The sequence below is a fragment of the Streptomyces sp. GbtcB7 genome, from assembly GCF_019091445.1.
Taxonomy (GTDB): domain Bacteria; phylum Actinomycetota; class Actinomycetes; order Streptomycetales; family Streptomycetaceae; genus Streptomyces; species Streptomyces mirabilis.
This window is the reverse complement of the sequence record NZ_JAGXJM010000038.1, coordinates 1-109,201: the sequence shown is the minus strand read 5'-3', so window position 1 is coordinate 109,201 and position 109,201 is coordinate 1. Positions and strand designations below refer to the sequence as shown.

At 69.8% G+C, this 109,201-nt stretch carries 83 protein-coding genes and 4 pseudogenes; 45 read left to right on the top strand and 42 right to left on the bottom strand.

What is annotated here, in order from left to right; translation table 11 throughout:
- On the bottom strand, positions 1-146 hold a 146-nt coding region (locus tag KVT44_RS43775; protein WP_302832182.1), incomplete at its 3' end, for a sigma factor.
- Positions 147-453: 307 nt separating this feature from the next.
- Between KVT44_RS43775 and KVT44_RS43770 the strand changes: the two genes are divergently transcribed.
- Positions 454-1,746, top strand: coding sequence for an IS256 family transposase (locus KVT44_RS43770; RefSeq protein ID WP_254650704.1), 1,293 nt, complete (start codon positions 454-456; stop codon positions 1,744-1,746).
- 68 nt (positions 1,747-1,814) lie between these two features.
- Here the strand turns inward: KVT44_RS43770 and KVT44_RS43765 are convergent, their stop codons facing one another.
- Positions 1,815-2,111, bottom strand: a complete 297-nt coding sequence (locus KVT44_RS43765) for a helix-turn-helix domain-containing protein (RefSeq protein WP_308314267.1) — start codon at positions 2,109-2,111, stop codon at positions 1,815-1,817.
- On the opposite strand from KVT44_RS43765, the gene KVT44_RS43760 reads away from it, so the two are divergent.
- A complete protein-coding gene (locus KVT44_RS43760) occupies positions 2,044-2,268 on the top strand; it encodes a hypothetical protein (RefSeq protein WP_254650717.1) in 225 nt (74 codons plus the stop codon). The genes KVT44_RS43765 and KVT44_RS43760 overlap by 68 nt on opposite strands.
- 245 nt (positions 2,269-2,513) lie before the next feature.
- On the opposite strand, the gene KVT44_RS43755 is transcribed toward KVT44_RS43760, so the two are convergent.
- Positions 2,514-5,636, bottom strand: a complete 3,123-nt coding sequence (locus tag KVT44_RS43755) for a discoidin domain-containing protein (protein WP_217573575.1) — start codon at positions 5,634-5,636, stop codon at positions 2,514-2,516.
- Positions 5,637-6,300: 664 nt separating this feature from the next.
- On the opposite strand from KVT44_RS43755, the gene KVT44_RS43750 reads away from it, so the two are divergent.
- Positions 6,301-8,433: a hypothetical protein gene (locus tag KVT44_RS43750; protein WP_217573573.1), complete on the top strand. Its 2,133-nt coding sequence runs from the start codon at positions 6,301-6,303 to the stop codon at positions 8,431-8,433.
- A 59-nt stretch (positions 8,434-8,492) separates the two neighbouring features.
- Here KVT44_RS43750 and KVT44_RS43745 read toward each other — a convergent pair whose 3' ends face one another.
- The 7 genes and pseudogenes from KVT44_RS43745 to KVT44_RS58915 form a co-directional block, all read right to left on the bottom strand.
- Entirely contained in the window at positions 8,493-9,494 is a 1,002-nt protein-coding gene (locus KVT44_RS43745; protein WP_217573571.1) for a hypothetical protein, read from the bottom strand.
- Between the two features lie 56 nt (positions 9,495-9,550).
- Complete coding sequence (locus tag KVT44_RS43740; RefSeq protein WP_217573568.1) at positions 9,551-10,831, bottom strand: TRAP transporter large permease subunit; 1,281 nt, start codon at positions 10,829-10,831, stop codon at positions 9,551-9,553.
- Positions 10,832-10,834: 3 nt separating this feature from the next.
- Positions 10,835-11,446 carry a hypothetical protein gene (locus tag KVT44_RS43735; protein ID WP_217573566.1) on the bottom strand — a complete coding sequence of 204 codons (612 nt, stop codon included), beginning with the start codon at positions 11,444-11,446 and terminating at the stop codon, positions 10,835-10,837.
- Positions 11,443-13,572, bottom strand: a complete 2,130-nt coding sequence (locus tag KVT44_RS43730) for a hydantoinase/oxoprolinase family protein (protein WP_217573564.1) — start codon at positions 13,570-13,572, stop codon at positions 11,443-11,445. Before KVT44_RS43730 ends, KVT44_RS43735 begins: the two co-directional genes overlap by 4 nt.
- Before the next feature lie 100 nt (positions 13,573-13,672).
- Complete coding sequence (locus KVT44_RS43725; protein WP_217573562.1) at positions 13,673-15,271, bottom strand: FAD-dependent oxidoreductase; 1,599 nt, start codon at positions 15,269-15,271, stop codon at positions 13,673-13,675.
- Between the two features lie 56 nt (positions 15,272-15,327).
- Complete coding sequence (locus tag KVT44_RS43720; protein ID WP_217573579.1) at positions 15,328-16,353, bottom strand: LacI family DNA-binding transcriptional regulator; 1,026 nt, start codon at positions 16,351-16,353, stop codon at positions 15,328-15,330.
- Positions 16,354-16,529: 176 nt separating this feature from the next.
- Positions 16,530-16,826, bottom strand: a pseudogene (locus KVT44_RS58915) (hypothetical protein); the annotation flags it as partial.
- A 1,520-nt stretch (positions 16,827-18,346) separates the two neighbouring features.
- Here KVT44_RS58915 and KVT44_RS43715 point away from each other — a divergent pair.
- From KVT44_RS43715 to KVT44_RS43690, 6 genes are all read left to right on the top strand, one after another.
- Complete coding sequence (locus KVT44_RS43715) at positions 18,347-19,684, top strand: enolase C-terminal domain-like protein (protein ID WP_217573560.1); 1,338 nt, start codon at positions 18,347-18,349, stop codon at positions 19,682-19,684.
- Positions 19,681-20,463 carry an SDR family NAD(P)-dependent oxidoreductase gene (locus KVT44_RS43710; RefSeq protein WP_217573558.1) on the top strand — a complete coding sequence of 261 codons (783 nt, stop codon included), beginning with the start codon at positions 19,681-19,683 and terminating at the stop codon, positions 20,461-20,463. Before KVT44_RS43715 ends, KVT44_RS43710 begins: the two co-directional genes overlap by 4 nt.
- A 186-nt stretch (positions 20,464-20,649) precedes the next feature.
- The gene (locus KVT44_RS43705) at positions 20,650-21,687 is read left to right on the top strand and encodes a sugar ABC transporter substrate-binding protein (protein ID WP_190173599.1); all 1,038 of its coding nucleotides are present in this window, start codon (positions 20,650-20,652) and stop codon (positions 21,685-21,687) included.
- 20 nt (positions 21,688-21,707) lie between these two features.
- Entirely contained in the window at positions 21,708-23,297 is a 1,590-nt protein-coding gene (locus KVT44_RS43700; protein ID WP_217573556.1) for a sugar ABC transporter ATP-binding protein, read from the top strand.
- Positions 23,290-24,291 carry an ABC transporter permease gene (locus KVT44_RS43695; protein ID WP_217573554.1) on the top strand — a complete coding sequence of 334 codons (1,002 nt, stop codon included), beginning with the start codon at positions 23,290-23,292 and terminating at the stop codon, positions 24,289-24,291. The genes KVT44_RS43700 and KVT44_RS43695 overlap by 8 nt, the downstream gene beginning before the upstream one ends.
- A gap of 151 nt (positions 24,292-24,442) precedes the next feature.
- Positions 24,443-26,890: a SpoIIE family protein phosphatase gene (locus KVT44_RS43690; RefSeq protein WP_254650714.1), complete on the top strand. Its 2,448-nt coding sequence runs from the start codon at positions 24,443-24,445 to the stop codon at positions 26,888-26,890.
- 565 nt (positions 26,891-27,455) lie between these two features.
- Here the strand turns inward: KVT44_RS43690 and KVT44_RS43685 are convergent.
- From KVT44_RS43685 to KVT44_RS43655, 7 genes are all read right to left on the bottom strand, one after another.
- A complete protein-coding gene (locus tag KVT44_RS43685) occupies positions 27,456-28,517 on the bottom strand; it encodes a low specificity L-threonine aldolase (RefSeq protein ID WP_217573551.1) in 1,062 nt (353 codons plus the stop codon).
- A gap of 19 nt (positions 28,518-28,536) precedes the next feature.
- Positions 28,537-29,112, bottom strand: coding sequence for a helix-turn-helix domain-containing protein (locus KVT44_RS43680; RefSeq protein ID WP_095856990.1), 576 nt, complete (start codon positions 29,110-29,112; stop codon positions 28,537-28,539).
- 258 nt (positions 29,113-29,370) lie between these two features.
- On the bottom strand, positions 29,371-32,355 hold the full coding sequence (locus KVT44_RS43675) for a glycoside hydrolase family 2 TIM barrel-domain containing protein (RefSeq protein ID WP_217573549.1): 2,985 nt from the start codon (positions 32,353-32,355) through the stop codon (positions 29,371-29,373).
- A gap of 44 nt (positions 32,356-32,399) precedes the next feature.
- Positions 32,400-35,135, bottom strand: coding sequence for an alpha-mannosidase (locus tag KVT44_RS43670; RefSeq protein ID WP_217573547.1), 2,736 nt, complete (start codon positions 35,133-35,135; stop codon positions 32,400-32,402).
- Between the two features lie 41 nt (positions 35,136-35,176).
- Complete coding sequence (locus KVT44_RS43665) at positions 35,177-35,983, bottom strand: carbohydrate ABC transporter permease (RefSeq protein WP_225900799.1); 807 nt, start codon at positions 35,981-35,983, stop codon at positions 35,177-35,179.
- 47 nt (positions 35,984-36,030) lie between these two features.
- Complete coding sequence (locus tag KVT44_RS43660) at positions 36,031-36,966, bottom strand: carbohydrate ABC transporter permease (protein WP_217573546.1); 936 nt, start codon at positions 36,964-36,966, stop codon at positions 36,031-36,033.
- Positions 36,967-36,973: 7 nt separating this feature from the next.
- Positions 36,974-38,308, bottom strand: a complete 1,335-nt coding sequence (locus KVT44_RS43655; protein ID WP_217573544.1) for an ABC transporter substrate-binding protein — start codon at positions 38,306-38,308, stop codon at positions 36,974-36,976.
- A 390-nt stretch (positions 38,309-38,698) separates the two neighbouring features.
- On the opposite strand from KVT44_RS43655, the gene KVT44_RS43650 reads away from it, so the two are divergent.
- The gene (locus tag KVT44_RS43650) at positions 38,699-39,700 is read left to right on the top strand and encodes a LacI family DNA-binding transcriptional regulator (protein ID WP_190173590.1); all 1,002 of its coding nucleotides are present in this window, start codon (positions 38,699-38,701) and stop codon (positions 39,698-39,700) included.
- Between the two features lie 190 nt (positions 39,701-39,890).
- Here the strand turns inward: KVT44_RS43650 and KVT44_RS43645 are convergent, their stop codons facing one another.
- The gene (locus KVT44_RS43645; protein ID WP_217573542.1) at positions 39,891-40,349 is read right to left on the bottom strand and encodes a PPOX class F420-dependent oxidoreductase; all 459 of its coding nucleotides are present in this window, start codon (positions 40,347-40,349) and stop codon (positions 39,891-39,893) included.
- A gap of 270 nt (positions 40,350-40,619) precedes the next feature.
- On the opposite strand from KVT44_RS43645, the gene KVT44_RS43640 reads away from it, so the two are divergent.
- From KVT44_RS43640 to dhaK, 4 genes are all read left to right on the top strand, one after another.
- Entirely contained in the window at positions 40,620-41,480 is an 861-nt protein-coding gene (locus tag KVT44_RS43640; RefSeq protein WP_217573540.1) for a class II fructose-bisphosphate aldolase, read from the top strand.
- Positions 41,481-41,484: 4 nt separating this feature from the next.
- Positions 41,485-42,348: an HAD-IA family hydrolase gene (locus KVT44_RS43635; protein WP_217573538.1), complete on the top strand. Its 864-nt coding sequence runs from the start codon at positions 41,485-41,487 to the stop codon at positions 42,346-42,348.
- 22 nt (positions 42,349-42,370) lie between these two features.
- Positions 42,371-43,027, top strand: coding sequence for a dihydroxyacetone kinase subunit DhaL (dhaL, locus tag KVT44_RS43630; protein WP_217573536.1), 657 nt, complete (start codon positions 42,371-42,373; stop codon positions 43,025-43,027).
- Between the two features lie 71 nt (positions 43,028-43,098).
- A complete protein-coding gene (gene dhaK / locus KVT44_RS43625) occupies positions 43,099-44,094 on the top strand; it encodes a dihydroxyacetone kinase subunit DhaK (protein WP_190173585.1) in 996 nt (331 codons plus the stop codon).
- A 74-nt stretch (positions 44,095-44,168) separates the two neighbouring features.
- On the opposite strand, the gene KVT44_RS43620 is transcribed toward dhaK, so the two are convergent.
- From KVT44_RS43620 to KVT44_RS43605, 4 genes are all read right to left on the bottom strand, one after another.
- Complete coding sequence (locus KVT44_RS43620) at positions 44,169-45,026, bottom strand: hypothetical protein (protein ID WP_217573534.1); 858 nt, start codon at positions 45,024-45,026, stop codon at positions 44,169-44,171.
- A 220-nt stretch (positions 45,027-45,246) separates the two neighbouring features.
- The gene (locus tag KVT44_RS43615; RefSeq protein WP_217573532.1) at positions 45,247-46,686 is read right to left on the bottom strand and encodes a gamma-aminobutyraldehyde dehydrogenase; all 1,440 of its coding nucleotides are present in this window, start codon (positions 46,684-46,686) and stop codon (positions 45,247-45,249) included.
- A 16-nt stretch (positions 46,687-46,702) separates the two neighbouring features.
- Positions 46,703-47,104, bottom strand: a complete 402-nt coding sequence (locus tag KVT44_RS43610; protein ID WP_217573530.1) for a nuclear transport factor 2 family protein — start codon at positions 47,102-47,104, stop codon at positions 46,703-46,705.
- 73 nt (positions 47,105-47,177) lie between these two features.
- A complete protein-coding gene (locus KVT44_RS43605) occupies positions 47,178-48,713 on the bottom strand; it encodes a cytosine permease (RefSeq protein ID WP_054228478.1) in 1,536 nt (511 codons plus the stop codon).
- Positions 48,714-48,817: 104 nt separating this feature from the next.
- Here KVT44_RS43605 and KVT44_RS43600 point away from each other — a divergent pair, with 104 nt between their 5' ends.
- Entirely contained in the window at positions 48,818-50,269 is a 1,452-nt protein-coding gene (locus tag KVT44_RS43600) for a PucR family transcriptional regulator ligand-binding domain-containing protein (protein WP_217573528.1), read from the top strand.
- 190 nt (positions 50,270-50,459) lie between these two features.
- Here KVT44_RS43600 and KVT44_RS43595 read toward each other — a convergent pair whose 3' ends face one another.
- Positions 50,460-51,644, bottom strand: coding sequence for an MFS transporter (locus KVT44_RS43595; RefSeq protein ID WP_217573526.1), 1,185 nt, complete (start codon positions 51,642-51,644; stop codon positions 50,460-50,462).
- Positions 51,645-51,698: 54 nt separating this feature from the next.
- Here KVT44_RS43595 and KVT44_RS43590 point away from each other — a divergent pair, with 54 nt between their 5' ends.
- Complete coding sequence (locus KVT44_RS43590) at positions 51,699-52,571, top strand: helix-turn-helix domain-containing protein (protein WP_254650703.1); 873 nt, start codon at positions 51,699-51,701, stop codon at positions 52,569-52,571.
- Here the strand turns inward: KVT44_RS43590 and KVT44_RS43585 are convergent.
- The 4 genes from KVT44_RS43585 to KVT44_RS43570 form a co-directional block, all read right to left on the bottom strand.
- Positions 52,487-53,137: an HdeD family acid-resistance protein gene (locus KVT44_RS43585; RefSeq protein ID WP_254650702.1), complete on the bottom strand. Its 651-nt coding sequence runs from the start codon at positions 53,135-53,137 to the stop codon at positions 52,487-52,489. The two genes, KVT44_RS43590 and KVT44_RS43585, sit on opposite strands and share 85 nt — an antisense overlap.
- Positions 53,138-53,380: 243 nt before the next feature.
- Positions 53,381-53,800 carry an STAS domain-containing protein gene (locus KVT44_RS43580; protein WP_217573524.1) on the bottom strand — a complete coding sequence of 140 codons (420 nt, stop codon included), beginning with the start codon at positions 53,798-53,800 and terminating at the stop codon, positions 53,381-53,383.
- 425 nt (positions 53,801-54,225) lie between these two features.
- Positions 54,226-55,209, bottom strand: a complete 984-nt coding sequence (locus KVT44_RS43575; protein ID WP_217573522.1) for a 3-hydroxyacyl-CoA dehydrogenase NAD-binding domain-containing protein — start codon at positions 55,207-55,209, stop codon at positions 54,226-54,228.
- Positions 55,210-55,296: 87 nt separating this feature from the next.
- Positions 55,297-55,848, bottom strand: a complete 552-nt coding sequence (locus tag KVT44_RS43570) for an HdeD family acid-resistance protein (protein WP_217573520.1) — start codon at positions 55,846-55,848, stop codon at positions 55,297-55,299.
- Between the two features lie 362 nt (positions 55,849-56,210).
- Here KVT44_RS43570 and KVT44_RS60755 point away from each other — a divergent pair, with 362 nt between their 5' ends.
- The 7 genes from KVT44_RS60755 (at position 56,211) to KVT44_RS43535 (ending at position 67,200) form a co-directional block, all read left to right on the top strand.
- Positions 56,211-58,733 carry a lysylphosphatidylglycerol synthase transmembrane domain-containing protein gene (locus tag KVT44_RS60755; protein ID WP_217573519.1) on the top strand — a complete coding sequence of 841 codons (2,523 nt, stop codon included), beginning with the start codon at positions 56,211-56,213 and terminating at the stop codon, positions 58,731-58,733.
- A gap of 185 nt (positions 58,734-58,918) precedes the next feature.
- Positions 58,919-61,606: an AAA family ATPase gene (locus KVT44_RS43560; protein WP_217573518.1), complete on the top strand. Its 2,688-nt coding sequence runs from the start codon at positions 58,919-58,921 to the stop codon at positions 61,604-61,606.
- Between the two features lie 110 nt (positions 61,607-61,716).
- A complete protein-coding gene (locus tag KVT44_RS43555; RefSeq protein ID WP_217573517.1) occupies positions 61,717-64,365 on the top strand; it encodes an AAA family ATPase in 2,649 nt (882 codons plus the stop codon).
- Positions 64,366-64,459: 94 nt separating this feature from the next.
- Positions 64,460-65,455 carry a LysR family transcriptional regulator gene (locus KVT44_RS43550; protein ID WP_217573516.1) on the top strand — a complete coding sequence of 332 codons (996 nt, stop codon included), beginning with the start codon at positions 64,460-64,462 and terminating at the stop codon, positions 65,453-65,455.
- A 146-nt stretch (positions 65,456-65,601) separates the two neighbouring features.
- A complete protein-coding gene (locus KVT44_RS43545; protein ID WP_190173571.1) occupies positions 65,602-66,255 on the top strand; it encodes a BON domain-containing protein in 654 nt (217 codons plus the stop codon).
- Between the two features lie 114 nt (positions 66,256-66,369).
- Positions 66,370-66,630 carry a hypothetical protein gene (locus tag KVT44_RS43540; protein WP_217573515.1) on the top strand — a complete coding sequence of 87 codons (261 nt, stop codon included), beginning with the start codon at positions 66,370-66,372 and terminating at the stop codon, positions 66,628-66,630.
- 189 nt (positions 66,631-66,819) lie between these two features.
- Positions 66,820-67,200 (top strand): SsgA family sporulation/cell division regulator, encoded by a 381-nt coding sequence (locus KVT44_RS43535; RefSeq protein WP_217573514.1) that lies wholly within the window; start codon positions 66,820-66,822, stop codon positions 67,198-67,200.
- Between the two features lie 4 nt (positions 67,201-67,204).
- Here the strand turns inward: KVT44_RS43535 and KVT44_RS43530 are convergent, their stop codons facing one another.
- Positions 67,205-67,660, bottom strand: coding sequence for a hypothetical protein (locus KVT44_RS43530; RefSeq protein WP_217573513.1), 456 nt, complete (start codon positions 67,658-67,660; stop codon positions 67,205-67,207).
- 196 nt (positions 67,661-67,856) lie between these two features.
- Between KVT44_RS43530 and KVT44_RS43525 the strand changes: the two genes are divergently transcribed.
- Entirely contained in the window at positions 67,857-69,257 is a 1,401-nt protein-coding gene (locus KVT44_RS43525; protein WP_217573511.1) for an NAD(P)/FAD-dependent oxidoreductase, read from the top strand.
- Positions 69,258-69,312: 55 nt separating this feature from the next.
- On the opposite strand, the gene KVT44_RS43520 is transcribed toward KVT44_RS43525, so the two are convergent.
- The 4 genes from KVT44_RS43520 to KVT44_RS43505 all read right to left on the bottom strand — a co-directional run bounded on the left by KVT44_RS43520 (position 69,313) and on the right by KVT44_RS43505 (position 74,446).
- Positions 69,313-70,764, bottom strand: coding sequence for an alpha-amylase family glycosyl hydrolase (locus KVT44_RS43520; RefSeq protein ID WP_217573509.1), 1,452 nt, complete (start codon positions 70,762-70,764; stop codon positions 69,313-69,315).
- Positions 70,761-73,448, bottom strand: a complete 2,688-nt coding sequence (locus tag KVT44_RS43515; RefSeq protein ID WP_217573507.1) for a glucosidase — start codon at positions 73,446-73,448, stop codon at positions 70,761-70,763. The genes KVT44_RS43520 and KVT44_RS43515 overlap by 4 nt, the downstream gene beginning before the upstream one ends.
- Positions 73,449-73,477: 29 nt before the next feature.
- Entirely contained in the window at positions 73,478-73,786 is a 309-nt protein-coding gene (locus tag KVT44_RS43510) for a WhiB family transcriptional regulator (RefSeq protein WP_190173564.1), read from the bottom strand.
- A 189-nt stretch (positions 73,787-73,975) separates the two neighbouring features.
- Entirely contained in the window at positions 73,976-74,446 is a 471-nt protein-coding gene (locus KVT44_RS43505) for a DUF1003 domain-containing protein (RefSeq protein ID WP_217573505.1), read from the bottom strand.
- A 567-nt stretch (positions 74,447-75,013) separates the two neighbouring features.
- On the opposite strand from KVT44_RS43505, the gene KVT44_RS43500 reads away from it, so the two are divergent.
- From KVT44_RS43500 to KVT44_RS60260, 3 genes are all read left to right on the top strand, one after another.
- Positions 75,014-75,490, top strand: a complete 477-nt coding sequence (locus KVT44_RS43500; RefSeq protein WP_217573503.1) for a hypothetical protein — start codon at positions 75,014-75,016, stop codon at positions 75,488-75,490.
- Between the two features lie 1,549 nt (positions 75,491-77,039).
- Entirely contained in the window at positions 77,040-79,865 is a 2,826-nt protein-coding gene (locus tag KVT44_RS43495) for an AAA family ATPase (protein WP_308314266.1), read from the top strand.
- A gap of 313 nt (positions 79,866-80,178) precedes the next feature.
- On the top strand, positions 80,179-81,393 hold the full coding sequence (locus KVT44_RS60260) for a CdaR family transcriptional regulator (protein WP_217573499.1): 1,215 nt from the start codon (positions 80,179-80,181) through the stop codon (positions 81,391-81,393).
- Between the two features lie 445 nt (positions 81,394-81,838).
- On the opposite strand, the gene KVT44_RS43485 is transcribed toward KVT44_RS60260, so the two are convergent.
- Positions 81,839-82,417: a TetR/AcrR family transcriptional regulator gene (locus tag KVT44_RS43485; protein WP_217573497.1), complete on the bottom strand. Its 579-nt coding sequence runs from the start codon at positions 82,415-82,417 to the stop codon at positions 81,839-81,841.
- An 85-nt stretch (positions 82,418-82,502) separates the two neighbouring features.
- On the opposite strand from KVT44_RS43485, the gene KVT44_RS43480 reads away from it, so the two are divergent.
- Positions 82,503-83,384: an SDR family oxidoreductase gene (locus KVT44_RS43480; RefSeq protein ID WP_217573495.1), complete on the top strand. Its 882-nt coding sequence runs from the start codon at positions 82,503-82,505 to the stop codon at positions 83,382-83,384.
- Positions 83,385-83,515: 131 nt separating this feature from the next.
- A pseudogene (locus KVT44_RS58895) lies at positions 83,516-83,786 on the top strand (IS5/IS1182 family transposase); the annotation flags it as partial.
- 151 nt (positions 83,787-83,937) lie between these two features.
- Here the strand turns inward: KVT44_RS58895 and KVT44_RS43475 are convergent.
- The gene (locus tag KVT44_RS43475) at positions 83,938-84,936 is read right to left on the bottom strand and encodes a nitronate monooxygenase family protein (protein WP_217573493.1); all 999 of its coding nucleotides are present in this window, start codon (positions 84,934-84,936) and stop codon (positions 83,938-83,940) included.
- Positions 84,937-85,043: 107 nt separating this feature from the next.
- Here KVT44_RS43475 and KVT44_RS58890 point away from each other — a divergent pair.
- Positions 85,044-85,578, top strand: a pseudogene (locus KVT44_RS58890) (transposase); the annotation flags it as partial.
- A 153-nt stretch (positions 85,579-85,731) separates the two neighbouring features.
- Here KVT44_RS58890 and KVT44_RS43470 read toward each other — a convergent pair.
- Positions 85,732-86,898 carry a hypothetical protein gene (locus KVT44_RS43470; RefSeq protein ID WP_217573491.1) on the bottom strand — a complete coding sequence of 389 codons (1,167 nt, stop codon included), beginning with the start codon at positions 86,896-86,898 and terminating at the stop codon, positions 85,732-85,734.
- A 339-nt stretch (positions 86,899-87,237) separates the two neighbouring features.
- Positions 87,238-87,948 (bottom strand): hypothetical protein, encoded by a 711-nt coding sequence (locus KVT44_RS43465; RefSeq protein ID WP_217573489.1) that lies wholly within the window; start codon positions 87,946-87,948, stop codon positions 87,238-87,240.
- Positions 87,949-88,198: 250 nt separating this feature from the next.
- On the opposite strand from KVT44_RS43465, the gene KVT44_RS43460 reads away from it, so the two are divergent.
- Positions 88,199-88,738 (top strand): hypothetical protein, encoded by a 540-nt coding sequence (locus KVT44_RS43460; protein WP_217573487.1) that lies wholly within the window; start codon positions 88,199-88,201, stop codon positions 88,736-88,738.
- Between the two features lie 582 nt (positions 88,739-89,320).
- Positions 89,321-89,746, top strand: coding sequence for a hypothetical protein (locus KVT44_RS43455; protein WP_217573485.1), 426 nt, complete (start codon positions 89,321-89,323; stop codon positions 89,744-89,746).
- On the opposite strand, the pseudogene KVT44_RS43450 reads toward KVT44_RS43455, so the two are convergent.
- From KVT44_RS43450 to KVT44_RS43440, 3 genes and pseudogenes are all read right to left on the bottom strand, one after another.
- Positions 89,725-89,957 (bottom strand): annotated as a pseudogene (locus tag KVT44_RS43450) (IS5/IS1182 family transposase); the annotation flags it as partial. The gene KVT44_RS43455 and the pseudogene KVT44_RS43450 sit on opposite strands and share 22 nt — an antisense overlap.
- A 67-nt stretch (positions 89,958-90,024) precedes the next feature.
- Positions 90,025-90,330: a hypothetical protein gene (locus KVT44_RS43445; RefSeq protein WP_217573483.1), complete on the bottom strand. Its 306-nt coding sequence runs from the start codon at positions 90,328-90,330 to the stop codon at positions 90,025-90,027.
- A 138-nt stretch (positions 90,331-90,468) separates the two neighbouring features.
- On the bottom strand, positions 90,469-91,392 hold the full coding sequence (locus KVT44_RS43440; RefSeq protein ID WP_217573481.1) for an SDR family NAD(P)-dependent oxidoreductase: 924 nt from the start codon (positions 91,390-91,392) through the stop codon (positions 90,469-90,471).
- Positions 91,393-91,524: 132 nt separating this feature from the next.
- Here KVT44_RS43440 and KVT44_RS43435 point away from each other — a divergent pair, with 132 nt between their 5' ends.
- The gene (locus KVT44_RS43435; RefSeq protein ID WP_217573480.1) at positions 91,525-92,412 is read left to right on the top strand and encodes a helix-turn-helix transcriptional regulator; all 888 of its coding nucleotides are present in this window, start codon (positions 91,525-91,527) and stop codon (positions 92,410-92,412) included.
- Positions 92,413-92,531: 119 nt separating this feature from the next.
- On the opposite strand, the gene msrA is transcribed toward KVT44_RS43435, so the two are convergent.
- A complete protein-coding gene (gene msrA, locus KVT44_RS43430) occupies positions 92,532-93,044 on the bottom strand; it encodes a peptide-methionine (S)-S-oxide reductase MsrA (protein ID WP_075029982.1) in 513 nt (170 codons plus the stop codon).
- 357 nt (positions 93,045-93,401) lie between these two features.
- On the opposite strand from msrA, the gene KVT44_RS43425 reads away from it, so the two are divergent.
- From KVT44_RS43425 to KVT44_RS43370, 12 genes are all read left to right on the top strand, one after another.
- Positions 93,402-95,513: a glycoside hydrolase family 27 protein gene (locus tag KVT44_RS43425; RefSeq protein WP_217573479.1), complete on the top strand. Its 2,112-nt coding sequence runs from the start codon at positions 93,402-93,404 to the stop codon at positions 95,511-95,513.
- Positions 95,514-95,699: 186 nt separating this feature from the next.
- Positions 95,700-96,992 (top strand): ABC transporter substrate-binding protein, encoded by a 1,293-nt coding sequence (locus KVT44_RS43420; protein WP_190173550.1) that lies wholly within the window; start codon positions 95,700-95,702, stop codon positions 96,990-96,992.
- Between the two features lie 2 nt (positions 96,993-96,994).
- Positions 96,995-97,894, top strand: a complete 900-nt coding sequence (locus KVT44_RS43415) for a carbohydrate ABC transporter permease (RefSeq protein WP_060897308.1) — start codon at positions 96,995-96,997, stop codon at positions 97,892-97,894.
- Positions 97,891-98,814 (top strand): carbohydrate ABC transporter permease, encoded by a 924-nt coding sequence (locus KVT44_RS43410; RefSeq protein WP_217573478.1) that lies wholly within the window; start codon positions 97,891-97,893, stop codon positions 98,812-98,814. The genes KVT44_RS43415 and KVT44_RS43410 overlap by 4 nt, the downstream gene beginning before the upstream one ends.
- Positions 98,811-100,922 (top strand): alpha-galactosidase, encoded by a 2,112-nt coding sequence (locus KVT44_RS43405; RefSeq protein WP_217573477.1) that lies wholly within the window; start codon positions 98,811-98,813, stop codon positions 100,920-100,922. The genes KVT44_RS43410 and KVT44_RS43405 overlap by 4 nt, the downstream gene beginning before the upstream one ends.
- 76 nt (positions 100,923-100,998) lie before the next feature.
- The gene (locus KVT44_RS43400) at positions 100,999-101,757 is read left to right on the top strand and encodes an SDR family NAD(P)-dependent oxidoreductase (protein ID WP_217573476.1); all 759 of its coding nucleotides are present in this window, start codon (positions 100,999-101,001) and stop codon (positions 101,755-101,757) included.
- A 49-nt stretch (positions 101,758-101,806) separates the two neighbouring features.
- Positions 101,807-102,568 carry a FadR/GntR family transcriptional regulator gene (locus KVT44_RS43395; RefSeq protein WP_217573475.1) on the top strand — a complete coding sequence of 254 codons (762 nt, stop codon included), beginning with the start codon at positions 101,807-101,809 and terminating at the stop codon, positions 102,566-102,568.
- Positions 102,565-103,710 carry a galactonate dehydratase gene (gene dgoD / locus KVT44_RS43390; protein WP_217573474.1) on the top strand — a complete coding sequence of 382 codons (1,146 nt, stop codon included), beginning with the start codon at positions 102,565-102,567 and terminating at the stop codon, positions 103,708-103,710. The genes KVT44_RS43395 and dgoD overlap by 4 nt, the downstream gene beginning before the upstream one ends.
- On the top strand, positions 103,704-104,501 hold the full coding sequence (locus tag KVT44_RS43385) for a hypothetical protein (RefSeq protein WP_217573473.1): 798 nt from the start codon (positions 103,704-103,706) through the stop codon (positions 104,499-104,501). Before dgoD ends, KVT44_RS43385 begins: the two co-directional genes overlap by 7 nt.
- Before the next feature lie 26 nt (positions 104,502-104,527).
- Positions 104,528-105,163, top strand: coding sequence for a bifunctional 4-hydroxy-2-oxoglutarate aldolase/2-dehydro-3-deoxy-phosphogluconate aldolase (locus KVT44_RS43380; protein WP_097227093.1), 636 nt, complete (start codon positions 104,528-104,530; stop codon positions 105,161-105,163).
- Positions 105,160-106,065: an SMP-30/gluconolactonase/LRE family protein gene (locus KVT44_RS43375; RefSeq protein WP_217573471.1), complete on the top strand. Its 906-nt coding sequence runs from the start codon at positions 105,160-105,162 to the stop codon at positions 106,063-106,065. Before KVT44_RS43380 ends, KVT44_RS43375 begins: the two co-directional genes overlap by 4 nt.
- Positions 106,066-106,075: 10 nt before the next feature.
- A complete protein-coding gene (locus KVT44_RS43370; protein ID WP_217573469.1) occupies positions 106,076-107,059 on the top strand; it encodes a sugar kinase in 984 nt (327 codons plus the stop codon).
- A gap of 42 nt (positions 107,060-107,101) precedes the next feature.
- On the opposite strand, the gene KVT44_RS43365 is transcribed toward KVT44_RS43370, so the two are convergent.
- Together KVT44_RS43365 and KVT44_RS43360 are read right to left on the bottom strand one after the other, a co-directional pair.
- On the bottom strand, positions 107,102-108,355 hold the full coding sequence (locus tag KVT44_RS43365; protein WP_217573467.1) for a low temperature requirement protein A: 1,254 nt from the start codon (positions 108,353-108,355) through the stop codon (positions 107,102-107,104).
- A gap of 17 nt (positions 108,356-108,372) precedes the next feature.
- Positions 108,373-109,201: SDR family NAD(P)-dependent oxidoreductase (locus KVT44_RS43360; protein WP_217573465.1), on the bottom strand; the 829-nt coding region annotated here is incomplete at its 5' end.

The following is a 109,201-nucleotide window of genomic DNA, read 5'->3' as shown; positions in this document are numbered from 1 at the left end:
TTGTCGTGGGACCGCCAGGCCCGCAGGTACGTCTCCTGCACCAGGTGCTCGGCATCATGTATCGAACCGACGATGCGATACCAGTGGACCAGCAACTCGGGCCGGAACGGCTCGGCCAGACGGGCGAACTCCTCGCCAGCCGGCATCACCGTCGCCCCCCGGCGTCGTGCGATACCCCGTTGACAACCTCAATGCCCACGATCCGATCACGTGAACAGCCCACGGCCGTCACCTCGGCACCTACCTGATCAAGTTCAAGCGCACCACCGACGCCCCTGTCCGTCACTGCCACTACCCACTCCCTGCGCGACGATCGCACACAATAGAGACCCAGCAGACCGGGAAAACTCATCGCACTCGTAGAGGGCCGGTACCAACTCACATGACCCCGCGACAACGCAGAGCGGGACTGTGAATCGTTCGGTGTAACTCCCGATCATGGAAGGTGCATCGATGACCAGTGAGAACCTGACCGAGCATGAGGCTGTCGAGTCGGCAGCGGCTGTGTCGGCGAAAGCCGTGGACGATCAGCTGATCATCGAGTTGGTGAGCCGGGCCCAGGCCGAGGGCCTGCAGCTGACCGGCGAGGGCGGGCTGCTGCAGCAGTTGACCAAGCGACTGCTGGAGTCCGCTCTCGAAGGCGAGATCACCGATCACCTCCGCTATGACAAGCACGATCCGGTCGGCAAGGACGGAGGCAATTCCCCTAACGGCAAACGCTCCAAGACCGTCTTGACCGACGTGGGACCGGTGGAGATAACAGTGCCCCGCGACCGGGACGGTTCCTTCGAACCGAAGATCGTCAAGAAGCGGCAGAAGCGCCTGACCGGCGTCGACGAGATGGTCATCTCGCTGGCCGCGAAAGGACTGACCACCGGTGAAGTCCAGGCCCACCTGGCGGAGGTCTATGGCGCCGAGGTCTCCCGCCAGACCGTCTCCACCATCACCGACAAAGTGCTGGAAGGCGTGGCCGAATGGCAGAGCCGTCCGCTCGACGCCGTCTATCCGGTCATCTTCATCGACGCTATCCATGTCAAGATCCGTGACGGTGCGGTCGCCAACCGGCCCATCTACGTGGCCCTGGCCGTCACCGCCGAGGGCCGGCGGGAGATTCTGGGGCTGTGGGCCGGCGATGGCGGTGAGGGCGCCAAACACTGGCTCCACGTCCTCACCGAGATCAAGAACCGCGGCGTCGGCGACGTCCTCATGCTGGTCTGCGACGGGCTCAAGGGCCTGCCTGAGGCGGTGGAGACCGTCTGGCCGCAGACGATCGTGCAGACCTGCGTGGTCCATCTGCTGCGGAACTCGTTCCGTTATGCCGCCCGCCAGGATTGGGACAAGATCGCGGGGCTCCTCAAGCCGGTCTACACGGCACCGACCGAGGAGGCCGCCCTGGACCGATTCGCGGAGTTTGCCGATGCCTGGGACAGGAAGTATCCGGCGATCGTGAAACTGTGGGAGAACGCGTGGGGGGAGTTCACTCCGTTCCCGCGGTTCGACACCGAGATCCGCCGGATCGTCTGCACGACGAATGCGATCGAGTCGGTCAACGCGCGGATCCGGCGAGCGGTCAAAGCCCGCGGACACTTCCCCAACGAGCAGGCCGCGTTGAAGTGCGTCTACATGGCGATCATGTCGCTCGACCCCACCGGCAAGGGCCAGGCCCGCTGGACCCTGCGCTGGAAGACCGCGCTGAACGCCTTCGACATCACCTTCGACGGCCGCCTCTCAGCAGCCCGCCAGTAACCAACAAGCCCGGTTACACCGCTCGTTTGACAGACCTTCCGCGTGTGGTCGCGGGGAAGGCCAGGCCATCAGGCTGCTTGGTGTTGGAAGGTGCGGCGATAGGCCGTGGGGGTGATTCCGAGGGTGTCACGGAATCGGGCGCGCATGTTGGTGCTGCTGCCGAGGCCGCACCGGATGGCGATCTGTTCCACCTGGAGGTCGGTGGTCTCCAGGAGTTCTCGCGCGCGGTTGCTGCGGGCGGTGAGGAGCCATTGGTGGGGGCTGACGCCGGTTTCCTGGCGCCATAGGCGGGTCAGGGTGCGTGGGGAGACGCCGGTAGGGCTGACCGAAGGACTCGAAGCGCTCGCCGAAGCGGACACGATCATCGTCCCGGGCTTCGAGGACTACCGGCGTCCTACGCACCCACGGGTGATGGCCGCCCCCGAACTCGCCGGCCGCGCCGGGATACGCATCGCCGCCATCTGTACCGGCGCCTTCGCCGGCGCCTCGGCCGGACTGCTCTCGACCAGTGTCTCGACGTAGGCCTCAATGCGCGAGGAGGGCGGCACAACCGCGTCCTCCGAGTCAAGGTAGCGCTCGTACAGCTGACCACCAACTGATCCGTAAGGGAACTCCTGGCCGGCGGTTGCCGCCGAAGACGGAGTGCACCGCACCGGTGGTCAGACCCGCCAGAGAGGCAATGTCCTCCAGCCGCCGAGCGGCGGCACGCTGGGCCGCACCCTGTGCGTCGGATCATCCCAAGACGGACGTCTCCGGTGCGGTCGCTCCTACGCAATAGTGAGGGCGATGAGTGAGGCAGGGCCCGCGGCTGATGTGATCACCCGTAGTGCCACGTAGCGGGCGGTGCTGTCGGTGCGCAGGACGCCACGCGCCGACAGTTGCGCTGCGCCGCTGTACGTACGGCCGTCCAGGCTGAACTCGACTTGGGATGCTGGGGCATGGCCCCCTCGCCACAGGGTCCGGATCTCGGTGATGTGCTGTTCGGCACCCAGGTCGACGACCATGCGACCGCCCGGACCGGGCGACCACGCGGTGCCTGCGTCGCCGTCGACTGCGGCCTTGGGGTCCGTCATACCGGGCGGCAACGGTGCGGTCGGGAAGGTGGTGCGGCCGACTGCCAGGTCGGCGAGGGGGTACGCCGTGGCGCGCGGCACGGTGACGGTGGTCGTGCGGCCCGCACGGACCGTGGCGTCGAGGCTCTTGCCCTGTGCCGAGACGGTGACGTGGCAGGAGGGCCCGTTGAGTCGTACGGTGCGGCCGTCGCACACCTCGGCGCGGAGCCCGACAGGAATGCGGGCGCCGGAGAGGACGATGCGCGGAGGCGCCAGGACGGCAGAGGCGGCGGACAGTTCGGCGTGGAAGGCCGTGCCCGATTCGGTGACGGTTTGAACGCCTTGGTAAAGGCGGATTCCTTCGGCAGGCGAACCCGGGATCGTCACGGTGGTGGTCACGGAGTCCGAGGAAAGGTTGAACAGGCTCAGGTGGTGGTCGGTGAGGGCTGCCTTCACCTGTGCGGACTGCGTCGACGGGGTCTTGTGGGCGGCCGCGGTACGCAGCTCCTCGGGCGTTGCGCCGGGGAGTGCCTCGACCAGGACGCTCTCGGCCGGTCCGTCGGAGAGGACGACAGTGTCGCCGTATACCGAGAGCGGGTTGGCGCCGCCTCGTACGAGGAGACCCGCGCGGCCGTCGATGTCCAGCCATCCGCCGTGGCTGGTGAGGTTTGGTCGCGGCCAGGCACCCAGGTCGGTCCACTGCTGCCCGTCGACCGATCCCACTATCCGGTACGCACGGCCCGCTGCGGCCTCCCAGCGAAGCGTCACCCGGTCCACGTCCCGGGACGCGCCCAAGTCGACCGCGATCCAGCTGTCCGCCCGTGGACGGTCCGCGCGCGACACCGCCCAGCGGCTTGTGGCGTCACCGTCGACGGCGAGTGCGGGCTCCTTGCCCGGATCGAAGGAGGAGGCGGAGGCTGTCGACCCACCCCCGTGTGCCAGGTCGCCGCCCGAGGCTCCGTCACGTATCTCGAAGGCGTACAGCGAATAGCCGTACGACGGGTCGGGACGCACCCCGAGCATGCGCAGAAAACGGAACCGGCCGCGCGGAAAGGTGAGTTCGTCGACGCGCGGGCCGGCGGACGTGGTGGCATCGCTCCCGGCCACGACCGTCGTGCCTCCCTCGGCCACCTGATAGGTACGGTCCCCGTCCAGCCCCGGCATCCCGGGCATGGCCAGGTTGCGCACCTCCAAGTGGCCCTCGCCGTACGCCGTTCCGGAGGTCGCGTACACGACGGCGCCGGACGGCAACGTGGTGAACCCCGCATACCCGCTGTCCAGCGTGAGCAGGCTCGCGCTGCCTTCGAACCCGTCCCGCGGCAGCGAGTACGTGACGACCGAACGCCCGGTGATCTTGGCGCTGGTGCTCGGCAGGAACATCGGTGTCGTACCGCTGAGTGCGAACAGCCAGTCGTCATGGGCCGGTTGCCAGGCGAACTTCACGAAGCCGGACTTGCTGACGACACCGGACCACGCGCCCGGTGACTGATGGGAGACGAGGCCGGGACCCGAGCCGTGGTCGGTGACGCCGCTCGCCTGCTCGAAGAGCTCGCGCTGTGACAGGGGACGCACGGGTGCTTGCCCCGACCGGGCCCGCCACTCGTGCAGGAGGTAGCTGATGGCCAGTTCGGCCCGGGCCTCCGGCTCGTACTTGGGCTCGCCCGAGAACTTCGCGAGGCGGTACTGCGGCGGGTACTCCTGATACGCCTCCAGGCGCTCGGCCAGGGCCAGTTCACAGCGGGCCGCCGCGCGGTCGCCGACGACCTGGGCCAGGAAGGCGAGCGGAATGACGTCCCGGCCGTAGAGGTGCTCGCGATCGGCGACCATCGGCATCAGGGGCTCTCCCGCATCGCTCATCACTCCGAGGAGGGTCCGCCACAACGGCCCGGCATTCGGCTGCGCCGTGAGCACCTCGGGCAGGGTGTGGCCCGAGAGGAAGAAGTGGGCGCTGTTGCGTCCCGAAGTACGCCAGAGTTCTTCCTGATAGTGCGGGCCGAATGAGCCGTGGTTTTCGACGATGAACGTGTCGTAGAGGTTCTGCGCGGTGTTCGCGCTGACGGCGACCCCGTCCACGCGGGCCGGGTTGGCGAGGTCGGCGGCCGGCAGCCCCGCCTCGTTGCGGCTCCACCGGCCGAAGGCGGCGCGCCATGCCTCGTACCGCGGATCGTCGCTCGCCCAGGCCACACCTGGGGCCAGTGACTGGGCATAGACCCCCATCTCCTCCAACTTGGTGTCGCCCTCGAAGCCCCCGCTCAGGCCATGCGGGGTCCAGCCGCCCGAGTCGGGATCATCGACCGTGCCCAACTGCGTGGTGAACTGCGCCTGTTCGCGGGCAATGGTGTCGACGTCCTGGTGCGTCGCCTCGTCGAGGTCGTCCCACAACAGCCGGGCCGCGAGCACGAAGTACGACTGGAAGGTGGTGTCGAAGAACAGCTTGCGTCCCCACTGGGTGCCGCCGGTCAGCCGGTTGGATGCCGCAAAGTGCTTCACGGTGGCGAGGGTTCTGGCGCGCAGGGTGTCCTTGTCGACTCCGGCCCGCTCGGCGTCGTACGGGCCCCGGGTCAGCAGGACGGCGTTGCCGAGTACGACGGCGAAACCGAAATCCTTGTCGGTGTAGTGGCCTTGGGCCGGGTCCCATTGCTGTTCCGACCACCGGGTGTGTGAGAGCAGGACGCGGTAGTACGTGTCGGAGACAGGGTCCGCTCCTGGGGCGGCCGTGGTTGTCGCGGCGGAGGCCCGGCCCGAACTCAAGATGAGCGGGAAGCCGGTCACGATGCCGGAAGTGCCGAGCAGTTGCATGACTTGACGGCGTGTGAACCCCACGGCGTGCTGCGACATCGACGCAACCTTTCGACAACGTTGTCAGGGCGTGCGGTCATTTTGTGGTCGTCCCGTCAGCACGTCAAGGCTCTCGGAGCCCCTTGCGGTACGCGGCGGGTCACGTGTGACGATCGGCGTACGCGTACCTTCGGTTCAATCAAGCATTTCCTGCAGCACCGTTGACCGGCCGGTCGAACGCCACTTAGGTTTCCTGGAGGCGAAAGCGCTTGCTGCAGCCCGCCGTTCACCCCGCACGGCCCAATGGGCCGTGCTCCCGCGCCACGTCATTCGCCCCTCTGATGGAGAGATCCTCGCGATGATGCGCACGCCGCGTTTTTCTTCCCGATGCCTTTCTGTCCGCAATGGCAACGTTGTCATCGCGGGTGACCGGCGACCGTCGACGGCGATTTGCGGGCCGCTGACCGGCCCTCGCGCGAGTTCTGCGCACCGCCGCGGATCCGGAGGCGGCGCGCGGCTGGCGTCCGGCCCTGCGCCGGGGCGCGACACGCTCCGTCGCGGATCCGGCGGGCTGCGCCCAGATCGCGGCAGCCATCGGGCTGTGCGTCGCGTTCCTGTGGATGCTCCCGCTGCTCGCCCCGCTCCTGCCCGGGCCGCTGGCCTTTGCCATCACGGCCGTCGAACTCCGTATCGACCCTCCCTCCGACGAAAGGTGATCTCCGCCATGCCTCCTGTGAGCCGTCGTCTCTTCCTCGGCGCGGCCTCGGCCGCCTTCCTTGCGGCAGGCACCGGACCCGCCGCCGCGGTGTCGGACACCATCCGACACAGAACCAGAGACTGGACCTTCGAGAACGACTCCCTGCGTTCCACCGTGACCTACCAGAACGGCGGGATCCACCTCACGCGGATCCTCAACAAGCGCGCCGGAAACGACTACCTGAGCGCCCCCTCGCTGCTCTTCGCCCACGAACTCGACGGCGCCGACACCGTCCGCGCGGACGACGGAGGGTGGCGCCTGGGAGCGACGACCAGGGAACTCATCACCGTACGCACGAAGGAGAGGTCCTGGCGGGTCGGGGAGCGCGTCCGCATTGCCCTGCACAGAACCGCGCCCCGCCCGTTCCGCGTCACCCTGGTCTTCGAGATCTACGACGGCGACGCGGGCCTGCGCTACTTCACCCTCGTACGCAACGAGGACACGGCCCGTGAACTCACCCTCACCCGCTCCACCGTGATCGACCTGCGGCTGCCGGACGAGCCGCACACCCTCCACTACGTCCCGAACATGAAGTGGTTCAGCACCCGCGGGTCCCTGAGCACCGACCCCGTCGGCAGGTCCTGGCCGAAGAAGGCCCTCACCGTGTACGACACCGGGCACGGCTGGAGCGTGAGCCCCGAGCTCAACTGGAAGACGCAGCGCGGCAACGGCAACTACCCGACCGACTACATGCTGCCGCCGTTCGCGGGCATCAACGCCTGGCACGAGCAGGACACCGTCTCCGTGGACACACACCCCGAATCGCTTCAACTGACGCTGCTGTCGGGTGAGGAGTTCGAGTATCTCGCGGTGAACCTGACCGTGTTCAAGGGGGATGTCGTCGACGGCAAGATGGCCGACGAACTGCACTTCCGCAAGCGCTTCAAGTACCACGACACCACCACGCTCTTCCACCAGAACGACTGGGACTACCGCGGCGGCCCGGGCCACGAACTGCCCGCCGGCTACCACTACGACACCGTCATCCCGCAGACGAGGCGGGCAGGCCTCGACATGGTGATGCTCGACGACTACTGGAACACCACGCGCGACTCCATCGAACCCAGCGACGCCATGAAGAAGTCCATCACCAGCCTGGCCACGCTCTCGAAGACCCTCAAGGACAACGGACTCGGCTTCGGCCTGTGGTTCTCCCTCACGGGAGACGGCCACCTCAAGGGCCGCGACCTCGCCGACCCGGCCCAACTCGCCTACAAGAGGGGGCAGATCGAGACGCTGCTCAACGACTACGGTGTCACCCAGCACATGATCGACCTCACCGAGTACTGGCAGAACGAGCAGACGACCGCCTACTCGCACGCGCGTGACAACGTCTACCGCAAGGCCGTCCTCACCAGGACGATGCTCAACGACCTGGTGACGAAGAACCCTCAGTACCTGCCCAAGCTCACCAGTGAACTCGACATCGCTCCCACTCAGGGCGACCGCAACAACGGCCTGCTGCACATCGCGTACAACGGCTGGAACACCTCCAACGGAGGTGTCACCGGAGAGGACCTGTCGCTTCGCACGGCGCTCACCGCGTTCGGACACCTGCCGATGGGGGCGACGTACATGAACGGCGGCAAGATGACCGGCCGCATGGAGGACTACTACTCCTACATGGCCGTCCGCGCGGTCAAGTTCGGCCAGGACCCCGGCGACGCGACCAAGTGGCCCGAGGCGGCGGTGCGGCTGATGGGCGTCTTCAACGCCTGGCGCAGGCGGCCCGAGATCACCGCCCTGACGGACGGCCAGTTCCTGCCCGTCCACCTGGGCCAGGGCTGGGACACGACGCAGTGGGACAGCAGCAAGGGCCCGTACGTGTGGATGTGGGCGGACGCCCGGAGCCGCACCGCGCTCCTCATCGCGACCGCCGCCGGCACCGCGCAGACGGTCGTCGATGCCAAGGTGCGCTGGCTCAAGGACCGTACGACCTACGCCGTCACCGACATCACGATCGACGACGACGGCAGCCAGTCCCACACCGCGAAGGGCGAGTTCACGGGCGAGCAGCTGCGCACCGAGGGACTGCCGATCGACCTGTCCGAGAACACCTCGAAGGGCAAGGCGTTCTGGTTGGAGGCTGTGATGCGGTGAGGTGTTGGGTCCCTCTCCGGTGACGGGTTCCGGACGTCACCGGAGGGGGACCCGGCGGTTCAGCCTCGGGCCATCGCGATGGCCCCCGCGAGCCTCTCTCCCGCCTCGTAGATCATGTATGGGACGCCGCCGTCGGTGCCGAAGGAAGGTGCCGCGGCGCGCCCGTTCTCCGGAGCTGTGTTGTGCGAGTCGTAGAAGACGCCGAGGTGATTGCGCTTGCTGAAGTCGTTGCCGACTTCGGTGAGCATGATGTCGCCGCCGCTCTCCTTGTCCTTGTTGTAGACGACGTAGGTGCTGTTGTTGCGGTAGAGAAGGTGCGGGCCGCCGACGTTGACGGCGCCGACGTCGCCGTGCCGGATCAGTGGCTGCTGGTCGTAGGTCCAGGTGCGGCCGTCGGCGGACCAACCCCAGTGGATGTCACGGTGGTTGGTGGTGTTGTTGAGCATGAAGACCATCACGTAGCGGGCGTTGCGTGAGGGCAGGTCGTGGCGGAAGACCCGGGCGTACGACGTCTCCGTGGTGCCTGCCGGGAGCATGGATGCCGACAGGACGACCTTGTCGTACGTGAAGTGGATCCCGTCGGCCGAGCGGGCGAGGCGGGTCGTGGTGTTCTCTCCGTGGAAATACAGCCAGAACTCCTTGACGTCCGCGTTCCACAGCACGTGGGGGGACGAGACATGGCTGACAGAGTAGTGCGGGGACCAGTTGTTGGAGACGATCGGGTTCGACGGGTACTCCGTGAACGGCCCTTCCAGCGAGTCGCCGTATGCCAGGCAGATCCCACCGGGCGCGTCGTGCGGCGCGTAGTACAGGTAGTAACGGCCGAGGGGGGAGCTCAGCTTGTCGTAGACGCCTCTGATGCAGGGGAAGATGATCTCGCCGGTGGGGTTGTACTCCAGCTGAGATGGCGTCAGAAGGGTGCGGACGTAGGTGTAGTCGGGGAATCCGCCGGGCGCCGCGGCCGCGGGCTGGGCGCCCAGGGCCGTCCCGACGGCGACGGCGGCTCCGGTGGCGGCGGTGGCGCGCAGGAAGAGACGCCGGTCGAGGTGAGGCTCGTGCATGGTCGGCTCCAATGCCAGAAGGTTGCCGCTCGGCGGGCCCGGACGGGGCCGCGGGCTCAGAGGTAGGTGGCGGCGGTGACGCACAGGCCGCCGAGGGCGACCGCCCAGACGTACGGCAGGGTGCGCACCATGACCTGTTGGGGAGTGACGCCCGCGTACTGGGCGCTCCACACGGTCTGTGTGCTGGTGGGATCGGCGACGCCGAAGACCTGGTTGTACGAGGTGGCCATGCCGAGGACCGCGGCCGCGGGGTAGATGCCGGTGGCGATGAGGACGCCGGCGATGCCCGCGCCGAGCCCGAACACGTTGAGGGGGCCGCGGTAGAGGCACAGCGGGACGAGGAGCGTGAAGACGAGGACGAACACCACGGGGTTGTGCGGGCTGACGGCCTTGACGAGCGGTTCGAGTGCGTCCACGGCGCCGGGCAGTTTCACGGCCGCGAGCAGGATGCCGATGGCGATGAACAGGGCGATCGGCGGGGCGGCCACCTCGAAGCCGCCGTACAGGGTGCGCAGCAGCCGCTTGTTCATCTCGCCGGGCCGGGTCGTGGTGACCAGCGCGTACAGGACGCCCGCCAACAGCGAGGGGATGATGGCGAGTTCGAAGCCCAGGGCGAGAACGAGCGGGACGGCGGGGGCGAGCAGCGCGTACCAGGGTGCGTCGCCCAGCTGCACGCGTCGTGAACGAGGCTTCGCGTCGACGGACTTGAGCGACCAGGCGTGCTCGGTGCCACGTCGTCGCGTCTCGACGAGGACGAACGCGAGGGCGGCGGCCAGGGCGAACGGGAAGAGCTTCACCATGAAGCCGCGCACGGTCGGGATCGGCAGATTCAGCGCGGTGGAGAAGAACTGCCACACCGGCAGCTCGAAGGGGATGCCCACGGCGATGCCCATCAGCACCGTGCCCGCTGCGGTCACCTTGGGCACGCCGACGGCAATCATGGCGGGGATGCCGATGATGCCGGCGAGCATGGCGGCGGGTGCCGAGCCGGTCACCGTACCGACGAGTGCGGACACGGCGAGGACGCCGAGGGCCACCACGGTCGGGCGGTCACCGCCGAACTCGACGATCTTGCGGACGAGCGTGCCCGCGATGCCGGTCTCGTCGAGGAGCTTGCCCAGCCAGGACCCCAGAATGATCGCGATCATGGTGGCGGCCAGGGTCGGCGCGCCTTCCTGGAGAACGGTGTCCAGCACGCTGTTCTTGCCGGTGAGCGGGGCCCCGGCAAGGAAGGCGATGGCGACGGCGAGCAGGGCCAGCGCGAAGGCGGTGGGCAGTCTGCGGGTGAGCATCAGGGCGACGCCGGCCGCCATGACGAGAAGGATGACGACACCCATGAGTCAGTTCTCTCTTCCGGGCCGGGTGAGCGCAGCGCGAAGCGCGGCAGTGAGGAGCAGGGGGCTGCGACCGAGTCCGCAGACGGTCCTGGCATAGGCGTGCGCGGCGACCTCCTCCGCACCGGCGACATGGCCGGCCATGCGGTGGCGTCCGAGGCGCAGCACGGTGTGGTCGAGCGCTTGTTTCAGAGCTGCCTTCGCAGGGCCGTGGTGGAGGTGGGCGTGCACGGCCTCGTGGGCGAGCGCGGCCGCTCGCACCGAGCCCGGCGGGTACCAGGCACGCCAGCCACGGGCGTCGGCCAACTCCTCGGCGAGAGTGAGGGTGTCGGTGTAGAGCTCGACCGTCGGCGGCCGTGACGTGTAGCGGGCGAGCAGCATCCGCTCCAAGCCGCCGTCCCGCTCGACCACGCGCGCGGTGGACGGGACGGGGGCGAGCCGGGATCCGAACTCGTCGGCCCTACGGGCCCATTGCCGCAGTAGCTCGCGGTCGCGACCCTCGTGGGTGGGCGTGGCGGCCAGTAGCCGTACGGCCCATTCGACGTCGTCGACGGACGCCAGATCCGGATCCCTCAACTCCCTCTCCTGGACGGTGAGCTCATCCGCTGTGGCCGTCATGACCGCACCTCCAGGACCGCGACCACCGGCTCGTCGGACGCGCGGGCCCGCAACTCGCTGTGGGCCAGCGCGAGCAGAGGCTGCGGATCGAGGACGCCGGACAGGTCGGCGATGCGGGAGCCGAGCAGCAGCCGCAGGGCCGGAGAGCGTACCCCGCCGTCGCCGTACGAGGTGGACTCGCCCACGAGCCGGGCGAGCACCTCCGGGGCGCCGGCCACGGTGGTGGTCTCCACGCGGGCGTCGGCGGCGTGGTGGCGCACGACGCCGTCCACGTCGACGATCCGTATGGGACGGCGGGTCGGCCGCAAGCGGTGGCGCGTCTGCGTGCCGTAGACGGTGTGGGCGGCCGTGCCCGCGAGGACGTGGACCGCCGCGGGGTCGGTCTTGAGACTGGTCGCCGCGGCACGCAGCCGCTCGGTGTCGTCGGCGCGGTGGGACCGGTCCTGGGTGCGCAGTTCGGTGGCGCCGGTCGCGACCGCGCGCACGGTGTTGGTCTGCGGGTCGACGGTGACCTCGACCTCGACGCCTTCGGCGGCGGCGCCCTGGGCGACGACAGCCTGCTCCGCCTCGGCCCGGATGGCGAGGATCTGTTCCTGCGTGGCGCCGGGCACGATCCGCTCGACCTGTTCCCGTACGAGCGCGAGGGCGACGCCGATGGGGCTGATGACCTCGTTGTGGCGGGCGATCCGGCCCTCCATGCCGCTGGTGTCAGCGAGGTGCGGGGTGACGGACGCGGCACCGCCGCCTCCGCCGACGAGGACCGCCGTGTCCCTGTCGAGGCGGTAGTCGCGGATCATGGCGTCCACCACCGTCTTCACCTGGGCGATGCCCGCGTCGAGGATCTGCGTGGCCGCGGTCGCGACGTCGGTGCCGAGCGCGGCGGCCAGCGGAGCGATCGCGGCGCGCGCCGTCTCGGGGGCGCAGTGGGCGAAGTCGCCCTCGGGGACGCGGCCGAGGGCGTTGGCGGCACAGGTCATGGTGACGGCGAACCGCCCGCCCGCCGCGTCGATCACGGCGTAGTCGGCGGGGTCGCCGTCCATGGGTCGGACGGTGTCCACCTTGGCGTCGCGCAGTTGGTCGGGGGAGGCGAAGCAGGCGTACGGCAGTCCCGCGATGTGGGCGCTGCGCGGTCCCACGCCCGTCACCCGGCCTTCGCCGATCCGCACCATGGAGCCGCCGCCGACGCCGACGGTGCGCACGTCGAGGGCGCTCAGGTAGGAGGTCTTGCCGAGGATGGTGGCGTGCCGGACGGCGACCTTGCCGCGGCGTACGATGCTGATGTCGGTCGAAGTGCCTCCGGTCTCCAGGAACACGCCCTCGCTCACACGCTCCTGCATCAGAGCGCCCGCGACTCCGGCAGCCGGTCCCGACAGGACCGTCAGGAGCGGTCGGCGGCGCATCTCGCCGAGCGCCATCACGCCGCCGTCGCAGCGCATCACCATCAGGGGCGCGGTCACGCCCGCCTTGGTGATGGAGGCATCGACGAGGTCGGCGGTGGCCAGCATGCGGGGCAGGATCGCCGCGTTGACCACGGCGGTGCGGGTGCGCTTGTGCAGCCCATACAGCGAGGTGATCTCGTGCGCGGCGGTCATGGGCAGCCCGTACGGCCGTGCCGCGTCCAGGACAGCCTGTTCGCCCTCGGGGCGGTCGACGCTGAACGGCTGGCTGGCGACGAGGACTTGTGCGCCTTCGCCCTTCAGCCGTTCGACGGCGTGGCGGACGGCTGCCTCGTCCTGAGGGTCGGTGACATGCGCGTAGGCCAGCGGAAGCCTTTTACCGGGGGCGAGTTCGAGCTTGCCGAACGAGGCGAGGCGGCGGGTGAGCACCGCTCCGGGGCCGGTCCCGATGCCGATCAGACCGACGGTCGCCACGTCGCCCTCCAGGAGGGCGTTGGTAGCCTGGGTCGTGCCGTGCGCCAGGAAGGCGACGTCGGCCGGGGCGCAGCCGGTCTGCTCCAGGAGCCGGTCGAGCGCCTCGACGATGCCGTGCGCGACGCCGTCCTCGTGATGGTGGCTGGTGGGGACCTTGACCTGCCCCAGGAGTTCGAGGGTCGTGGCGTCCACGGCCACGGCGTCGGTGAAGGTTCCGCCCACGTCGATGCCGACGCGGATGCGGGGTGTGTTCATGTCCGGGCACCTCCTTGTGCTGGATCGGTTCGCGCGGGCGGTCACCGGGCGGGGCGGGTGGAGCCGCCCCGCCCGGAACTCCCCTCCGCGCGTGGGTCGTTCAGTAGCCGCGTACGTCCGGCCAGTGGCGCTGCACGCCGTCGCGGTCGAGGAGCTGGGCGAACTCCTCGAACCGCTTGTCCTCGGCCTGCACCTGGTGCGGCTCGACGTCCTCGGCCACGCAGTGCGCGGCCAGGGCGCCGACGACCTCGCCGACGTTCCACTCCACCGGGTGGAGCCGGTAGCAGCCGTTGGTGATGTGCGTGGTGCCGATGTTCTTGCCGGCAGGCAGCAGGTTGCGCACCCGGCGCGGCACGAGCGCGCCGAGCGGGATCTCGAACGGCACGGACCCGATGTCGATGTAGTTGTCGCCGCCGGTCGAGGGATGCAGGTCGATGCGGTAGCTGCCGACACCCACCGAGTCGCGGTGGCGCGTGCCGCCGTAGGGGCCGACGAGGTCGATCGCCACGTCATGCTCCGTGACGGTGGTGACCGCCTTGATACGGCGGGACTCGCGGACGTACGCCGCCTTGGCCAGGCCGTCCGCCGTGCCGGTCACGTCCGGGCGGATGCGCAGGCCCGGGAAGCCGGTGCCGCCGTCCGCGCGCGGTGCCTCGGTCTGCAGCCAGTACAGCAGCGACAGCGACAACTGCCGTGCCTCGCACAGCGCTTCGGCCTCCTGGCCGATGTACGGCTTGAGCCAGTAGTCGTTGAGCGGCCAGTTGACGAGCGTGATGTCGGAGTCGAAGGCGCTGGGGGAGTGCAGCTTACGGGCGAGGATGCGGCGAAAGCCCCACAGTTCCTTGTCGCCGGCATCGGCGCTCTGGTCGGCGGAGACCCTGAGCGGGTCGAGGGTTGGGTTCGGCAGAAAGGTCCGCGGCACCGGCTCCAGCGTGCGCGGGTCGGGCGCCTCGAAGCCGAGCAGGGGGCCGGGCCAGAACGAGGGCTGGTAGGTGTGCCAGAAGTCGTAGTCCTGCGGGCGGTCGATCGTGTGGTCCTCGCCCTCGTGGTGGGAGAGTGCGAAGCAGACCGTGATGCCCTGCTGGTTGAGGGGCTGAGCCTCGTCCGGGGCGTGCGGCTCGTCGAACTCGGCGCGTGCCTCCGCCCCGTTCGCGTGTTCGACGCCCGCAAGCTGGAGGAGTGCGCCCGTCTCGGTAGCGTCCAGGACGTAACGCGCGGTCAGGGTGCGACGTGTCCCGTCGCGCAGGTCTTTCAGGGTTACCGACCGAATGACATCGTTGTCGGAATCGGCGGAAATCGGCCGGTGCTCTGTCAGTACGGTCAGCCGTCCCGCTGCCCGGTGGGGCGCGAGCATGCCCTCCAGGACGGCGAGGGCGACCCGTGGCTCGTGGCAGAGCTTGCTGACGCGGCCTGCTCCCGGGTTGAGGTCGGTGAGCGCCAGGGCCTCGGCCCGCAGCGGGTACCAGTGGCGGTAGTACTTCCGGATTTCCTCGCGCAGCCGCCGGTATGAGGCGGTCGTGCCGAACTGCTCGACCCATGGGTGCTCGTCGGGCGGTACGGCCTGGCTGGTGAGCTGGCCGCCGATCCAGTCCGTCTCCTCGGTGAGCACGACGCTGCGTCCTGCCCGGCAGGCGGCGAGTGCGGCGGCCACGCCACCAAGACCGCCGCCCACGACGAGGATGTCGGCTTCGGGTATCACGCTTCTCCTTGCTGCTGGTTCGCGTTTGTTGGGGGGTGGGTCTGCCTGGGGCGTGCTCAGGGACGGGCACGTGGCGGTCCGGCCGTCAGACCCGGGCGGAAGACACAACTGACGAGTGGTTCTCGCGCCTCCTCGCCCGTGACGAGCGCAGCCAGCAGACGTACGGCTGCGGCGCCCAACTGCGGCCGGGGGATGTCGAATCCGGTTGGTTCGGGTTCGCCCGCAAGGTCGGCGGGCGGGCTGCCGAGCAGGGCGAGAGACACCTCTCCGGGGCAGTCGAGGCCCGCCTCGCGCACGGCGGAGAGCAAGCCTCGCCAGGCCGCCCCAGTGTCGGTCTCTTCCGCGACGAAGGCCGTCACCCCTTCGCTGACCCAGGCGCGCACCCGTTCGAGCGTGAACTCCCGCTGCGGATCGACGGACCGGAAGACAGTCGTGGGCCTGGAGGGCAGACCTGCTGCTTCCAGCCCTTCCAGGAAGCCGCGCTGACGGTCCGTCGAGGCGGGCGCGTCGTCGTCCTCGCGGACGAGGACGATCCGCCGATGCCCCAACTCGGCCAGGTGTCCTACGACGTCACGCGTGGCTTCGACATAGTCCGCGCCCACCCATGCCACGCCCTCCAACTCCTCGCGGCGGCCCAGGTGCACGACCGGGAAGCCGTCCTCGACCAGCCGCTTGAGCTCCGCCCGGGGTGTGTGCCGACCGAGGAAGAGACAGCCGTCGGCGAGCCGGACCCGGCTCAGGGCGTCGGGCCCCGCGGCCCCCGCCCCGCCGGTGCTCGACCCGGTGAACAGCACCAGGTCGTAGCCGAGGGCCGCCGCCTCGCGCTCGACGCCGACCAGGAAGGGGTAGTACGAGTGCTGCACATCGGTCGGGAACGTGGCGGTGAAGCTGAAGACGCCGAGGAGGTTGTTGCGGGCGGCGGCCAGGCGTCGGGCGGCCGGGTCGGGCACGTAGCCGAGGCTGCGGGCTGCCTCCAGGACCCGCCGGCGGGTTTCCTCGGAGATGATGCGTCCCTTGCCGTCGGGCTTCGGGGAGAGCACCAGGGACACGGTCGCCTGGGACACTCCCGCGAGCCGAGCCACCTCGGCCTGCCGGGGCCGTGACGTACGCCCGGCCGGAGCGGGCGTCCGCCCGGGCCGCTTCCTGTGTTCCACAGTGGTTCTCTCCTCAGGGGCAGGGTCCGGCTCTGTCGGCGGCGCCGTTAATGCGTATTAGGTAATGCGTATTAACAAGACTGTGCACTTCCTCGCTCGGCGGGTCAAGAGTTGGGACAGAAGTCTCCGTGAGGGCGTGAATATCCCGGGGGAGTCGCGGGGACTGCGCCCCGGGTCCGTCCCGCGGCGGCTGGGAGGCCGGCGCGGGTGGCTTCGAGTTGATCGGTGGATGTGATGCCGAGGAACAGAGCGACACCGGTCAGGTTGGCTCACGGCAGCAGCGCGACGAAGGCGGTGAGTGGCCCGCACACGGCGCCGAACGAACCGTACTTCGCGACGGAGAGCGAGATCAGTCACCCGGCCGCGATCCACAGCACCAGATGGACCGCTGAGCCGAACGCCGGCCTGTCCCGGCTGAGTCTCCTGGCCGCGGCCCGCATCAGGCCGCGAGGGCTCCACTTGCCGGCGCTGTGTGCGGGCGAGGCCTGACGCGGCCGGAGGACCTGCGAGGACGAGACGTGGCCGAGGCCTGCGAGGACGAGACGTCGGCGATGGATCCCGCGCCTGTCTGCGCATCGACGGAGCTGTCGCCCGGGTACCGAGGCAGGGGCCGGTGAGGTTGGTGTCCCTGACCTTTCCGAAGACCTTGGGCTCGATCGACTCGACCGTGCCCTCGCGCAAGGGCGGTCCTCCCGCCGCGGCGCGGCCAGTTCCTCTCGTTCGCTGCTGGTCGGGCCGTCACGTTCGCCCGCGTCGACCTCGGCCTGCTTCCCCCGGTCAGGCACCGCGGTCTCGGCCGGATCGATGTCCTTGGCGACCTCCCGGGGCTGAACCCCTGATCTCGGATGTCCGCCAAAGCGGATCAAGCCCAGCGGGTAACCACGTCGCTGCCGCGGCGTACGGCATCGTGTTGTTTGGCCTCCGGCATCGACCCTGCGGAGTGTGCCCGCCGAGCCGCGCAGAGCATCCAGGTCCTCTTCCGCCACTACGCCAAGTTCCTGGCCGAAGCGCGCAACCATGCTCAGAGCTGCGATACCGGTGGGAGACATCGGGAGTCGGGCCGCATTTCGACTCGTTGCTCAGGTGTGCGCCCAGCAGGGCGCCTGACGGTCATCATCTGCCCCGGTCAGGCGTCCTCTTTCGTGTCTAGAAGAAGCCCAGCTTCCTCGGCGAGTACGACACCAGTAGGTTCTTCGTCTCATGGTGGTACACGTGCCGTACCGCTGTTGACCGGCAGGAATGGTGGCTGCGGCGTCATCAGTGGGACCGCTGGTCCGTGAATGGCCCGGATCTTGGTCGCTGCGTCGCGGATCGAAGCGGTGCGCGGGCCAAGCACTCGTACAGCGAAGCCCAGCATTTGGGGGCCGAGTCCCGCACCGGAGGCAACATCTCGGACCGCGCGTCCACGCCGCTCGTGTGGCACGACGGCACCGTCTGGCGTCGGCGACGTGTCGCCCGGCCGTCGGACCGCAGGCCTCGTAGACTGCGACCGCAGGCGACGACACCGCACCACGCCCCCGACCCACACGCGTCCATCGGCCCCGACCCTGGCCCTTCGCGACCTCCAGCCCAACCCCGCGGGACCGTCACCCGCTGGTGCGCCCTGGCCACCGTCATCGGCTTCGCTTCCCGTAGTCGTAGGCTCGGCCACCGCCGACCGCCTACGCCCGCACCACACCGGCAGCTGACGCCCTGCGGGCCGCCTGCCGCGGTTCTCCTTGCTTCGTAGGGTTCTTCAGGTGCTGGCGTCGCGGCCGGGCGACCGGCCCTCGCGGCTGAGCACCCGCGCGAAGTGCGAGGCCGGCGCCGGAGAGCTTCACCTGGAAAGAGCCACTTTCCAGGGCAGAAATGCAGATATCACCTGCTGAAGGTATGAAGATGGGTATTGCGGTCGAAGGGTGGGGTGGAGGCGGAGCCGGGCATGAGTCAGCACAGGGCGCGGGCCCGGATCACGGCACTCGACACGTACGACATCCGCTTCCCCACCTCTCGACGTCTTGAGGGCTCGGACGCGACGCACCCTGACCCGGACTACTCCGCGGCGTATGTGATCCTCCGCTCCGACGCCCAGGACGGCCTGGAAGGGCACGGCTTCTGCTTCACCATCGGCCGGGGCAATGAGGTCGAGGTGGCGGCGATCGAGGCGCTGCGGTCGTATGTGGTCGGCCTGCCGATGGTTGAGCTCTTCACCGGGCTGGGCGACTTCCAGCAGGCGCTTGTCGGTGACAGCCAGCTGCGTTGGCTGGGCCCTGAGAAGGGTGTCATGCAGATGGCCGTCGCGGCCGTTGTGAACGCCGTATGGGACTTGTACGCCAAGCACGAGGGCAAGCCGCTGTGGAAACTGCTCGCCGACCTCGCTCCCGAGCAGATCGTGGCGCTGATCGACTTCCATTACCTCACCGACGCACTGACGCATGAGGACGCGCTGCGGATCCTGCGTCGCGCCCGGGCGGGCAAGGCGGAACGCGAGGTCCGGTTGCTCGCCGAGGGCTATCCCGGCTATGCCACCTCGCCGGGCTGGCTCGGCTACCCCGACGGCAAGCTCACCCGGCTGGCCCGCCAGGCCGTGGCAGATGGCTTCACCCAGATCAAGCTCAAGGTCGGAGCCGACCTTGAGGACGACATCCGGCGCTGCCGGACCGCCCGTGCCGCGATCGGTCCGGATATCCGGCTGGCCCTGGACGCCAATCAGCGCTGGGACATCGAGCAGGCCGTCGCCTGGATTTGTCGGCTTGCCGAGTTCGACCCTTACTGGATCGAGGAGCCGACCAGCCCGGATGACATCCTGGGCCATGCCGAGATCCGCCGGGCCGTCGCCCCGGTGAAGGTCGCGACCGGCGAGCACGTCCCCAACCGGGTGGTCTTCAAACAGCTGCTCCAGGCGCAGGCCATCGACGTTCTGCAACTGGACGCCTGCCGGGTCGGCGGGGTCAACGAGAACATCGCCATACTGCTCCTCGCCGCGAAGTTCGGGATTCCTGTCTGCCCGCACGCGGGCGGCGTGGGACTGTGCGAGCTCGTCCAGCACCTGGCGATGTTCGACTGGCTGGCAGTCTCCGGCACGCTTCAGGACCGCGTCATCGAGTACGTCGACCATTTGCACGAGCACTTCCTCGATCCCGTGGTCGTCTCCCGGGGGCACTACGCGGCTCCCACCACCCCCGGATTCAGCTCCGCCATGCGTCCCGGGACGCTGCGCACCTACGCGTTCCCCGACGGTGTCGGCTGGCTCAACGCGATGGAGGAGCCTTCCAAATGACCACATCAATCACCCAGGGTGCCCAGGAGTTCCAAGGGCTGGCCGCGATCGTCACGGGCGGGGCGTCGGGCATCGGGCTCGCCACCGCCGAGACACTCGCCGCGCGCGGCGCCCGTGTCGTGGTCCTCGACCGCGCCCCGGAGCAGATGCCCGGCCATCTGCGTGCCCTGACGGCCGACCTGGGGAACGGTGAGTCGGTGGCCCACGCCATGAGCCTGGCGATCGAGGAGCTCGGCGGTCTGGATGTTCTGGTCAACAACGCGGGTATCGGCAGCCAGGGCTCCGTCGAGGACAACTCCGACGACGAGTGGCACCACGTCCTGGAGGTCAATGTGCTCGGCGTCGTGCGAACCAGCAGGGCGGCACTGCCGTATCTGCGCAGGTCCCGCAACGCCGCCATTGTCAACACCTGCTCGATCGCCGCGACCGTCGGGCTTCCGCAACGCGCGCTGTACTCCGCCAGCAAGGGAGCGGTCCTCTCGCTGACTCTGGCGATGGCCGCCGACCACATACACGAGGGCATCCGGGTCAACTGCGTCAACCCCGGCACTGTGGACACGCCCTGGGTGGCGCGGCTGCTCGCGGCTTCCGCGGACCCCGAAGCCGAGCGGATCGCCCTGGCCGCCCGCCAGCCGAGCGGTCGCCTGGTCACCGCGCGGGAGGTGGCTGACGCCATCGCCTACCTCGCCGGACCCCTGGCCGGAGCCACCACTGGGACGGTACTGGCCGTCGACGGCGGCATATCGGGGCTCTGGATGGGACCCGGGTCCGCGCCTTGAGCCCAACGAGAGCGGCCAAGGGCGGCCGGCTCGCCCTCGGCCACCGGTCCTCGTCCGGGAACCGCCGCCACCGGTCCAGTCCCGGGAACCTCCGCCACCGGTCCCGTCCCCGGAACCTCCGCCCCCGCGCCTTTCCCGCATCGCCTGGACCCGTTCTCGGGCAGTCAGATTCAGGAGCTGAGCACGATGAAGCGCGTAGCCTTCGCCGCGGCGGCACTCGCCCTCGTGGCCGGTCTCGCCACCGGCTGCGGCGGCAAGGGGAGCGGGGAAGCGGGCGGTGGTTCGACCGCCTCGGGCGAGGTCGGTGTGGTACTCCCGTTCCTCACCTCGCCGTTCTGGCAGGCGTACAACCACTACGTCCCGCAGCAGGCCGCAGCTCAGGGCGTCGACGCGCTCCCCACGGTGAACTCCGACTCCGACCCGAGCAAACAGATCCGGGACATCCAGAATTTGCTCACCCGGGACGTGAAGGGCCTGGTCGTCTCGCCCCTGGACTCAGGAGCGATCGGTGGCGGTCTCAACGCTGCGGCTCGCAAAGGCGTGCCGGTGATCGCTGTCGACGTGGCGCCCGACAAGGGCAAAGTCGCCATGGTCGTCAGGGCCGACAACCGAGCCTACGGAGAAAAGGCATGCCGGCGGCTCGGCCAGGCGGTGAAGACCGGCAAGGTGGTGCAGATCCAGGGCGATCTCGCTTCGATCAACGGCCGGGACCGCTCGGAGTCGTTCACCGAATGCATCCGGAAGAACTACCCGGACATTCGGATCCTGAATGTGGCCGCCTCGTGGCAGGCGGACAAGGCGGCGACCGGGCTGGAAGCGCTGTACACCGCCAACCCCGATGTCAAGGGCATCTACATGCAGGCAGGAGGCGTCTATCTCGCGCCCACTCTGCAAACGCTCAAACGCCACAACGCACTCGTTCCGGTCGGGAACCCACGACACATCGTGATCGTCTCCAACGACGGCATTTTGCAAGAGCTGGACGCCATCCGCCGAGGCGAGATCGACGCCACCGTCTCTCAGCCCGCCGACCTGTACGCCAAATACGGCATGTACTACATCAAACGGGCCATGGAGGGTGAAACCTTCAAGGTGGGACCGACCGACCACAACAGCACCATCGTCAGACTGCCCAGCGGCAGCCTCGAGGACGAGCTTCCGGCTCCGCTGGTGACCAGGGAGAACGTCGACGACAAGAACCTGTGGGGCAACCGGGTCGGCTGAGTGAGGAAGCGAGAACCGGGATGAAGCAGACCCCGCCTCCCATGGCGGCCGACGGGCCTCCGGGGGTCCACCCGCTGGCCGAGGCCCACGGCGTTACCAAACGCTTCGGGCCGACCGTCGCCCTCGACGATGTCGAGATCACGGTCCTTCCCGGTGCGTCGCACGCTCTCGTCGGCCGCAACGGGGCGGGCAAGTCCACCCTGGTGAACATCCTCACCGGACTCCAGCGGCCGGACCGCGGGACCGTCCTCTACGGCGGTGAGCCCGCTCCCTCCGCCGCCGACCGGGAGGGGTGGCGGCGTCGGGTCGCCTGCGTCTACCAGGCGTCCACAGTCGTCGGCGGCCTCAGTGTCGCGGAGAACCTGTTCATCAACCGCCATCCCACTACCCGCGGCTCGGTCATCAGCTGGCGGCGGATGCGCCGCGCGGCCCGCGCCCTGCTGGACGAGTGGGGAGTAGAGGTGGACGAGAGCGTGCCGGCCGACAGGCTCAGCGTTGAGGACACCAAGATGGTGGAGATCGCCCGCTCACTCTCCCACGGCGCCCGGTTCATCATCCTGGACGAGCCGACCGCCCTGCTGGACAGCCTGGCGATCGACCGACTGTTCCGCCATGTGCGACGACTTCAGGCCGCCGGAGTCACCTTCCTGTACATCTCGCACCACCTGGAGGAGATCTACGAGGTCTGCCAGGTCGTCACCGTGCTCCGCGACGCCCGCCGGATCACCACCGCGCCCGTGGGCGAGCTGTCCAGACGGAAGCTGATCGAGGCCATGACAGGCGACTGGGGACTCCAGACCGGTGAGCGCGACCCGCTCCTCGACACCGGTGAACGCCCGGCCGCGGGGCTCGGCTCCGTACCCCGGCCGACGGCGGACGCGCCCGTCGTGGTGCGGGTGGACGGCCTCAGCGGCCCGCACTTTCGCGACGTCAGCATTACCATCCGGGCCGGAGAAGTGGTGGGCCTGGCCGGCCTCGCCGGGTCCGGCAGTCATCAGCTCGCCGAGACGCTGGCCGGGTTCTACCGGCCGACGGGCGGACGGATCAGCATTCTCGGCCGTCCGCTGCGGCCGGGCGATGTCCCTTCAGCGCTGGCCGCGGGTGTCGGATGCGTACCGCGCGACCGGTACTCCCAGGGCTTCGTCCCGGAGCTGTCGGTGGCCGACAACGTCTCGATGACGATCAGCGACCGGCTCGGCCCGTTGGGGTTGATCTCCCCCAAGGCCCGTGATGCCTTCACCCGCCGGACGATCTCCGACCTCGACATCACGACCGAGGGGCCCCACCAGCCGGTCATCGGCTTGTCCGGCGGCAACCAGCAGAAGATCGACATGGGCCGGGCACTTGCCACCGACCCGGCGGCGCTGGTGCTCATCAACCCGACGGCCGGTGTCGATGTGAAGTCCAAGCGCGCTCTGCTCTCCGTCGTCGATCGGGTCAGCGCCCAGGGGCAGGCGGTGCTCATCGTCTCCGATCAGATGGAGGATCTACGCGCCTGTGAACGTGTCCTGGTGATGTTCAACGGATCGCTGACCTCAGAGCACGCCGCCGGCTGGACCGACCACGAGCTGGTCGCGTCGATCGAAGGGGTCACTCCCGCTCATGAATGAGATCACCCGGCCCCGGGCCGTCCCCGCCCACAGGCCGGCCCTCAGCAGGATCAGCGACCTCGCACTGCTGCCGGCGCTGATCCTGCTCCTGATCGTCGGCGCTGTCAGCAACGAACACTTTCTCGAACGGGACAATCTGACAAACATCCTGGCGGCCTCGTCGGCCCTCGGTCTGCTCGTGCTCGCCGAGGCGATGATCCTCATCAGCGGAAAGATGGACCTCTCCCTGGAGTCCATCGCCGGTCTCGCCCCCGCCCTGGGATTCATGGTCGTCATCCCCGTTGCGTCGGCAGGCTTCGGCACAGAGCTTCCCACCTGGCTGGGCCTGGCGATCATCCCCCTCGTCGGGGCGTTCATCGGGGCGGTGAACGGCATCCTGATCTGGGGACTCCGGCTCAACGGCTTCATCGTCACCCTGGCGATGAACATCGTGCTGCGCGGGCTCCTGGTCGGCATGGTCTCGGGCAAGACCCTCTTCGATGCCCCCGAGGCGTTCTTCGCGCTCGGATCCGAGACCTGGCTCGGACTCGCCAAATCCGTATGGCTGACCGCCCTGTGCTTCGCCGTCGCGGGATTCGTACTCCGCTACCACCGGCTCGGTCGCGCGGTCTACGCGATCGGCGGCAACGCCCCCGCCGCCCGGGCCGCGGGAATCCGGGTCGAGCGGGTGGGTTGGAACGTCCTGGTCATCGGCGGAGCGCTCTCCGCCATAGCGGGCCTGGTCATTGCCGGACGTGTCGGCGCCGTCAACGCCAACCAGGGCAGCGGCCTCATCTTCACCGTTTTCGCTGCCGCGGTCATCGGCGGCATCAGCCTCCGTGGCGGCAAGGGCTCCCTGCTCGGTGCCCTGCTCGGGGCGCTGCTTCTGGGAATGCTGGAGAACCTTCTCGTCCTGGAGCAGGTGTCGTCGTTCTGGATCCAGGCGATCTACGGCGGCATCATCCTCGTCGCGCTGATTGTCGCCCGGCTCACCAGCGGGGAGGCACAGGAGTAGCCGGGACGGCCTCGGCAGGCCGGATGCCCGGGTTCAGGAGGACCAGGACGACAACGCGGCGACGACCGCGGCACAGCGATGGCAGACGATGATGGGCGGCCATATTGTTAGGTATATGTAATCCGCAGATGGGACAGCTGCGATGACCGCCATGGAGGGTGGGACGCGGGCAGGCCTCGTAGGGCCGACCGATCTGTCCCACGCCGCGACGGCTGTGATCGACAAGCATGGGATCATCGTCGGCTGGACCGGTGCCGCCGAGCGGCTTCTCGGCCACCCCGGCGCAGATGTACTGGGTCGGCCCGCCTCCGACCTGCTCGCGTCGTCCGAGGACGCGTCGAGGGTCGCGGAAGTCGTGGAGCGGTGCCGGGCTGCGGGCTGCTGGTCCGGTTTCCTGGATGTCCGCCGCAGTGACGGCCAGTACCTCAAAGTCGGCCTTCAGATCTCGCCGATGGCCGACTCGGAAGGGTGCGAATGCTGGCTGGTCTTCGCCATCGATCTGGCGAAAACCCCCTCGTGGGCTGTCAGCTCGGTGCTTGAGGGATTCCTCACCCGCTCCCCGATCGGCATGGCAGTTCTCAGCCCCGATCTGCGGTACGTCTGGATGAACGACACCCTGGAGCGCTACGGCGGGATTCCGCGCGAGGAGCGACTGGGGCGCCGGATGTCCGATTCCCTGCCCGGCCTGGACACCGCCGCGTTGGAGGCGCAGATGCGGCGGGTCCTGGAGACCGGCGAGCCGGTGATCGACTACGAATACCAGGGATGGACCTGGGCGGAGCCGCATCGCCAACATGCCTACTCGACATCCTTCTTCCGCCTGCTCGGTGCCGACGGGGACGTGCTGGGCGTGTGCTACATGGGCATGGACGTCACCGACCGGTGGAAGGCCCGGGAGCGGCTGAACCTGCTGAACGAGGCGGGCGCCCGCATCGGCAGAACGCTGGATGTCATGCGGACGGCCCAGGAGTTGGCCGAGGCGGCTGTGCCGCGTCTTGCCGACTGCGTCTTGGTCGACCTGCTGGAGCCGGTGCTGCACGGTGAGGAACCCACCCCCGGACCGGTAGGGTCCAAACCCGTTCTGCTGCGCGCCGGCATGCACTCGATACGTGCAGGCACCCCTGAGTCGATCGTACGGCGGGGAGAGCCGGTCGATCTGCTCCCCTCCTTGCCCGGCGGCCAGTTCCTTGTCGACGGACAAGCGTTCCTCACCCCGCGCCTGGACCCCGACAGCGCATGGGTCGTCGAGGATCCGTCCCGGGCGGAGAAGATCAGGGAGTTCGGACTCCACTCGGTGATGGTGGTGCCCCTCCGGGCACGGGGCAACCCCCTCGGTGTGGCCTCGTTCGTCCGGTCCCGGCATCCGGATCCCTTTGAGGAGGACGACCTGCTGCTCGCCGAGGAACTGGTCGCCCGCGCGGCGGTGTCCGTGGACAACGCCCGCCGCTACGCGCGCGAGCACGCGGCGGCACTGGCCCTGCAGCGCAGCCTCCTTCCGCATGCCCTGACCGGCGGCAGCGCCCTGGAAGTGGCCTCGCGCTATCTCCCCACCGATGTTCAAGGCGGCGTGGGCGGTGACTGGTTCGATGTGATCCCCCTGTCCGGCGCCCGGGTCGCACTGGTTGTCGGCGATGTGGTCGGTCACGGCATCAACGCCGCGGTGACCATGGGCAGGCTCCGCACCGCCGTGCACACGCTCGCCGACATGGACCTGCCGCCCGAAGAACTGCTGGCCCACCTCGACGACCTGGTGATCCGCCTCGCCGAGGAGGAGGACCAGAACGACGAGGCCATCGCCACCGCGGTGCTGGGCGCCACCTGTCTGTACGCCGTCTATGACCCGGTTACCCGGCGGTGCACCATGGCCCGTGCTGGGCACCCACCGCCCGCAATCGCCGTACCCGGCGGCTCCGTCACCTTCCCCGACCTCCCCGCAGGCCCACCGCTCGGCCTCGGTTCCCTCCCCTTCGAGTCCGCCGAGCTGGAACTCCCCGAGGGCAGCTTGATCGCCCTCTACACCGACGGGCTCATCGAAACCTGCGACCAGGACATCGACGTCGGTCTGACCCGCCTCAGCGATGTCCTCCCCAAGCCCGGCCTCGTACTGGAAGACCTGTGCACCTTGGTGGTCGACGCCCTGCTGACTGGCCCGCAAACCGACGACGTCGCCCTCCTCCTCGCCCGCACCCGCGCTCTGAGCCCGAACCAGGTCGCCTCGTGGGACCTGCCCACCGACCCGGCGATCGTCGCGAGCGCCAGATCCCTGACCGTCCGCCAGCTCACCGAATGGGGCCTCGAAGAGCTCGAGATGACCACTGAATTGGTCGTCAGCGAGCTGGTCACCAACGCCATCCGCCACGCCACCGGCCCCATACGCCTGCGCCTGATCCGACAGGACGTCCTGATCTGCGAGGTCTCCGACACCAGCAACACCTCACCGCGCCTGCGCCACGCCCGGACCACGGACGAGGGCGGTCGGGGCCTCTTCCTCGTCGCGCAGATGACGCGCCGTTGGGGCACTCGCTACATCGCGGCCGGCAAGCTGATCTGGGCCGAACAGGACCTCCCACGCGGACGGTCCGCCATCAAGATCCAGTGAAGCCTGGACACACGTCAGGCCGGTAGTCGGAGCGGGGGACGATGGCCGACCGAGAGGTCGTGGTGGCCCCGCCTTAACGGACGCTGCCGCGGTCATCACTCGCCCGCCGGAGCCGTGAGCCGAGCCCGGATGGAAGGTGCGAATCCTTTATGAAGCACTCGTGGTTGCCACGCCCCAGTTGGCGGGGACGGACTCGGCGAAAGGCGCCTGACGGGCAAAAGCCCAGTTCAGGCGGTCTTTCTTGTGCCTCTAGGAGAAGTCGAGCATCTGCGGCGAGTACGACATCAGCAGGTTCTTGGTCTGCTGGTGGTACACGGGTGTGATGCCTGCTGACCTGTGCTGGGGTGCTTGTCGGCCTTGGACCGGTTGTCAGCGCGTGGGTTCAAGGAATGCAGGACCTCCCTCAACGGGAACCTGATTGCGGTCCGGAGAACGAGGTGGTCCAGGCGGGCAGGTTCGTTGCTACTGGAGCGGCTGCGAGTCGCGGCCGGGACCGACCCTGTGGCTCGCGGTTCCCCCTTGCCCGTGGTGCCGGTGTGACCGCGACGTTTACCCCGGCCGTCGGTCAGCGCGTGTGGCGGCGGACCGCGTCCAGTAGCTGGTCGATGTCGTCGGCGCTGTGGGAGAAGGCGGTGACGAACCGGACGATCCCCGGCTCCCAGCGGTCGTGGTAGAACACGTAGCCCTCGGCGAGGAGCCCTTCGGTGACCTGCTGGGGCAGGCGGCAGAAGAGGATGTTGGCCTGGGGGGTGGCCAGAAGGCCGGTGCCGGGGATGGACTTGAGGCCGTCGCCGAGGCGGGTGGCCATCGCGTTGGCCTGGCGGGCGTTGCGCAGCCACAGGCCGTCGGTGAGGTAGGCGTCGATCTGGGCCGCCTGGAAGCGCATCTTGGAGGCGAGCTGGCCGGCGCGCTTGACGCGGAAGGCGAGTTCGGAGGCGAGTGCGGGGTCGAAGGAGACGATCGCGTCGGCGGTCATCGCGCCGTTCTTGGTGGCGCCGAAGGACAGGACGTCGACGCCGGCCTTCCAGGTCATCTCGGCCGGGGTGGCGCCGAGATGGTCCAGGGCGTTGGCGAACCGCGCGCCGTCCATGTGGACGCGCAGCCCCGCGTCCTTGGCGATGGCGGACAGGCCGCGGATCTCCTCCAGGGTGTAGACGCTGCCGCTCTCGGTGGCCTGGCTGATGCTCACCGCGGACGGCTGCACGCTGTGCACGTCACCGGCCCGGCGGCGCACAGCCACCCGCAGCGCCTCGGGGTCGATCTTGCTGTCGGGGCCTGGCACACCGACGAGCTTGGCGCCGTTGGTGAAGAACTCCGGAGCGCCGCATTCGTCGGTGTTGATGTGGCTGTCCGGGTGGGAGAGCACGCTGCCCCACGGCGGGGTGAGGGCGGCCAGGCTCAGGCCGTTGGCGGCGGACCCGGTGGAGACCGGGAAGACTTCGACGTCCCGCTCGAAGATCTCGCTGAGCCTGCGGCGGGCGCTGTCGGTGAAGGGGTCGTTGCCGTACGGCAGGACCTGTCCGGCGGCTGCGTCGGCGACGGCCTGGGCTATCTGCGGGGACGCCCCGGCCATGTTGTCGCTGATGAAGGCACGGCTGGAGGGAGTCGTGGCGATGCTCGTGCTCATGAGCAGGGATTCCTCGGTCTCAGGTGCTGATGGGGGAGGCGAAGACAACGGTGATGTCCACTTCCTCCGCGCCGGTGCGGTAGAAGTGCGGGGCGTCCCCCGCGAAGGCGAGCATGTCGCCGGGGCCCAGATCCTGCGGGGCGTCGACGGGGCCGGCGGTGACGTGCCCGGTGGCGATGAGCAGGTGCTCGATCGTGCCCGTGGCGTGCGGGACGCCGGGCAGCTCCGTCTCGGGCGGAATGCGCAGTCGCCAGATCTCCAGGCTGTTGCCGCTGCTGATGCGGCGCAGCAGTTCGCGGGAGACCTCGCCGGGCTCGATGTCCGTGCCCGGTCGGAAGACCGGCCCGGTGTCGGCGTCACGCGCCAGCAGGTCGGCGATCGGAATGCGCAGGGCGATCGCGATCGCATCCAGGGTGTCGATCGTCGGATTGCCGTTGCCGGCCTCCAGCTGCGACAAGGTGGCCTTGCTCAGCCCGGCGCGCCGGGCCATCTCCGCGGCGCTCATGCCGCGCTGCTGGCGGCGCAGGCGGATCTTCGCGCCGACCGCGGCTGCGGTACTGCTGACCGGCTGACGGCCGGACGGAGGGGGCGTCATCAGCGGCTCCTGCGGGTCGCGGTGCAGGACACGCGAATGCGGGCCAGAAGAGCTCCGATCGAATGAACCATGCGTTCACTATACCGAACCCACGGGGCAGTGAACATGGCGTTCGATTTAGTGAACGACGCTGACCGAGGGGAGGCGCGCCACCGATGGCTCATACGCAAGACCCGTGTCGGCCGGCCGCAGTGCTGCGGTCGGCCGACACGGGTGCCCCTCGCGGTTCGGTGATCCGTCGGTCAGGAGCCGGGGAGGTCAGCCCGCCCAGATGCGCAGCCTGATCGTGCGGGCCTCGGGACGCAGGGCGAACTCGGGCCACACGTCCGGGCCGCACGACCGCGAACCGAGTCCGTGCTGCGCCGCGTCGATGGTCAGACGGCTCGTCGTCGAGGCGGGGAGCTCACACGGGTGTCCGGCCCGTGCGAGCTCCTGGGGCGTGTGGCGGCTGAGCGTGAAGCCGGGCCGCCGTCCGTGCGTGTCGGGCAGGGCCTCGACACGGAACACCTCAGAGCCCGTGCTCGTGAGGATCAGCCGGCGCAGGCCGGACCGGTGTCCGGTCTCCTGGGGACGTGCGTAGTCGACCGAGAGGTCGTCGATGCCGGAGGAGAAACGGCCGGTGCGCGCCGCCCGCAGACTGTCGGGGTACGACTCCGAGGGGCCGAGCCCGAACCACTCGGCGCCGTCGACGGGCGCCCCGCCGTCGGGCAGGTCGAAGCGGATTCCGATCCGCGGCCACACCGTGCTCCAGCCCCTCGACGGCTCGATCTCCACCCGGAGTTCGAGCTCGCCGGCTTCGAGCGACCAGACGGACTCCACCATCACGAACAGGGCGGAGTTCGCCGCGGAGACCTTGTCGAGCGTGCGCAGCGCGTCCGTCTTGTCGTGGGGCCGTTCCACCGACACACGACGTGCGGTCAGCCGGTCGAGACCGTCGCGACGCCACAGCTCGGCGTTGGACACCCCCGGGACACTCGCGTCGCTCTCCTCCACACCGTCCGACGGGCTCTCGTCGTTGTCGGTCGGGGCGCGGAACAACTCCAGCCGTGGTCCTGTCACGGCGCGGCCGGCCAGGTTCACGAGGCGGCCGTCCACGAACTCGGCGGCCCCGAGCGTCAGCGTTCCGGGGTCCGGTCGCCAGCCCGTGCGGTGCCGGACGGCGGGCACGGGGATGTGCGGCGAACGGTCCGACTGGACGGTGGCCACCACATGGCCCAGGGGGGCCCAGGGGGCGGCCGTCGCCAGGACCGCGTCGATCGTCAGCCATGTCTCGCCCTCGGGCGCCACCGGGACCGGCGGGAGGGACACCCACCCCGACTCGCCCGCCGCGACCACCGGGACCTCCAGGTCCCCGGCGTCCACAGGCGTTCCGTCGTGCTCGACGCGCCAGCGAAAGCGCAGGTCGGACGTGTCGGCCGAGTGCCGCAGGTTCGTCACCGCGACCTTGTCGCCGTCGAAGACGAAACGGAGCGGCTGTGCGACCGCCTTGTACTCGTACAGGCTGGGCGTCGGGACGTCGTCACTCAGCAGCATGCCGTCCATCACGAAGTTGCCGTCGTGCACGACCTCTCCGAAGTCGCCTCCGTAGGCGTGGTACGCAGTGCCGTCCGGTGCCGTGGCCAGGATGCCGTGGTCGCGCCATTCCCAGACGAATCCGCCGTGCAGCCGCGGATGTTCGTGCACCAGCACCTCGTACTGATCGAGCGCCCCCGGCCCGTTGCCCATGGCGTGGGCGTACTCGCACAGCAGGAACGGCTTGGCGCGCTGCCGGGCGCTCTGCGCGGGGGTGCAGTTCAGCAGCGGCGTGTCCGTGCCGTCCGTGCCGATGCGCTCGGTCTCCGGCACCGACGCGTACATGCGGGAGTACACGTCGGTGTACTCACCGGTGTAGTCGCCCTCGTAGTGCACGGGGCGTTCGGCGTCCCGGGCGTGCACCCAGGCCGACATGGCGGCGAGGTTGCTACCGGTACCCGACTCGTTGCCGAGCGACCACATCACGATGCTCGGGTGGTTCTTGTCCCGTTCCACCGTCCGCCGGATGCGGTCGAGGTACGCCTCCCGCCAGGCCGGGTCGTCGCTCGGGTTGCCCACCCAGCCGAGCTTCTCGAAGCCGTGCGTCTCCAGGTCGCATTCGAGCACGACCCAGAAGCCGAGTTCGTCGGCGAGGTCGAGCAGACGCGGATGCGGCGGGTAGTGGCTGGTGCGGATCGCGTTCACGTTGAACCGCTTCATCCGGGCCAGGTCCTCGCGGGCGTGCTCCTCGTCGAAGACCCGGCCGCGCACGGGGTGCGCCTCGTGCCGGTTGACCCCGTGGAACACGACACGACGGCCGTTGACCAGGAACCGGTCACCGCGGATCTCGACCGTACGGAAGCCCACGCGCAGCGCGATGCTCTCCGCCGCCGTCGACACGGTGGCGTCGTACAGGCGGGGCCGTTCGGCCGACCAGGGCTCCACCTCGCCGGCGTCGACCGGCGTCACGTCGGCCGCGGTCGCCCAGACCTGCTCGACGCCGAGTTCGGGGATGCGCAGGGTGACCGGGAACGCGGACGCCTCGGCGGTGATCTCCGCCTCGACACGCCCGCGACCGTCGCGGAACCCGGTCCGCAGCCAGACGTCCTCGATGCCGCCGGCCGGCCGGGCGGTCAGTGTGACGTCGCGGAAGATGCCCGGCAGCCACCACTGGTCCTGGTCCTCGACGTAACTGGCCGCCGACCACTGATGCACCCGTACGGCGACGACGTTGTCGCCCGGACGCACCGCCCGCGTGATGTCGAACTCGTGGGCGAGCCGGCTGCCGCCGGCGCTGCCGATGTCGACACCGTTGACCCAGACCCGGAAGAGCGACTCGACACCGTCGAACCGCAGCACGATCCGCTCGGCGTCGGACCAGTCGGCGGGTAGGGCGAAGTGACGCCGGTAGTCGCCGGTGGGGTTCTCGTCCGGGACGTGGGGCGGGTCGATCGGGAACGGGAACTGGATGTTGGTGTAGATCGGCCGGCCGTGGGCTCCGTCGCCCTCCAGCACCCAGTGGGACGGCACCGGGATGCTCTCCCAGGCGTGGTCGTCGAATTCTTCGGCCGCGAAGTCCTGTGTCACCGACGCCGTGGGCGACAGCCGGAAACGCCAGGCTCCGTTCAGCGAGAGCGAGGGAGCGTCGGAGTGCAGCCACGAGCGCGCCGGGCGTAGCGCACCGCGCCCGGGTGTGGGGTCCGAAACGTACGCGGAAAGCTCGGAGGGCAAGAGGTCACAACTTTCTTGGTGGCAGCGGGGAGATTCTTCGAGGGCTAGCGGAGGACCACGGTGCGGATCTCCCAGGGGCCGAGGGCGAGTTCGAGGCCGTCGCCGGACGGTTCCGCTTCCGCGGAGAGCGGTCTGCCGAGCAGGTCGACCGTCGTCGCCTCGGTGAACGAGCCCGTCACCCGGACGACCGAGCCGGTGTCGCTCATCGCGGCCAGCCGCACCTCCGTTCCGGACCCGCGCTCGTCGTCGGTGACGCGGCGGACGCTGGAGACGAGGACGTCCCTGCCGTCGACCCGGAGTCCGCTCGCGTCGTCCGGCAGGTCGCCTCCGCCGGGCGCGGTGCCGCGGGTGACGAGCACGTCGCCCCGGAACTCCTCGGCGAGGGCGACCGCGTCGGCCCCCTGCCAGCCGGTCGAGGAGGGCAGCACGGCGAAGCGGTTCGCGATCCGCATGCCGCGGTCCTGCGCACCCGGCGCGGGGATCTCGCTCGCCGCGGGCTCGTCGCGCAGGGGGTGGATGTTGACGCTGATCGAGCCGATCGCGCGCAGCAGGGTGACGGCCAGTTCCGCGCCGCCGTCGACGAGTTCGTACTCGCTGGAGTGGTCGAGCAGCACGGTCGCCGGTCCGGCCGACACGAACGAGCTCGCCGGGAAGGTCGGGAGCGGGTACTCGCCCCAGCCGCCCTCGGCGGTGAGCCCACGCTCGGTCACCGCGAACTGCCCGGCGGAGGCGGAGACGGCCACCGGCTCGGGCAGCGGCACGTGGAAACGCAGCCGGTGGTCGGCGGACTGGTTCAGGAACGACGTGGAGACCCGGACGAACGGCTCGCCCGCGCGCACCTCCACGAGCGTCTCCACCGGAGTCGCCACGGTCCGCTCGGCGCGCAGGTCGCGGTCGTCGCAGAGCGCGGCGGGCCACGCGTAGACGCGGGTGACCCGCAGCCGGGAGCGCAGTGGACCCTCTTCGAGGACGTCGACGGTCGTCTCCACCGGCTCCGACACGAGTACGTCCCGTGCCGGCGGCGCGTAGTTGTAGCTGTCGCCGCGGTCACCGCCGTCGACGAGGCGGCCGACGCCGCTCAGGACGGTGCCGTCGGCGCCGGTCACGGTCAGGGTGCCGTCGGCGGCGACCTCGACGTCGACCAGGCCGTTGGACACTCCGCGAGGCGTCGCCGTGGCATCCGCGAGGGTGGCCGACGGGGCGGCCGGCCGCTCGCTCGGCGCGACCCGGAAGCTCGCGAGCCCGGAGGCCGGCACGTGCACGGGCACCAGCGCGGTCGCCCGCGCCTCCTCCAGCGTCAGCACCCGCCACTCGCCCGGGTGCGCGGCGGCCGCCTCGGCGACCTCGCGGCGCAGGATCAGCAGGTCGAACGGTCCGCTGGTGGGCACCTCGGCGAGGTGGAAGACGAGGGAGTTCGGGGTGAGTTCGTAGTGGTCGATCAGCCGGCCGAACAGCTCGCGGCGGTGGATGCGGCGCAGGACGCGTTCGAGCTGGGAGGCGTCCATGCGCTCGTCGCTCAGCACGGTCGGCGCCTGCGAGATCAGCTGCACGGAGTGCGTGGAGCCGTCGGCGGCGGTCGCGACAAGACCGGCTCCTGCCGGTGGCGCCACGACGTCCACCTCGACCAGCGCCGTACGGGCGAACGGCAGCGGGTTGGCGACGAGATGAGCGTCGCTCGGCACCCGGGCGGCGGGCTCGGCGAGCGCGGCGTCCCGCACGGCACGCGCGGTCTGCGCGGCCTCGGCCAGGCGGGCGTCGACCTGGTCGCAGGTCTCGTCGGTGCCCGAGCCGACGACCGAGTCGTGCGCCGTCGACTCGATGATCTTGTGCCAGGCGAGTGACAGGAACGGCGCGTCGTCCCGCCGGGACCACAGGGCGTTCGCGCGCTCGGCGTGGTCGACGGTGCGTTCGGCGACGGCCATCCGCTGCTTGAGCCCGAGCCGGACGGAGAGTACGCCGGGCAGGATGTTGCCACGGACATGGCTGCGCAGCTCGCCGGTGACGACGGCGGACACCTCGTCCCGCACGTGCTCGCGGATGTACTCGTCGAGGGTCGCGATCGTGATGGCGCGCTCCTCGCCGGAAGCGCGCCGCAGCCAGTCCGCGAGCCGCGGGTCGGGCGCGTTGTGGTCGGTGCCGGCCATCGCCAGCACCGGGTCGCCGCCCCATCGCTCAGCCGTCATCCGCGCGTAGTCGCCGAGCGCGCGGCCGATCCGGTCGGGCACCAGCAGGACGTCGAGACCGTTGTCGTAGCCGTCGAAGAGGAACTCGGTGCGCACCTCGGAGCCGTCCGGCGCGCGCCAGCGGAAGGCGTGGCCGTCGACGGAGCCGGGCACACCGCGCCACAGCGCCGCGTGCTCGATCCCGGCGCGGGCGAGGATCTGCGGCATCTGCGCGATGTGGCCGAACATGTCCGGCAGATACCCGACGGGCATCGCACCGCCCAGTCGCTCCGCCGCGTCCCAGCCCATCCGGAGGTTGCGCACGATCGTCTCGCCCGAGCAGAGGAACTCGTCGAGCAGGATCAGCCACGGTCCGATGGCGAGTCGGCCCTCGCGCACCAGCGCCACGAGGCGGTCGCGGTTCTCCGGCCGCATCTCCAGGTAGTCCTCGACCGCGGCCATCTGCCCGTCGACGGTGAACCGGAAGTCCGGGTTCGCCTCGGCCGTCTCCAGCACGGTGTCCAGGGCGGTGACGAGCCGGTGCCGGAACACCTGGAACGGCTCGTACCACTCCCGGTCCCAGTGGAAATGGGGCACGAAGACGGCGGAGTTCTGCATGGCGAGGGGAACCTTCTGTGCGGACCTGCGGGGGAGAGCGGTCACTTGAGGGAACCGGCGGCGAGCCCGGTGCGCCAGAACCGCTGGAGGAGGATGAACACGATGATCACGGGCACGATCGACACCAGTGAGCCGGTGATTACGGACTCCTGGAGCAGCGGGGCCCGGGCGGTCTGGCCGTTCCACTCGTACAGGCCGAGCGTGATCGGGAACAGCGACTCCTTCTGGAGCATCACCATCGGCAGGAAGAAGTTGTTCCAGATGGCCACGAACTGGAACAGGAAGATGGTCACCAGGGCCGGCGTCATCAGCCTGGACGACACCGAGAAGAACGTGCGGAACTCGCCCGCGCCGTCCAGCCGCGCCGACTCGATCAGCTCCTGCGGAACGGCGGCGTTGGCGAAGATGCGCGCCAGGTAGACACCGAACGGGCTGACGATGCTGGGCAGGAACACCGCGAGGTAGGTGTTGACGATCCCGGTCGCCGAGAAGAGCAGGAACAGCGGCAGGGCCAGTGCGGTGGTCGGGACGAGGACACCGCCGAGCACGACGGAGAAGAGGAACTCCCTGCCGCGGAAGCGGAACTTGGCCAGCGCGTAGCCGCACAGGGCCGAGATCAGGGTGCCCACGGCCGCGCCCAGCACCGCGTAGATGACGGTGTTGACGGCCCACCGCCCGAAGATGCCGTCGCTGCGGGTGAACAGGATGCGCAGGTTCTCGAACAGGTTGAAGTGCGAGAACGCCAGCCCGTTGGTGGTGGCGAGCTCACCCTGCGGCTTCGTCGCCGCGACGACCAGGAAGTAGACCGGCAACAGGAAGTAGACGGCCAGGAGGAACATCAGGGCCATGACGGCCGTACGGCTGCCCCGGCTCTCGCGGATCGTGGATGGGTTGCTCACAGTCCCGCCTTCTTCGAGGTGAGTCGCATGAACCCGAAGCTCAGGACGAAGGTGATGACGGCGATGACCACCGAAATGGCCGCGGCCTGCTGGTAGTTGTTCCCGGAGGCCACCGCGTACGCCAGCATGTTCGGGGTGAACGTGCTGGAGATGTTCGAGGAGATCTGGCGCAGCACGGCCGGCTCGGCGTAGAGCTGGAGTGTGCCGATGATCGAGAACACCGTCGTCAGGACGATCGACGGCGCGATGATCGGGACCTTGATCCGCCACGCGATCGTCCAGTTGGTCGCGCCGTCGATCTTGGCGGCCTCGTAGAGCTCCTGCGGGATCGACTGGAGCGCCGAGTACATGATCAGCATGTTGTAGCCGGTCCAGAGCCAGGTGGAGACGTTCGCCGCCGACCACAGCACGGCGCCCGGACCGAGGAAGTTGGGGTGCAGGCCGATGCGCTGGAACAGGTCGACAACGGGGCTGAGTTGCGGCGAGTACAGGTACGACCACATGATCGCGGCGATGACGCCGGGCACGGCGTACGGCATGAACGCGGTGATGCGGAAGAACGCCTTGAGCTTCAGCAGGGGCGTGTCGAGCAGCAGCGCCATGACCAGCGCGACGAACAGCATGACGGGCACCTGCACGATGCCGAACAGCCCGATGCGGCCGATGCTGTTCCAGAACTCGCTGTTCTGGAACACCTGCGTGTACTGGTCGAATCCACCGAAAGTCGTGTACGAGGTCCCGTACTGGCCTCCGGCGCGGCGCACGACACGGAAGCTCTGCCAGAGCGCGTAGCCGACGGGCACCAGGTAGAACAGCACGAACGGCAGGAAGAACGGGGTGAGGAACGCGATGACGGTGCCCGCCCGGGGGCCGCCGCCGCCTGGACGGCGGCGGCCACCTGACGTCACCGCGCGGGGTGCGATGTGGGTCATTCCGAGGTCACTTGCCCGCCGTGGCCGGGATCGCCTGGGCCTTCATCGACTTCAGGGCGGCGGCCTGGGCGGCCGAGAGCGCGTCGTTCAGCGTGCCGTCACCGGCCGCGGCCTTGGCCATCGCGTCCTGGAGTGCCAGGTTCACCGTCTTCTGGGTGGGGCCCCAGGCGAAGTTGGTGTCGATCTTCCTGGACGAGTCGGCGAAGACGTCGAAGATCTTCTCGTTGTTGTAGTACGGCACACCCTTCGACAGCGCGGGCAGCTTGAGCCCCGCGTCAGCCGCCGGGTAGAGGCCGCCCAACTGGTTCTCCAGTGCCAGCGCCTCCGGGTCGGAGTTCAGCCAGGTGTTGAACTTGACCGACTCGTAGAGGTGCGTGCTGCCCTTCATGAACGCGACGGTCGAGCCGCCCCAGTCACCGGAGGCGCCGTTCGCGCCCCACGTCGGCATCGGTACGATCGCCCACTTGCCGGACTGCTTGGGCAGGTTGTCGCGGAACATGCTGTAGCCCCAGGCGGCACCGACGTAGCTGGCGATCTGGTCCTTCTGGTACGCGGCGTACATCTGCGTCGAACCGTTGGCGAGGTCGGTGCGCACGAGCTTGCCGGCGATCAGCTTCTGCCAGTAGTCGGCGACCTGCTTGCTCTGGTCCGACGCGACGGTGACGTGCCACTTGTCGCCGGAGTAGCTGTACATCTGGGCGCTGTTCTGCCAGAGGAGCCCGTTGAACCACTCGGCGTTGTTCGGGTCGAAGAACGTGATGTCGAGGCTGGGGTCCGCCTTGTGCAGCTTCTGCGCGGCCGCCGCGTACTCGTCCCAGGTCGTGGGGATCGCGATGCCGTGCTTCTTGAAGATGTCACTGCGCACGTACAGGGCCATCGGACCGGTGTCCTGCGGGAGGGCGAAGACACCCGTGCCGCCGAAGCTGGTCTGCGACCAGGTCCACGGCACGAACTTCGACTTGGCCGCGGTGGCCGCCGAGCACGCCGAGGCGTCCACGAAGGCGTTCTGGGTGCGCAGGGCGGGGAGCTCGTCGTAGCCCACCTGAGCGAGGTCCGGCGCCTTGCCCGCCTTGAGGGCGTTGCCGAGGGTGCCGTACTGGTCGTTGGAGATGTTCTTCGTCTGGACCTGGATGTCCGGGTTCTTCTTGTTCCACAGGTCCACGACCTTGTCCATGCCTGGAACGGTGTTCCAGTACTGGAGGGTGACCTTCCCCTTGGCGGGGGTGCAGGAGGCCGCGGACGCCTTGTCCGACGGAGCGGACGACGAGCAACCGGCGAGGGCGACGAGAGTGGCTGCCGTGGCGACGGCGGCGAGACGGGTGCGCGTGACTGTCTTGCTCATGTTTTCCGTTCCAGAGAACGACTAGCGGCGGCGCTAGGCGGGTCGACGTTGACAGCTCAGGCGGGGATGCCTTCTGGTTGGGATAAGGTTCGTGAGCGTTCACGTGAACGTTCACGGGAGCGCTCACGGGAGCGTGTTATGAAGTGATTCGGAGTTTGCGCCGCGGCACGGCCGAGTGTCAAGACTCTCGAGTCGTCCGTGGGTCCGGCAGGTTAAGGAGAGCTCACATGACGCCGCTGACCACCGGTGATGGCCTGGCGCCACCGGCGAAGGCCTCACCACGGCCATGATCGTCGAGCGCCCGCGCACAAGGTCGCACCATGGCTTCGGCCCGGTGCATACTCAGTGTCCCTACGGCGCGCCTGCGTCGACACAGGTACGGAGGTAGTGATGGCGTCGTCGGGGACCGGACCCCGCAGAGTGACGATCAACGATGTGGCCCGGACCGCAGGAGTGTCCCGGCAGACGGTGTCACGGGCGCTCAACGACAAGGGCGAGATCGACGTCACGACCAAGCAGCGCGTCCTGGACGCGGCGCTCGCGCTGGGGTACCGCCCCAGCAGGTTCGCCAGAGGGCTCGTGCGACAGGACACCATCAGCGTCGGACTGGTGATCCCCGACCTGCTCAACCCGTTCTTCACCGAGGTCGCCGCGGCCGCTCTGGACGCGGCGCGGTCCCGTGGCTGGCATGTCGTCGTGTACGACACGGGTGACCGCATCGAGGAGGAGCGCGGCACGCTCCAGGTGATCGCCTCCCAAGTGGACGCCGTGGTCGGCTATCTGAGCCAGCCCGAGGACGAGATCGACAAACTGGCACGCGGGCTGCCCGTGGTGCTCATCGACCGGGAGCACCGTACCGAACGGTTCAGTTCCATCCGGATCGACGGCGAGGAGGGCGTCCGCGCGGCCATCGCGCACCTCGTCGAGTCCGGACACCGGCACATCGGCATGCTCGACCACGCGGGCCGGTCCGAGCCCAGCATCCGCCATGCCTGGTTCGCCGACGCGATGGCGGCCTGTGGGCTCGACGCCGGCCCGGTGAGCCGCGCCGACCAGAGCGTGGAGGGCGGGGAGAGCGCGCTGAAGGACCTGCTCGCCGAACACCCGGATGTGACAGCCGTGTTCGCCTTCAACGACATCGTCGCCATAGGTGCGCTGCGCGGAGCGCGCCGGCTCGGACGCGAGGTTCCTCGCGACCTCGCGGTGATCGGCTTCGACGGCCTCCAACTGGGGGCGCTCGTCGAGCCGCCGCTGTCCACCGTGGCCCTGGACACGCGGGCGCTCGGCGCTCTCGTCGTGGAACAGACGGCCCGGCTGCTGACCGGCGAGGATCCGCTCGGCCATGACGAACTGGTGGTGGGGGCGGAGCTCAGGCTGCGTGAGTCCGCGTAGGCCGTGTTCGGAGAGCCGTTCGCGCGGTTTGCCCCGTGTCGGGATGCTCTCGCAGTGGGGTGGGGCGGTGTGGACGGCCGGGGGGAGGGACTGGCCTGTCCGGCCGAGGGAGGGACTGGCCGCCTGTCCGGCCGACGGTGGCCGTCCGTGGTCGGCTCCGTGGCGGTGACCAGCGCCCTCCCGGCGGACCCTAGTCCTTGATGTCGAGCGCCGTGCCGTACAACCGGTCCACCTTCAACCGGATGACCAGCCGACGCTCGTCGATCAACTGCCGCAGGAACGCGGCTTCGTCCTCCGGCTTCGAGTCCTTCGGGACCATCCCGAGGAGTTCCCGCCCGACCGCGTCACCGGGAACCGTCGTGATCTCGGAGACGGAGGCCGTGCCCTCGGCGACGGCGAACGACCACACATCGCCGCCGTGCACATGCAGCGCGGCATGCGGGTCGCGCCGCAGGTGCTTGACCTTGACGCGGTCGGCCGTCGTCGAGAACCGCAGGATGCGGGCCTCGGCGTCCCAGCTGTAGAGCATGGTGGTCAGGTGGGGATGGCCGGTGCGCTTGACTGTGGCGAGGGTGCCGAACTGCTGCTTGCCGAGCAGGTGGGACAGGGCTTCGTCGGACAGGGGGCGCGGTGCGGGACCTTGAGTCATGACGTGGGCAACATCCGCTGCAGGCCCGGCATTTCCTGCGTTCCGTCAGTCCGAAGTCGCCACCGGTACGGCGACGGTGCCGCTGACCGGCCGCACCGGCCCGCCGGTGCTTGCGCGGAAGCTCCCCGATCGCATGGCTCGCTTCGGCGTAACCCCTCTTTCTGGCCGGCCTCGGGCGTGGGCCCGGCCGCCTGAGCCCAGGCCACAAGTGGCGGGGTGTGATCCGCGGGCGTGGAATGGAGGAGGCGGGGGCGGAAACGTGGAGGCGCCGTGGGTGTGACACCGCTGACCGAGATCCTCTCCGGACCTTTCAACGAGCGCTACGCCGTACCGGCCATCAACGTGTTCAACGACCTCACGCTGGAGGCCGTGCTGGCGGCCGCGGTGGAGAACGCGTCGCCGCTGATCGTGCAGACCTCCGTGAAGACGGTCAAGTCCATCGGCAGCGACGTGCTCTACGCCATGTGGACCGCGATGACCGCCGGCATCGAGGTGCCTGTCGCCCTGCACCTGGATCACTGTCCGGAACGCGAGGTCATCACCGAGTGTCTGCGGCGGGGATGGAACTCGGTGCTCTTCGACGCCTCGAAGCTGCCGGTCGAGGAGAACATGCGGCAGACCGTCGAGGTCGTCGCGGAGGCTCGCGCGTACGGAGCCGCGGTCGAGGGCGAGATCGAATCGATCACCGGTGTGGAGGACGGCGTCGGCAGCGACATCGCCGCCGAGCGGCAGGACCTGGCGGTCGCGCTGGAGTTCCTGCGGACCACGCAGGTCGACGTCTTCGCACCGGCGATCGGCAACGCCCATGGCTCGTACAAGCAGGCGCCGGTGCTCGATGCCCAGCGCGTGTCCGACATCGTGGCGGCCTGTCCGGTACCGATCGCGCTGCACGGTGGCAGTGGACTGTCCGACGAGCAGTTCCGCGACCTGATCTCCCGGGGGTGCGCGAAGGTCAACATCTCGACCGCCCTCAAGGAGACCTTCATGAAGTCGAATCTGGCCTTCCTCGAAACGGCGGCGGAGCGGCAGAAGTGGGATCCGCCGTCGCTCTTCCGGGCCGTCCGCCAGGATGTCATCGAGTTGGCCGGTTCTCTGATGAGGCTCTTCGGCAGCGCCGGGCGGACGGGCTGAGACCATGCCCGCGCTCATCTTCGACTGCGACGGCGTCCTCGCCGACACCGAACGTGACGGACACCTGCCCGCATTCAACGAGACGTTCGAGGAGTTCGGTCTGCCCGTGCGGTGGAGCGACGAGGAGTACGCGGAGAAGGTGAAGGTCGGCGGCGGCAAGGAGCGGATGCGGACACTGCTGACCCCCGACTTCGTCGCCGCCGCCGGGCTGCCCACCGACCGGGCCGCCCTCGACGAGCAGGTCGCCGCCTGGCACCGGCGCAAGACCGAGATCTACACCGGGATCATCCGCGGCGGAGGCATTCCGCCCAGGCCCGGCGTACGGCGGGTCGCCGCGGAGGCGCACGAGGGCGGATGGACGCTCGCGGTCGCCTCCACCTCCGCGGAGGCCTCCGTCCGCGCCGTGCTCGAACTCGCCATGGGCCCCGAACTGGCCGCTCACTTCGGCGTGTTCGCCGGGGACGTGGTCCAGCGGAAGAAGCCCGCCCCGGACATCTACGACTTCGCCGTGCACCGGCTCGGCCTCGATCCGGCGCGCGTCGTCGTGATCGAGGACAGCCGCAACGGGATGCTGTCCGCGCTCGGCGCCGGGCTGACCTGCGCCGTCACGACCAGCGCCTACACACAGGAGGAGGACTTCACCGGGGCCTCCCTCGTGGTCACCTCGCTGGGCGATCCGCCGCCGGAGGAGACCGTCACCCGGGTGCTGAGCGATCCGCTCGGCGCCCGCCCGGGGCCATGGGTGGTGCTCGCGGACTTGGCCGCCCTGCTCACCGCCGACGGCGACGCGGGCTCCACCGCATCGGGTACGCCCGCGGCAGGGCCGCCCGGCTCCGCGCCGCCCGGCCCGGATCCTCGTTCGCACTGACGTCGCGGCAGTCAGGAGAGCCATGTCATCGCCATCGACACCCGTCGGAGACCTCGCCTTCGTCGTCCGGACCATGGCCCGGACGGCGGTCGACAACGAAAAGGCATTCGGCGACCTCGACGCCGTCGCGGGTGACGGGGACTTCGGGTACTCCCTCGCTCGCGGCTTCGAGATCGTGCTCGCCGACTGGGACGACCTCGCAGCGGACTCGCCGGCCGAGTTCCTGAAGAAGGTCGCTCTGGTGATCTCCAAGCGAGTCGGCGGCACGTCGGGGCCGCTCTGGGGCACGGCTTTCCTGCGGGCGTCCGGGGCGGTGAAGGACCGGCCGGAGCTGGACGCCGCGGATGCGGTGGCCATGCTGCGGGCCGCGGCCGAGGGGATCAAGGCGCGGGGCAAGTCCGACCTCGGCGACAAGACGCTGCTGGACGCGCTGATACCGATGACCGGCGCCCTGGAACAGCGGCTGGCCGAGGGCGGACCGGGGGCCGACGCGTCGGAGCTCGCCCGGCTGGCCGCCGCGACGGCCCGGACCGCAGCGGACGCAACGACATCCATGCAGGCCCGACGCGGCCGCCAGAGCTACACCGGTGAGCGCAGTATCGGCTCGCCGGACCCGGGCGCGGTGGCGGTCGCGGTCATGGCGGAGCGTGTCGCCGCCGAATGGGACGCACGCGACTGACGGCGGGCGACGGACCTGGCTCCCGGACCGCCTCCCGGCATCCGGGACCGGCACCACGAAGGAGTGACGGGATGAAGAAGTTCGTCAACGACCCGAAGGACTACGTCGCGGAGATGCTGGAGGGGCTGGCCCTGGCCAACCCCGACACGCTGAAGTACGTCCCCGAGTACAACCTGATCATGCGCGCCGACGCCCCGCAGGAGAACAAGGTCTCCATCGTGCAGGGCTCCGGGTCCGGTCACGAGCCGGCGCATGTGATGACCGTCGGCAAGGGGATGCTCGACGCGGCCTGTCCCGGCGACGTGTTCGCCGCGCCGCCGGCCGACTCCGTCTACGAGACGGTCAAGCTGGTCGCCTCCCCGAAGGGCGTCCTGCTGCTGGTCAACAACTACACGGGGGACCGGATGGCCTTCGAGATGGCCGAGGAGCTGTCCCAGGCCGACGGGGTGACCGTACGTACTCTCTTCATCGATGACGACGTGGCCGTACAGGACTCGACGTACACCGTCGGACGGCGCGGGGTGGCCGGCAACTTCTTCGTGATGAAGGCCGTCGGCGCCGCCGCCGAGCGGGGTGCGGACCTCGACGAGGTCCACCGGATCGGAGAGAAGGTCAACTCTGTCACCCGCTCCATGGGCATGGCGCTCACCGCCTGCACGCCGCCGGCGAAGGGCTCGCCGCTGTTCGACCTGCCCGAGGACGCGGTCGAGATGGGCGTGGGCATCCACGGCGAGCCGGGCCGGAAGCGGGAGAAGCTCCAGTCGGCGGACGCGATGGTGGGCGAGCTCGTCAGCGCGGTTGTGGACGACCTGCCGTACTCCTCCGGCGACCGCGTCGCACTGATGGTCAACGGCCTCGGCGGCACACCGATCGGCGAGCTCTACCTGGTGTACGGACGGGCCCACAAGCAGTTGACCGAGCGGGGCATCGAGATCGGGCGCAGCTACGTGGGTGAGTACTGCACCTCGCTCGACATGGCAGGCGTCTCCGTCACACTGGTCCGGCTGGACGACGAGATCTCCGATCTGCTCGCCGCCCCCGCCGAGATCCCGATCCGCGTGTTCTGAGGGAACGGCGACACACCTCGCCCGGAGGATCAGGGGCCGACTTCTGGCCCCAGCAGGTCAAACGTTCGGCGCGGTCAGCCGAGGCACACCAGGAGCAGGCAGATCTGTGAAGGTGACGTCGTTGTCGGCGTGGGGCCCGCCTGCGGTGTTCCCGCGGCCGTGCTGTCGGCCCCGGCGGGCGCGGACGTCTCCTGCGCCGACGTAGTGGTGCGGTCGGGCACCGTTCCGACGGAGGACGGGGAGGCGGCCCGAGGCTGCGGGGTCGCCGACGCCGCCGTCGGATGAGGAGTGGCAGCGGCGAACGGCTGAGCGCTCGTAGGCGTGACGTGGGACGGGGCACTGGCGGACTGCCGGCGCGCAAGGTCGGTCGTGGTCGACTGCGCGGGGGGAGTGTGCGAGGACACGTGGGTTTCAGGTTGTGTCGACGACGGGCCGGGCTGCTCAGTCGCCTGTTCGTCCGCGGTGCCCATGGTCGCGACGTCAGGCGCTGTCGCCGCCTGCGCTTGGTCGGCGGAGTGCCGGTCCATCGAGGCGACGGTCAGGCCGCCTCCGACGAGTGCGACGGCGGTCGCGACCACGGCCCGGCGCTGGTTCTTCTTCCAGCGGGCCATCTGGCGACGCCGCGCAGCCCGCCCCTGCGGTGCGGGCGTCGCGCCCTCGATGTCGCCGTACGGGTCGGTCTGCGGGGCTTCCTCCAGGTCGGCCGCGACCGCTTCCTCGCCACCAGGACGGCCGTCGTGCCACGCCTCCGAGGCCGTGTACTCCCACGGCACCGATGCGCTCACCGCCGTGCCCGTCGGCGCCATGCCGACCCAGGTCGGGACGATGCCACGGTCGGCGGTGGCCGGTGCGATGTCCGGAGCGTAGGCGCCACACCCGGGACATACCAGGGCGCCATTGAGATGCCGCCGACACGAGGAGCAGTAGTCCATTTGCGGTCTTCCTGAGTTGACATGCCGTCGCCCCGCCGGGCCTGGTCGCGTTTCGCACGTTAGATCGAGCAGCCAGCAACGCTAACGAGGCTTTCGAAAGCCTGTGTGCAGTCCGTGTGGCGCTGTTGTGCGGATTCTCCGGGCCCGGCCCACGAGCACGCGTCGGCCGCCCCGGGGCAGGCCCGGGGCGGCCGACGCGTTCCTGGATGTCAGCTGGAGGTCAGAGCGACGTCATGACGTGCTTGATCCGGGTGTAGTCCTCGAAGCCGTACGCGGAGAGGTCCTTGCCGTAGCCGGACTTCTTGAAGCCGCCGTGCGGCATCTCGGCGACGAGGGCCATGTGGGTGTTGATCCACACACAGCCGAAGTCGAGGTTCTTCGACATCCGCATCGCCCGCGCGTGGTCCTTGGTCCACACCGAGGAGGCCAGTGCGTAGTCGACGCCGTTGGCGTACCGCACGGCCTGGGCCTCGTCCGTGAAGGACTGGACGGTGATGACCGGGCCGAAGACCTCGTTCTGGATGATCTCGTCGTCCTGCTTGAGGCCGGAGACCACGGTCGGGGCGTAGAAGTAGCCCTGCTCACCGACCCGGTGGCCGCCCGCCTCGATCCTGGCGTGCTCGGGGAGGCGCTCGATGAAGCCGCTGACCTGGGCGAGCTGGCCCGCGTTGTTCAGCGGTCCGTACAGCACGTCCTCGTCGTCCGGCAGCCCTGTCCTCGTGTCGGCCGCGGCCTTGGCGAGGGCGGCGACGAACTCGTCGTGGACCGACTCGTGGACCAGGACGCGGGTCGCGGCCGTGCAGTCCTGACCGGCGTTGAAGAAGCCGCCGACCACCAGGTCCTCGACCGCCTTCGCCAGGTCGGCGTCCTCGAAGATCACCGCCGGGGCCTTGCCGCCGAGCTCCAGGTGGACCCGCTTGACGTCCTTGGCCGCGCTCTGGGCGACCTGGATGCCGGCGCGTACCGAACCCGTGATGGAGGCCATCGCGGGAGTTGGGTGCTCCACCATCAGGCGGCCGGTCTCACGGTCGCCGCAGATCACGTTGAAGATTCCGCGGGGCAGTGCCAGCGCCTCCAGGACACCGCCGATGATCTCGGCGATCAGCACGGTGGAGGCCGGGGTGGTGTCCGAGGGCTTGAGGACCACCGCGTTGCCCGCCGCGAGCGCCGGGGCGAACTTCCACACCGCCATGAGCAGGGGGTAGTTCCACGGCGCCACCTGCGCGCACACACCGACCGGCTCGCGGCGGATGATGGAGGTCATCCCCTCCATGTACTCGCCGGCCGAGCGGCCCTCCAGCATGCGGGCCGCGCCCGCGAAGAAGCGGACCTGGTCGATGGCGGGGGCGAGTTCCTCACTGCGGGTGAGGTGGAGCGGCTTGCCGGTGTCCCGGCTCTCCGCGGCGACCAGTTCGTCGGCCCGTGCCTCCATCGCGTCGGCGATCTTCAACAGGGCGCGCTGCCGCACGGACGGCGTGGTGTCGCGCCAGACGGGGAATGCCGCGGCCGCGGCCGCCATCGCCGCGTCGACGTCCGCCGCCCCCGAGAGCGGGGAGGTCGCGTAGACGTCACCAGTGGTGGGGTCCACCACATCGAGCGTGCGGCCGTCCGAGGCGTCCGCGAACGCACCGTCGATGTAGTTGCGGAAGGTGGTGCTCATGGAACGTCTCTCCTGGTCAGGCGGCGGTACGGGCGGAAAGGTGCTCGTGGACGGCGACCCAGCCGCCGTCATCGGCGCGGGTGAAGACGATGGTCTCCCGCTCGTGGACCGTTTCCTCGCCGGCGTTGGTGGCGACCCGGGTTTCGACGTCGTGACTGAAAACGGCAGTGTCGCCGAAGTGCTGGATCAGCTGCGCCGACGAGGTGCAGCCGAGGATGCGGAAGCCGTCCTGTTCCACCCACTGCTGCCAGAGCGCGCGGTACTCGGCCGTGGAGCCGAGCCGCTGCGGGGTGGTGTGGAAGAGGAAGGTCGCGTCGGGGGCGAAGGCGCCGAAGTAGTCGTCGAGGCGGCCCTCGGCGAAGGCGGCGACAAGCGCGTCCGCGGCGGTCCGGACTTCCTGGACGGTGGTGGTGCTCATGCACGGCTCCTGGTCACGGGCGTTCGGCGGCGGGGCCGGAACGGCGGGAGTGCGGTTACGGGGGAGTGAGGCCTCAGTGGGCCGCGGCGGGTTCGGGGACGATCTCCTCGCTGCCGCCGGTGATCGGCGGCACCGGGGCATCCGACGCCCGGACGAAGCGGGGTCCGGCCGGTCCGTACACGGCGCGCGGCTCGGGGAACAGAGTGAGCAGGGCGAGGTAGAGCACGACCGCGAGGGCGAGGCCGACCGGCAGCGAGATGTCCGTACCGCCCGCGAGGTTGCCGAGCGGGCCGACGAACTGGCCGGGCAGGTTGGTGAAGAGGAGGGCCACGACGGCGGAGACGAGCCAGGTGGACATGCCGCGCCAGTTCCAGCCGTGCGTGAACCAGTAGCGGCCCCCACGCTGGCGGCGGTTGAAGACCTGCAGCGCGTCCGCGTCGTACCAGCCGCGCCGGGTGACATAGCCGAGCGTCATGACGATCATCCACGGTGCCGTGCAGGTGATGATCAGCGTGGCGAAGGTGGAGATGGACTGCGCGAGGTTGAGCGCGAAGCGGCCGGCGAAGATGAACGCGATGGACAGGGCGCCGATGAAGAAGGTGGCCTGGACGCGGCTGAAGCGTGTGAAGACGCTGGAGAAGTCGAGCCCCGTGCCGTACAGGGACGTCGTGCCGGTGGAGAGGCCGCCGATCAGGGCGATCAGACAGAGCGGCAGGAAGTACCAGCCGGGTGAGATCGCGAGCAGTCCGCCCACGTAGTTCGGGGCGGCCGGGTCGACGTACTTCGCGGCCTTCGACGCGATGATCGACGCGGTGGCCAGGCCGAAGAGGAACGGCAGCAGGGTGGCGATCTGGGCGAGGAACGCGGCCCCCATCACCCGGCGGCGCGGAGTCCCGGCCGGGATGTAGCGGGACCAGTCGCCGAGGAACGCGCCGAAGGAGACCGGGTTGGAGAGCACGATCAGCGCGGCGCCGATGAACGACGGCCAGAACAGCGGGTCGGCGGTGGAGGCGAAGGTTCCCGCGTAACCGGGGTCGAAGTCGCCCGCGAAGGCGAAGGCCCCGAGCACGAAGAGGGCCGATGCCGCCAGTACCGCGATCTTGTTGACCAGCAGCATGAACCGGAAACCGTAGATGCACACGACGAGTACGAGCCCGGCGAAGATCGCGTACGCGATGCCGTAGGTGACGTCCGACTCGGGGACGTGGACGAGCCGGTGCGCGCCGCCGACGAGCGCGTCCCCCGAGGACCACACCGAGATCGAGAAGAACGCGACGGCGGTGAGCAGGGAGAGGAACGAGCCGACGACCCGACCGTGCACGCCCAGGTGCGCGGAGGAGGAGACGGCGTTGTTCGTGCCGTTGGCGGGGCCGAACAGTGCCATCGGGGCCAGCAGCAGCGCACCCGCCACGAGGCCGAGGACGGTCGCCGCGAGCCCCTGCCAGAAGGAGAGCCCGAAGAGGATCGGGAAGGCGCCCAGCACACAGGTCGCGAAGGTGTTGGCACCGCCGAAGGCGAGCCGGAACAGATCGATCGGGCGGGCCGTGCGGTCCTCGTCCGGGATCCGCTCGACACCATAGGTCTCGATTTCGGTGATCGAGCTCGTCACGGGCGCTTCACCTTCCGTTCATGCAAGGGGGACGGTTTCACAGTGTGTGGCCCATGGCTGACCAGCGACAATTGTGTCCATCACAGAGACGTACGCTGTTTTGTGTGGCCAGCAACAAACTCACCGTCGGGGACCTGCTCTCCTTCCCGGCGCTCCAGCTCTCCGTGAAGGCCGGCAGCGGCGGTCTGAACCGGTCCGTGTCCTGGGCGCACGCCAGCGAGCTCGCCGATCCGACGCCCTGGCTCCTGGGCGCCGAGGTGATCATGACGGCGGGCCTGGCAGTCCCCCGTACCGCGGCCGGACAGCGTGCCTATCTGGAGCGGCTGGACGACGCCGGGGTGTCCGCTCTCGCGCTCTCCGCGCAGCTGCACATGCCCCCGCTGCATGACGCGTTCTTCCAGGCGGCGGAGGAGCGGGGCTTCCCGGTCCTCGAAGTGCCGCTCGCCGTCCCGTTCATCGCTGTCGCCCAGGAGATCGCGGCCGCGGCCCAGGAGGACGCCCGGCACCGGCTGGGCGCGCAGCTCCAGGTCTTCGGCGCGCTGCGCTGGCTGGTCGCCGAGGACCTCGACACGCCGTCACTTCTGCGCCGTCTCGAAGGCCTGTCGGGTTACGACGTCTACCTCTGCACACCGCAGGGCCGCCCCCTCCTGCCCGGCGTTCCCGTACCGGATCCCGCTGTCCTGCCCGCTTCCGTCGACGCTCCACCGACGATCCCCGGCGGATTCGTCCTCCCGGTGCCCGCGCCCGGCGGCCCGGCGGGCTTTCTCGTCGCCTACGAGCGTCAGGGCGCCCAGCCCGCGGGACTCGCCGTCGTCCAGCACATCGCCACCGTGGCGGCGCTGCGGCTGGCGATGGTACGCAACGAACGCGAGACGCTGCGCCGCGAGGGCGCGGAGACGCTGGCCGAACTGCTGCAGGAGGTGCTCGACCCGGAGGCGGCGCGCCGCCGGCTCGCCCGGCACTCGATCGAGGGCGACACCGTACTCCTCGTAGTGCGCCACACCACCGACGAGGCGCTGCTGCGCTGTCTGGAGGACCGACCCCATCTACTGCTCACCCGAGGCGAGGACCGCTACGTCCTGGGGGCACCGGAACTGGCGGCGGCCGTCGGTGAGCTTCCGGCCGTCGCGGCCGGGATCAGCCGCCCCTTCCTGCCGGGCGCCGCACTGAAGGTCGCCCAGCGCGAGGCGCTCTGGGCGGTCTCCAAGGCCGTGGAGTCGGGCCGCCCCGTCGTCCGCTACGGCGACGACTCGACGGGCCGGTGGCTCCCCGACGACCCCGCTGTCCTGGCCGCGCTGGTCGAGCACGTGCTCGGCGAGGTGCTGCGCTACGACGAGGCCCATGACTCGCAGCTGCTGGTCTCCGCCCGCACCTGGATGGAGCGCGACCGCCGTACCGAGACGGCTGCGGCGGCGCTCCACATCCACCCCAACACCCTCGCCTACCGGCTGCGCCGCTTCGGCGCCCTCGCCGATCGTGACCTGACGTCGACGGGAGCCCTGGCCGAGGTCTGGCTGGCGATCCAGGCGGCGGGGGCGCTGGGCCTCACCGACTGAGCGCGTCGCTGCCGTCACCGGCCGAGGGACCCGCCGCGGACGGCGGTACCCGCACACCCGCACAGGCCCAGCTGTCCGTCTCCCTGGCCGCAGGTGCCGACCGTGCCCACACCGGGTCGGGCAGCAGCGATCGTTCATCAACACCGACGGCGACACCGCGACCGGTTACCGACTGCCCTGTCCGTCGCCTTCAGCCCTCGACGGTGATCGCCTTCGCCCGCGCCGCCGCCATGGGCTTCGGTGCGGTGGGTTCGGGCAGGGTGCGGAACAACAGCCAGTTCAGAGCGGGCATCAGGATCAGTGGTGTCAGGGCGGTACGCAGGGAGGTCGCGTCGGCGACGGTGCCGATGAGAGGGCTGACCAGGCCGCCGATGCTGACGGTCAGCCCGAGGGTGATCCCACCGGCGGTGCCGACGCGCGTGGGCAGGTAGTCCTGGCCGAGGGTGACCTGCAGGGAGAAGGGAACGTACAGGCCGACGGAGGTCAGCGCCACGAACACGTAGATCGCGGGGCCGGGTACGAACACGATCCCCGCGACGGCGACGACCGTGACGAGGTACGACCAGCGGGCGACAACGACCCGGTCCCAGCGGATGGCCAGACTGCCGCCCAGCACGGAGCCGACCGCGCCGCCGAGATAGAGCACGAACAGCGCCGTAGTGCCCACGGCCGTACCGCCTCCCAGACGTTGCCGGGCGTAGAGCGCGATGAAGGTGCTCAGGCCGACGAAGACGACGGACCGGCAGACCACGGCGAGCGACAGCTTCACGAACGAGGCCGTGTCGTCGGCGCCCGCCGCAACTGCGGTGCCGGAGCCGCCGTGTCCCGTCTTCTCCAGTGCGCGCAGGACGGGCAGGCACAGCACGCTTCCGGCGAGGGCCGGCAGCACGAGCAGTGGCGACAGGCGCAGCCCGCCGGAGGCGACGACGGCGGTGACCATGAGCGGCGCGGCGGCGAAGCCGAGGTTGCCACCGAGGGAGAACCAGCCCATCGCGCTGTGGCTGCCCTCGCTGACGAGTCGCGCGACGCGGGCGGACTCGGGATGGTAGGCGGCGACCCCGACACCGGACACGGCCACGAACACCAGCGTCAGGGCGTAGGAACCACTCAGGCCGCTCAGGGCGATCCCCAGTCCGCCGAGGATCGTACTCACCGGCAACAGCCAGGGCATCGCCCAGCGGTCGGTGAGCACGCCGAACAGCGGTTGGGCCACCGAGGACAGCAAAGACGCGGCGAGCACGATGCCCGAGACCGCGGCGTAGCTGTAGGCGCGCTCGGCGACGAAGAACGGGACCAGTGAGGCGACCGCGCCCTGGTAGATGTCCACGCAGGCATGGCCGACCGACAGCATGATGATCGATCTATTCCTTGGCACATCGCCATGGTCATCGCTGCACACGATGGCGCGCTTCCGATAATCTGCCAGTCAATGACAGAAATCCGCCACGACCCCGTAGCGCCGACCCGCACCCAGTGGCTGGCGTCCGGAGCCGCCATCGACGCCCACCGCCATGACGACCACCAGATCGTCTATGCGGGCCGCGGAGTGCTGGCCGTGACGACCAGCGCCGGTTCGTGGATCGCGCCGGGCACTCGCGCCATCTGGGTACCGGCCGGCACCGTGCATGCCCACCAGGCCCACGGCGAACTCGAACTGCACCTGGTCGGTCTGCCCGCGAGTGACAACCCGCTCGGCCTGGACGAGCCGACCGTGCTGACCGTCGGGCCCCTCCTCCGGGAACTGATCCTCGCCTACACGCACACTCCGCACGACGACAGCCCCGAACGCGGGCGGCTACGAGCCGTGTTGCTCGACCAGTTGCGGGCCTCCCCCCAGCAGCCCCTGCACCTGCCCACCCCGACCACCCCGCAGCTGAGGGCAGTGTGCGAGATCCTGCGCACGAATCCGGCCGACGACCGCACCCTGGCCGCACTGGGCAGGCAGGTCGGCGCCAGCGACCGCACCCTCTCCCGCCTCTTCAAAGCCGATCTCGGCATGACCTTCCCACAGTGGCGCACCCAGCTGCGCCTGTACCATGCCTTGGTCCTGCTTGCCGAGAACATCCCGGTGACCACCGTGGCACACATGTGTGGCTGGTCGTCGGCCAGTGCGTTCATCGATGTCTTCCGCCGTACCTTCGGACACACTCCAGGAACACATCAGCCCCGCCGGCAGACCGGTTCATGCACCACCGACACCTCGCCCGCGACTGCCGCTCAGGCGCTGGTCGGCTCGGACCGGTTCGGGTCGGTACGGCGGCGGCGCTCCTCGAACGAGGCGAAGACCGCCGAGACGCCATAGACGATGCTGAACAGCCCGAAGACGGTGGCGAGTGAGACCGCGCCGATGTCCGGACGGACGAACAGCACGAACGCAAACGCGATCGACACCAGGCCGGTCAGCAGGAACAAGGCCCGCTCGCCCGCCTTCTCGCCGCGCTGGAATGCCAGGACGATCTCCATGACACCGGTCGTCAGTGCCCACGCGGCGATCCAGATGGTGAGCGCGAGAGCCGTGATGCCGGGCCATGCCAGCGCGATCACGCCGGCCGCCAACGAGAGCAGGGCGAGCAGCAGCCAGCCCAAGACGGGCCCCACCCTGTCGCCGGCGAAAGCACGGGCAGCGTCCGTCGCCGCACTCATGAACGCGTAGACGGCGAAGAGGATGACGAAGGCGCCGACGGTGATGCCGGGCCATGTGACGGAGACTATGCCGATGACGACGGCCGGCAGACCGCGCCAGAGGAGTACGTTGGGCGAACTGAGCATGGTGACCTTCCAGATACGAGAGAGTCGCCTCGTTCCTGACACGAAGCGGGAATGCACGGTGCGCTGCCCGACCTCGCCCGAGGCCGTGGCGTTCGCCATGAACGCTAGAGTCGTGGCTCTCTGCCGAGATCTGTCATGCGACTGCTTCCGCTACTTCACCCTTGGCGTGCTCACGACCGACGAGGGTGTGTCGGAGGCGAGGACGCCGCCGTCCTTGCAGGCACGGAGTCATACAGCGCGTGCTCTGCGGCACTGGATTGACGGCCCTTCACGACCTCGACGGTGGGCAGCCTCATTGGCAGGGGATGCCGCCGCCCGTACCCCGGCGAAATGACCGGGTCGCTACAGTGTTACGCCGATGCAGGGCATCAGGCCGGGGGTCTTTTCCCAACCCATGACATGGATCACCTTGCGTGCGCCGGGCGGCGTGGCGTGCAGCAGCAGACGGCGGCCGTCGCGGCTGAGCGTCTTCGCAACGGTCGTCATCATGCGGATTCCGGCGACGTCGATGAATGTGACGTCCGTGAGATCGACGTGCAGATCACCACTGCCGAACTGGACCGCCTCATCCAGAGCTGCGGCTAGTACCTCGCGGGAGCAAAGGTCTATTTCTCCCTCGAACCGCAGCCCGGACGGGCAGACCGTCGAGATGACACGCAGGCGTGGGTCATCCCGTAGCAGGCGTTCGAGGGTCGGAGCAGCCGCAAGGGCGACGGACGACGGACGGAGCGGTCGACGATCGGTCATGGAAAGCCCGTTCATGCTTGTTGGGAGCGCACCACCGTGGCTGCCTCAGGAGAGCCGCCAACGGGGAAGGCGCGGATCGATGAGAGCACCATGTCGAACAGCTGTCGGCTGGGGCTTCTGTAAAGTGACTGACCGTCGTACCACGCTCGGGATTGTCGGTGACCTTCGCCGAGTGGACTGAACGGCTTCTGGGAGTACGTGCGTTGCCGGCTACGGAGACTGGTCGCGCTGCCGGCCCTTCGGATCGTCCTCTTCCTCGGTGCGGAGGAACACCACCGTACCCAGCACGGCGTACCGCGCGGACGGGGACGGTCACCAGTGAGCGTATGCCGTGCTCACGGACCGTCCGCGCCCGCGCGGGGTCATGGTCGAGCAGGTTCCCGGAGCGGCGTCGACCGTCGGGGAGTTCCTGCGGGAAAGGCTGATCGGTTATCGCATGCTCACTGCTTTGGTGCGGGCTCGATGGCGAGGGTGGACGGTGCGGATACCGCCTGCAGCACCTTGATCTGAGCCTCGTCGCGTGCGGCCTCCAGTTCCTCGATGCTCGCGCCGAAACCGGCTTGTCCGGAGAGGAGTTGGACCGTTGACTGGTCGAGTACCGGGGTACCGAGGTCCCGCCAGAGGCTCTCGAGGCCGGGGCCGAGGTGTTCGAGGAAGTGGGGCAGGCCGCCGGAGCCGCCACCGAGGTGGAAGCTGCGGAAGGGGCCTGCCACAGCCCAGCGCAGGCCGACGGAGGAGGTCACGATGTTGTCGAGTTCCGACTCGGTCACCACACCCTGTACGACGAGGTTGACGGCCTCGCGGAACAGCGCGGCTTGCAGCCGGTTGGCGACGAATCCCGGCACCTCCTTGCGCAGCGCCTGAGGCTTCTTGCCGAGCGCCGTGTAGAAGGCGACGGCGCGCTTGACCACTTCCTGGTCGGTCTTCTCGCCTGCGACGACCTCCACCAGCGGGATGAGGTGCGGCGGATTGAACGGGTGCCCGATGACGAGTCGTTCGGGCTGCCGCAGCGCTTGTGCGATGTCGGTGGCGCGAATGCCCGAGGTGGAGCTGAGCAGCAGGGCGTCGGGACGTGCGGCCTGCTCGATCCGGGCGAAGAGGTCCTGTTTGACGTCCAGGCGCTCGGGGCCGTTCTCCTGTACGACATCCGCGTCCGCGACCGCCTTGCCGAGGTCGGCTTCGAAGCGCAGGTTGCGGTCGAGGTCGGCGGTGGGGAGTCCGAGCGCACGCAGGGTGGGGATGGTCTCCTGCAGTTGGTCGTGTACCTGCTGCTCGACGTCGGGCATGGGGTCGCTGACGGTGACGGTCAGGCCGTTGGCGAGGAACAGGGCGGTCCATGAGGAACCGATGACCCCGGCGCCGACCACGGTGACGCGCCGGTGGGTGTCCAGAGTGCCGTGGGTGGCGAGGTGAGTTTCGTTCATGATGGCTCTTCCTGGGTATGCGGGCCGGAGGACTTCAACCGGCCAAGGAGACACACCGGGTGATGGTGCGTCAGGAGTGACGTCGGCTCAGGTGTGTGCCGGCTGCGTACCGCCGGTGTCCTTGAGGACGCGACGCTCTTGGAAGGACGCGACAGTGCCCGCGGTGCCGTAGAAGATGCTGAACAGCCCGAAGACGGTGGCCAGAGAGACCGCGCCGATGTCCGGCCGGGCGAAGAGCACGAAGGCCAGCGCGACCGACACGACGCCGGTCAGCACGAACAGCGCCCGCTCGCCCGGCTTTTCCCCGCGCTGGAATGCCAGGACGATCTCCATGGCACCTGTAGCCAGTGCCCACGCGCCGATCCAGATCGTCAGAGCAAGGGCCGTGATGCCGGGCCACGCCAGCGCGACCACACCGGCGACGACCGACAGCAGGGCGAGCAGCAGCCAGCCGAAGACCGGGCCCACCCGGTCGCTGCTGAAGGCTCGCGCGCTGTCCGTCGCCGCGCCGATGAACGCGTAGACGGCGAACAGAATGACGAATGCGCCGATGGTGATGCCGGGCCATGCCACGGCGACCACTCCGACGGCGATCGCCAGCAGGCTGCGCCAGAGCAGTGAGTTGGGCGAGTTGAGCATCGTGATCTCCCAGGGTGAGGGTGTTGTCTCGTTCCTGACAGGAAGCGAGGGAGAGGCGAGGCATGCGCGCCGGTGGGCCCGACCCTGCTCGAGGTCGCCTTCTCCCCATCGGACGCTAGGGGTGGCCGGCCCGGATGGGGATCCGTCATCCGACTGCGGTCCCTACCTCGGCACTGCGTGCCGGCAGGCGGACCGGTCCGTGAGCGCGTGGCGGCGGACTGTCACAGGACGCAATGCAGTCATGTGACGGATGCGCGAACCACGTTCCGGAGACAGCATCGGTGCCGCCCGAGTGGGGGAGGAGGCTTGGAGGGGGGTGCGGGTGCCGCATCCCGGCTTTCGGCCTGTCGACGAGGAGCCGCGTGATCAAAGTGATCGAAGACCATGGCAGCCAGTCGGCTTCGGACGCCGTTGGCACGTCGGAAGGCTCCTCGGCGCCGGTGATCGATGTTCCGCCCCGACGGGCCGTCCGCCGGACGGCCGATCTGTGGCGGCTGCTGGTGTCCCTGGCCTCACTGGTGGTGACGGTGCTGCTGGCGGTCGCGACGCGTGATCTCGCCCGTGCGGTGCAGCAGGGACTGCTCAGCACGGCGACCGCGCTGCCTCCGGCTCTACGGGACGGTCTCGTGGGAACGGTGCAGGTGGTGGCCATGCTCGCGCCGATCGCCGCCCTGGCGGTGTGGTTCGTACGGCGGCGGGTCGACCCGGTTCTGCGGGTCGTGCCCGCGGCGGCGCTGGGCGCACTGGTCGCGTGGTCGCTCACGCACCTGGCGTTGGTGCGCAGCAGGCCGGACGCGTGGCCGGAGGTGCTGGTCGGCCGGGGCGGTCTGGTGCAGGCAGGCTGGCCGTCGGCCGTGTACCTGGCGGCCTGCGCGGCGGCGGCCTGCGCGGCGGGCCCATGGCTCGGGGCGCGTCGGCGGCGGGCGCTGTGGTCGCTGACCTTCGCGTGTGCCGTGCTGAGCGTCGCTGCCGCGGGGATCGTGCCGCTGGACGCCGTCGCCGCACTCGCCGTGGGCGGCGCGGCCGGGTCGGCCGTGCTGCTGCTGGCCGGGGCACCGGCCGACCGCCCGGCGGCGCAGGCGGTCGCCGACGCCCTCGTCGTCTCCGGAATCCCGGTGGCCACCCTGCGTGAGCTGCCCTCGGACGGGCAGAGCCCTGGTGAGGGGACCCTCTACCGAGCCGAGACCACCGCCGGTTCCCGGGTGGCGGTACGCGTTCTCGCCGCCGAGGACCACAACCGTGATCTGTTCCACCGGCTCGCCCGACGGACGCTCCTGCGCCACCCGGCCGACGCGACCGCCCAGTCACCGCTCGGGGCAGCCGAGCACGAACTCCTCATGCTGGTCTTCGCGGCCCGCACCGGCGCCCGGGTGGACGAACCCGTCATGGCGTATCCGGTGGCCGGCGGCGGCGCGCTCGTGGCGACCGTCGAGAAGGACGCCCGTCCGCTGTCCGCGTTGACGGACGAGGAGACGACCGACCACGTCCTCATCGGGGTGTGGACGTCCGTGGCGCGCCTCCAGGAGCACCGACTGGGACATCGGGCACTGCGCCCGGAGCACGTCCTCGTCGAACCGGACGGTGAGATCCGGCTCTCCGCGTTCGCGCGCGCCCAGCTCAATGCTCCGCCCGAGGTGCTCGGCAGTGACATCGCCGAGCTGCTGGCCACGACCGCGGTACGGATCGGCCCCCAGCGAGCCACCGCGTGCGCACTGGCCGGCCTGGGACCGGAACTGCTGGCGACCGCGCTGCCGTACCTGCAGCCGCTGGCGCTGATGGGCCCTGCGCGACGTGAGGTCGCCCGGTACGACCAGGCCCGCGCACGGGCGGCCAGACAGGGTGCCCGACGGCGAACGCTGCGTGCCGGCGGTCGCCCCAGTCTGCTGAGTGATCTCGCCGTCGAGGTCCGAACGGCCGGTGGCGCGCCACAGGTTCCGCTCGCGCATCTGGCTCGCTTCACGTGGAAGAGCGCCGTGGGCCTGGCGGGCGCGTTCCTGGTTCTCCACCTTGTGCTGCCGCAGTTGGCCAATGCTCCTGCGGCTGTCGACGCGCTGCGCGACGCGCACTGGTGGTGGGTACTCGCGGTGTTGCCCGTCACCTTCGTCTCGCAGGCGTTCTCGACCTGCCTGCAATGGGGCACCATCCCGGACAGGCTGCCGTTCGGCCCCACCTACCAAGTGCAGTTCGCCAGTTCGTTCCTGAACCGGATCACCCCGAGCAACGTGGGTGGCATGGCGCTCAATCTGCGCTACCTGCAGAAGACGGGGATCGAGACCGGGGCCGCCACGGCCTCCGTCGGGCTACAGAGCCTGGCCGGTGCGGTCTCCAACGCCGTCGTCGCCGCTGTCTTCTTCGCCTGGGCGGGACGGCGCCATTCCGGAGTGCATCTGGACCTGCCCGCGAGCCGGTATCTTCTGTGGGCCATCGCCCTGGCGCTCGCTGCCGGGGGTCTGCTCCTCCTCACCCCGCCCGGCCGTCGCTTCCTGCACGACAAGGTATGGCCGTTCCTGCGCGCGGCAGGGTCGACCGTCACCGGGATCGCGGCCGAACCGGCCAAGGTCGTCGTGGGCGTCACCGGCGCTCTCGGCCTGCCCCTCATCCAGATCGTCGGCCTGGCCATGAGCCTCCACGCGCTGGGCGGCGACCTTCCCTTCATCCAGGTCGGTGCCGCGTACATGGCCGCACGCCTGATCGCCAACGCGGCTCCCGTGCCGGGCGGTCTCGGCGCGCTGGAGGCCGGACTGATCGCCGGTCTGACGACGCTCGGCGTGGCGGCCGGGGCGGCCACGTCGGCCGTGCTCGTCTACCGGCTGCTCACGTTCTGGCTGAACGTCCCGCTGGGCGCCCTGGCCCTGAGCGTGGTGCGGCGGCGAGGCTACGTCTGACGTGCGAGTTCGGCGATGGGTGCCGACGCGGTGTTCACGGCGCAGCCGCGCGTCGTACGCTGCGTGGGCTCGGTATCGATGCTTTGTGGTTCTGGGTCCAGTCACATGACTCAAGCCCTGCCGCCGTCGTTCACCTACGATCTCGCTGAGAAGGCGTGGAGCCCACCGGAAGACTGGGGAGACGCGTGTACGAGGGCGAGCTCCTTGGCCGCGATGAGCAGTTGAGAGTCCTGCAGGAACTGATGGGAAGGCTGCCTGCTGCCGGCGGCGCCATGACACTGCAGGGCGGCTCGGGTGTAGGCAAGTCCGCGTTGTTGCGGGCCGTAGCCGAACGCGCCCGGACGGCGGGATGGCAGACGCTGGAGGTTGCCGGGCGTTCCGGCGGCGCACCCTTCAGCGGTCTACGCGAGTTGCTGGGGCCGGTCCTCGACACGGCGGACGCCCTGCCCGCGGAACAGGGCGGGATCCTGCGTACGGCCCTCCAGATCGGTTCCGGGGCACCGCCGGAGCCCTTAAAGGTGGCCCTGGCCGCATTCAACCTGATCACCACGAGGGCGGCCGTGCAGCCCGTGGTGGTGATCGCCGACGACGTGCAGTGGCTCGACAGGCCCACCCGAGACGTATTGGCGTTCATGGCCCGCAGGGCGAGTGACAACCCGGTCGTCATCCTCGTAGCACTCCGCAGAGGACGGAACATGCCGGATGTGCCCGTACTGGATGTGCCGGTGCTGGACGAGCCCTCGGCGCGACGGCTACTGGCCCGGCATGCGGCCATGCTGCCTCCTGCCGTTCGGGAGCGGATACTCGGGGAGTCGCTCGGCAACCCGCTCGCGCTGGTTGAACTCCCCGCAGCGTGGCGCCCGGCAGGGCCGCCGGGTTCGTGGGCCCACCTGCCGGTGAGCTCCGCCTTGGCGACGGCGTTCGCGGCCGGGCTCGGCGAACTGCCGGCGCAGGCCCGGGACGCCCTGTTGGCCGCGGCCGTCGACCAGGTCGGAGACCTCGCGGAGATCCTGGCAGCCGCCTCCGTCCTGGCAGGGCGCGCCGTCGCGGTGGACTTTCTCGACCGCGCGGTCGAGGCCTCGTTGATACGACTCGACAGGACGACACTGCGCTTCCTCCATCCCGTGGTCCGGTTCGCGGTGCTGGAGGCGGAGACCCCGGCCCGCCGGCAGGCCGCCAACGCCGCCATGGCGCGGGTGCTGGCCGAGCACCCGGACCGGCGCACCTGGCATCGTGCCCAGTCCGTCAACGGCCCCGACGACGACCTGGCGGACGAACTGGCGGATGCTCACGCTTCCTTGCTCCGGCGTCACGGCGTCGTCGCGGCCATCTGGGCGCTCGAGCGATCGGCGCAGCTCACCGCGGACTCGGCCACCCGGGGCCATCGGTTCCTGTGTGCGGCCGAGCATGCGTACGGTCTCGGCCGCACACGCCTGACCCACTCCCTGATAGACGAGGCGGAACGTCAGGAGCTCAGTGACGCGGACCGGGCGAAGGCCTGGTGGTTGCGGGACATCTCGGACGCGGACCCGCAGCCCGGTCCGGCCCGGACGCGCGTGCGGGACATCCCCGAGTTGTCGGCCGGCGATCCCCATCTGGCTCTCGATCTGTTGTTGAGCGCGGCGCTCCGTGCTCACAGGACCGATGCCGACCCCGCTCTGCGGGCCGGCATCGTCGCGGCCGCCGAGCGGCTGACCGGCACGAGCGACCCACGGCGCATCGCGGCTCTGGCGCTGGCCGAACCTGTGCTCCACGGCCGGGCGGTGGCCGACCGGCTGCCTTCGAACGAGACGGTGTGGTACCTCTCTGACGCCGACGGCCTCCGGCTGTTCGGCATGGCAGCGCACGCGATCGGCGATCCGGTCCGCGCGGTCGACCTGCTCGGCCGGGCAGAACCGATTCTGCGTGAGCAGGGCCGACTCGGTCTGCTGTCGGAGACACTCCTCACCGAAGCTGCCGACCTGCTGCTGCTCGGGGACTGGCCGCGTGCCGCTCAACTCACCGAAGAAGCGCGCCGGATTCTCGCCGAGACTCGGCAGCCGGCCTTATTCGCCGCGCTGACCGGCATGGACGCGGTCGCCGCCGCACTGCGCGGGCAGGCCGAGCGCGCGGTGGAGCTGGCCGACACCGTGGCGGCATGGCAGCGCACCGATCTCGTCCCGACGCTACGGCTGGCCCGTGGTGTGGCGCGGCTCGGTGAGGGACGGTACACCGAGGCGTACGAAGAGCTGCGACCGCTCCTCGACCCGCCGCACGAGGGCCTGCGGTGGCAGGGCTTCGCCGCGGTGATGCCGTTCGTCATGGCAGCGGATCGTGGCAGCAGCCGTCATGAAGCCGCGCACATACTCGCGGTCCTGGAGGAAGCGGCATGTGTGACTCCCGCCCCGCTGCTGCACGTCCAGCTGCCGTACGCGCGAGCCGTGCTCGCCGCCGACGCGGAGGCCGAGGAACTGTACATGGTCGCGCTGGGTCAAGACCTGGGCCGCTGGCCGCTGGTCAAGGCACGTACGGAACACGCGTACGGACAGTGGCTGCGGCGCCGTAGGCAGGCCGCTCGCTCGCGCACGATGCTGCTCTCGGCACGGACCGCCTTCGAGCTCATCGGAGCCTCCGACTGGGCGGGCCGCGACGCTGCTCAAGCAGCTGACAACCGGCCTGCGTCCGTCACGGAGCTGTTGTCACCCCAGGAGACACTGATCGCCCGGCTGGCCGCGGAAGGGCTCTCCAACCGGGAGGTGGCGGAACGACTGCACCTGTCACACCGTACGGTCGCCGCACATCTGTACAGAGCCTTTCCCAAGCTCGGAATCACCTCGCGCAGTGAGCTGGCGCCGCTGTTGAAGCTGCCGGAACCGGCCGCGAGCGACCACTGAACCTGCGCTCGCCGCACCGCCGGATGCGTGGGCGGGATCAGTCAAACGACGCAAGCCGCCGATGGTGCGAAGTGATTAGCGTGGAGGCTCCGGGGAGTTGGGAGGGAGCCATGGGCGCGGCGGTGCTGGTGGGAAGGGAGCGGGAGATCGCTGTGCTGGCGAGGCTCCTCGAACGTACGCCGCCGAGCGGTGCGGTGCTGCTGATGCTCGGGGACCCGGGTATCGGCAAGTCGTCGCTGCTGCGTGAGGCGGAGTCCAGGGGGCGGGCCCGGGGCTTCCGGATACTGCGGCTGGCCGGTGTCGAGTGCGAGGCGACGCTTCCCTTCGCGGGACTGCACCAGATGGTCGGTCCGGTGCTCGATCATGCCTCGCTGCTTCCGCGGCACGAGAGAGAAGCGTTGTCGGCGGCGTTCGGCCTGGTCGAGGGTCCGCCGCCGGATCCGTTCCTGATCGCTCTGGCGGTTGTGGATCTGCTGGCGGCCGTGGTGGCCGACCGGCCGGTGCTGGTAGTGGCCGACGATGTGCAGTGGTTGGATCCGCAGTCGCACGAGGTGCTGACGTTCGTCGGGCGGCGTGTGGCGGGACCCGTGGTGATCATCGCCGCGATGCGCCGGGGCCATACAGGCTCGTTCCTCCACGCCGGCTTTCCTGAGCTGACCGTGGGCGGCGTGGACGACGATGCGGCGGCGCAGATCCTGTCCGCTCATGCTCCCGGTCTGTGTCCGGTCGAGCGCAGGCGGATCCAGCGAGTGGCGCTGGGCAATCCGCTGGCGCTGCGCGAGTTGCCGATCGCGATGGCGGCCGCGCCCTCCGGTGGACTGCGTCCGCTGACCTTGTCCGACCGGCTGGAGCACGCGTTCGCGGGGCGTGGGGCCGAACTGCCCTTTGGCGCCCGGGACGCCTTGCTCGTCGCGGCTGTCGACCCGGCAGGCGACCTCGCTGAAATCATCGCCGGGACCTCGGCCCTGTGCGGTGAACCGGTCACTCCCGACGTGTTCGACCCTGCGCAGGCGGTGGGACTGGTGAGCGTGGAAGAGGGCCGGGTCGCCTTCCTGCACCCTCTGATGCGTTCGGGAATCCTGCAGGCCGAGAGCCTGGCCCGGCAGCAGTCGGCTCACCGGGCGCTGGCGGACATACTGGACGATGTGTACCGGCGGACCTGGCACCGCGCGCAGTCCATCGTGGGCCCGGACGACCGGATTGCCGACGCTCTGGAGGCCAATGCCGCGCAGGCGCTGAGCCGGGGCGCGGTGTTCGCGGCGATCAATGATCTCGAGCGGTCGGCAGAGCTGACGAGTTGGTCGGCGCTGCGTGGGCACCGGCTGCTGATGGCGGCCGGGCACGCCTTCGGAATGGGCCGGGAGGACATCGTCCACGAGTTGCTGCAGTCGGCTGCCAGGACTGACCTGACCGACCTGGACCGGGCGCGGATGGAATGGCTCCGCGAGATGTTCGACCGCACTCCCGGGGGCGCCGCGCGGGTGAACGAGTTGTGCGACCTCGCCCTTCGGTCCGCGCCTGCCGATCCCGATCTGGCGCTCGACATTCTCCTGGCGGCTGCCTTGCGAAGTTGGTGGGGCGACACCGGGCCGGCCGCCCGGGCGCGTGTCGTTGCCTGCGTCGACCGGCTGCCCGAGATGGCGGGTGACCCGCGCTACGTCTTGGCCCTGGCGGCGGGGGAACCGGTGCTGCGTGCTCGGCAGGTCGTCGAGGCACTGGCCGGGATGCCTCCCGGCGGGGATGCGGACGCATTGCGGCTCTTGGGCATTGCCGCACACGGGGTGGGGCACATGGCCCTGGCGGCCGAGCTGCTGGCCCGCTCCGAGGGGACATTGCGTCGGCAGGGCCGACTGGGACTCCTCTCGCATGTGCTGACCACGCAGTCGTTTACGTACGTGCTGCTCGGGGACCTGGTGGGGGCGGCCGACACGGCCGAGGAGGGGAGGCGGCTGGCAGCGGAGACGGGGCAGCCGGCGTGGGGAGTCACACAGCTTGTGTGCGACGTCATGCTGAAAGCGTTCGTCGGTGATGCGCAGGAGGCACTGCGGGGGGCCACCGAGGCCGAACTGGGAGAGGCCCGCGGCCGGAACGTGATGCTGTCGGCGCTTCAACTCACCCGTGGACTGGTGTCATTGGCGGCCGGGCGGAACCGGGACGCCTACCGGACGTTGCAGGCGATATTCGATCCGGCCGAACCCAGCTTCCACCAGCGGAACGGTTTCCTGAGCCTGATGTTCCTTGCGGACGCGGCCGTACGCGCCGGACATCGAGAAGACGCCCGAGAGCTGGTGGCGGAGCTGGAGGTGATCGCACGGGAGACGCCGTCGCCGCTTCTGCATGTCCACCTCTTGTACGCCCGTGCGGTCCTGGCCGCCGACGAGGACGCCGAGGACCTCTACTTGGCGGCGCTGCGGCAGGATCTGTCCCACTGGCCCTATGCCCGCGCGAAAGTCGAGCTGGCGTACGGCTCATGGCTGCGGTGCCACAAACGGATCCATCAGGCGCAGTCGCTGCTGACCTCGGCGCAGTCCACCTTCGACCGGATCGGCGCCCTCCCGTGTGGTGACGAGGCACGACTCGAACTGCGGGCAACGGGCGCCCCGATCGACTGGCCCGAGTCGTCCGCCGAGCGGCTGAGGCAGATCACCGAGCTGTCCGCCCTGCGGCTTCCGGACGACGAGATCGCCGAGCGGCTCAGCCTGCGCAGGGCGGTTGTGGCGATGTACCGCGACCGGACACGGCCCGACACCCGCCGGTGAGGACATCGCGGCAGTCGGATGACGCAAGCCCGGCAGCGGGACCTCCGGCAGCATGACAAGAGTCCGCTTCTGTCGAGTGGCCGGATGGGACCGCATGGGAAAAGCCGAGAACGGATCGATTTCCTTGCTCGATTCTGAGAATTCGGCACCCCATGGTGTCGAACTGCGCCACCTACGCTATTTCGTGGCAGTGGCGGAAGCAGGCACCTTCACACATGCCGCGGAGCGCATGTATGTCGGGCAGCCGACACTGAGTCAGCAGATTCGGCGTCTGGAGGAATTCGTCGGCACGCCATTGTTGCAGCGTCGGCGTGAAGGAGTTCGGCTGACCGAAGCCGGCACCGTACTGCTCGAGGAGTCCCGGGCCGTTCTCTCTCTGGTCGATCATGGCGTCAGCCGAACCCGGCGGGCGGCGGGTCTTGGCCGGTCGCGCCTGCGTTTCGTCGTTCAGCCGTATCTGCCGCCCACGCTCGCCGCGGAGACCGTCTCGCGGCTGCGATCCGCGGCTCCCGAGGTCGACGTGACCTGGTTGGAGACGGCGCTGGACGCTGATTTCTCCTCGATCCTTCAGCGGCGGGCCGACGCCGCTCTGGGCTGGATGAGCCCGGTGAACCGTGCGCTGTCGGACCCCCTCGACGTGATGGAGATCGGGTCCTTCGAACCCGATGTCTGGATTCCGGCACGGCACCGGGGGGCGGTGAACGGGGCCATCGGCCTCGACGAACTCGCCCGCATGCCCATCATCCATGGTCCTCGTCACGCCGATCCCGGAACGTACGACGCATGGCGCTCGGTGTTGCGGACCAGGAACCCGTCCTTCGACTTCACCGACCCGCCCTTTTGGCAGTCGCTGCCCATGACGCTGGCCTTCGCCGCGACCGGGAGCCGGCCGAGCGCCGTCCTGACGGGGCCGTGCCGCCCCGTGGGGATCGCTCCGCAGTCGACGGCGGACGCAGGCCGGCGCGAGATGGTGCCCGTGTGTGTCGAGGGGTCCCCGCTGACCGCCACCGCTGGTCTGGTGTGGAGCACGGACCTCCCTCGTGAATTGCAGCAGGTACTTTTCGACACCGCCGAAAAGATTGCCGCCTGAACAGCTACCCGGTCCATGTCATGGAATCCATAGCGAAGACCAATACCAGAATCATCCACATCGCTTTTACCGACACCGAGGTTTCGCGGTGAACTGATGACGAAGCGGAAATTCGCCGCTCTCACCGGAACGGAAGGCTCCCTCTGATGAGCAAGACAAAGGATATTCGCCAGTCGGTCGACGCGGAACTCGTCTTCGACCCGCTGGTGGACGCGACGGACATCACCGTTCACAACCTGGCGGGTGAAGTAAGGCTCACCGGCACCGTCCCGAGCTACCTCCAGTACCTGGAAGCCGCCGCCGCCGCGCAGCGTGTGTCCGGCGTCACCAAGGTCCACAACAACCTGGAGGTGGTGCTGCCGCCCGCGCACGAGCGCGACGACGCGACGCTGGCCGAGACGGCGAACAGCGTGCTGCTGATGAACATCGCCGTGCCGGTCGGTGTCGAGGCGACCGCAAGCAACGGCAACCTGAAGCTGACCGGCGTTGTCCGGTACGGCTCGGAGCGGCGGGCCGCGGAGGACGCGGTCGCCGGACTCACGGGAGTCCGCGGTATCAAGAACAAGATCGAGATCTCCGACGACGCCGACCCGGTCGACGTCACCCTGCTGGTGTCGGACGCGCTGGACCGCAACGCGCTGATCCTCGACGACAGCGAAGTCGCCATCACCACCGATGGGAACACGGTGGTCCTCACCGGCCATGTCCGCACGTGGGCGGAGCACGACGCCGTGATCGCGGCCGCCTGGATGGCGCCGGGCGTCTACGACGTACGCGACGACCTGTACATCACCGGCTGACAGCAAGCCGCATCAGGAGCTGCACAAAAGGGCCGGTCCTTCGGGAAATCCCGCGGGACCGGCCTGCTCCTCTTCTCAGGACCACCCGAACCCGACCGAGAGGCACAGCACGCCATGCACGACGCAGCTCGATCCACCAAGAAGGGCACCGGCCGGTTCCGTGAGCCGGGCACCGAGCTCGAAAACCTGCTGCGGGACGCACTCGCAGTGGTCGCCGGTACGAAGGCGGTCTCCCGCACACCTTCCCACCACCACTGGTTCCGTGACGCTCCGCGCCACCGGCTCACCCGTTCCGCGGGCCACCTGTTCGGCTACGCACTGCTCGGCTACGTCGTCGTCCACCAGCGGCGGAGCCTGAAGAACCTGGCCGTCTGACGAGGGGGCCGGCTGCCCGGCGCGGCACGAGGGGCACACCCAAAGGCCGTGCCGGGCGCTGCTCACGCGCCCCGGCACAGATCAGCACAGAAAGGGAAGCACATGGCCCGCTCACACAACGAACCAGCCAGGGACGTACGTTCCTCAGAACAGGACCGCGCGGAACTCTCCCTGAGGATGTGGCGGCACGTGTCCCTGTACGAGACAATGCCGATCCAGGCCCGCTTCAGCTACGACCACACCCAGCCCCTCGAGGTGCGCGTCGAATTCTTCAACGACGTCGGCGGCGCCGTCACCTGGGTGCTCTCGCGGGACCTGCTCGTGACCGGCCTGCACCGACCGAGCGGTGACGGCGATGTACGGATCTGGCCTCCGTGCCAGCACCATGGCGGGGACAGCTTCTGGATGTTTCTCCAGGGACGGACCGACGTGGCACTCCTCGAAGGCCGCATCGCCCCCCTGCGCGCCTGGATCGATGAGACGCTCAGATCCGTTCCCTTCGGCACGGAAGGCCTCTCGACGGACTGGGACGAGGCCTTCGCGCACGTTCTGGCGCAGGGGGACCGCTAACGGCCTACGGTGCCCAGTAGGGTGCCACGCCGTCGATGGCCTGGGCTCGGTGACGCAGGTCCAGGCCATCGACAAGGGCGGAGTCGGACCGGCGCATCCGCCCCTCGCGGGTACGCAACAGGGCGAGGACGATCTGATCGAGCCCGGTGCGCCGGGGCAGCACGTCGACCAGTCCATGACGCACTGCCCGCGCAAGCTGGGCGCGCCCCACATACCGGGCGACCAGCACGATGCGCGGCCGTCCATGTTCCCTGCACGCACCGCGCATGAGCGCGAGCGCCTCTTCGTCGAGCGACGTGGCCAGCACGAGCAGCGCCTCCGCGCGTGCTTCCTGCTCCGGTCGCAGCAGGCACACACGGGGCCGGGCACGCAGGGCGGTGGAGATGTCACAAGCAAGCCGGAGGTCCCCGGACTTGACGGTCACGGTCACTGGAGAGGTCACTCGTTCCGTTCTTCTCATGACTCCGAAGCTAGGCGGCCAGCGGCCTGTCGGGCTTCCGTCGGACGACTGCCCGACAGGACGTACGACGGTCGTCCGGGCCGTTCCCGTCGCACGGTAGGCGGTTGCGTCATCCGACGGAAGCCGCTATTTCCCCACCCGGACCACGATGGCGGCCCGCGGCCCCTCGGCCCGCTCAGCCGCTCGGAGGAAGTTCATGACCAGTTCGACCAACCCGACCCGTCCCCGTGTCCTGATCGTCGGCGGCGGCTTCGCGGGCGTCGCCTGCGCCCGTCGGCTGGAACGGGTACTGAAGGCCGACGAGGCGGACATCGTCCTGGTGACGCCGCTCGATTACGGGTTGTACCTACCGCTGCTGCCGCAGGTGGCGGCCGGGGTGCTGACACCGCAGTCGGTCGCCGTCTCGCTACGCAGGGTGCTGCGCCGCACCCGGATCGTCCCCGGCACCGCCCTGGGTGTCGACCTCGACTCCCGGGAGTGCGTGGTGCGGTTGATTACCGATCAGGAGGTCCGCGAGGGATACGACATCGTGGTACTGGCCAGCGGGAGCGTGACGCGCTCGTTCGACATCCCCGGTGTGCCGGAAACCGCCCACGGCATGAAGAACCTGGCGGAGGCCGTGGCCATGCGCGACCACGTCATCGCCCAACTCGACCTGGCCGACGCTGCCGTGTGCCCGGCGGAGCGGGACGCGCGGCTGCGGTTCGTCGTCGTGGGCGGCGGATACGCGGGCACCGAGACCGCCGCCCACCTCCAGCGACTCACCGTCGCTGCGACATACCACTACCCGGGGCTGATCCGGCAGTCGATCGAGTGGCACTTGGTCGACGTCTCGCCCCGGCTGATGCCGGAACTGGGCCCGCGACTCGGTGACAAGGCGTTGGCCCGGCTGCGGCGGCGCGGCATCGAGGTCTCCCTCGGCGTGAGCGTGGCATCGGCCGGGCCCGGCTGGGTCGAACTCACCGATGGGCGCCGGCTTCCCACCCACACCCTGGTGTGGACCGCGGGGGTCGCGGCAAGCCCGCTGGTCGCGTCGACGGGCGCGAAGACCGTACGGGGGCGGCTCGCGGTCACCGCGGAGCTGACCCTGCCGGGCCACGACGAGGTGTTCGCCGTCGGTGACGCCGCCGCGGTACCAGACCTTGCCGCCGGCGGGGACGCGATCTGCCCACCCACCGCGCAGCACGCCCTGCGGCAGGGCAGGACGGCGGGGAACAACGTCGTCGCGCGGTTGCGCGGACGGAGCCTGAGCCAGTACCGGCACCGCGATCTCGGTCTGGTCGTCGACCTGGGCGGCCTGGGTTCCGTCGCCCGGCCGCTGGGCATCCCGCTCAGCGGCCTTCCGGCACAGCTGGTGACGCGCGGCTATCACCTGCTGGCGCTGCCCACGCTCGTGGCCAGGATCCGCGTCGCCACGAACTGGATGCTGCACGCGGTGGCGGGAGACGATTTCGTCCGCACCGGATTCCTGGCCGGACAGCCGAGCACGATCCGGGCGATGGAGCACACCGACGCCTATCTGACCGCTGATGACATCCACGCCGCCGCCGACTCCGAGAAGTCCGCGAGGACGCGACAGGCGCCACGAGCGTCATGAGCGCCATGAGGAAGGGGGTGGCCCCGGCGGCCGGGCCGCAAGGGCCACCCGTCGCCTACCGGCTCAGCGAGAGCAGGTGCCAGTGCCAGGCGTCGAGTGCGACGAACAGGCCCGGGTCGACCAGTTCCTCGCCCTCCCGTTCGTAGACGTTCCCGGCGAGTAGTTCGGTCAGTTTGCATGACTGCCCGTGAAGGTCGGTCCAGGGCAGTGGAACCCGCCCCTCGGCGGGCCGGTCGGAGTAGTTGATCACGACGAGGTACCGGTCCTGGCCGCCGGTCCAGGACCAGGCGAGCAGGTTGTGGTGGGTGTCGTTGTCCGGCCAGCCCGTGCAGGTCAGCAGCTCCCAGTCGCCCTCGCGGACGAGGGCCGCGGCGGTCACCAGGCGGTCGTAGAAGTCGTGCAGGGACGTGTCGGCCGGTTCCTGGGGCCGGCGAGAGAGGAACACGGGCGGGCGTACGCGGCGTCCTTCGAACTGGCCCTCGTGCCAGAGGGTCGCGCCGGGCAGGGTGGCGACGGCCACGGCCGCGGCGCGTTCCCGTCCGTCGGGCAGGGTGGCGGCGGCCCGGGGTTCGTCGTGGTTCTCCAGGAAGCGGACGAGCCGGCGCTGGTAGGCGAGGCCGGCGCCGAGGTGGGCGCGGACGGATCCGGCGCCCTCGTGGACCAGGCGATCGTAGAGCCGTTTGTCGTAGCAGTGGTCGAAACCCTGCTGCTGGAGGTCCCATTCGAGGTCCCAGTACGCCTCCGCGACGAAGAGGAGATCGGGGTGGCGCTCGCGGACCCTGCGAATGACGTACGGCCAGAAGTCCTCCGTGGGGGCCGCTCCCGCGAGGTCGCCCCATGTCTTCACGAACACGTCGTTCATGAGGAGCATCGCCATGTCGCAGCGCACTCCGTCCGCCTGATCGCCGATCGCCGCCAGCGTGTCCACCGCCGCCGCCCGCAGGTCGTCGCTGAAGGCGTTCAGCTGCACGACGTCCGGCCACGGCGGGAAGTACGGGTCACGGCCGCGCGCGTACACCTGCCCACCCGCCTCCAGGAAGGCCTCGGGTGCGCGGGCCAGATCGTCCGGCGTGCCCCGGACCAGGCAGTCCGGGCGCTCGGTGAGCCAAAGATGGTCGGGGGCCACGTGATTGGGGACGTAGTCCAGGATCAGGCGTACGCCTCGCGCGGCGAGTTCGGCCCGTGCCGCGGCCAGTCCCTCGCGGCCGCCGAGGCTCTCGTCGACGACGTAGTCGCGTACGCAGTACGGCGACCCGGCGATGTCCGCCGGGGTGAGGTCGGGCAGTGCGTCGCGGAAGGATGCGAGCAGACGGTCGTCCCGCAGCGCGATGCCAAGTCCCGCCGGGCTGCGCTCCCACACACCCATCAGCCATACGGTGTCCACACCCGGACGTGCGACCTCGTCCCAGACCTCGCCGGGCACGTTGTCCAAAGCGACGGGGCGTCCGTACCGATGGCCCAACTCGCGAAGCCAGACCAGGGTGTTGATCTCGTATATCACCGTCATGACAGGGGTTCCTCCCTCAGGGCGCCCCAGTCACCGTCGCCGACGAGATGGAACAGGGTGGCGGTGACCGCGGCCAGACCGGTCCAGCCGGTCTGGTGGGAGGCGCCGAGGCCGGCGCCGGTGTCTCCGTGGAAGTACTCGTGGAACAGGATCAGATCGCGCCAGTGCGGGTCCTTGGCGAACTTCGGCTGGGCACCGTGCACCGGGCGGCTGCCCTGGGCATCGCGCAGGAAGGTGGCGGTGAGCCGGTCCGCGATCTCGCGCGCGACCTCGTAGAGGTTCATCCGCCGGCCGGAGCCGGTCGGGCACTCCACGGTGAAGTCGTCGCCGTGGTAGGCGTGCAGGTTCAGCAGGGCGCGGACGAGGAGGAGGTTGACCGGGAACCACACCGGGCCACGCCAGTTGGAATTGCCCCCGAACATGCCGGAGTCCGACTCGGCGGGCAGATAGCCGACCCCGTACGGCTCGCCGTGCACCTCGAAGGTGTACGGGTGCGCGGCGTGATACCGCGACAGTGAGCGGATGCCGTGCGGGCCGAGGAACTCGTCCTCGTCGAGCATGCGGGACAGGATGCGCCGCAGCCGGTCCTCGTCGAACAGGGCGAACAGGTGATGCCCCGCCGCGCCCGGCCCGAGGACGTGGTGGGAGGAGACAAGGGCTTCGACGGCCGGGTGCCCGCGCACGAACTCCCGTGCGCCCTGGACCAGTTCCGGGAAGCGCCGGTCCGTCCAGCCGCCGATCACGCTGGTCGCGGCGAGCGGGATCAGCCCGACCAGGGAGCGGACCTTCAGCCGGGTCGCGCCGCCGTCGGGCAGGCGCAGGACGTCGTAGAAGAAGCCGTCCTCCTCGTCCCACAGGCTCTGGTTGTCGTCGCCGATGTGGTTCATCGCGACCGTGATCCAGGCGAAGTGCTCGAACAGGGTCTGTGCGTGCTCGACGTAGACCTGGTTGTCGTCAGCCAGTTCGATGGCGATCTCCAGGAGGTTCTGGCAGTACAGGGCCATCCATGCGGTGCCGTCGGCCTGGTCGAGGTGGCCGCCGGTGGGCAGCGGGGCGCTGCGGTCGAAGACGCCGATGTTGTCGAGACCGAGGAAGCCGCCTTGGAAGACGTTGTTGCCGTCGACGTCCTTGCGGTTGAGCCACCAGGTGAAGTTCTTCATCAGCTTCTGGAAGGCGTTCTCCAGGAAGGCGCGGTCGCCGCGGCCCGTGCGGTGTTTCTCCAGCTCGTAGACGAAGAGGACGGCCCAGGCGTGCACCGGCGGGTTGACGTCACCGAAGTTCCATTCGTACGCCGGGATCTGGCCGTTGGGATGCAGATACAGGCGCCGCAGCAGCAACTCCAGCTGCGACTTGGCGAAACCGACGTCGACCATGGACAGGGAGATGGCATGGAAGGCGAGGTCCCAGGCCGCGAACCAGGGATACTCCCAGGTGTCGGGCATCGAGATGACCTCGTCGTTGACCATGTGGTACCAGGAGCTGTTGCGGACACGGGGGTCGGCGGCCAGCGGGTCGACGCCGTGCTCGGCGAGCCAGCGTTCGACGTCGAGGTAGTAGTACTGCTTGCTCCACAGCATTCCGGCGAGCGCCTGCCGCACCATGCGCCGTTCGTCCTCGGCCAGACTGTCGGGGACGACGCCCTCGAAGAACACGTCGGCCTCGGTCCGCCGCGTGTCGAGCACCTGGTGGAACTCGGCCCAGGGGTCCGCGAGTTCGGTGTCGGTCAGGCGCAGCCGCACGGTGACGCTGTCGCCGGCGGGCACGGTGAGGACGTGGTGGACGGCGGCCTTCGTGCCGGTCTTCCGCGGGTTGACGGCGCCGGTCTCTCCGTGGACGACGTACCGGTCGATGCCGTCCTTGACGTACGGGGTGGTGTTCGGACTGCCGAAGACGCGCTCGTTGTCGGTGTCGTTCTCGGTGAACAGGGTCTCCGTCTCGCCGGTGAAGTACAGCCACCGCGTGCCGAGTTCGTCGTGAACGGCGCGGATGGCGCCCGGGGTGCGCCGAAGGTCGGGCACGGCAGTGCCGCCCGCCCACGACCACGTGTGCCGGAACCACAGCGTCGGCAGCAGATGGAGGGTGGCCGCGTCGGGTCCGCGGTTGTGCGCGGTGATCTCGATCAGCAGGTCCTCGGGGCCTGCCTTGGCGTACTCGACGAACACGTCGAAGTAGCGGTCCTCGTCGAAGACGCCGGTGTCGAGGAGTTCGTACTCGGGATCGTGCCGCCCGCGGGACCGGTTGACGGTCACGAGATCGTCGTACGGGAAGGCACCCTGCGGGTACTTGTAGAGGTACTTCATGTACGAGTGGGTGGGCGTCGAGTCGAGGTGGAAGTAGTACTCCTTGACGTCCTCCCCGTGATTGCCCTCGGTGTTGGTCAGGCCGAACATCCGCTCCTTGAGGATCGGATCCCGGCCGTTCCACAGGGCGAGCGCGAAGCACAGCCGCTGCTTGTCGTCGCTGACGCCCGCGATGCCGTCCTCGCCCCATCGGTAGGCTCGTGAGCGGGCCTGGTCGTGGGTGAAGTACGACCAGGCATCACCGCCGGGGCTGTAGTCCTCACGGACCGTGCCCCACTGCCGCTCGCTCAGATACGGCCCCCAGCGCCGCCACGCCGCCCGCCCCGCGTCGGCCTCCGCCAGCCGCAGTCGCTCGGGGTCCGCCGCACCGCTTTTCGCTGCCATCAAATGCCCTCCCCACACAGCACCTTCACTCAAGAATCGGACTTTCCGGACTCGGTCGCAATGATTCTGCGGGGGCGGACCTGCCGAAGCCGTCTGCGTTCCCCCTCGGACATGCCTCCCCAGACGCCGTACGGTTCAGGACCGCTCATCGCGGTCCAGGCACAGGCCTCGATCACAGGACAACGCCCGCAGACGGCCCGGGCCTTCTTCTCCCGCGCCTGCTTCTCGGCACCCTGCTCGCCGGACGGAGAGAAGAAGACGGAGCTGTCCATGCCCCGGCAGCGTGCGTGCTGTTGCCAGTCCCAGTAGGAGAGAAAAGGGCGATGTCGCTGGATCATGACGCTACTCCCGGTGACAGGTCGATCCGGTGCAGGTCATCGTCACCGCTGGGTGGGCGTCGCGGCTTCAGTCGATTGGCTCATTGGCGGACGGTACGGGGGATGCGGGCGGGGGGAGGGAGGGCGCCGGCCCACGCTGCGGCTCCGCGCTTCTGTCTCACCGCGTCTATGGAGATGACTGCTCAGTATCTATGGAGATGACTGCTCAGCGCCGCTCATCTTCGCCTGGTTCTGCGCGAGGAGGGTCTGCACCTCCTGTTCGACCTGCTGGGGGTCGACTCCGAGGGCATGTCCGATGTGAGCCGACCACACCTCGGAGCGGATATTGGTCTCGAAGTCCAGGTCGGCGCGGACCTTCTCGCGCATCGCCTGGCGGTTCTGGCTCACCATGACGAAGGTGGACAGAAAGATCGCCTCAAGGCTGACGATCATGGTGAGCAGTCCGAAAGGGTATGGGTCCCAGACCGCGGAGTGGCCGAACAGCCCCTCGTTGAAGGCAATCCAGACCGTGAACCACGCCGCGTGGATATACACGAATTGCATCGTTCCGGCGAAGGTGGTGATCGCGTCCGCGATCCGGTCCTGGGTCCCGCGCATCCGTGCGAGAACGGCCTGTTCGTTCGGAAGGTGTACGTCGAACCCATTATTGCCAGGGGCCATGGCCACTCCTTGATCGGCTGCTCACGAGAGACGGCCGCCAGCGTACGCGCGGGGCAGGTGCCTCCCTTGGGTCAATCGACTGCGTGCAAGGCCGAATGCCCGTCCGTACGTCGTTCATTGAGTCGATTGACCCAAGCGAGCCGAGACAGCCCTGCGGCAGAGTCACGGCAGCGCCGCTTCCGCGCCACTCCGCGGGAGCGGACACGCTCCGAAGGGAGAAGGGTATGAGCAGGGCCAAGTCGACTGCGACCCCTCTGATCCCGCGAGGGCGGCCGGCCGGCCGTCGTCGTCGGAGTCGTCGTGTCGGCGTGGCCTGGCGTCACCGTGGCGACGTTCGCCGTCTGTGCCCTTATCGCTGGCGGTATCAAAATCATGCGTGCCTTCAACAGTGACCGCATCGGCCCGGTAGCCGGGTATCTGCTCCCCGCCGCTCTGTCCTTGGCCGCGGCGTTCGGCTCGCTGACATGGCCGGGGAAGCGACCCGCCCGGTCTCACTGATTCCCCCGGTATGCACCTCAGCACGTCCTGTCATCGCACAGCACACATCCGTCAAGGAAGGGATGCACCATGTCAGACCCGACGCCGCAGAAGAACCAGGCGCCTGGCACCACCTCGGACGGCCAGGTCGGCCGCCTCGACGAGCTCTCGCAGAAGGCCCAGGAAGCGCAGCGGACCGTGGCGGCAAGTGTCGCGGATGACCGGCAGAAGCTGTCCGCCGCGGTGGCCGACGCAAAGGACAAGGCCGAGCAGGGCGCGCAAAGGCTGCAGGCGAATGGGCAACGGGCGAAGGCGAACGTCGCCGGAACCTGGAACCAGGTGCAGACTTCCTGGCAGGAGCATGTGGACTCGGTCCGCGAGAAGCTGGAGGAGCGTAAGGCGGAGCGAGATGTGAAGCGTCTGCAGAGCGCCGCCGACGACGCCGAGGAGTACGCCGCCGCCACCATAGACTTCGCGATCGCGGCCATCGAGGAGGCCGAGTACGCCACGCTGGACGCGGTTCTGGCACGGGCGGAGGCGGACGAAGCGGCCGACGCCGCGAAGTAGTCGGTTTCTGACGTGCCTGCGGGTGCGAGCGGCTGAACGGCCGGGCAGCGGGTCGTGGGGCAGTGCCCACGACCCGCTGCCTGTTGGCCGGTTGATGCGGCGAGGTGTCGCCCCCGGCCCGAACGCCCCGCGACAGTCCTGACGGCGACTCGGTGGTGGCGCGCCAGGATGCGGATGGCATTGAGCACTCGCAGCCGGTGAGCCGGGAGTCTGGCCCCGGACCGGTCCGCCATCACCATGAAGCCGAGTTCTGTCGGTCAGAGCAACGGGATCGCCGTCAGTCACCTGCCGACGAAGCGGGCGCGACATCTGTGGTGGCGACAACGACGGTCACCCGCGCCCTCGCCGGCCCCGGGCCGACGGCCTACGGGCAGCTGAACAAAAGCGCACGGTGGGGGAGAAGCGGCGTCTCGGCGGGACGCTGACGCGACCTTACGGACCGTTCAAGAGCATGCCCAGCCCGCCGCGCCGAACCTTGGCGGTGTCTGCGAGCGCGTCGTCGCAACGCGCATGGGGCCGTGACCCAGGAGCTGACCCGATACGCGCGCAGGACCGGCCAGGCACAGGGGAACACCATCGCCGCGTCAACCGTCAGTTGCCTGGCGAGATCCGGATCGGCCATGCCCAGCGCACCTGACGCCCCGCGGCCGGTTCGGGGCCGCAGCGCCGACCGGTGGGTTGATGTGCGCGACGCGAGGCGGCAGGACGAACGGGTATCCGCGCGCCGGGCCTCTGCGCGGGTCGGCTGCGTCGCCGCACCCGGCGCTACGGCCGTCGAGTGGCCCGATCCCCGTATGAGGGAAAGCGGATCCCCTCCCCGCTCAGCACCCTGCCGGTCGGGATGTCCCAGATCACGGTGGCCTTGTCCGTGGCCGTGATGCGGCCGAGTTCTGTCGGCCTGCGGGGCGTGTGCGCGCAATCGGAACGCTTGGCGCCGCTCGGCGAGCGCTCGTGATCAGCTCATGTGGGGCGAGGCACGCTCCGCGTGGCGCCGCAGGGCCAGGAGGTCCCTGAAGCCGCTGCCGACGCTGAGCGTCAGGGGAGCTGATTCGGCCTCCGCTGACGCATTTCATCGGCGTCTGCCGGAGATATCCACGATCCCCGGTCGGATGCCTCGTGGCGACCATGTGGCCAGTCACTGCCGTCGGAGCCGATTGCTGTGGCCGCGAACATCGACCACCGCTTCTCGATTCGAGATGATCTTGTTGTCGATGTGCAGCGGACGTGCGCCCACGTGGGGGCGGTTCTACCTGCTGCGGGGTGCGCGTGTTGCAGGGCTACGCCCATCCGTGGTCGCTGCGAGAGGAAGTGAACGTGAACCTTGCTCCGCTATGGCTTTACGCCGGAGACATCGTTGTCAGCGCAAGAGGTCGGTGTCAGCGATGGCCGGCGTCGCTGAGCCTGGTGGCCGGGCCGAGGACCGACTACGAGCCGGGCCTTGATCGTCACAGATGGAATAAATCATAAAGGATGCTCTTTCTTGTCAATCCATCATAATTTTTCCGGCAACCAATTTGAAGGCGGGAAGTCTGCGAGCTCACGACCTGGAGTGGACCTGGCTGGGCGCACGGCCGAGCTGGAACTGATGAACTCGCTGTTTGCCAGACACGATCGGGGCGGCACCAGCCTGCTGCTGCGTGGCGCCCCGGGGGTGGGAAAGACGGCGCTGCTGGATGCCGCCGCGGTACGGGCCGCAGACGTCGGAATGCGGGTACTGCGCGCCTCCGGCGTGGAGTTCGAGGCCGAGATGAACTTCTCGGCGCTGCACCAGATGCTCTGGCCGTTGCGCCGGCGTGCCGACCGGCTCGCCGGCCACCATCGAGACGTCCTCGACCGGGTCTTCGGTCTCGCCCCGGGACTGTCGCCGGACCCGCTGGCCGCCTCGACGGCGGTACTCGCGCTGCTCGGCGAGGTGACCGTAGAGCGTCCGCTGCTGATGATCGCCGACGACATGCCGTGGATCGACCGCGCCAGCGCGACCGCGCTGGGGTTCGTGGTCCGCAGGATCAGCGACGATCCGGTCGTCTTCCTTGCCGCCGCCCGAACGGGAACCGAGGGCCTCTGGCGCCAACTCCAGCTGCCCGTACGCGAGATCGGGCCGTTGGCTGCGCAGTCGGCGGCCGAGCTGCTGGACGCCCGCTGGCCCGGACTGACGCCAACGGTACGGCGGCGGTTGCTGGCCGAGGCTGCGGGCAACCCGCTCGCGCTGCGGGAGCTGCCGGCGGCGTTGAGCAGCCGACAGCGGTCGGGCCGGGACCCGCTGCCCGCGCTCCTGCCTCTCTCCGGGCGACTGGAAGCGGCCTTCGCCTCTGCCATCGAAAGGCTGCCTGCGCCAACCCGAACGGTGCTGCTCGTGGCTGCGCTGTACGCCGCCGCCGACCTGGCCACGATTCGGAAGGCCACGCAGGATTCCACGGGCGTCGACGACCTCGCCCTGGCGCAGCAGGCGAACCTGGTAGATGTCGATGCGGCCGTCGGCCACATGTCGTTTCGCCATCCGTTGATCCGCGCCGCGATCGTGCACCGGGCATCCCCCAGTGAACGCCGGAGCGCGCACCACTCCCTGGCCGTGGCCCTGGCCGACTTCCCTGACCGCCGGGCGTGGCATCTGGCCGAGGCCGCGACCGAACCGGACGAGGCGGTGGCCCGGGCGCTGGACGAAGCGGCCCTGTCCGCCTGGCGCCGCGGCGCGGTGTCCGGCGACGCGGCCCGGGCGTCGGACGAGGCGGCCGTCTCCGACCGGCGGCGCGGCGCCGCGTCCGCCGCGGTGGCCGCGCTCATGCGGGCCGGTGAACTCAGCCCGCATCCGGGCGACCGGTCCCGCCGACTGGTCGAGGCCGCCTACCTCGCGACCTTCACCGGCCAACTCGAAGACGTCCCACGGCTGTTGGCCGATGCCGGTCAGGCACTCGACACGCCGACCGGGCTGGTCTTCGCCGCCACCGCCCACCTCCTCACGAACGATGAGGGCGATGTCGATGCCGCCTACCGGCTCCTGACCCGGGCGCTCGACGCCAACACCGACACCGCCAAGAACGACAACTGGGACCACTACGGCATCCTGTACGCGCTGCTCCTCGTCAGCCTCTATGCCCTCCGCCCCGAGCCGTGGCAGCTCCTCAAGACCGCAATGGCCCGGTTCGAATCGGCCGCGGTATCACCGTTCAGGCTGTGCCACGACGCGTACGTCGACCCCACTCGCGCCCCCGATGCGTTGCGGAAGGGCCTCGCCGACGCCTTCGCGGCACTGCCTGCCGACGCGGCACCCTGGCAGCTGATCCCGCTGGCCTTCGCGGCGGTCGCGATGGACACCCTGTCCGACTACAGGTACCTGGTCTCTCGCATGATCGAACGGGAACGCGACGGCGGCGCGGTCGCCATGGTCATTCCCGCTTTGATGCTGCTCTGCCACGACTCCTACGTCCACGGAGAGTGGGACGAGGCCGAGAGTCTGGCACAGGAGGGGCTGGTCCTGGCAGCTGTCTACGGCTACCGCTTCTGGGAGCGACAGCTGCGGGCGCTACTGGCAGCCGGTGCGGCTCTCCGCGGCGATGTGGACCTCGCCCGCACCCGCAGCGAGGAGACCACGACCTGGGCGGCGCCCCGCGGCATCGAGGTGACGGAGGCCTACGCCCGAGCCGCTCGCCGCCTCGCGGCCATGGGCCAAGGCGACTACGAGGAGGCCTACGTCCAGGTGGCCAGGATCGACCCGCCCGGCGCACCGAGCCTCGGCATTCCCGGCCGGTGGGTGGTCCTGGACCTGGTCGAGACGGCGGTTCGCACCGGCCGCGTCGACGAGGCCCGCGCCCACCTCGCCGCCGCGCAACGGGCAGGCATCCACCGCATCTCCCCCCGCATCGCGATAATCACCGCCGGGGCCGCGGCTGTGGCTGCCGACGAGAACGAAGCCGGACCCCTGTTCGAGGCGGCCCTGTCCCTGCCCCGAGCGGCCCGGTGGCCGTGGGAACACGCGCGCATCCAGCTCGCCTACGGGCAGTGGCTGCGCCGCACCCGCGACCCCCGCGCCCGCCTGTACCTGAGCGCCGCCCTCGAAACCTTCGACCGGATCGGCGCGAAAGCCATGGCCCAGCGGGCCCGCAACGAGCTACGCGCCACTGGCGTCGCCACCACCACCGGGTCGGACGCACCGACCGTCGCGTTGACCGTGCAGGAACGCCAGATCGCCGAGCTGGCGGCCATCGGCCTGACCAACAAGCAGATCGGCGAGCGGCTGTTCCTGTCCCACCGCACGGTCGGCTCCCATCTGCACCGGCTGTATCCCAAGCTCGGTATCACCTCACGCGCCGCGCTTCGCGCCGCCCTGGAGGCGATGGCACCCGGCGAGGACCAACCCCGTTCGGCCATGCATGACTGAACAGTGCCGAACCGCATGACTAGTTGGTCCGTGTACTCATCGTTACAGCATGACGAGTCGGTCCATGTACTCGCCGTTCTGACGTGCTGTCATTCCACCGCCGGCCATCACCGTGTGTGACTTGGGGCCCTGCTGGTTCTGGCGTCCGGCCTTCGACCTGGCCTGGGCCATGCGTCGAAGCCCCGCCGACTGGTCCAACGGCTTCCGGTCGTCGCCGGCCCGCGGCGGTGTCAGGTGACTCGGACACGGAGCGAACCGACGCTCCGGCGGTACTGTAGAGGAAAGACTCCTGATCGGTGAGCCGGAGAAGACATTGGTCGAGAAGGAGATCAACGCCCTGGCGACCGTGTTGCTCGAACGCGTCGGGCAGCTGGCGAAGGAGATGGCGGCGCGAATCCGCGCCGGCTCGCGCGACTACAACTACGACGTGGTGCCCGCGGAAGAGCTGGAGGAGGCTTGCCGGACCCACCTCGGCAACGCACTCCGGGCGCTGACCGGACAGGTACCTGTGGACACCGAGGCCGCGGCCCGCATCGGCCGCCGCCGCGCTCTGCAGAATGTGCCGCTTCCCGCCGTGATGACGGCCTACCGCATCGGCGTGAAGTACTTCTGGGAGGCAGTACTCGCCGAAGCCACCACAAACCCCGAGGTGGGGAGCGACATGCTGGTCGCGGCGGCCTCGGCGATGTGGGTGCTCCAGGACGGCATCACCGAGGCCATGGTCTCGGGGTACCACGACGCGGTGGCCGAGCGGCTCGTCGCCCATGAGCATGAGCGTTCGGCGCTGGTGGAGGCGCTACTGGAAGGCAGGAGCATGGACCCCGACGCCGCGTGGTCCGCGGCGGAGGTCCTGGGCGTGCCGCGCAAAGGCCCGTTCACCGTGGTCGCCGCAGAGGTACCGCACATCGGTCGGCAGGCCCTGCCGGAGGCCGCGGCCCTCCTGAGTCGGCGCGGAATTCGGTCCGCCTGGCGGCTGCGCCCCGATATGCAGGTGGGCATCGTGTACCTGCGTACCCCCCGGGACCTGAACGACCTCGCCGAGGTGTTGCGGCAGCAGGCGAAGCAGCGGGTTGGGGTGAGTCCCTCCTACGACGACCTGTGCCGCACGGGGGAAGCCCTGCGCTTCGCCAAGGTCGCCATGCGCGGCGGCGACGCGGAGAGCGGCGCCGTGACCGTCTTCGACGACTCCCCGGTTGCGGTCGCGTCAGCCGGCGCACCCGACGTCATGGCCCGCGTCGCCGCCACCGTCCTCGGTCCGATCGAGGCCCTGCCGGCCGGCGATTGTGAGTTGCTGTTGGACACGCTGGACGCCTGGTTCGACTGCGGTGGATCGGCCGAGGAGGCCGCCAAGCGTCTGTACGTTCATCCCAACACGGTGCGCATGCGCCTGCGCCGCATCGCCGAGCGTACAGGCCGCTCCCTCACCGATCCCCGCGGCATCACCGAACTCTCCCTCGCGCTGTGCGCCGTGCGGCAGACGCCGAAGCCCCCGTTCTCGACCGGCACCGCGGATACGGCGGACAACTGAGCCGAACGGTGCCACGGGGCGAGTTGCCCCTGCCCCCTTGCCGCGTTCGTGAACCGCTCGTTCGTCGATGCCGTCAAGGGCCGCTGACGGGCTGTCTCCTCATAGCCCTGCTCGGCTTGTTCGTGTACTTCATGGGGTTCCTCGACGAGACGCAAGGGAGCCGGTGCGCCCGCTGAGTCCCTCAGGGGGCACAGCCACCGCGCCGGGCCGCGGTAGAGCCTGCCTGAAAGCGCGGCGACGCCCCGAAGCGTGCCATTGATGAGCTTGCCGCCGTCGAAGCCGCGGCTGTCGGATCCAACGGTCCAGCCGCGAGGCGGCCCCGGCCGATCATGCTGACCCGGCTCGGCGACGTACGACTGGCGTATACCCAGCTCCGGAAACTGATGAGGACTCTGGAAAGCGGCTGTGACCGCAGTTCTGTGAATGACGGGTGAGGTTTGTCCGGTCAGCCCAGCGTTGCGCTCGCCGCACGCAGGTCGTCCAGGGCCGCCAGGGTGTACTCCGCGAGCCCGTCCTTGGCGTCGCGGTCGCCCTCGGACCATTCGGCGTACCCCCGCTTGAACGCGAGGACGCCCAGCTCGCCCGCGAGAGCCGCGGTCGGATCGGGTACGCCGCGGGCGACCAGAGCGGTTGTCATCGCGGCCGCGAGGCTGACGCTCTTGAGGGCGTCACGTTCTTGAAGTTCGGCGCTGGCGGCGACGGCCGCCTTCAGGCGGGGGGCGAGCTCGCGATTCATGGGGCCCATCACGCTCGAGGCGCGCTCAAGACCGGCAGCGACCGCCTCGAGCGGGCTGGCATCGCCGGGCGCCTCGGCGATCCCCTCGGCCAGCAGCCGGCTCAGCGTCTCCTGTCCGGCCACCAGCAGCTCGCGCTTGTCGGGGAAGTGCCGGAAGAAGGTGCTCTTGGTGACTCCTGCGCGCTCGGCGATCTGCGCGACCGTCGTGGCGTCGTACCCCTGCTCGGTGAACAGGTCGACGGCGGCCATGACGAGGCGTTCGCGTGCGCCTGGTTCCCATCGACCCATGGGGCCATCGTACGTGATGGGACTCTTGTCCCATCACCCTGCTATGGTGATGGGACAAGAGTCCCATCACTTGGGGGAGAGTTTCATGCGCGTCTTTGTCACCGGTGGCACCGGTCTGATCGGTTCCGCCGTCGTCGCCGAACTGCTCGGCAACGGCCACACCGTCCTCGCGCTCGCCCGCTCCGACGCGTCCGCGCTGGTCGCCGAGGCGGCCGGCGCCGAACCGCTCCGGGGAGGTCTCGCCGATCTGGACATCCTTCGCGCCGGCGTCGCTCAGGCCGACGGGGTGATCCACCTGGCATTCGCCAACGACTTCAGCAGCCCCGACGCCCTCGCGAAGGCGGTCGCCGAGGAAAGTGCCGCCCTCGCTGCCCTCGGCGAGGAACTCGTCGGCAGCGACCGCCCCTTCGTCACCGTCTCGGGTACGCCCTATGCGCCGGACCGTGCCTCCACCGAGGCCGACCCGCTGCCGACCGACGGGCCGGTCGGTGGTCGCGGTCGCGCGGTCACGGCGGTCCTGGGCTTGGCCGCACGCGGAGTCCGGAGCACGGCCGTACGCATGCCGCGCACGGTTCACAACCAGGGCACGGGCGGGTTCGCCGGTCTGCTGACCGGCATCGCACGCCAGACAGGAGTGTCCGGCTACCCGGGCGACGGCGCACAGCGTTGGCCGGCCGTGCACGCGCTCGACGCGGCAGTCCTCTTCCGGCTTGCCCTGGAGCAGGCCCCGGCCGGTACCTCCTGGCACGCCGTGGCCGACGAGGGAGACAAGGTGCGGGACATCGCCGCGGTCATCGGCCGACGGCTGGGCCTGCCGGTCGAGTCGGTCCCATCGGAGACCTACGGCCCTCTCGGCCCGATCTTCGCGACCGACCAGCCCTCGTCCAGCACCCACACCCGGCAGGCATCCGGCTGGGAGCCGAAGCACCCGTGCCTTCTGGAGGACCTGGAGAACATCCAGCCCTGACCGGCGACCGGGAAGATCGGGCAGACCCGCTGCCGACGCTCACACCGGCAGCGGAACACCCTCACCTACGTCGGCTCTGTCCGCAGTTCCGTGAATCCCCGGGTCATCGGCGGGAACGGGGGATCGTTTCGCAGACGATCGCGGTCCCGGAACGCATTTGCGTGTATCGTCCGGCGGGCGGCCATCCCCGCACCGGGCCGGACCATCTGAGCGGTGACAATCCGTACTCACCATGCCTCGAATGCCGTTACCTGCGGCGTCGGCAGATCAAGCGCATCATTCCGGAACGCGGTGACCAGCGGGTCCACCGCCCACGCGGTGGCCGCGCGCTCTGACGAGTGGGCCTATGTGTTCCACGGCACCGTGACCCTTGCTGCCGAACGTCTTTGGCTCCGCTCCTGACGCCCCGAACACCCAGTTGTGCTGCCATGCGCGACGACACGTCTGACGAGACGTGTCGTGTTGATGGGGGCGGCGCTCTGGATTCTGAGTGTCAGGGCCACAGAGGATGGGCGTGTGCGGCCGTTTCCGTCGGGGCCGGCCGCCACGCCGATCAGGTTGTCGAGCGGCCGAGCAGCGAGCGAGGCCGCGAATCCAGGATTGCTTCGGCCTCGTCGCTGATGGCGCGGACCACGTCAGCGGCCGGGCGCACGCCATCGACGAAGGACGCCGACTGGCCGTAGATGATCTCACCCGTGTCGGGGTCGGGCGGGGCCCCGAAGGGGTTGGCACCTTCCTCAGGCCTGAATTCCTCCGCGCGGTCCCGCAGGGTTGATGCGCTCTCCGCCCACTCGTCGGTGAACCGGTTGCGTCGGACGCGTTCACCGATACCGGTCGGCCACGGCAGTCCTGACACGATGTCGTAGGCCTGTGTCCACACGGTGTCGCCGCCGTCGCTCTCGACGATCAGGCGCTTGTGGACGTCGTGTACCTCGACCGCCTCGGGTGTGGCAAGGAATGCCGTGCCCAGCCAGGCACCGTCCGCACCGGCGGTGAGGACGGCCGCGAGAGTTCGTCCGTCGCCAATGCCGCCTGCGGCCAGCACCGGGACATCCGGGTACCTGCGCACGATCCCGGTCAGGAACGGCAACAGACCCATCGTCCCGGTGTGACCGCCGGCCTCGTTGCCCTGCGCCACGAGGACATCGGCCCCCGCGGCAACCGCCGCCTCGGCGTCCTCGTAGTTCTGGACCTGGCACATCACCCGGGCTCCCGCGTCCTTGGCTCGGGCAAGCCACGGTTGGGGATCGGCGAACGACAACGCGACGACCTCTGGCCGCTTCTCCAGCGTGGCGTCGAACAGCGGCTCGGTGAAGGGGAGGAACGGCGTGATGAACCCGACTGCGAACGGCCGGTCCGTCGTGGCACGGATGGTCGCGATCTCCGCACGGATCCAGTCGGGTCCCTTCCAGGGATGCGTACCCCCGAAACAGCCGAGGCCGCCGGCGGCGGAGACCGCGGCGGCGAGTGTCCCGCCACTGTGCAGGGCCATGGGGGCCGACATCACCGGATGAGTAAGCCCGAACATATCGGTGAATCTCGTCTGCAACATGGCCGCACATTAGCGGACTGACGAAACGCCAACGGGCGGCATGCCAAGACGGCCGTGGGATGTCTGAATCGAATGCGGCCCATCGGACACGCCCTGGCACCGCCTGGGACACCCAGGTCGCCGTCTACCTGATTAACGCAGGTCGGCGCGGGCACGCGTCGGTGGACCGGGAACTGTGTGTCCCGCGCTCCTGGACCTTCGCGCCAGGCGGCCGCCGGGACGCCGGACTTGGCGAGGAGATCGCCTTCACGAACGAACCGGAATTGGCCACCCGCATGATCGGCCGGTTTCTGACGCCGGCCACCACGCGTCGTGGATCACCGCGACGAACTCTACGGCGGCAACCCGAAACTGCGAGCCGCACTGGAGGAACGAGGCACCGGCTACGGCCTCGCCTACTACCGCTGCTGCGCAACCCGACCCGTACCTCTGACGACCCTGGTGCGAGTCGCTGGATCAAGATGGCGAGTGGAAGAGACGTTGCAGTCCGGCAAGGGGCGAGGGGCAAGGGGCGAGGGGCGAGGGCAAGGGCCTGACCGGACTGGAAGAGCGCCAGGTCTGCCGCTACACGTCCTGGAAGCGCTGCGTCAGTCCTCCATGTTCGCCCATGCCTTCCTCGCCGTCGTCCGCGCCGACGAACACGCCCGCCAAGTCCCTGCCCGGGCCTGCCACTACCACCGGCTGGCCGCGCAACAGCCGTGAAGCCGCGGTCTACAGCTGGAGTGGTGGGCAGCCCGTCGGCAGCTGCTGCGAATCCCCGACCTAGCGCAGCATTCCCGTGTCAGTGAGGTCTTCTCACTGACCGGCGGTGAGGAACAGAGTTCCGACTAGAACTGACACGAGGATCTCGTAGCCGAGGACGATGCAGGCCAGGGCCAACACTCCCTTCTGCCACAGACGCGGTCCGCGGTAGGGAAGGAGCGGTGGCTGGTCCGAGGGTTGGAGCGCCGCTTCGGTCGGGGTCGTGTCAATCTCCGCGTGGGTGCGCCACCAGTGACGTAGCGTTTGGCTCTTGGCTTCGAACTCCGAGTCCCAGAGCACGCGTCCGACACGTGGTACTGGCAATGGCGTTCGGCGACTGCTTGCTTCAAGGATGACTAGCCTGCGCCCGCCGCGGTGGCGCTCGACGGCGATCCCTTGAATCTCGTCCCAGGGAACGGTACGGGGCCGCAGCCCTCGTATGACCAGGTGGTCGGCAGTGAGGATGACGCCTCTGCCGAAGCTCAGGAAGCCCGCGCCCAGCAGCAGCGAGATCGCGACGAGTGCGCCGAGCGTGCGGCCAAGGAGCGTCGGGTGATCAGCGCCGGGCCCCTCGGCGAACCCCGCCATCACCGCATCAGCCGCAAGCCAGCCGAGCAGCAGGACCGTGGGCACACACCGGCTTGGCGCAGGTCGCATGCCCAGTCGCTCGGGCAGCCGGCCGTAGGTATGCCCCCAGGCGCCGAGTTCACCAGCTGTGTCTTCGACTTGGGCCGCGCCGCCGTTGGCAAGCCACCAGCTGCGGATGGTCGCGACCTTGTCGTCAAACTGGCGGTCGCGGGACAGGAAACCGGAGCTGGGCATTCGTAGCGGGGTGCGGTGTCCATCCGTCTCGTAGAGGACCACCCGCCGTCCGCCGGTGAACGGCTCGACTGCGACCTCGGCCACGTTGGTCCACGAGATGGTCCGGCGGCGCAGGTTGTGGACGACGACCGCCTCAGGGGTCAGGGTTACCCCGACGTAGCGGCTCAGCACCCACAGTTCGAGCGTGACGAAGAACGGCAGCACCATGGCCAGGACCCGCGACTCGAACGGCAGGCCGGGCCGCTGGTGCGCCCACAGCAAGGGGTTCGACAACTGCATCAGCACGGCGGCGCCGAGGATCAGGCCCAGTGGCAGGGACTGCTGCCACGAAGCCCGATAGCGGACTCGGCCGACCATTCCCGACGATTCCGCTCCGCCATTGCGGGCTTCCTGGTTCACAGCTGTTCCACCCCTGCCTCACGAACAACGCGGGGCATCATGCCTGGCCAGGGACTGTTCGCGCAATGGCTGCCGGCGGCCCCAGCCCGACAGAGCAATCGGCAGCCAGGGCGAGAACGTGCCTTCTGCTCGTAGCGCCCACGGCGCTACTCCCGCTCCGGCCGTCCGCTTGGGAGCGCATCTGCCCGGTGTTGCGATCTGGGCGCAGGGCCAGGTCGCACTGGAGCCCCCGGCCGCGGGTGGTCGTGCAGCCCCGAGCTCAAGGAACGCTGGCGCGCACTCAACGCGTCACGCTCAGCCCGAGCCGGATTGGCGACATAGCGCGGGCTGCCCTTGTCTTCAACGGCAATTGGAAATGATCTTCAGTGAGAAAACGTCAGTGGCCGGCTCATAAGGAACCCGGTTCCCCCGAGCGTGGATTTCACTCCTGTTTTCTAGAGTGGTGGCCGTGGCTTCAAGGGAATCGGCCAGAGCGGGGAAGACAAGCTTTGGAAGCGCCGCCTCCGCGAAGTACATCACCGGAGCCGGAGCCGGAGCCGGTGCCGATCCCGCGCCGGTGTCGAGGAAATACCCGTAGGGGGCGTCGGACCTCTGGGTAAAGGGAACCCACTCGGGCTGCCGGTTCGACCCACCGGCGAGGAGGTCCCGGTAGACGCCCGCGACCTGACGAAAGTGGAGGAAGACGTTGTTACCGGGCAGGAAAACCGAATCCGGGTGCGGTTGATAGAGGCGTCCCTCCAACACGTCCTTAGCGGTACTGCCGGTGTTGAGCTGCAGCCGCACCCGATGCTCGGCGGGAACCGCCGTGGCCATTTCCTCCTCAGCCGCAGCGATCATGCCCTGCTCGACGCCAGGATTAATTGCTTCAGCATGGCGCGGCGCGTTCTCCCTCCGGGGCCTCAAGTGCACGGTTGCCAGAGCCACATCAATGGCACTCCCCGTGATCACGAACCCGCAGGTGTCGTTGCCTCTCCATACTTCCGCCAACCTTCGGCCAATGGCCAAAAATAGGCAGGTCGGCAGCTTCGCCCATGGCGTGACGTGCACCACTCAACTCACCCCGGGATCGGGACTACGGGTAACTGGGCGGTCGGACGATTGCCTGATTCTTCCCCTCGAGAGAGGAAGGTCCACGCGCATAGGGTCACAGTGGAACAACAGCATCCGTTTTCTCGCAGAAATCCACGTAGACAGCAGGAGGAGCGATCTGATTGGCTCTCGCTGCTGTTATTCGCTTCGCCCATCCATGTTTCTTGAGTTTCTTGGGCGGCTACTTGAATGGTTTCCAGAGGGGGATCTCATGACCGTGCGAAGCCGGCACGCAGCAAGAATCGTCTTTTCAGCGGCTGCAGCCACCCTGGGCATACTCGTCCTGACTGCTCCGCAGGTCGCGGCAGCCGACCGGCCGGTTCCCAGCATTTCGGCCAAGGCCGACAAGAACGCCAGGGCAATTGCAGCGGAGAATCCCGTTGCAGTCGTAGCCGCCGCGACTGTCTGTGGTACGGGATACAACCTCTACAAGGCCGAGCAGTTGCCCGATGCCTCGCGCCTGGGGACTCTCTTCGTCTACGTCAAGGGATCCAACCCCGCGAGTAATGACGCTCCTACGTGCGCCATCTTCGACAACAACACGAGTGGCGCGAAGTGGATGAAGCTCAAGCTCTGCTCGAACTACACGGCAGAGGGCTGTGCGAGTGACGAGGGCAACTTCAGCCAGTACGCAGGACCTGTCTACCGCGCCCACGGCGGTTGCGGCACGGTCACCGCACTGATGAAGAACAGCTCAAGCTCAAGCACATACCTCGTCAACGCTGTTCGAGACTCGACGAACTGCAACTAGGCAGCGCTGTACGCGCCGCAAGCTCAGGATTCCATGCCGTCTCACGGCATGGAATCCCGGGCGCACGACTGGTCTCAGCTGAGCTCTTCACCTTTCAGCGGCGCCTTTGAGAGGCAACCGGAGGCTGCTACTGGAAGGTGATCGGGATGGGTAATAGCATGCAGGCTTTGCGTTCAAATGCCTGATGAAGCCCCTCTCGCCGTAGAAGGCGCCCTCTCCGTCCGCCGCCCCCTGACGGCTTCCGCGATGAGGCCACATTCGTCGGCGTCGCGGAGCGACCGTACACGTGGACCTATAGGGGTGCGCTCCCCGCGCTCGTGCCTGAACACACGAACAAACCTGACCTGATGCGGGGCGGCGTGTCCACCGCCATCGTCAACCTGGTGACTGGGCATGTGACAAAGCTGCCGTTCACGGCGTCGCCGGCCTACTTCGCCCCATCGTGCAACACGGCAACGCGCACAGCCGCGTTCACCGTTTTCCGGGACGTGAACGATCGCGCGAGCACACATGCGCGTGGTCACGGTGAATTTGGCTGGGAAGATCACAGGCACGAAGGGTGAGATCACCGGCGCGGTTCCAGTGAAGGACGGCACAGTCGCCGCACTCGGCAGCCGCCTTGTCCACCTCGACCACTTCGGCAAGGTGAAGAACCTCGCGGACCCAGACAGTGCCCGGTTCGGCATCCGGGCCGCCGCCGACGGCAAGGTCGCGTTCGTCGACCGCAAGAACGACGCCGCGGTCAACGCCAAGCTGTTCACCGGCAGCGGCAAGTCGACGGCCATCGCCTCGGGCAGACGCTGCGATCTCAACCTCATACAGGGCGAGGCGGGCAAGATCTCCCTCACCGGCCACCCCATGGGCACCCCCGCCACCGCGGGAACCGGCGTCACCCGCGTCAACGCCCCGCACGACACCGATGTCTCCTTCCACGGCCGCCTCGCGGTCGACCCGGTCCTCACCTCTGGTATGCGCGCCGGCCTGTTGATCTGGCGTCGCCGCAGATAGCGACGGTTTCGGCGCGACGAATCGTGATGACGAAAGCCGATGGGTGAAGTCCGCCCTCACTTGCCAAGTGGATCTTGCAGGTCAGCCCTCCTCTTGATCGGCCCAAGGCTTCGTCGGGCAGATGCCGGACTGGCGTCCTGCGTCGGCCGAGGACTCGCGGCGGCCGTGACCGAGTGCCTGCCACGTGCTGATGGGCCCGGCAGGAGTAGGAGCCGTGGTCGTGTGGACCAGCAGCACGTCGCGCTCGATGGCCGTGGGGATTCCCATGTCGAGTACCTTCAGCGGTCGACCGGCCGGAGGGATCGGAGGGGCGGGGCGGCTGGTCGCCGGGACCACGCTGGGCAGGTGACACTCCGCTCGAGCACCTCAGAGGGACCACCTCCGCCCGTGCTGCGCAAGGCGTCGGCGAAGTGGTGCATGCCCTTCTCCATGGGCAGGTGTACGTGGTCGGCGGACTCCGGGGTGGTGTCGCCGCTGAGGGTGCGCAGCGCAGCGCTGTCGCCGCTGCTGGCGTTGATCACGTCCATCAGCGCGGGCAGGCCGACCTGCCCTGCCAGACTGAGGACCACCTCGACGTTCTTCATGCCCCGCGCCGACCGGGCCAATCAGCGTGACGGTGTCGCTGAGCGGTCCGTGGCTGTCCAGTACATCCAGGCTTCTGCCATGGGGCCGTCCTGGTCCCCGGGACCGATGAAATCGACCCGGGTCTGGCTTGATGCCGGTCAGCGGACGATGTCGCTCGCCAGTTCCCACAGGCGCTCGGCGTTCGCCGGGTCCAGTGCGTAGGGGGCCACACCGGGGACGCCCAGCCGGGTGGGCCGAGCGTGGACGAGAGGGGCCTCGTTGACGTCCTCGAAGTAGCGGCCGCCGATGCCTTCGACCAGCGGGGAAGCGGCGAGGAACACGGTGGTCGCGGCGCCCTGCTCGATCGTCTTGCGGTAGGGCTCAGGGGTCCGCAGGCCTCCGGTGTGCCGCTGGAGGTTGGTGGCGATCGCACCGGGGTGCAGGGAGTTGGCCGTGATGCCGTCGCCCGACCAGCGGCGCTGCGCCTCGACGGCCAGGAGGATGGCGGCGGTCTTGGACTGGCCGTAGGCGACGAGCGCGTCGTACGGGCGGAAGCGGAAGTCGATGTCGTCGAAGACGACGGGAGAGAAGAGATGGCCGCTGGAGGAGACCGAGACCAGGCGCGCTCCGTCGCCTTCGGCGAGGGCCCGGTGCAGCCCCAGGGTCAGGGCGAAGTGCCCCAGGTAGTTGGTGGCGAACTGCTGCTCGTGGCCGCCGATGCCCCGCTCGAGGTCCGGCGGCATCATGATGCCGGCGTTGTTGATCAGGATGTGCAGCGGACCCTGCCAGCCGGCGGTGAACGACCGCACCGATTCCAGGTCGGCCACGTCCAGGCGGGCGACGTGGATCGCGTCGTTCCCGGTGGCCTTGCGCAGGTCGGCCGCGACCTGCTCGCCGGCTTCCGGACGGCGCACGGCGAGCGTGACCTCGGCACCGTTGGCCGCCAGAGCGCGGGCGGTCTCGACTCCGATGCCCGAGCCCGCGCCCGTGACGATCGCCCGCCTGCCTGACAGGTCGACGCCTTCGATCACCTCCGAGGCGGTGCTGTCGCGGCCGAGCGGGGTCGTGAAGAGCTGGGACATGTGATGCATTCCTCCGGTCGTTCGAACTGCGCCGTCATACTGCGCCGAAGGCTGTGGGGCGAACCAGGACGGGGTGAGACTGGGACTGACAGGGCCACCCATGAACCCGGAACGCGTTCGTACGCTGGAAACATGACAGCCACCGGAGACGCCAACGCACTGGGCCGGTATCTGCGCGCCCGCAGGGAACTGGTCCAGCCCGATGAGGCCTGGGATCAGGGCAACCGGCGTGTCCCGGGGCTGCGCCGCGAGGAGGTCGCGTTCCTCGCGGGCATCAGCTCCGATTACTACAACCGCTTGGAGCAGGGCCGCGACAGGAACCCCTCGGAGCAGGTCCTGCGCAGCATCGCCCGCGCCCTGCGGCTGGACGAGGAGGCGACGACGTACCTGCTGGAGATCGCCACACACAAGAGCCCGCGGCGCAAGCGGCCCCGCAGGCCGGAGCAGGTCGGTGACGGCCTGCGGACGCTCATCGACTCCTGGCCACTGACCCCGGCGTACATCCACGGCACATACATGGACGTCCTGGCCGCCAACAGCCTCGCCATCGCGCTCTCACCGTTCAACGCGCCGGGGCGCAACGGCATTCTGGCCGCGTTCCTGGAGCCGGAGATGAGGGAACTCCATCAGGACTGGGAAGACATGACCGCCCGGGTCGTTCCGTACCTGCGCTCGGTTGTTGGCGCGGACATTGAAGACCCGCGCCTCGTCGAGATCGTCGGAGAGCTCTCCCTGCGCAGCGAGCGCTTCCGCACGCTCTGGGCCCGGCAGGACGTCAAGCACAAGACCACCGGCACCAGCCTGCTGCATCACCCCGAGGCCGGCCCTCTGGAACTGCACTACGAAAAGCTGCTGGTCCCGGGCACCGGCGGGCAGACGCTGGTCACCTACCACGCACTGCCGGGCAGCGCCTCCGAAGAACGCCTGCGTCTGCTCGCCAGCATGCACGCCCCTGACCACGTCGGCGGTACACGGCCGATCGGTGACCCGACCCGAACGCCAGGACGCGCCATGCCTTGACGTGCTTCCAGGGGGTCGGCGACCGGTCCGGTCGCCGACGCCCTCGCCGTACTTCCTCACGCTGGATGAGCTGGTTGCCGCCTCGCGCGGTCAGCTCTCCGCGTCAGCCCTCCGCGTGGTCAGCCCTCCGCGCGGGCGGGCAGCCGCCATCCCGGGCGCGGGAAGTGGCAGGTGTAGCCATCGGGGTAACGCTCCAGGTAGTCCTGGTGCTCGGGCTCGGCCTCCCAGAAGGGGCCGACCGGCTCGACCTCGGTGACGACCTTGCCCGGCCACAGTCCGGAGGCGTCCACATCCGCGATGGTGTCCTCGGCGATCCGCTTCTGCTCGTCGTCCACGTAGTAGATCGCCGAGCGGTAGCTGAGACCGATGTCGTTGCCTTGGCGGTTCTTGGTGCTCGGGTCGTGGATCTGGAAGAAGAACTCCAAGATCGCGCGGAAGTCGGTCTTCTCGGGGTCGAAGAGGATCTCAATGGCCTCCGCGTGGGTGCCGTGGTTACGGTACGTCGCGTTCGGCACGTCACCCCCGGTGTATCCGACCCGGGTCGCTGTCACGCCCGGGAGCCGGCGGATCAGGTCCTCCATCCCCCAGAAGCATCCGCCCGCCAGTACGGCCCTCTGCGTCTGCGCTGCCATTTCGGCCCCTCCAATGTCTGTCGCCTCGGTCACTCGGGCTGCTCGGCTCGCACACCGGCGGCATCCCATGCCCTCTGGCTTCATCAGCGCGTGAGGGTTCCAAACAATTCCGCGCCGGCCCGCCCCGCCGGCGCTCAGCCGGGGGTGGGGCACCGCCGCAGCCTGCGGAAACCGTCCGGGGGCGGCGCCTACGTCACCGCGAGATCCCGTTTTTAAGTTAATTAGCAATTAATATTGACAGGCCTGAGGGGTCTGGGCACAGTTTCCGCCGTGGCACCGACGCCCAGGCACGACCGGAGCGGGGTGCCCCGTACCCCCAACTCTCGGGAGAATTCAGTGGCTTCGCATCGTGCAGGGATGGCGCGACCGCGGCGGACCGCGGTGGTGCTCGGTGCCGTGGTGCTGGTCGGGTCGGCGGTTCCGGCGGCACACGCCGCGGACGACCAGGGCGCGCCGCAGTACTACGACAGCGGTCTCGCCTCCACGCCGTACATGGGATGGAACACCTACTACGGGCTCGGCGCCCCGACGGAGGACCAGGTCAGGAAGGTCGCCGACCACCTCGTCAGCAGCGGGCTGCGCGACAGCGGATACAACATCGTCTGGCTGGACGGCGGTTGGCAGGCGGAGCAGCCGCGCGATCCGCAGACGGGCCGGCTCGTGGCCAACCCCACCCGCTTCCCCTCCGGCATCCCCGCGCTGGTGACATACCTTCACAAGCGGGGCCTCAAGGTCGGCATCTACACCGACGCGGGTGAGTACGACGGCGGGAAGTGGTGCGGCCTGGGCAGCCGCGGTCACTACGAGCAGGACGCCCGCCAGTTCGCCGGGTGGAAGGTCGACGCCATCAAGGTGGACTTCCTCTGCGGCATCGGCGCGGGGCTCGATCCGGGCCCGGCCTTCAAGGAGTTCAGCGACGCCGTCGCCAAGTCCGGGCGGAAGATGCTGCTCAACCTGTGCAACCCGCTCACCGACGACTGGGGCATGCCGCACACCCCGGAACAGGACGCGCACAACACCTTCGTCTACGGTCCGACGGCAGCCGACTCCTGGCGCACCGGCACCGACATCGCCTGGGGCACCCCGACCGCGGGGGAGTGGCCGAACATCCTGCGCAACATGGATGCCAACGCCTGGCACCCCGAGGCCCAGGGACCCGGGCACTGGAACGACCCCGACTACCTCATCCCGATGCGCAAGCTCGCCGAGGGTGGCTACGAACTGACGGAGGAGGAGTCCACCACTCAGTTCGTGATGTGGGCCGAGATGGCCTCGCCGCTCATGCTCGGCAGTGACCCGCGCACCCTGGCGCAGTCGATGATCGACACCCTGCGCAACCCCGAGATCATCGCCGTCGACCAGGACCCGCTGGGCATCCAGGGCGCCCGCGTGGCGACCGACCCGGTCGGCGACGTCTACAGCAAGGTGCTGCAGGGCGCGGGCAAGCGGGCGGTCGTCCTGCTGAACCGTTCCGACCAGGCGCAGGACCGCACAGTGACCTTCGCGGACGCCGGCCTCGCGGGCAAGGTCGCGGTGCGCGACCTGCGGGCCCGTGCCTCGCGCGGCACCTTCACCGGCTCGTACACGGTGCGCGTCCCCGCGCACGGCACGGCCTTCCTCAAGCTGACCGGCACCGACGAGGCCCCCGGCACGCAGCTTCCCGGCCGCTCGTCGGCGAGCCCGGCCCTGGTGCGCGACGGTGACACGCTCACCGTCTTCACCCGCGGCACGGACGGCGCGCTGCGCGCGCAGACCGCGCGCGGTGGCGACTGGGCCACGTCCCGGACCACCGATCTGGGTGGCCCGACGCGCGGCCGCATCCTGGGCCAGCCCGCGGCGTACGCCTCGGCCGGGGGACGGATCGACGTCTTCGTGCGCGGCACCGACGACACCGCCTACCGGCGCGTGTACGCGAACGGGCACTGGGGGCGCTGGCAGAACCTCGGCGGGACGCTGACGGACGCGCCGACCGCGGCCTTCGCGGGACCGGACGACTGGACCCTGTTCGTGCGCGGTGCGGACGGCAATGTGTGGTCGCGCGGCCCGGCCTCCGGTTGGACCTCGCTCGGCGCCCCGCAGGGCCGGCCGTTCTACGGACGTCCGTCGGCCGTCGTCGACGACGCCGGACGGCTGCACGTGGCCGTGCGCACCCCCGACGACTCGGTGTGGTCGCGTACCCGCGACACCTCCGGCACCTGGTCGGACTGGACGGCCCTCGGCGGCACGACCAGTGGCAGCCCGACCTTGGTGGCCTCCGGCGGCACCGTCCACCTGTACGCGCGGGCCGGGGACTACACGCTCTGGACGCGCAGTTGGACCGCCGACGGCGGCTGGGCCGGCTGGAGCAAGGACACCGACTTCGTCAGCGGTGCCTTCGACGGCGCGCTCGGTGCCGTCGCCGGGCAGGACGGCGGCGTACTGGCCGCCTACCGCGGGGTGGACGACCGCGTCCACCAGACCGAGCTCTGAGCTCCGCGCGCTCGCTTTGATGTGCCTCCGGGCTTTGTTCGGCCCGGAGGCACACTCTCCGAGAAATAAATTAGTAATTAATCTTGACGGTGTCCGGACCCCTGCGACAGGCTGTGCCTGCCGCAGGCAGAGCCGGGCCGTCAGGGGGCCTCAGCTCCGTTCCGTGGGCACTTAGGGAGTACATAGATGACCGCCTTGAACGCCAACCGCCGCAGATTCCTCGTAGGAGCCGGCGCAGTCGGTGCCGGCGCGCTGCTCAGCAGCTGCGTCACCCAGAGCCCGTCCGCCTCCGGAGGAAAGTCCGGCGGCCCGGTGACCCTGCAGTCCAACCTCTCCTCTCCGCAGGCCAAGACCGCGATGCAGGCGATCGTCGCCGCCTTCGACAAGCGCGGCGACGCCAGGGCGCAGCTCAACACCGTCGCGTCCGAGACCTTCCGCACCCAGCTGCCGACCTACCTCACGTCGGCCAACCCGCCGGACGCCTACACCTGGTACCCCGGCTCCGTGGCCGAGTCGTACGCCAAGAAGGACCTGCTCCTCGGTCTCGACGACATATGGGAGAAGCCCGAACTCGCCGGCTACTCGGACGCGCTGAAGAAGCTGTGCACCTCGGCCTCCAGCGGCAAGAAGGTCTTCGTGCCCACCAGCTACTACTGGTGGGGCGTGTTCTACCGGAAGTCGAACTTCGCCAAGTGGGGCGTCAAGGAGCCCAAGACCTGGGACGAGTTCCTCGACCTGTGCGACAAGCTCAAGAGCAAGGGCGTCGCCCCGATCGGCCTCGGCGCCGGCGGTGACACACCCTGGGTCGCCTCCACCTGGTTCGACTACCTCAACATCCGCATCAATGGCGCCGCGTACCACCGCGAACTCCTGGCGGGCAAGCACCGCTTCGACGACCCCGAGGTCCGCAAGGTCTTCGACAAGTGGGACGAGGCCCGCCCGTTCTTCGACCCCAACGGCACGGCCATCCCCTTCCAGGACGCCACGACCTCCCTCCTCCAGGGCCGCACCGGCATGATGCTCATCGGTACCTTCTTCGCCGACGCCGCCCCCAAGGACGCCCTGGGCGACCTGGACTTCTTCCAGTTCCCCATCATCGACCCGAAGGTGCCGGTCGCCGAAGAGGCGCCCACGGACGGCTACTTCGCCAGCGCCCGTACCAAGCGCGCCGACGGCGTCAAGGAACTGCTGCGCTACCTGGCCTCCGCCGAGGCGCAGGAGCTGTACCTCAAGAACTCCTCCGGCACCGCGCTGCCCACGCACCCGGACGCCAAGGACGCTGGCACCCCGCTGGTTCTCAAGGGCCGCAAACTCATCGAAAGCGCCACCGACGTGACGCAGTTCTTCAACCGGGACTCCAGCGACGCGCTCCAGCCGACCGCTGATACGGCGCTCGTGCACTACCTGGCCAAGCCCAAGGAGATCGGCTCCATCCTCACCACGTGGCAGCGCAGCGCACAGAAGATCTGGAGCCAGTGACAATGGCTTTGATCGGCTCCACACGACGGTCCAGGGCCACGCGGGTGCCCCCGGTGGTCCTGGCCTTCGTCCTCGTCCCGCTGCTCGTCGAGGCGTTCTGGGTCTTCTGGCCGGCCCTCCAGGGCTTCTACCTCTCCCTGACCTCTTGGGACGGTCTGTCGGCCCCGAAGTTCGTCGGCCTCGGCAACTTCAGCGAGATGGTGCACGACGAGGTCTTCCGCACCGCCGCGATCAACACGGTGCTGTGGCTGCTGCTCTTCGGCGGGCTGTCCGCCGCCCTCGGGCTCGGTGCCGCGCTGCTGCTCCAGCAGGAGCGGCGCGGCATCGGGTTCTACCGGGCGGCGCTCTTCCTGCCGGTGGTCTTCTCACTGGTCGCGACCGCGCTGGTGTGGCAGGCCATGTACCAGCCGGACGGCCTGATCAACAATGTGCTGGGAGCCATCGGTCTGGGTGGCTGGAAGCACGCCTGGCTCGCCGACCAGGACACCGCCTTCTACGCGGTGATCGTGCCCGCGCTGTGGCGCCAGGTCGGCTACGTGATGGTGCTGTACCTGGCCGGCCTCAAGGGCATCGACCCCGTGCTGTACGAGGCGGCGAAGGTCGACGGCGCCACCCGCCTGCAGCAGTTCCGGCACATCACCCTGCCACAGCTGCGCAGCGTCAACGCGGTCGTCCTTTCGGTGATCGTCATCGACTCGCTGCGCTCGTTCGACGTGGTGTGGGCGCTCACCCGCGGCGGCCCGTACCACTCCTCCGAACTGCTGAGCACCTACATGTACTCCACCGCGTTCCAGTCGCTGCGTCTGGGATACGGCTCCGCACTCGCCGTCGTCATCTTCGTGCTGGCCTTCGGCGTCATCGCGAGCTACCTCGTGCGCGCCTTCCGGGAGGCCGACTCATGACCGCCACCCACGCCACCACGGACCTCAAGGACGCCGAGGGCCCGGCAGGCCGGGTCGGCCTCACCAAGGTCCAGGCGCCCCGCCGCCCCGCCCTGAGCGGCCGCGCCCTGCGCACCGCCGGCTTCCACCTCTCCGCGGGCCTGCTGTCCGCGCTGTGGCTGCTGCCGATCGCCCTCGTCCTGGTCACCAGCACCCGGACGTTCGACGACATCGCCGCGCACGGCGTCGGCAGTTGGCCGCACTCGTTCACCTTCGACAGCTTCCGGCAGGCGTGGGTGGACGGCGGCCAGCAGCGCGCCCTCATCAACAGCATGCTGGTCACCATCCCCACCGTGCTGCTCTCGCTCGGCCTCGCCTCCATGGCGGCCTTCGCGCTCAGCCGCTACGACCTGCGCTTCCGGCGTGTCCTGCTGCTGCTCATGCTCGGCGGCAACCTGCTGCCCCCGCAGATCCTGCTGATCCCGGTCTCCAAGCTCAGCGAACTGCTCGGCATCTACGACCAGTTGTACGCCCTGATCGGCGTGCAGGTCGGCTTCGGCGTCGGCTTCTACGTCTTCGTCCTGCACGGCTTCATGCGGGCGATCCCCGGCGAGATCCAGCAGGCCGCCGTCATCGACGGCGCGAACCCGTGGCAGATCTACTGGCGGGTCATCCTGCCGCTGGCCCGCCCGGCGCTGGCCGCGCTGACCGCCCTGTCGTTCACCTGGATCTTCAACGACCTGCTGTGGGCCATCACGGTGCTGCGCACCGACACCCAGATGCCCATCACCGCCTCCCTCATCGGGCTGCAGGGCCAGTACGTGTCCATGTGGAACGTGATCGCGGCCGGCTCGGTGATCGCCGCCGCCCCGACGGTGGCCGTCTTCCTCCGCTTCCAGCGCCACTTCGTGGCCGGACTGAACCTCGGAGCCGTCAAGTGACCGTGCACGACCGGTGGCTGCTGCGCACCGACACCACCACCTACGCGGTCACCCTCGGCGGCGACGACCGCTGGGCCGAACTCGCCGCCTGGGGGCCGCACGGTGTCGAGGACGGGCCGTCACCCATGGACTGGTCGCGGCGCACCCACTTCATCGTCCCCGCCGACGCCGCCCCGGCCGAGTACATCCCGTACGGGCTACGGCCGTTCACCGGCGCCGACCTGGTCGCCTCCCACCCCGGCGGCGACCGCGGCAGCTGGTGGCGATTCACCGGCGCCACGCAGGACGGCGACCGGGCGCTGCGCCTGGAGTTCGCCGACGACGTCCTCGGACTGCGCACGACGCTCCGGTACGAGACGGTGCCCGGCACGGACGTCGTCCTGCGCTGGACGGAACTGACCTGCACCGGCGAGACCGACGTACGCCTGGAGCGCTTCGACTCCGCCGCCGTCAATGTGCCCGTCCAGGGTGGCGCGCGGCTGACGTACCTGGCCGGACAGTGGTCGCAGGAGTTCCAGCTGAAGCACGTGGAGCTGGAGCGCGGCCGCTTCGAGATGGAGAGCACCCAGGGCTCGGCAGGGCACGCGTACCACCCCTGGCTCGCGGTCCAGGACGCCGCCGCCCCCGCCGAGGGCGCCACCCCCACGTACGGCATCGCCCTGGAGTGGTCCGGCAACTGGCGGATCACCGCCGACGCCGAGCCCGGCGGCGCCGTACGGGTACGCGCCGGCCGCGTGCCCCATGAGGGCGCGGTCCGCCTCGCCCCCGGCGCCACCCTCGTCACACCCCGGCTGGCCTGCGCCTTCAGCCCGGACGGGCTCGACGGGCTGGCCCGCGTGTGGCACCGCTACGAGCGGCACCTCAGCGGCGAGCGCATCGACCGGCCGCGCAAGGTCCTCTACAACTCGTGGGAGGCGACCGGCTTCGACGTCGACGCCGCCGGGCAGCTGGAGCTCGCCAAGACGGCCGCGGACCTGGGCGCCGAACTCTTCGTCGTCGACGACGGCTGGTTCACCGGACGCCCCGACGACACCGGCGGCCTCGGCGACTGGGACCCGGACCCGGCCGAATTCCCCGGCGGGTTCGACCGGTTCGTCGAGGACGTCCGCGCCCTCGGCATGGACTTCGGCCTGTGGGTGGAGCCCGAGGGCATCAGCCCCCGCTCCAGGCTCTACGCGGAGCACCCCGAGTGGGTGTACCGGATCGAGGGCCGGCCCGCGACGCTCGTACGCAACCAGCTCCTGCTCGACCTCGGCCGCGAGGACGTCCAGGACTTCGTCATCGGCACCCTCGACCGGCTGCTCGGCTCGTACGCCATCAGCTACCTCAAGTGGGACATGAACCGGCCGCCCACCGAGCGCGGCCGCCCCGGCCACCCGGCCGGTCCCGACCCCGAGCTCCAGGACCTCGACGCCGCCCACGTCGCCGGCTACCTGCGCGTCCTGGACCACCTGCGCACCGCCCACCCGCACGTCACCGTCGAGGGCTGCGCCGGCGGCGGCGCCCGCGTCGAGCACGCCACCCTCGCCCGCACCGACGTGATGTGGCCCAGCGACAACACCGCGCCCATGGACCGGCTGCGCATCCAGTACGGCTATCTCCACGCGCACGCCCCGCACACCATGAGCTCCTGGGTCACCGACGCCCCCGGCGTCTTCGACCCACGCCCCCGCTCCCTCGCCTTCCGGTTCGTCAACTCCATCGCCGGAGTCCTGGGCATCGGCGCCGACATACGCCACTGGACGCCGCAGCAGCGCGCCGAGGCCACCGAGTGGATCGCCCGCTACAAGGAGATCCGCGACATCGTCCACCACGGCGAGGTGAGCCTGCTCGGCAGCCCCGCCGACCCGACCTGCGGCATCCAGTACGAGGAACCGGGCGGCGCCCGCCTGGTGGTGACGGCCTGGAACACCGGCCCGCTCGACGGCGCGCCCCTGGTGCCCGGCCGGCCCGCCCGGCTCCGACTGCGCGGCCTGAGGCCGGACGCCGGCTACATCGACACCGCGACCGGCACCCGCTACAGCGGCGCGTACCTGCTCCACTCGGGGCTGCCGTTCGCCTGGACCGCCGGACACGACGCGGAGCTGACCGTGCTGGCCCGGCAGTGACGACAACGGAAGAATTCGCACCACCTCTCGAACAACTGCACCCCACCTCCCTCTCGAACAGGAGACGACCCACCTCATGAACCCAGCCGCCCGCTTCACCAACCGCGTCGCCGTCGTCACCGGCGCCGCGTCGGGCATCGGCGCGGCCACCGCGGCACGCCTCGCCGCGGAGGGCGCGGCCGTCGTCCTGGTCGACATCGCCGCCGAACGCGGCGAGGAAGCCGCCGAGCGGCTGCGCAAGGACGGCGCCCGGACCCTCTTCGTCGCCGCCGACGTCGCGAGCGAGGACGACTGGCAGCGGGTGATCACCGCCGCCCACAGCTTCGGGCCCGTGGGCGTCCTGGTCAGCAACGCGTACACAGTGGCGGTCGCACCGGCCCACGAGACCAGCCTCGCCTCGTGGGAACGGCAGCTCTCGGTCAACCTCACCGGCGCCTTCCTGGGAGTCAAGGCGACACTGCCCGACCTGCGCGAGCACCAGGGGGCCGTGGTACTCGTCTCCTCCGTCCACGCCCACCGCGGGATCCCCGGCCACCCGGCGTACGCGGCGAGCAAGGGAGCGCTGCTGTCGCTGTGCGGTCAGCTCGCCGTCGAGTACGGCCCCGGGGTACGCGTCAACGCCGTACTGCCGGGACCGATCCTGACCGCCGCCTGGGACCGGGTCCCGCAGGCCGAACGCGAGCTCAGCGTCGCCGAGACCGCGGCCCGCCGCTTCGGCACCCCCGAGGAGGTCGCCGCCGCCGTCGCCTTCCTCGCCGCCGACGAAGCCTCCTACATCACCGGATCGAGCCTGCTCGTGGACGGCGGCTGGAGCGTCAGTAAGGCCTCCGCGTGACGGGACCGACCGCTCCAGCCACCGACCGACCAGCAAGAAAGGCAAACACATGACGCCATACGCGCGCCGCGGAGTGCACGGCCAGACCGTGGAGACCCTTGCCCGCCGGGTGCTCAGCGGCGAGATCCCCGAGGGAGCGACGCTCGACATGGCGGCCCTGCAGAGCGAACTGGACGTCAGCCTGACCGCCCTGCGCGAATCGCTCAAGGTGCTCGCGGCCAAGGGCATGGTCGACGCCCGGCAGAAGCGCGGCACGTTCGTGCGGCCCCGCTCCGACTGGAACCTGCTCGACGCCGACGTACTGCGCTGGCAGTTCTCCGAGAGCAACGGCACCGGCGCCGACCCCGCGCTGCTCCGCAACCTCGGCGAGGTCCGCGGGATCATCGAACCCGCCGCCGTGCGGCTGGCCGCGGCCCGCCACACCGACGCCGACCTCGAGGCGTTGGAGGCGGCACTGACCGCGATGGGCCAGGAGGGCGGCGCGAGCGACGCCGTCGAGGCCGACCTCGCCTTCCACCGGGCGCTGCTCGCGGCCACCCACAACGAACTGCTGGAACGCATGGAGATGGTCATCGAGTCGGGCCTGGCCCAGCGCGACCGCCTCGTGCACAGCGCCCCCCACAGCGAGGACCCGGTCCCCAGCCACCGAGCCGTGCTCGACGCCGTGCGCGCCCGGGACCCCGACGGCGCGGAACACGCCATGCGCGCCCTGCTCGACCAGGCGACGCGCGACCTCGACAAACTCAGCGGTCCGTCCGCGTCCGAGGGCACGGACGGCTCCACCGACGAGAAGGACGGCCAGGCACAGTGAAGATCGCGCGCGTCGAGACCTTTCTCGTCCCGCCCCGGTGGCTGTTCTGCCGCATCGAGACCGACGACGGCGTCGTCGGCTGGGGCGAGCCGGTGGTGGAGGGCCGGGCCGAGGTGGTCCGGTCGGCCGTCGAGGTGCTGGCGGAGTACCTGGTGGGCCAGGACCCGCTGCGCATCCAGGACCACTGGCAGGTGCTGACCAAGGGCGGTTTCTACCGGGGCGGCCCGGTCCTCTCCAGTGCCGTCGCCGGCATCGACCAGGCCCTGTGGGACATCGCGGGCCGCGCCCTCGGGGTGCCGGTGCACACCCTGCTCGGCGGCCCGGTCCGCGACACCGTCCGGGTGTACGCCTGGGTCGGCGGCGACGAACCCGCGCGGCTCAAGGAGGAGGTCACCGCCCAGGTGGAGGCCGGCTTCACCGCCGTCAAGATGAACGCCGCCGGGCGCACCCCGCCGATCGGCAGTCCCGCCGAGACGGCTGCCGTCGTCGAGCGTGTGGCGGCCGCCCGCGAGGCCCTGGGCCCGCACCGCGACGTCGCCGTCGACTTCCACGGCCGCTTCAGCGCCGCCAACGCGAGGCGCGTACTCCACGAGATGGCCCCGTTGCACCCGCTGTTCGTCGAGGAACCCGTCCTGCCCGAGCAGGCACACCTGCTGCCCGGCCTGGTCGCCGCCTCGTCCGTGCCGCTGGCCACCGGCGAACGGCTCTACGGGCGGGCCGACTTCCTCCCGGTGCTGACCGCGGGCGTCGCCGTGGCCCAGCCGGACCTGTCGCACGCCGGAGGGATATCGGAGGTCACCCGGATCGCCTCGCTCGCCGAGACCTTCGGGGCCCACCTGGCGCCGCACTGCCCGCTCGGTCCCATCGCGCTGGCCGCCAGCCTCCAGGTCGCCTTCGCCACGCCCAACTTCCTGATCCAGGAGCAGAGTCGGGGCATCCACTACAACAAGGACGCCGACCTGCTGTCCTACCTGGTCGACACCGAGCCCTTCCGCTTCGTCGACGGCCAGGCGCACCGCACCGGACTGCCCGGACTCGGCATCGCCGTCGACGAGGACGCGGTCCGCGCCGCCGACCGGTCCGGCCACGCCTGGCGCAATCCCGTATGGCGGCACGTCGACGGCTCCTTCGCCGAATGGTGAGCGCCACGCGGTTGCCCGTCCGTGTCGCCACCGACCCGGACCACGGCGGACGCTGGACGTCGCTGACCGCCGGTGGCCGCGAGTGGCTGTGGCACCGCGACGAGCCCCGCCGCCGCGTGGTCCGGCCCGGTGACCCATTCGCCGACGCAGGCGGCCTGGAGGAGTGCGTGCCCACCGTGCGCGGGCTGCCCGACCACGGGGACGCCTGGTCGCGGCCCTGGCGAAGGGCGGGGGAGGAGGACGTCGCGGAGTGCCCCGGCTTCCGCCTGACCCGGCGCATCGGCGAGCGAGGGGACGCGGTCGTCGCCGACTACAGGCTCGCCGCCGAGCCCGGCTACCGCTTCGTGTGGGCCGCCCACGCCCTGCTTGACCTCTCCCCGGCCGCCCGGATCGATGTCGTCGCACCGGCGGTGACCCGGCTCTACCCGGACGAGGGCGACCGCTGGGTCGCCGGCAACTGGCCCAGCGTCGACGGCGTACCGCTGGACCGGCTCGGCCCGGACGACGGGAGCGCCGTCGGAGCGGTCGTCCTCACCTCCCGGGTGTCCGTGCACGACGGCGCCGACACGCTGCACCTGTCCGTCGAGGCCGACGGGCAGCCCGTCGCGGTCGCCCTCTGGCGCAACCTCGGCGGCTTCCCCCAAGGCGCGCCGTACCGCTCGATCGGCGTCGAGCCGATGCTCGGCCGCGTCTTCGACCGCGCCGCGGCGGACGACGGCGACACCGCCGTCGTGCCGCCGGCCGGTGAGGTCACCTGGCGGCTCACCGTCACCGCGACCCGCCGCACCTGAACCGCCGTCACCAGAAGGGATCTCGGATGAACCTGCTCGCCGCGCTGCGCGCCCACCGGCTCCTCGCCATCGTCCGCGGCAGCGACCCGGACGCCGCGCTGACCACCGTGCTCACCCTCGCCGAGGAGGGCGTCACCCTCATCGAGGTCTCCCTCTCCGGGCGCGACGCGCTCGACGTCATCGCGCGGGCCCGCACCGCGCTCGGCCCCGACGCGACGCTCGGCGCCGGAACCGTGCTCAGCTCCGACGACGCCCGGGCCGCCCAGAAGGCCGGCGCCGCCTTCCTCGTCACCCCGGGGGTCAGCGACGGCATCGCCACCGGGCGGGAACTCGAACTCCCCGTGCTCGCCGGCGTGATGACGCCCACCGACATCCTCCAGGCACAGCGGCTCGGAGCCGACGCCCTGAAGCTCTTCCCGGCAGGCAGCGCCGGGGGCCCCGGATATCTGCGGGACCTGCGCGGACCCTTCCCGGACCTGCCCTTCGTACCCGTCGGGGGAGTGGACGCGGCGGCAGCCGCCGACTACCTGCGCGAGGGAGCCATAGCCGTCGGCGTCGGATCGCCCCTGATCGGCGACGCCGCCGAGGGCGGCGACCTCACCGCCCTGCGTGAGCGCGCCCGCGCCTTCCTGGACGTCGTCCGCGCGGACGCCCGCCCGTGAGCGCCCCCGCGGTCCTGGGGACCGACCGCCTCGAACTGGGCGAGGGCATCCGCTGGACGGACGGCCGCGCCGTGCTGACCGACATCCTCACCGGCCGGCTGCTCGCGCTTCCCGACGGATCCGACGCGCCGCTCGCCCCGATCACCCGACTGCCCTGCCCGCTGGGCGCCGTGGCACCGGTGGAGGGGCACCCCGGCCACTGGATCGCGGCGGCGGGTCCCGGCATCTGCCGCATCGACCCCGCGGGCCGCGTCGACTGGATCGCGCGCCCCGAGGAGGGCGCACCCGTGCCGATGCGGATGAACGACGGCGTCGCCGACCCGCACGGCCGCTTCTGGGCGGGCAGCATGGCGTACGAGGCCACCCAGGACGCGGGCTCCCTCTACCGCCTGGACCGCGACGGCCGCGTCACCCGCGTCCTGCGGGACGTCACGATCCCCAACGGCCCGGCCTTCAGCGCCGACGGCACCGTCATGTACCTCGCCGACAGCGCCCGGGGCGTCATCCGCCGCTATCCGGTCGACCCCGTGAGCGGCGACCCGGGCACGCCCGAACCCTTCGTCACCCTCGGCTCCGGCAGCCCCGACGGCATGACCACCGACATCGAGGGCTGCCTGTGGACCGCCGTCTGGGGCACCGGGCAGGTCCACCGCTACCGCCCCGACGGGAGCCTCGACCGGATCGTCGACCTGCCCGCCGGGCAGCCCGCGGGACTCTGCCTCGGCGGCCCCGACGGCCGTACGCTCCTCGTCACCAGCGCGCACATCGGCCTGGCCGCCCCCGGTCCCCTCGACGGCGCCGTCTTCGCGGTCCGGGTGGACGTCCCCGGCGCCCCGGCCGCCCCGTACCGCCCTGCGGTCCCGTCCACCCCGGCTCCGGCGGACCGCGCCGGCACTCTCTAGGAAGCCCACCATGAGTACCCACCGTCCACTGCGCCCCGGCCCCGTGGTCTGCGTCGGCGAGACCATGGCCGCCCTCACCCCCGACCCCCTCGGGCCGTTGGACGGCGCCGACCTGCTGCGCGTCGACATCGCGGGCGCCGAGTCGAACGTCGCCCTCTACCTCGCCGACCACGGCATTCCCGCCCGCTGGGTCTCCGCGGTCGGCGACGACCCCTTCGGCCGCCGCGTCCGCGCCCGAATCGCCGCGGGCGGCGTCGACGTGAGCGGCGTCCGCACCGACCCGCAGCGGCCCACCGGACTGCTACTCAAGGACCCAGGCCCGGGCGGGCACGGCACCCGCGTCCACTACCACCGCGCCGGATCCGCCGCCTCGGCCCTCACTCCCGACGTGCTCGACGATCCGGCGGTGGCGGGCGCCGCGCTCGTCCACCTCAGCGGCATCACCCCCGCCCTGTCGCCCGGCTGCCGCGCCCTCGTCGAACGCGCACTGCGCCCCGACCGCCCGTGGCCCGTCAGCTTCGACGTCAACCACCGCCCCGCGCTGTGGGACGGCCGCTCCGCCGCCGACGTGCTGCGGCGGCTCGCAGACCGGGCCGACATCGTGCTCGTCGGCCTCGACGAGGCCCAAGCCCTGTGGGGGGACGGGATCACCGACGCCGAACGGGTCCGCGATCTCCTGTCCGGCCCGCGCGTCCTCGTCGTGAAGGACGGGGACCGCGCCGCCACCGCCTTCGTGGGGGCCGCTGCCCACAGCGTGCCCGCCCTGACCGTGCGCGTCGCCGAGCCGGTCGGCGCCGGCGACGCCTTCGCCGCCGGATTCCTCAGCGGCCTGCTGCGGCAGCTGCCCGTGGACCGCGCCCTGCGGCTGGGCCATCTGACCGCGGCCTCGGCCCTGAGGGTCGCCGCAGACCACGGCCCGCTGCCGGACCCCGCCCTCGTCGCGGCCCTCCTGGACGCCGACGAGGAGACCTGGCGGGCCGCCGTCATCGACTGATCCCTCCGGACAGGACCGTCCGGGGTGCTTCGAGTGCAGGGCTCAGCGCCGGTTGTCGTCCTGATGCTCCGCCGCCGACACTTCCTCGGCGGCGGATTCCCCTTCGTGGGACAGACGGTATGCCACGGCGAGACACCAGGGGACACCGAGGAGGACGACGAGCGCGAGGCCCAGAACGAGGGGAGCCGGACGTGCCGCACCGACTCCCACACACATGACGGCCACGACGACGCAGGTGCGGGCCAGCGGCCGGTAGAGCCCGCGGTCCAGGTGCCAGACGCGCAGGGAGGTCGCGAGCACCATCGTCGCGCAGAGCACGACGGCCGCGCCGCCGCAGAGCACCCAGGCCGTGGCGGTGGGGGTTCGACTGTCGTGGGCGTGCTCGACGAGGCCGACCATGGCGGCGCCCATGGCGGCCACCGCGGCCGTGAGCGGCATGTGAACCAGCATCCACTGCACGGTGCTCGCGCGGGTCGGCCTCGGCCGCCGGTGCCCGGCGAAGTCGAAGTACGTCCACCAGGCACCGAAGCCGACGACGACGGCGACGAGCCCGACGGCGAGGGTGAGTGCGTTGGTCGGCTCGTGGGCCAGTCCGTCGACGACGCCGGTCACGGTCTCGCCGAGCACGATGATGATGAACAGCCCGAACCGTTCGGTGAGCGCGTCGGTCACGCTGAGCGCGACCGCCTGTACCGGGGTGGCCGTACCGATCATGGCAGCGAATCCCGCCAGGTAGGCGACGGCCAGAAGGCCCCACGTCAGCACACGGGTCTCTGCGGGGAGGGCGGCGCTTGCGGCCAGGACGAGCGCGCAGGCTGCCGTCCCGGTCACGAACAACCTGCTGGGGCGGCGGAATTCGGGGCTGTCGCCGCGTGCGGCGAGCAGCCACAGCATCGCCAGGACCGCGAACAGCACCCCCGCGGTCACGGCGAACGCGACTCCGCGTGCGCCGCCTGCCTCGGGGATGAACGCGCCCAGCGGGACGAGTACGAGGATCTGCAGCAGGAACATGCTCCGGCCGCGGGCATCCTCGTGGCCGTGCAGTTCGTGGTGGAGGGTGCCGTTGAACCAGGCGATCCACACCAGCGCGAACACCGCGGCGAACTCGCCCAGACCGTGCCAGTCGAGGTCCCCGGCCAAGTGGTGGGCGGCCTGGGCGACCAGCACCACCACGACCAGGTCGTAGAACAGTTCGAGCGGGCCGACCACGCGCTCGCGCGGCTGCTCGCCATGGGCGCGCGGAGGCTGCCACAGTTGTCGGCGCAGCCGGGTCCACTGCTCGTGTCGTGAGGTCATGTCGGCAGCGTAGAGCTCTAGCGGACGAGGGCTTCGGACACGGTCCACAGTCGGGCGGCGTTCTCCGGGTCGAGGGCGTACGGCGCGACGCCGGCGACGGCACCGGCTCGTTCGGTGACTGTCTGGGCCTGTGCGCAGTCGTCGAAGTAGCGGCCGGTGATGCCCTCCACCGAGGGTGAGGCGGCCAGCAGCACCGAGGTCGCGGCGCCCTGCTCCACGGTCTTCTGCGGGGGCAGTGCGAGTTCGCCCGAGGCGATGAAGTCGGCCACCTGCTGCATGTCCATGTGCCGGGCCAGGGAGGTGTCGGCGATGTTGCCCGGCATGAGGGCGTTGGCGGTGATGCCGTCGTCGGTCCATCGCTCGGCGGCACCGACGGCGAACAGGACGTTGGCGGTCTTCGACTGCCCGTAGGAGGTCCAGGGGTCGTAGGGGCGGTAGCGGTAGTCGAGGTCGTCGAAGACGACGGGGGAGAAGAGGTGGCCGATCGAGGCGACCGAGACGATCCGGGCGCCGTCCGCCGCCGCGAGTGCCGGGTGGAGGCCGACGGCGAGCGCGAAGTGGCCCAGGTGATTGACGGCGAACTGCAATTCCCGGCCGTCAGGCGTGCGGGTGAGTTCCGGCGGGGCCATCACTCCGGCGTTGTTGACCAGGATGTGCAACGGGCCCGTCCAGTCGGCCACGAACGCCGCGACCGTCGACCGGTCGGCCAGGTCGAGCCGCCCCACCGTCAACTGTCCCGACTTGGGCGGCAGTTCAGCCTCCAGGCGCACTACTACGCGGGCACCCGCGTCGGTGTCCCGTACGGCCAGGGCGACGTCGGCGCCCGCCGCGGCGAGCGCCCGGGCC

Bases quoted from the DNA above. Each gene is read 5' to 3' on its own strand.
- KVT44_RS43520 (WP_217573509.1), bottom strand. From the start codon at position 70,764: ATGACGGTGATATACGAGATCAACACCCTGGTCTGGCTTCGCGAGTTG.
- KVT44_RS43755 (WP_217573575.1), bottom strand. From the start codon at position 5,636: ATGTCGCAGCACGCCGTGGGGTTCACACGCCGTCAAGTCATGCAACTG.
- KVT44_RS43650 (WP_190173590.1), top strand. From the start codon at position 38,699: ATGGCGTCGTCGGGGACCGGACCCCGCAGAGTGACGATCAACGATGTG.
- KVT44_RS43500 (WP_217573503.1), top strand. From the start codon at position 75,014: ATGTCAGACCCGACGCCGCAGAAGAACCAGGCGCCTGGCACCACCTCG.
- KVT44_RS43620 (WP_217573534.1), bottom strand. From the start codon at position 45,026: ATGGACTACTGCTCCTCGTGTCGGCGGCATCTCAATGGCGCCCTGGTA.
- KVT44_RS43530 (WP_217573513.1), bottom strand. From the start codon at position 67,660: ATGAGAAGAACGGAACGAGTGACCTCTCCAGTGACCGTGACCGTCAAG.
- KVT44_RS43420 (WP_190173550.1), top strand. From the start codon at position 95,700: ATGACCGCCTTGAACGCCAACCGCCGCAGATTCCTCGTAGGAGCCGGC.
- KVT44_RS43730 (WP_217573564.1), bottom strand. From the start codon at position 13,572: ATGAACACACCCCGCATCCGCGTCGGCATCGACGTGGGCGGAACCTTC.
- KVT44_RS43555 (WP_217573517.1), top strand. From the start codon at position 61,717: ATGGGCGCGGCGGTGCTGGTGGGAAGGGAGCGGGAGATCGCTGTGCTG.
- KVT44_RS43670 (WP_217573547.1), bottom strand. From the start codon at position 35,135: ATGCAGAACTCCGCCGTCTTCGTGCCCCATTTCCACTGGGACCGGGAG.
- KVT44_RS43435 (WP_217573480.1), top strand. From the start codon at position 91,525: ATGACAGCCACCGGAGACGCCAACGCACTGGGCCGGTATCTGCGCGCC.
- KVT44_RS43615 (WP_217573532.1), bottom strand. From the start codon at position 46,686: ATGAGCACCACCTTCCGCAACTACATCGACGGTGCGTTCGCGGACGCC.
- KVT44_RS43475 (WP_217573493.1), bottom strand. From the start codon at position 84,936: ATGTTGCAGACGAGATTCACCGATATGTTCGGGCTTACTCATCCGGTG.
- KVT44_RS43705 (WP_190173599.1), top strand. From the start codon at position 20,650: ATGAAGCGCGTAGCCTTCGCCGCGGCGGCACTCGCCCTCGTGGCCGGT.
- KVT44_RS43645 (WP_217573542.1), bottom strand. From the start codon at position 40,349: ATGACTCAAGGTCCCGCACCGCGCCCCCTGTCCGACGAAGCCCTGTCC.
- KVT44_RS43660 (WP_217573546.1), bottom strand. From the start codon at position 36,966: ATGACCCACATCGCACCCCGCGCGGTGACGTCAGGTGGCCGCCGCCGT.
- KVT44_RS43735 (WP_217573566.1), bottom strand. From the start codon at position 11,446: ATGACGGCCACAGCGGATGAGCTCACCGTCCAGGAGAGGGAGTTGAGG.
- KVT44_RS43440 (WP_217573481.1), bottom strand. From the start codon at position 91,392: ATGTCCCAGCTCTTCACGACCCCGCTCGGCCGCGACAGCACCGCCTCG.
- KVT44_RS43365 (WP_217573467.1), bottom strand. From the start codon at position 108,355: ATGACCTCACGACACGAGCAGTGGACCCGGCTGCGCCGACAACTGTGG.
- KVT44_RS43665 (WP_225900799.1), bottom strand. From the start codon at position 35,983: ATGGCCCTGATGTTCCTCCTGGCCGTCTACTTCCTGTTGCCGGTCTAC.
- KVT44_RS43580 (WP_217573524.1), bottom strand. From the start codon at position 53,800: ATGAACGGGCTTTCCATGACCGATCGTCGACCGCTCCGTCCGTCGTCC.
- KVT44_RS43540 (WP_217573515.1), top strand. From the start codon at position 66,370: ATGCACGACGCAGCTCGATCCACCAAGAAGGGCACCGGCCGGTTCCGT.
- KVT44_RS43380 (WP_097227093.1), top strand. From the start codon at position 104,528: ATGAACCTGCTCGCCGCGCTGCGCGCCCACCGGCTCCTCGCCATCGTC.
- KVT44_RS43590 (WP_254650703.1), top strand. From the start codon at position 51,699: ATGACAGAAATCCGCCACGACCCCGTAGCGCCGACCCGCACCCAGTGG.
- KVT44_RS43710 (WP_217573558.1), top strand. From the start codon at position 19,681: ATGACCACATCAATCACCCAGGGTGCCCAGGAGTTCCAAGGGCTGGCC.
- KVT44_RS43410 (WP_217573478.1), top strand. From the start codon at position 97,891: ATGACCGCCACCCACGCCACCACGGACCTCAAGGACGCCGAGGGCCCG.
- KVT44_RS43700 (WP_217573556.1), top strand. From the start codon at position 21,708: ATGAAGCAGACCCCGCCTCCCATGGCGGCCGACGGGCCTCCGGGGGTC.
- KVT44_RS43425 (WP_217573479.1), top strand. From the start codon at position 93,402: ATGGCGCGACCGCGGCGGACCGCGGTGGTGCTCGGTGCCGTGGTGCTG.
- KVT44_RS43485 (WP_217573497.1), bottom strand. From the start codon at position 82,417: ATGGGTCGATGGGAACCAGGCGCACGCGAACGCCTCGTCATGGCCGCC.
- KVT44_RS43415 (WP_060897308.1), top strand. From the start codon at position 96,995: ATGGCTTTGATCGGCTCCACACGACGGTCCAGGGCCACGCGGGTGCCC.
- KVT44_RS43445 (WP_217573483.1), bottom strand. From the start codon at position 90,330: ATGAAGAACGTCGAGGTGGTCCTCAGTCTGGCAGGGCAGGTCGGCCTG.
- KVT44_RS43690 (WP_254650714.1), top strand. From the start codon at position 24,443: ATGGAGGGTGGGACGCGGGCAGGCCTCGTAGGGCCGACCGATCTGTCC.
- dhaK (WP_190173585.1), top strand. From the start codon at position 43,099: ATGAAGAAGTTCGTCAACGACCCGAAGGACTACGTCGCGGAGATGCTG.
- KVT44_RS43680 (WP_095856990.1), bottom strand. From the start codon at position 29,112: ATGACGCCCCCTCCGTCCGGCCGTCAGCCGGTCAGCAGTACCGCAGCC.
- KVT44_RS43505 (WP_217573505.1), bottom strand. From the start codon at position 74,446: ATGGCCCCTGGCAATAATGGGTTCGACGTACACCTTCCGAACGAACAG.
- KVT44_RS43740 (WP_217573568.1), bottom strand. From the start codon at position 10,831: ATGGGTGTCGTCATCCTTCTCGTCATGGCGGCCGGCGTCGCCCTGATG.
- KVT44_RS43655 (WP_217573544.1), bottom strand. From the start codon at position 38,308: ATGAGCAAGACAGTCACGCGCACCCGTCTCGCCGCCGTCGCCACGGCA.
- KVT44_RS43745 (WP_217573571.1), bottom strand. From the start codon at position 9,494: ATGCACGAGCCTCACCTCGACCGGCGTCTCTTCCTGCGCGCCACCGCC.
- KVT44_RS43515 (WP_217573507.1), bottom strand. From the start codon at position 73,448: ATGGCAGCGAAAAGCGGTGCGGCGGACCCCGAGCGACTGCGGCTGGCG.
- KVT44_RS43575 (WP_217573522.1), bottom strand. From the start codon at position 55,209: ATGAACGAAACTCACCTCGCCACCCACGGCACTCTGGACACCCACCGG.
- KVT44_RS43715 (WP_217573560.1), top strand. From the start codon at position 18,347: ATGAGTCAGCACAGGGCGCGGGCCCGGATCACGGCACTCGACACGTAC.
- KVT44_RS43525 (WP_217573511.1), top strand. From the start codon at position 67,857: ATGACCAGTTCGACCAACCCGACCCGTCCCCGTGTCCTGATCGTCGGC.
- KVT44_RS43550 (WP_217573516.1), top strand. From the start codon at position 64,460: ATGGGAAAAGCCGAGAACGGATCGATTTCCTTGCTCGATTCTGAGAAT.
- KVT44_RS43770 (WP_254650704.1), top strand. From the start codon at position 454: ATGACCAGTGAGAACCTGACCGAGCATGAGGCTGTCGAGTCGGCAGCG.
- KVT44_RS43370 (WP_217573469.1), top strand. From the start codon at position 106,076: ATGAGTACCCACCGTCCACTGCGCCCCGGCCCCGTGGTCTGCGTCGGC.
- KVT44_RS43635 (WP_217573538.1), top strand. From the start codon at position 41,485: ATGCCCGCGCTCATCTTCGACTGCGACGGCGTCCTCGCCGACACCGAA.
- msrA (WP_075029982.1), bottom strand. From the start codon at position 93,044: ATGGCAGCGCAGACGCAGAGGGCCGTACTGGCGGGCGGATGCTTCTGG.
- KVT44_RS43400 (WP_217573476.1), top strand. From the start codon at position 100,999: ATGAACCCAGCCGCCCGCTTCACCAACCGCGTCGCCGTCGTCACCGGC.
- KVT44_RS43395 (WP_217573475.1), top strand. From the start codon at position 101,807: ATGACGCCATACGCGCGCCGCGGAGTGCACGGCCAGACCGTGGAGACC.
- KVT44_RS43510 (WP_190173564.1), bottom strand. From the start codon at position 73,786: ATGATCCAGCGACATCGCCCTTTTCTCTCCTACTGGGACTGGCAACAG.
- KVT44_RS43385 (WP_217573473.1), top strand. From the start codon at position 103,704: ATGGTGAGCGCCACGCGGTTGCCCGTCCGTGTCGCCACCGACCCGGAC.
- KVT44_RS43610 (WP_217573530.1), bottom strand. From the start codon at position 47,104: ATGAGCACCACCACCGTCCAGGAAGTCCGGACCGCCGCGGACGCGCTT.
- KVT44_RS43545 (WP_190173571.1), top strand. From the start codon at position 65,602: ATGAGCAAGACAAAGGATATTCGCCAGTCGGTCGACGCGGAACTCGTC.
- KVT44_RS43685 (WP_217573551.1), bottom strand. From the start codon at position 28,517: ATGAGCACGAGCATCGCCACGACTCCCTCCAGCCGTGCCTTCATCAGC.
- KVT44_RS43695 (WP_217573554.1), top strand. From the start codon at position 23,290: ATGAATGAGATCACCCGGCCCCGGGCCGTCCCCGCCCACAGGCCGGCC.
- KVT44_RS43585 (WP_254650702.1), bottom strand. From the start codon at position 53,137: ATGGCGAACGCCACGGCCTCGGGCGAGGTCGGGCAGCGCACCGTGCAT.
- KVT44_RS43750 (WP_217573573.1), top strand. From the start codon at position 6,301: ATGCCTCCTGTGAGCCGTCGTCTCTTCCTCGGCGCGGCCTCGGCCGCC.
- KVT44_RS43570 (WP_217573520.1), bottom strand. From the start codon at position 55,848: ATGCTCAACTCGCCCAACTCACTGCTCTGGCGCAGCCTGCTGGCGATC.
- KVT44_RS43480 (WP_217573495.1), top strand. From the start codon at position 82,503: ATGCGCGTCTTTGTCACCGGTGGCACCGGTCTGATCGGTTCCGCCGTC.
- KVT44_RS43765 (WP_308314267.1), bottom strand. From the start codon at position 2,111: ATGATCGTGTCCGCTTCGGCGAGCGCTTCGAGTCCTTCGGTCAGCCCT.
- dhaL (WP_217573536.1), top strand. From the start codon at position 42,371: ATGTCATCGCCATCGACACCCGTCGGAGACCTCGCCTTCGTCGTCCGG.
- KVT44_RS43460 (WP_217573487.1), top strand. From the start codon at position 88,199: ATGACCGTGCGAAGCCGGCACGCAGCAAGAATCGTCTTTTCAGCGGCT.